We start from the raw sequence: 93,760 nt of genomic DNA, 5'->3' as shown, positions 1-93,760 counted from the left end.
GGGCCCTGGGCCCCCCCCCCCCCCATTGGCCGGGCCCCCCCGCGCCCCCCCCTCCCCCCCCCCCCCCGGGGCGGGGGGGGCCCCCCCCCCCCGGGCCGGGGGGGGGGGGGGCGGCGCCCCCCCGCCCGTGTGCGCCGGGTCCCGCTTCTCACTGGCCTGAGCTTCACTGGCCTGAGCTTCTCGCCGGCCATGAGCCGAAATCATGATTTTTATGGTCGTGATAATTTTTGTGCATGCTGAGCCTGCGACAGCTCGAATATCTCGTCACGATCGTCGACCAGGGCTCCTTCACCAAGGCCGCCGAGGTTCTCCATGTCACGCAGCCGGCCCTGTCCCATCAGGTTCGAGCGCTGGAGCGGGCGGTCGGCGCGCCCCTGCTGGAGCGGCTGCCCCGCGCCGTTCACCTCACGGCGGCCGGGCGCGCGATGCTGCCCCACGCGCGAGCCGCCCTCGCCGACGCGGCCGGCGCCGTCTCCGCCGTACGCCAGACGGTCGGGCTGGTGCGCGGCGAGCTACGGCTGGCGGCGGTCTACTCGGTCAGCCTCGGGGTACTGCCCGCCGTGCTGAGAACATGGAGCCGGCTCCATCCGGGGGTCGACGTCAGGCTGTTCGAGCACCGGCACGCGGATGAGCTCGCGGAGGCGATGGCGAGCGGGCAGGCCGATCTCGCCATCGGTCCCCGGCCCGCGGCCTGGGCCGGGCCGGTGCACCCCATCGGCGTCGAGGAGTTCGTCGTGGCCGTCTCTCCCGACGACCCCCTGGCGGCCGAGCGGGTGACCGAGGTCGACCTCGGCGCTCTCCGCGATCGCCGTTGGGTCCACTACGCGCCGGACAACGGTCTCGCGGAAATCCTGGACCGTGTGTGCCTGGAGGCGGGCTTCCAGCCGAAAATCGCGGTCCGCACCGAGCAGACGGCCTCGGCGCCGACCCTGGCGGCCGCCGGACTCGGACCCGCGCTGGTGCCCGCGAACATCGTGCCGAAGGGATACGAAGGCTACACGCTCAGGCCCAGGCCCTCGGTGACCCGGGCCCTCACGGCTTACACGCGCACGGAGCTCGACGCTCTCAGCGACGCGTTCCTCTCCCTGCTCGTCGAGAGCGCGGCCGGGAGACTCCCCCGTCCGTGAGACGTCCGGGCGGCTTCCGGCCGCCTTTCCCGGAATCCTCCGCGGCCTTTCCCCGGATCCTTCCGCGGCGGAAGGCGGGCCCGACGGGGATCAGGGCGCGTCGTCACGTGGCGGGCTTCTCAGGGAGGCCTGCATCAGGATCCTGGTGAAGTCGGCGGGGGTGACCAGGCCGGTCACGTGCCCGTTCTCGACGACCAGGACGGCTGGTTCCACGGACAGATCCAGGATCCGCGCCGCCGGATCGTCAGGGGCGACGACATGATCCGACGGCAGCTTGCGAGCCAGCTGCGCGACATTGGTCTCGGCCCGCTGTTCCGGAGTGAGAGCGGAAATAGTCTCAAGTGAGACGGCGCCGACGGGCGCCCCGGAGAAGTCCACGACGGGAAAGACGCTCTGCCGGGACCGGAGCGCCACGGTGGCCACGAAAGCATCCACCTTGAGCCAGGAAGGGGCGAGGTCGGGGACGGATGTCATGACGTCACGCATCCGCAGGCCGGTCAGTCCGCTCCGGGCCGAACGGGCGAACGCCTCGGCGCGGGCGGCACCGGTCATGAACCATCCGATGAGCACCATCCACAGCCCGCCGACCGGTGACCAGACGACGGCCTGCAGCACGCCGGCGGCCACCAGGAACATGCCGAGCGACTGTCCCGCCTGCGCCGCCGTCCTGTCGGCGCGGGAACGGTCGCGATAGCGCCACCACAGGAACGCGTGCAGCACCCTCCCACCGTCCAGGGGCGCGCCGGGCAGCAGGTTGAACAGGCCGAGTACGGCGTTGACGAGGGCGAACCAGGCCACCGCCGACGAGATGAGCAGCGGGCTGTGCGGGACGAGCAGCACCAGGCCCGCCACTGCCGCGAAGGCCAGGCTGGTCAGGGGGCCGGCCGCGCTGATCTCCGCCTCCGCCCTCGGCGTACGGGCCTCACCGTCGAGCTCGGTGATCCCGCCCATCAGCCACAGGGTGATGGACCCCACCCGGACGCCCAGGCGGCGGGCGACCAGGGCGTGGGCGAGCTCGTGGGCCAGGAGCGACGCGAAGAACGCGCACGCGACCACCGCGGCGACTCCCCAGTACAGCCCCTGCGACAGGCCGGGAACCGCGGCCGGCAGGACCCCCGTCCCGAGGACGGCCATGATCAGCGCGATGACGAGGAGCGCGGACCAGTGGATCCCCACGGGAATCCCCGCCACGTTCCCCAAGCGCAGACTCGGCCTCATACTTCCACGATGGGACTTCCCTCACTTCCGAGTTAGAGCCGTTATGCCTGTTCAGGCGGGACTTTGGTCGCTCAGCACCGGAGCGGTGCGGTCATCGCCGCACGCCCTGCCGGTGATCAACCGCGCTCCCGGGCCCTGGCGCGCCGGCGCGCGATGGCACGGATCGTGAACAGCAGCACGACGGCGACCATCTGACCGCCCAGGACGATCCGGTTGACGTCGATCGCGGGCTTCCAGTGGACCTCGTCGTCCTTGATGACGAACACGCCGGCCGGCGCGGCGCCGAGGCCGAAGCCTCCGCCCGTTCCCTCTCCGGGCTGATCGCCTTCCTGCTTGCCGCTGCCTCCGCCTCCGCCTCCGAGGACACGGGCCACGGGGATGACCGTCACACCGCCCTGCGTGATCGGCTTTCCGAAGACACGTCTGACGGTGACGTCGTCCCACGCCTGCTCGATCATCTCCATGACACCCATCGACTTCGCCCTTCCGCCCGGGTGTTTCCCGTGCTGGACCATCGCCCTCCCTCCCCCGCACACGAGAGGAGCAACCGACGAACAACCCGAAATGACGGCCTCACAGCCGCCGTGAATCCAGCATCTCCTACATGACCGGACGCATGCCGACGATCAATGCCCCTCGGACGCGACAGGGGCGACCGGGGACGTGACCGGCCAGGCCGTCAGGTCTGCCTCGGCCGGCGCCACCGCTCGTCGGCGACGGCCCACGCCCTCTCCCACTCGGCGTCACGGTGCCGGTCCAGCAGTTTCCGAACGCCGGCCAGGCAGAGCATCAGGGCCGCCCCGGCCCAGCCCACCACGGCGATCACGACGAACGCGGCGTCCACGACCGTCTTCACGTGGTTCTGCGGGGGGGTCGTGAGCTTGCCGACCCCGTCGATCCAGATCTCGACGCGGGAACCGAGCCGCGTGCTCGGCGGGAGCATCACCTCACCCGTCCGCGGGCTTCCCCCCGAAGTGGTCCACCGCACCGTCTGCATCCGCCATCCTGAAGCGCGTGCCGACGACTGCGGCGTGTTCACGACCTCTGCGGCCACCGCCTGCCGGTGAGGCGGGCCGGCGAGCTCGGCCTGCAGCCCGTTCGCATAGACCTGACGCCCGAGTGCGACCGCCGGCCACAGCACGGCCATGAAGATCACCATGCTCACCAGCACGGCCACCGTCTCGATCCGGTCCGAGCGCCTGCGCAACGCGTTGCCGTCAAAGCGATGAAGACGCAGGCAGCGTATCGCCCAACGAGTGAAGGAACGCATCGGGCCACCTCCTGCCGGCGACATAGGTCTACATCTTCACATTTGAGCACATATGCCCTGAATACCAGAGTCTTTGGATGTGGCTCTGCCGGGACCTTCGGCCCCACCGCTCGCCGTACGACACCCGCTTCCTTCGGATTTCCTCCCATTTTCCTCCCACGCCGAAGGGATGTGGCCCGCGCCCGAGGTCCCGGCCGCGGCCCGCGTCCAAGGCTCCGGCCAGGACCCCCGCCGGCTGTAGGGGCGACAGTCCTCCCCGGAAGGGCATTTGGACCCTGGGGGCCGTCCCGGCGATGTCCGACGCTGCTTATATGAGACGAACCGCTTCCGGCGAGCCGGCGCCCCCGATGGACCGCGGGCTCTCGCCACCGCCGCGTTTCCGTGGGCCGCCTGGATGAACGACCCCTTATCCGGCCTGCGCGCACGTTTGGAGGCAGAGATGCATGTCCTCGTCAAGGACGTCATGACCCGGCGGGTGATCTCGATCAACGGGAACACCCCTTTCAAGGACATCGCCGAGGCGCTCATCACCCACGCGGTGAGCGCCGTACCGGTGGTGGACGGCGAAGGCCGAGTGATCGGTGTCGTCTCCGAAGCCGATCTCCTGCACAAGGAGGAGTTCAGGGAGCAGTTCCGGGGTGAGAACTACCAGCCGCCGCTGACCCGGCTCAACCGGCGGCCGAGCGCGGACAAGGCCAGAGGCGATGTGGCCCAGGAGTTGATGACCACCCCCGTGGTCACCGTCTCGATGGACGCGCCGGTGGTGATCGCGGGCCGCCTGATGGAGTGCCAGGACGTCAAACGGCTGCCGGTGGTGGACAGGCAGGGCCGCCTGGTGGGCATCATCAGCCGCCGCGACCTGCTCAAGGTGTTCGTCCGGTCCGACAGGGACATCGAGCGCGAGATCCGCGTGAACGTTCTGATGCGATCGCTCTGGATGGACACCTCTCGCGTCTGTGTCACCGTCGACAACGGGGTGGTGACACTGAGCGGGCGGATGACCCTGCACAGTGACGCCCAGATCGCCCTGTGGATGGCCCAGCAGGTCAACGGGGTCGTCGATGTCCTCGACCATCTCACCTGGGACCGGGACAACATACCCGCCTGAGCGGTGCCCGGCGGCCGAAGGCATGCCCCGAACGGATGCCCGGCGGCCGAAGGCGTGAACGGCCGGGAGCTCTCCGGCTCCCTCACCCCCGCAGCCGGCACAGCCACTCGTGGTCGCCCTGCAGGTCGAGACGGCGCCGGTGGCGGGACTGCCCGTCCTCCTGGCTGCGGTGAGCCCGCATCGCACGCTTCTGCACGGTCCGATCCACGTTGACGCAGATATCCGGACGGGCCGGGTTGTCATAGCCCAGCAGCCGGGCCGGCGCCGCCGGGAGAGTCCATGCCAGAACCGGGATCCCCAGAATCCGGCCCGCGTATGCGGCCGCGTGCGCGGCCCATTCGTCGCCGGGGCAGTCCTCCGCGCCGATGGGATCGATGGTCAGCAGCAGATCCGCCCCGAACTCCGTGACCGCCCGGGTGACGCATTCGGCCAGGCGGCGCAACGGGATCTGGTCGAGCAGGCCGTCGGGGAAGTCGGCCATGACGACATGGCTCACGCCCAGGACGGATGCCGAGACCTGCGTCTCGCACGGCCGCACCGAGGCCAGCCGCTCGGTCGTGGAATTGTACGGCGAGGCCTCACCACGGGTGAGGATCAGCACGCTGATCTGGGCACCGTCACGGAGAAAGCCCTCCAGGACGGCTCCGAGCGTGGCGGCCTCCTCACCGGGATGGGCGACGACGGCCAGAACGTGCCGCGCCTTGGGCAGCCTGTCGTCCATGGGTTCGATCGGGCCGGCCTGGGCCGGAAGAGTGATCGGCGTACCGATCGTCCGCGCGCTCATCGATCCTCTCCTGACTCGTTGTCGACACTTCGAGCATCGGCCAGAGGTCTCTCCTTTGAGCAGCGACAAAGGTCCCTCTCCTTGAGGACTTTCGCCGCATAAGGCGTCACATGAGTTGTGAGCGTTCTCACGCGCCACGCGATCGACCAGGGACCTTGGTCCCTAGCACCCGGTGCCACAGGGCATTAGCGTTCAAGGCATGATTCGCGTGTTCCTCGTAGACGACCATGAAGTAGTGCGCCGGGGCGTCGCCGCCCTGCTGTCATCCGAGGACGACATAGAGATCGTCGGTGAGGCGGGAACCGCGGAGTCGGCCATCGCCCGCATTCCGGCGCTCAGGCCGGACGTCGCGGTGCTGGACGTGCGCCTGCCCGACGGCAACGGGGTGGACGTCTGCCGGGAGGTCCGCTCCAAGATGCCGGAGCTGGCCTGCCTCATGCTGACCTCCTTCGCCGACGACGACGCCCTGTTCAACGCGGTGATGGCGGGCGCCTCCGGTTACGTCCTCAAGCAGATCCACGGTTCGGACCTGATCGGCGCCGTACGAACCGTGGCGGCCGGCCAGTCACTGCTGGACCCGCAGACCACCGCCTCCATGCTGACGCGCCTGCGTGAGCAGGCCACCAAGAAAGATCCGCTCGCCGCCCTGTCCGACCAGGAGCGCCACATCCTGGAGCTGATCGGCGAAGGCATGACCAACCGGCAGATCGGCGAGGAGCTCTACCTCGCCGAGAAGACCGTGAAGAACTACGTCTCGAACCTGCTGTCCAAGCTGAGCATGCAGCGCCGTACCCAGGCGGCGGCCCTGGCCGCGCGCTTGAAGGCCGATCGACCCGAATGAAGGGACCTTCGGCCCTTATCCCGGACATGAGGGGTCGGCGAGCCTTGGGGATATGAAAGTCGATTCAGCCGGGCTGCATGTGCTCTCCCGAGAGGAGTGCATCATTCTGCTGTCCTCGACACCGATCGGGCGGATCGTCTTCACCGACCGTGCTCTTCCCGCGGTGCAACCGGTCAACTTCTGCCTCGACGGCGAGAACATCATCATCCGCACCACCACGGGATCCAAACTCGCCGCGGCCACCCGGCACACCGTGGTGGCCTTCGAGGTCGACGACTTCGACGTGCAGGCGCGCACGGGCTGGTCGGTCACCGCGGTGGGACACGCGCGAGCCGTGGACGACTCGGCGGAGATCGCCCGGCTGTCGGCTCTGCCGCTGACGGCGTGGGCGCCCGGGGGCCGGGATCACTTCATCGTGATGCAGACCGAGCAGATCTCCGGCCGCCGTATCCAGCGCTAGTTCGCCTACCGAGGTCACCCCGGCGATGCCTCGCCGAGCGGGACGCTCCACGTCAACCGTGTGCCGTCCCCCGGGGACGACTCGATCTCGAAGGAACCGCCGAGTTGCAGAGCTCTCTCCTGGAGGTTGCGCAGCCCACTGCGCCTGCCGCCCTCGGACAGCCCGATCCCGTTGTCCCGCACGACGAGGGTGAACCGGTCGTTGTTCACCTCGGCCCGTACGTCGGCCTGGGAGGCCTTGGCGTGGCGCACGATGTTGGACAGCGCCTCCCGGAGAACGGCCAGCAGATGCTCGGCCACCTCGGGCGGCACCTTGCTGTCCAGCGGCCCCTCCAGGGTCAGGCCCGGCATGAAGCCCAGATGGCCGCGCGTGTCCTCCACCAGGGCCACGATCTGGGCGCGCAGGCCGGCATCGCCTTCCTGGCGGGAAGTCTGCAGGGCGAAGATGGTCGAACGGATCTGCCGGATGGTGCCGTCCAGCTCGTCGATCGCGTTCTGCAGGCGAGAGGAGGCCTCCGGCCGGTCGACGAGCCGTGCGGTGCTCATCAGCGTCATGGCGACGGCGAACAGCCGCTGGATGACCACGTCGTGCAGGTCCTTGGCGATCCGGTCGCGGTCCTCCAACAGCCCCAGCCGCTCGGCGTCCATCCTGCTCTCGGCCAGCTCCATGGCGATCGCCGCCTGCCCGGCGAAGGCGTGCAGGGTGCGCAGCTCCGCCTCGCTGAACGGGATGCGACCCGAGCGCTTGCCCAGTGACAGCACCCCGCGCACGGCTCCCGCCGCACCGATCGGCACCGCGGCCACGGGCCCCAGCGACGCGTACCCGGCGATCACAACCGGCACCTCGGCCTCGACCGCGTCGGTCACCATGAGCGGCTCGCCGCTGGTGAACGCCCGGCCCGCGAGACATTGCGCTACAGGAGTCTCCACGGGAGCCGCCCGGCCACCGGCCACCCCGTCGGCGATGATCACCTGGAGGACCCGCCTGGCCTCGTCGGGCAGCAGGACCGCCACGATGTCGGCGCCGGCCATCTGCCGCGCCCGCCGCGCTATCAGCGTGAGCACCTCCCGCGGATCGGCTCCCGACAGCAGGCTGGTGGTGACGTCCGAGGAGGCCTGCAGCCACACCTCGCGCCGCCGACTCTCCTCGTACAGCCGGGCGTTCTCGATCGCCACGCCGGCCGCGGTGGCCAGCGCCACCACGATCGCCTCGTCCTCGGCGTCGAACTCCCCTCCCCCGCGCTTCTCGGTGAGGTAGAGGTTGCCGAACACCTCGTCGCGCACCCGGACCGGCACCCCGAGGAACGACCCCATCGGCGGATGGCCGGGCGGGAAACCGTAGGATTCCGGGTGGTCGGAGATGTGCGCCAGCCGCAGCGGCCGCGGTTCCTTGATGAGCAGGCCCAGCAGGCCCAGCCCGTGGGGCCAGTGCGCGATCCGGGCGATCTCCTCCTCGCTCAACCCCACCGGGACGAACTGAACGAGTGTGTGCTCCTCGCCGATCACCCCCAGCGCGCCGTAGCTGGCGTCGACCAGGGTGGTGGCGGTCTCCACGATCCGGCGCAGCACGGTCTCCAGATCCAGGTCGCTGCCCACCGACACGACCGCCTCCAGCAGGGCGTGCACGCGGTCCCGGGTGGCCAGCACCGCCTCCAGCCGGACGTGCAGCTCCGACAACAGCTCATCCAGCCGCATGTGCGGTACCAACGCGCCAGGCTCGATCTCCCCCATGTAGGAAAGTCTCGCATCAAGGCATCCGAGCCCTCACTTCTCGTCCCGCCACCGGCGCGAGCCGCCCAGCCGGGTGCCCTCGGCCGTCAGAGATCTCAGCCGTCAGAGAGCTCGGCGGCCGGAGAACTCGGCAGTCAGAGATAGAGCGACGGGAGCACGGTCATGTCGTCGACCCCGAAGGTGAGGTCGTCCTTCACCTCCAGGACCCCGTCGACGCCGTGAACCGCCGCGACGGCCTGAACGATCTGCGAGCGCCTGGGGACCTGGCCCATCAGCGTGACGACGCCCGTCTCGACGCCGACGGTCAGTTTCGTGGAGTCGACGTGGAGCCGCTCCAAGGTCTCGGCGATCTCCCGGCGGATGTCCTCGGCCGGACGCCGGAAGATCTTGAGCAGGTCGCTCTGGTGGACGGTACCCGTGATCTTTCCGGTCACCGGGTCGACCACGGGCAGTTGCTTGATCCGGTTCCTGTGCATCAGCTGGGCCGCGTCCCGGACGGGCGTTTCCATCGTCACCGTGATGGCGGGGCTGCTCATGATCTCCCCGGCCGTGCCTCCCGTGGCCTTCCGGCGCTCCTCGCGCCGTCTGCGGCCCCCGAGGAAGCCGTCACCGTGCCCATGCGAGGCGGTCTCCTTCAGCAGCAGGTCGTCCTCCGAGACCACTCCCACCGGGCGCCTGTCACCGTCGATCACGGTCACCGCGCCCACCTGGAAACGCCGCATCACCTCGACAAGATCGGCGAACGTCACGTCGGGCCGAACCGCGATCGCCACCTGGTTCATGACCTCGTTCACCTTCATCCCCATGACGACCTCCTTCCTCTCACCTCTCATCTGCCCTCTCATCTGCTCCTCCGCGAGGATCCGTGAACGCCCTCATCTATGAGGATCTGTGAACGGGACCGGTCCGATCAGCGCCGAAGGTCCTCCGCGTGAGGGACTTCCGCCCCCATTCCGGCACGCACCCCGGCCGGGGAGGCCCGTTCCTCACCACCGGGAGGCGAAAGGGCCGGCCGGTCCCTCGCGGGTACGCACCGGAGTCCTCTTGACGACGGCCTGCCACAATCACACACGGTGGGGCCTGAGCGCCTCCCGCGAACGCGACACGGGGTAGAGAGGTGATCATGGCAAAGCCTCGGGTGGACCGTCTCCCCTGGCGCCTGCTGCCCGGGGCCGCCGTCCTGGCCCGTTACGAGCGCGGCTGGCTGCGTGGTGACCTGCTTGCCGGGGTCACCGTGTCGGCCTACCTGATACCCCAGGTCATGGCCTATGCCACCGTCGCGGGACTGCCACCGGTGACGGGGCTGTGGGCGATACTGGCGCCCCTGGCGCTCTACACGCTGCTCGGGTCCTCTCTGCACCTGTCGGTCGGCCCCGAGTCGACGACCGCGCTGATGACCGCCGTCGTCGTGGGGCCGCTCGCGGCCGGCGATCCGGCCCGATACGCGCGGCTGGCGGCCGCACTGGCGGTCATCGTCGGGCTGCTGTGCCTGGCCTGCTGGGCGATGAGACTCGGATTCGTCGCCGACCTGCTGTCCAAACCGATCCTGGTCGGCTACATGGCCGGGGTGGCCCTGATCATGATCGTGGGGCAGCTGGGCAAGCTCACCGGCGTGCCGATGAGCGGGGAGAGCTTCTTCCCGGAGCTGATCTCCTTCCTGAGCGCCCTGGACCACGTCCACGCCGGGACGCTGCTGCTCGCCGGTGTGATGCTCGTGTTCCTGTTCGTCATGCAACGGTTCCTTCCCAGGGTGCCCGCCCCGCTGCTGGCCGTACTGCTGGGAACCGCGGTCGTGGCGGCGTTCGGGCTTGAGCGGTATGGCATCCGGGTGGTGGGCGCGGTCCCCTCCGGGCTTCCCACGCCGTCGCTGCCGGACGCCGGTGACCTTCGCTCTCTCCTGCTGCCGGCCGTCGGCCTGCTGCTCGTGGGCTACACCGACAACATCCTCACCGCCCGCGCCTTCGCCGCCCGGCACGATTACGAGATCGACGCCAACCAGGAGCTGCTCGCCCTCGGCGCGGCCAACATCGGCACGGGCCTCACCCGGGGCTTCCCGGTCAGCAGCAGCGGCAGCCGCGCCGCGCTCGGCGACGCCGCCGGCAGCCACACCCAGCTGTACTCCCTCGTCGCGCTGGCGTCAGTGACCATGGTTCTGCTCTTCGTGGGACCGCTGCTGGCGCATTTTCCGGCCGCCGCCCTGGGCGCCATCGTGGTCTACGCCGCCATCCGGCTGATCGACGTCCCCGCGTTCCGCCGCCTCGCGGCGTTCAGGCGCAGCGAGTTCCTCCTCGCGCTCGGCGCGCTCGCCGGAGTGCTCGCCTTCGACATCCTGTACGGCGTGCTGGCCGCGGTCGCCCTGTCCGTCGCCGAGATGCTGGCCAGGGTGGCCAGGCCGCACGACGCGGTCCTGGGGCTGGTGCCCGGCCTGGCCGGAATGCACGACGTCGACGACTACCCTCAGGCCCATACGGTCCCGGGGCTGGTCGTCTACCGCTACGACTCGCCGCTGTTCTTCGCCAACGCCGAGAACTTCCGCCGCCGCGCCCTGGCCTCCGTCGACCAGAACCGCGACCAGGTGGCCTGGTTCGTCCTGAACACCGAGGCCAACGTCGAGGTCGACATCACCGCCCTGGAGGCGCTCGAAGCGCTGCGACGCGAGCTGGAACGCCGGGGCATCGTCTTCGCTCTCGCCCGGGTCAAACAGGACCTCATGGTTTTCCTGGACGCGTTCGGCCTGACCGCCTCTATCGGCGAGGAGCACATCTTCCCCACCCTTCCCACCGCCGTCGCCGCCTACGAGCAGTGGCGGCAGCAGCACCCCCCGCCTCCGGGGGCCGCACCGGCATGAGGCCGTGCCGAGGCCGGACGCGGGCCGGCCCGGCACCGGCTGCGTGATCACTTATCGCTTGGCGAAGCGCCCAACTGACCCGCTTGACCCGCTGGACTCACTTGGCCCGCCTGAGCTGTTTGATCTGTTTGATCCGGGCTCGTGCGAGGCGTGAGAAGGTTCCGCAGGCTCTCGGGCGTGGCGGGCTGCGGCAGAGCACCCGCCATCCGATCGAAGAAGCGCAACATCTCGACCGGGAACGGCATCACCAGAGTGGAGTTCCTTTCCGCCGCGACCTCCACGACGGTCTGCAGCAGGCGCAGCTGCATGGCACCCGGCGTGTCGTTCATGATGGCCGAGGCTTCGGCAAGCTTCCGGGCCGCCTGGAACTCGCCATCCGCTGTGATCACACGGGCGCGGCGCTCGCGCTCGGCCTCGGCCTGGCGTGACATCGAACGCTTCATGGTCTCGGGGAACTGCACGTCCTTGATCTCCACGCGATCGATGTGGATGCCCCACCCGAGGGCCGGACTGTCGATCATCAACTCCAGTCCCTCGTGAAGCCGCTCACGGTTGCAGAGCAGATCGTCCAGCTCGCTCTTCCCGATGATCGAGCGCAGTGACGTCTGAGCCACCTGGCCGACGGCGAACAGGTAGTCCTCCACCTCGATGGCCGCCCTCATGGGGTCCACGACGCGGAAGTAGACGACCGCGTCCACCTTGACCGAGACGTTGTCGCGGGTGATGCCCTCCTGAGCGGGAATCGGCATCGTGACGATCTGAATGTTGATCTTTCTCATCCGGTCGACGATCGGGATGAGGATCGCAAGCCCCGGCCTGCGCGGAAGGGTCTGCGCCCTGCCGAAACGGAAGACGATGCCGCGCTCGACCTGATTGACGACGCGGGCTCCGCCGAGCACGATCCAGGCGATGAGGATCCCGGCGATCCCGTACAGCCCGTAGAGGATGTTCATCAACATGTCCACTCCCTTCGGCGCCCCTGCGGCCGGATCCCAGCCGCGCACCCGTCCCGCCCTGGGGCGCCCCGCGAATGCCCACCGGCCGGCGAGCGTCAGTGGCCCGTGACGGGCCTCGTTCCCGTCGTCGCGACCGGCAGGTGCTCACGGATGAGCAGCCAGCTCGCCAACAAGATCCACAACCCTGCCAGGAGGCCGGGCACAGATCTCACCAGCGCGCCGTCGGGCGCCAGCGCGCCGCCCGTGCTTCCCACCGCGAAAGCGGCCAGCACCCTGATCACGGCGACGAGCGCGGCGAGCCAGGCCATCCACGCCGGGAACACACGCGTACGCATGATGACCACGGCCGCGGCCCCGAAGGGCACGGCGACGGCGATTCCCGCGATCGCGCCCATCACCGTCAAGGCCGTGTAGGGGCCGGCGGCGATCGCCAGAAGAGCCCTGTGCATGGTCATCGCATAGGTCATCCCGGCGAACACGGCTATGCCGACGAACCCGATGGCGGAGACGAGAATGTATCCCGCGAACACCAGCGCGGGCGCGACACCGGTGCTGTCCGCACGCCGGAAGACAGTGGCCAGCGTGACGCCGAACCACAGGAACAGCGCCACCGCGATGGCGTAGAGCAGGGAACCGGCCAGGACCTGGGTTCGATGCTGGGACAGATACGCCGCGATCGCCGCCGTGGATTGCGCGACCTTCGGCGCGTCTCCCATCACGAGCCGTCCGATGATCGCGAACACCAGCGCGCCGATGCCTGCCAGTCCACCCCATGGGATCTCATGATTTTCTTTCACTTCAATCCCCCCAATGTCGAGGCTTCGCCGGCCGCAACAGCACTTCTAGGGTCAAAAGTCCTGAATTTCACGGCCTTCGGGCACCATCGGTCACCCCGGCCACAGACCCGTCGCGGTTCCGTCCCCGGCCATGAAGGGATCCCCATGGTGCGCGAGTCGTGTGCGCCCGCGACGGCTCGTCCGGCCGGAAGCAGGGACGCGAACGATTCACCGGCTATGTGCCGCCCCAGGGATTCGAACCCTGACTGTCCGTGACCTGAACACGGCGCCTCCTGCCAAATTGGGCTAGGGCGGCTGGGCCGTACGGCGCGCGCGGCCGTACGGCGCAAAGCTGGCAACGAGACTCGGAAACCGCTCTTCGACCATGGCGGGGCCGTGTGCGGTCCTGTTCCCGGAACATGGCTCAGCCCGCGAGCCCCCGGCCCCGACCGGGCGCTCTTACGCTGAGCCGCGTTCCTTCTGGCGTCCGGCCCGGTTGGCGTGAGCCGTACCGGACGCGCGTGGGTCCGCTGACCTGGCGGGGGTCGCCACTCCCCTCGCCGAGTCCCGGTCCCATGGCCCTCTTCTCACAGGGCAGAGCCGCAGCGGGGACTCGAACCCCGTCCTGCTGGGTGGAAGCCAGCCGCCTTACCGGTTCGGCTTCTGCGGCGTGATTTTCTCCGGCTCAAACGATCCGAGCGGGAGATTCACATTTGATCGATCTGAAGAGCGTTTATTCTCCCACCGGCCCGTCATATGTGACCCGTTAAATTGAAGAAGCCGCCTGCGAGTGACTTCCCGGGGCGGCCTGGTGATATCCCTGACGGGGTTACCCATCTGCCTGCCCAGGGGTGAGGTCACCGCCGACCGGCGCGGATCGCCGGTGGCGCCGCCACCGCAGTGCCGTCATGGCCTCATGGTTCATGGAAATCCTTAGTCGACAGGTCGTTTCGGCGGCGGATCGCCGTTGTCGTTCCGCCCTGATCACCGTCTACGGTAGCCCCGGCCCCCATCGGACGCCACGCATTTAACCGGCCCGTCGGTCGGACGACACGTTTTACCGTTCCCGTCATTTCAAGAAGGCTTTTCCAACACGGCGGAGCCCTTCCACCCGTGCCGGTGGAAGGGCTCCGGCTCAGGGGTCAGCCCGGGGGGAAGTTGCCGTTCTTGGCGACCGGCAGGGCCAGCTGGCTGGCGCCGGTGAGGACGGCCTGCTCCACAGGAAGACCGGCGAGGACGGGGTTGATGTGCCGCAGGGTCAGCGAGACCGTGGGCAGGGCCGGGGTGACGAGGTCGAACTTCTCCAGGTCGATCCACCGGACGATGTTGAACACTGCGCTCGGGATGGTGTCGCCGGCCTTCTGCACCGGGACGCACAGCTGGCGGGCGTAGAGAACCTGCGCGCCGTGCGTGGGGATCATCGGGGTCAGGACGGGGTTGAGCTGGCGCAGAGACAGCTGCTGGTTCAGCGGGTTGTTGGGGGTGATGCCGTAGCACTTGAGGTCGACATGGCTGACGAGCGACAGCACCTCGGGGGGCGGGACCACGTTGTTCTTGATGACCGGCACGCACAGCTGCTGCGGGCTGTTCATGGAGATCTGCGTGCGCGGCAGGTTCTGGAACAGCGGGTTGAGGTGGCTGAGCACGAGGCCCGCGTTCACCGTGGCGCCGGAGATCCTGTAGCAGGACAGGTCGATGTACTTGATGAAGTCGAGCGCGGGCGACGGCGGCACCTGGGTGTTCTTGGCGACCGGGACGCACAGTTGCTCACGCTGGCCGAGGGTGACGGTCTCGATCGGCAGGGTGCTGAGCACGGGGTTGATGTGCCGCAGCGTGAGCGTGGTGGCCGGCGGCTGGTACGGGCTGGTCTTGAAGCATTCGAGGTCGAGGAAGGCGGTCAGATCCTTCGGTGTGGGCAGCGCGAGGGCGGCGGCGGGCGGCACGCAGAGGAATGCCACGGCGAGCACCCCGACGGCGGCGGCCGCGAGGCGCCTGAGCATCGATTTTCTACGCCCGTGAATTCCGGTTACGGCTGGTTCCATTGTGGCTCCAAAATCTGGGGCAGGCCTCCTTTGCCACCGAGTGTGTGCCGCCATGGCCGGACTTACAATATCGCCGGCCACTTTTTGTCTCGCTCGAAATTCGGACCTGCGGGCCGGGGAGTTATTAACGGCATGAAAGCATTGCCGGTTCGCCGAAAATCGATGCACGGCGGCTTTTTTGAGGATTTATCAACCTGCTGACGCAGGTCATCAGAGGTGCGCACCGGGGCGGGCCGGAAAAGGGCTCAAGAAACAAAGAAACAGCAGAGGTCCACAACCCGGAGCCGAAGAGTGTGTCTTGTGAACATGTCAGGCGCGTTACGCCGGTCCTAACGTGCGCTGGCAAGGGCAAGTGATCCAGGTCACAGAGGAGCACACCATGGCCGTATCCCCTCCAGCGCGGCTGTCACGAACCGTCCAGGCCCTCCTGCTCGCGATGATCGGGCTGCTCGGCGCGACCACGCTGACAGCTCCCGCGCGGGCGGCGTCCCTGATCCCGGTCGACTCGTTCGGCAGCAATCCCGGCGACCTCTTCATGTACAGCTACCGGCCCGACGGGCTGGCCGGTGGCCGCCCGCTCGTGGTGCTGCTGCACGGCTGCACACAGAACGCCGGCGCCTACTTCGCCGATTCGGGATGGCGCAAGTATGCCGACCAGTGGGGCTTCACCCTTGTCGTGGCGCAGACCAGCGGCGCCAACAACGCCGCAAGCTGCTTCAACTGGTTCGAGACCGGCGACACCACTCGTGGCCAGGGCGAGGCGGCCTCGATCCGCTCCATGGTCGGCTACGCGATCGCCACCTATGGGGCCGACCCCGCGCGCGTCTACGTCAGCGGGCTGTCGGCGGGTGGCGCCATGTCCGCGGTCATGCTCGCCGCCTATCCGGACGTCTTCGCCGCCGGCTCGGTCGCGGCCGGGCTGGCATACCGCTGCGCCGGCAACCGGACCCAGGCGTCCGTCTGCCAGTACAACGCCGTCGGCAAAACCCCGCAGCAGTGGGGTGACCTGGTGCGCGACGCCCACCCCGGATACTCGGGACCGTACCCGCGTGTCGCCATCTGGCAGGGCCTGTCCGACGGCACGGTCATCCCGCCCAACGCCGGGCAGTTGCGGGACCAGTGGACGAACGTGCGGGGAGTCCCGCAGACTCCCACCTCCACGCGGACTCTCCCCGGCGGCACCTCGCTGAAGGTGTACGGCGACGACGACGTGCGCCTGTACGAGATCACCGGAATGGGACACGGCCTGCCGGTCGACCCGGGCAGCGCCTCCGACCAGTGCGGCACCACGGCGCCGTATTTCCTGGACACCATCTGCTCGGCCTACTACGACGCCCGGTTCTTCGGCCTGAACGACGAAGTCCAGCCGACTCCGAGCCCCACACCGACCCCGACCTCACCCCAGACCTGCGTGTCGGCGAGCAACTACGCGCACACCACCGCGGGACGGGCCCATCAGTCCGGCGGCTACGCCTACGCCAACGGATCCGGCGACGCCCTGGGTCTGTGGACCACCTTCATCACCCACACGCTCAAGCAGACCGGCTCGAACCACTGGGTCCTGGCCGACGGCCAATGTTAGAAGCCTCGCGGGGCGAAGACCCGCGCCAGGCGCGGGACGGCCTTCGCCGCGACTCCGATCAGCGGCTCGGCCGCATGAAAAATATTCGAATTACGACAAAGTGGAATTTATACGGAGCATGTCGTCATCGCGGAGGTCTCCCTCAAGTCACAACATGAGCCGCGAAAGGTCGGGACAACTTCGAGATTTGTCCGATACGCTACCCGGCATCCAGGTAGCGCATTGATCCAGGCACCTGTCGCGACAAGTCCGCCCTGACTCAGAGGACCGACGATGACCGATGGCGAGAACGGGACCTCCTCGCCACAACAAGGATCTTCGCCACCCGAAAGCCGCAATACAATAAAAAGAGGCATATTTGCACCAGTTGGGGCAGTTATTGTAGGTGTCGCAACGGTTTACGCCGCCTACGTAGCACACCTTGATCGCTACGACCCGCTGGACAGGCCCGGCAAACCCGAGGCTTCGAAGGCGGCCCTTCCCCTGCAGGTCATAGCCAACGCCTGCGTGGACGGCGACCTCAGCCTGTCGTGCCACGACAAGGCGACCGCAACGGATCTGGCCCGTATCGCAACCCAGATCCAATCGTTCCCTCAGGTTTCCCGGGTGTGGGTCACCAGCCCGGAGGAGAGTTTGAACAATTTTCGCGCGACCATCGCCCCGACCTATCCGATGCCGAAGTTGTCACGTGACGACTTTCCCACCGTCTTCACCATCGAGACCACGGACCCGGAAGGGTGCGAGGCCGTTGCCGAGGAGATCAAGAAGATTCCGGGGATAGCCTTCGCGAACAAGAACTGCGCATCCCCGAAATAGACCTTCACGTTTCCCGCCCTCCTGCGCAGGACGACGGTCCCCGGCCGGGCGAGAACGCCCGGCCGTGAGTCCTGCCGGCTCCCCTGACGGTTCCGGCCGGTGTGGTGCCCGCGGCGCTGGGCAGGTCTGCTCGTGCGGAGCCGAAACCCGGCGAAACCAAACCGGCGAAACCGAACCGACGGGACTGAATCGTCATGATGCTGGTGGGAACATCCGGCTGGCAGTACGCCGACTGGCGCGGGGTGCTGTATCCACCCGGCCTGCCGCAGCGACTGTGGCTGGAGCAGTACGGCGAGCAGTTCGAGACGGTCGAGAACAACAACACCTTCTACCGGTTGCCGGCGCGCGAGACGTTCGAAAACTGGAAGGTCCGCACACCGAGCACGTTCACCATGGCGATCAAGGCGAGCCGTTTTCTCACCCACGTCAAACGGCTGAGGGATCCGGAGGAGCCCGTCGAGCGCCTGCTGGCGGCGGCCGGCGGCCTGGGCGCCAAGCTCGGGCCGGTCCTCCTGCAGCTTCCACCGACGCTGAAGGCTGATCCTGAGCTGCTCGCCAGATGCCTGCGCCGCTTCCCCGCCCGCGTGCGCGTCGCCGTCGAGCCGCGGCACGCGTCCTGGTGGAGCGACCCTGTCCGCGAGGTGCTGTCGGAGTACGGCGCGGCCCTGTGCTGGGCCGATCGGCTCGGCCGCCCGCAGACGCCCCTGTGGCGGACCGCCGGATGGGGTTACCTGCGCTTCCACGAGGGCCTCGCCGATCCCCGGCCCTCGTATGGCGACGACGCGCTTCGTTCCTGGTTGCGCCGCCTGGGCGAGGCGTGGGACGACCGCTGTGACGTCCATGTGTACTTCAACAACGATCACGGGGGCGCCGCGGTGCGGAACGCCACCCGGTACGCGGAACTCGCACATGCCGAGGGGTGGCCCGTGAGCCGTACGCCCGCCGGGATCCCGGCGCGTCCAGGGGCGGCGGGCACTCGGCGGTAGTCGCCCGATCCCGTGCCCGGCCGCGAAATCGCGATCGCGGCCGGCGACGACGCTGAGACCCGGCGGCCGCGACGGGCGCGGCCCCGGGCCAGCCGTCACCGGGCGGGTGAGCCGATCCGCCTCCACCGGTACGTCATCACGTGACCCCAAGTCCTGCGATCTCAGGTGATGTGATCGCCATGCCAGGACGCCCGGACCAGCGCCCGCTCGGTGGCCCGGAGGTGGACGGCGGCGGCGAGCCACACCCAGGCGTACCGGTCACCGTCGGAGTCCGCCAGACGCCCGAACACGTCACGGGCACGGCGGTCGGCCTCCGCGGTGAGCGCGGCGACCAGCTCGGCGGCCGTCTCGAACCCGGCACGGCGAAGCGGAGCCCGCTGGGCCTGGCAGTCGCCGCTACGCGCGGACTCGGCGACCGCCCGCCGTCCGCCGGACACGGCCAGCTCGACCAAGCGTCGCACCCGCCAGAGGGGCGAGCCCGCCAGGGGGTCCGCGTCGGCCCTTTCCTCCCACGGCGAGCACGCCTCGCGCGGCGGGAGGTGGGAACCCTGCAGGCGGTCATAGCCGAGGTCGGCACGATCCAGCCACTCGGGCGGCAGGCGAAGCGTGAGCTCGGCGCCTGGGACCGGCCCGACCGCGAGCGGGCGCAGGGTGGCCGCCCGGTCGGGATCCAACCGGCCGATCACCCGCACCCGCAGGCCGGGGCGGGACGCGAGCTGCCGCAGGTTGGCGACATGGGCCAGATCGGGGTGGGAGTTGGCCGGTGCGAGCCGGATCAGCGGCCCCTGTGGCCCCACCATCGCCGCCTCAGCCGGAACTTCGGCTTCCCCGGAACCGCCTGCTTCCCCGGAACCATCGTCTCTCCCGGAACCACCGGAACCGCCAGCCTCCCCGGAACCATCGACGCTCCCGGAGCCATCGCCTCTCCCGGAATCGCCGGAACCCCGCAGTTCCCGGGCGAGCACCCGGTCTCCTTCGGCACCGACGATCACCAGGTCACATCCGACCGGCTCTCCCACCGCCTCCACGGCCTGCGAATCGCTCCAGGCGTTTCCCGAGAACCTCTCGTCGGCCACCTCGGCGAGCGGCCGGGCGAACAGGGCGGCCAGCGGCCCCTCCGACCAGGGCAGGCCGGCGACGGGGTTGGCTCGCACGCCCTTGCCGCTCCCCAGACGTCCGTCGGGTGAGATCGTCGTACCGGAGATCAACAATCCCCGGCGAGCCAGCTGGGCATGGCTCAGGGCCGCCGCGCCGAGCGTGACCGTGGCGGTGCCTGCGCCGCGGGCACGGGCCGGTCCCCCGGGTTTGACGTCGGCGACGGAGAACCAGCGGCCGTCGTCCGTGATGAGGTGGGTGACCACCCCGCCGTAGCCGGTGGCGCTGATCACCGGCTCCCGGCAGACCCCGTACACCCGCAATCCTTCGCCCGGCCGGTAGGTGCGGCGGGTCGTGCCGACCAGGGCCGGATCGGGGTCGCCCTCCGTGAGCCTGCCCGAGATCAGCAGGAGCTCGCACAGCGCGGAGACCAGATCGGCGAGGCGGTGGCTGTCATGACGCGCGCGGGCGGCCCGCAGTCCCCGGACGACACGCAGGGCTGCGGCCTCGGCTTTGGGCAGACCTGCCAGCCTGGCGGTATGAGCCGCGCGGAGCAGCTCCGCCTGCGGCACCGCTCCGGCACCGGGCACTCCGCCCGCGAGCACGGCCGCCGCGGCACCCCACAGCTCGGCCGCGGCGGCCACCTGACCGGATGTGGGACCAGGACTCGCCGCGGGGGTCGCGTCGGCGGGCTCGGCCTGAACGACGGGCCCGGCCGCGGCCACCTGACCGGACGTGGGACCCGCATCCGTCGCTGGGGTCGCCGCGGCGGGCTCGGCCGCGGCGACGGTGCCCGCTTCCGGGACCGTGTCGGTATCGGTGCCGGTGCCCGCGTCCGTGTCCGCGACCGGGCAGGCGCTGAGAACGGCCGCGCGGTGCAGGCAGCGTGGTGCCAGCAGGCAGCTGCACCGTGCCGCGCCGGGGTCGGCGACCGCGCCCGACGGTCCCGGCGTGAGGGTGACCGCCGCGTCCTCGCCCCAGCTGACGGAGACCGTCTGCCCTTCGACGGTGACGGGTAACCCGGCGCAGCGCTCGACGGCCGCGTCCAGCTTCTTGCGCAGCCGGGGTGTGAGGTCCTCCACGGCCGCGGCGGCCACGTGCGGCTCCACCGGCGGTAACTGCACGGCGGGGGAAACGGCGGAGGCGGGGAGATTCAACGGGCTTCTCCTCGGAGGCGGTCGCCCACCCAGCGGGCGAGGGCGAGCGGGCTGAGTGCGGCGACGGGCATGCCGGCCGCGACGAGTTGCTCGGCGACGGGCACCGAGTAGCGGGGGGCTCCGGTGTCGTCGAGGGCGGCACAGCCCAGCAGGTGTACGCCGGAGGAGACCAGTGAGCGGACCTCTCCGAGCAGTCCTCCGAGCGGGTAGCCCTCCTCGAAGTCGCTGACCACCACGACGAGCGTGCGGCTCGGCACGGTGACCAGAGAGCGCGCGTGGGCGAGTCCCGCGGCGATGTGGGTACCGCCGCCGACCTGCACGTCGAGCAGCAGGGACAACGGGTCGGCGACCTGGTCCGTCAGGTCGATCACACGGGTGGAGAAGGCGAGGAAGTGAGTGGAGAGCGTGGGCACGCCTCCCAGGACCGCCGCGGTCAACGCGGACCAGATCACCGAGGCCTCCATCGAGCCGGACACGTCGACCACGAAGATCAGTCGCCAGTCGGCCTCATTGCGGACCCGCGTGTTGAAGATCGGCCGCTCCGGGACGACGAGGATCCTGCCGTCATCGGTCCGGCGCGTGTGCGCCAGATTGGCCCGAAGGGTGGCGGGCAGGTTGAGCCGGCCGCCGGGGCGGCGGGTCGGGCGCGGCGTCGCCAGTCCGGTCAGTGCGGGACGCAGCCGGGTGGCGAGCTCGCGGGCGAGCTCGTCGACCAGGCGGCGGACCAGCGGCCGCAGCCGGGAGAGCTGCTGCTCCGGTAGCCCTCCCGCCAGGGAGAGAACCGAGGTCAGCAGCTCGACCGATGGGCGCACCGCATCCGGGTCGATCACGGTGAGCACGTCGGTCCGCCCGGCGTCGGCCGCCCGGGCCAGTACCTCCTCGCACACCTCGGCTCCGAACAGGGCGTCGAGCTCCTGCGACCACTCGCGGGCGGTGGGGAAGGAGGGTCCCTGACCACCGCGGTCGCACGGCGCCTGCCCGAAGTCGGTGGCCCCCTCTCCCCGTCCCGCCCCGTAGAGTTCGTCCAGGGCGTGCGCGTAGCGCCGGGCACCGGAGGGAAGCCGTTCGGTCTCCCTGCCGAGCAGCAGGCGCCACCGGTCCGCCGGAGAGAGCCGACGGGGAGCGGCCCGCTCCCCCGCCTGCTCCCCTTCCTTCTCCGTTTGCTCCCCTTCCTTCTCCTCCCGCGAGGTCTGGAGATCCGGCCCTGACATCTGGGGCGGTTCGGATGACACGGGTTCGGACGACACGGGGAGAAGCTCGGGCACGGGAAGCCGCAGGGCGTTCAGGGCGGCCAGACCGGCGACGTCCGCGGCGGTCCAGAGTGCCAGGAGCCCGGGCGGGGCGCTCAGCGCCAGGTCGAGCCGGTCTCCGAGGCGATCGGTCACGGCCCGCAGCAGCCGGTCGCGTCCCGCCGGGGCGAGCGTGTCGAAACCACCGCGCAGCGCCGGAAGCCGCTCCAGGAAGCCCTGGTCGGTGAGGCCGTCGATGCGGTCCAGCAGCGGGTCGAGAGCCGCCGTGGCCGACTGCAGAAGCGGGCCCGCGGCGGCGAGCAGGCCGGTGAGGAGGCGGGAGAGACGGTGACGCCCGTCCGGGCCGACGGCGGTGTCGACCCATCCGGCGGCACGGGCACCGAGGGTGTGGGGCGTGTCCAGGTCGAGCAGGACCCGGGCCGCCAGCGCGGCTCCCTGCATGAGCGGAGAGCCGGTGTGCGCGAGAGTGCCCAGCGCGTCGTCCATGCGCAGGCCCAGCCGGTGTTCACTCGCCCGGGTGACGAGCGCGATCAGGGCGGCGGCGTCCTCCGGCCGGTCGCTGCCGGTCAGGCCGGGCAACCCGCGGACGGCCGCCTCCAGCAGGGTGCCGGCCAACTCTGCGGCCTGTTCCCGGCTTTCGCCCGTGGTGCCGGGAAGGTGCTCCCGGCGCAGCGCCTCCAGCAGGTCGAGAGCCTGGAGGAGGTCGGAGAGCCCCGCGGTGGCGGGGAGTACGGCGGTGGCGTCCGCGAGGCGGTCGGCGACCAGGTCGGGAAGGTCGCAGACGGCCGCGGCGCGCAGGCTCGCGAGGATCAGCTCGCAGGTGGGACCGCCTTCTGCGGACTCGCGGCGGAAGGTCTCGCGCAGCGTCCCGGCGGCGGCCAGAGCCGCGGTGACACCGCGGGTTCCCGCCAGGTCGAGCAGGGCGGGGACGGAAGGGGTCCACGACAGCTGCCACCGGGTGGTGAGCGCGGTCGCGTCGCCCGTTCCGGTCACCTCGATCCGCTGGCCGTACCCGACACCGCACACCAGCAGGCGTTGCAGCAGGATCTCGCGCTTGCGGTCCAGGTCGGAGCGGAGCGGGTCGAGCCGCACCTCACGGGGGTCGGGACTCTCCGGGCAGGGCAGCCGCAACTCCGCGAGTTCGGCCTCGACCGCGGGGCCGAGCCCGGAACGGGGAGTCCCGGGCACCGTCCTGCCGCGATCGGCGCCGACGAGAACCGTCTCCAGGGCTCGGGCGAGTGCCCGGCCTCGCCCCAGCGGCTCGCCCTGGCCGAGCACGGTCGTCACCGCTTCCAGCAGCTCGCCGCGTCCCGGCGCGGGCAGCCCCCGCAATCGGGCCAGATCGCAGGCGAGCCGCAGCGTCTCCGCCGCCTCCCCTGTGCCGGCGGTGTGCCCGGCGCCACGCAGCTCCCGGCACAGGTCGGTGATCGCCCGGGCGGCGGCGTCCCTGATCTTCCCGGGGTCGCCACCGGCCGTGAAGACCGCTTGCTGCCAGCGCGGATCGCGGATGCCCGACGGATATCCGGACCGGGAGTCGAGCAGGTCGAAGGCGTAGGGAACAAGCGAAGTGGCGGACGGAGGGGCGCCTTCGCCGGACGGGACGGAAGCGCCGTTGCCGCATGCCGGTGGATCGACCAGCGCGGGAGCGTGGAAGGCGCCGACCACCGCGGCCGTCCTCCGGCCACCGGCGGCGGCTCCGGCCAGCACCTCGCGCATGTGCGCCTCGCGGGCCAGGTCCCTGGGCGGCACGCCGCCAGAGGCTTCCGCGTCCCGGCGCAGCGCCCAGCCCACGCCCAGTGCCGCACGCCGTACCGCCTCGGGCGAGCACCCTGGAGCGAGTACTTCGACGGCACGATCCCACATGTCGTCCCCGTCCCGGCCCGTGCAGGAAGCGGCGAGTGCGTCGGCGAAGGCGTTCCCTCTGGTGGGGATCGCCGCGCCGACCGGAGACGGAGACGACTCCGCTGGGGACTGGTGGGGGCGCGCCAGGCCGTTCTCCGACCAGGCCGGGGCGGACAGGGGAAGGTCGCAGCAGAGCACCTCGACCCCGCGTTCCCGCGCCCAGCGGATGGCGGCCAGCTCGGGTGAGAAGTCCGCGAAGGGATAGAACCCGAGCCTGCCGTCCTCACCCGTCCCGGCGAGGGCGACCGGCGCGAGGGTGGCCGGATCAGCCAGGTGGGCCAGCCACGGCTGGAAGTCGGCGGGCAGCTCGACGCAGACGACCTCCGCTCCGGCCTCGTCCAGCAGAGCCGGGACGACCGCCGCCAGCGCGGGGCTGTGGTGACGCACGCCGAGCAGGTACGGCTGCGCGGAGCCGGCGAGGGCGTTCACCGCCTCCCGAGGATCACCGAGAGCGGCACTCGCATCCTGGGCGTGCGCGTTCTGGGTGGCCACGAGCGGAACGCCTGTTTCCCGATCGTTCGTCAACGCAGGTTCTCCCGCAGGTCCCAGAGCCGGCGCCACATCGCGGAGCCGTCCTCGGCGCGGCGTCGCACCGGTCCGTCCCAGTAGCCGAGGAGCCGCGCGTGGTCGGCCGGGTCGTCCTTGCGGACCACGCCGAGCAGGTGCCCGGGCATCAGGTCGAGGACGTCCCCGCCGGGCAGGTAGGCCGCCGCCACCCCGAGAGAGGCGGCGACCTGCACCGCTTCGGCGGTGGACATCACCGTTCCCGGCCGCTCCACGTCCCAGCCCTCGGCCGAGCGGCCGGAGCGCAGGTCGCGGAAGACGGTGACCAGCGCGTCCAGCACGGCGTCGTCCACGCCGAAGGCGGCACCGGCCCGCTGCACCACGGCGGTGGCCTGGTTGCGTACCAGGGTGGTCTCGGCGTCGGGGTCGGCGATGGGGTGGACGGTTTCGAAGTTGAACCGGCGTTTGAGCGCCGCCGACATCTCCGAGACTCCCCGGTCACGCAGGTTGGCCGTGGCGATCACGGTGAAGCCGGGAGCGGCCGCCACCAGGGCGTCGGCGGTGCCGGCGAGTTCGGGAACGCTGACACGCCGATCGGACAGGATCGACACCAGGGCGTCCTGCACCTCGGGCAGGCAGCGGGTGATCTCCTCGACCCGGGCGACACGCCCGGCGCGCATGGCGGTCAGCACCGGGGAATCGACCAGCGCTTGGCGGCTCGGTCCCTGAGCGAGCAGCAGAGCGTAGTTCCAGCCGTAGCGGAAGGCGTCCTCGGTGGTGCCGGCGGTGCCCTGCACGGTGAGCGCGCTCGTGCCGCAGACGGCGGCGGCGAGCAGTTCGGAGAGCATCGACTTGGCGGTGCCGGGCTCGCCGACCAGCAGCAGGCCGCGTTCACCTGCGAGGGTGACCACACAGCGTTCCACCAGGGCGCGCTCCCCGACGAACTTGGGGGCCACCACGAGGCGGGCGGGCAGTTCGGGGCCGTCGCCGGTCGTCGCCCGCCGGGTCTTGGGCAGTTCCAGGGTCTCGCCACCGCTGCCGCAGACGAACGTGACCACCGCCCGGGGAGTCAGGGCCCAGCCGGGCGGGCGAGGGCCGTCGTCGTGGGCGGCGAGAAAGGCGAGCTCGGTGGCATACCGTTCCTCGGCCGGCAGCGCCTGCCGGTTCGCGGGAGCCGGAGGAGCGGGGATGGCCGCCGCCTGTTCTGTCATGGTCATGGAAAAGTCCTCTGATCTGTCGGGCCCGCACCAGGGCCCGTCCGAGACGGACCCGGGCATGCGAACCGGGGTCGTATCTGCTGTCCTGCCGGACCGCGCCCGGTCCCGTCCGAGACGAGCCTGGACATGCGAACCGGAGGCGTGCCTACCGCCTGCCGGACCGTTTCAGGCCTCGAGGCGGCGCTGAAGCCGGTGGACACCCTCGGAAAGGGATCGGCGGGAAGCCTGCGGGAGGTGAGCAGGCGCGGCGGGCGGCCGGGCCGGCGCCGCACCTGCTTTTCGAAGAGTCCGTGTCAGGGTGTGTTCCGGGGACCTTCCCGCCCGCCGCCGTCGCCCGGACGGCGCCCGCGGCGGGGGTGAAGATCCACCGGACGTCCTCTAGCGGCGCTTGCCGCGCCGTACCCGGAGTTCCTCGAAGCGGGGGGTGTCACCGTCGCGGACCCGCTGCCACGCCTTGGTGTAGAGATCGGCGACGGGTTCGACGGGGGCGACCACCCCCAGCTGCGCGCTCTGGCCGTCGACCAGGTCGAACAGGGGGATCTTCCACTGTTCGACCGGGACGTGCGGGGCTCCGAGGTCCACCCAGGCGCACGGCAGGAAGAGCGAGCGGCCGGCCCGGGTGCGGGTGGCCTCGACCACCAGGTCGGTGGCGGCCAGCTCGGCGCGGGCCGCCTTGAGCCGGGCGGGTTTCCAGCCGGTCCACCGGGCGACGTTCTTGTCGGTGGGATCCGGCATCGCGAGCAGGGTCAGGTAGAGCGTGGCGGCGTCCTGGCCGAGGCCGTACTCCCGCGCCGCCTGGGAGACCAGTTCCGGCACGGAGCGACCGGGGTCCTGCGGCCACCAGGTGCCGTCGGGCGCGCGCTCCCCCGCCGCGGGGTCGCCGGGGCCGGTGAGGAGCGCCTCGAATCGCGGGTCACGGGCCGTGCGCAACGCCAGTTCTCCCGGGAACATCCCTCCGGAGTCGTCGGCCAGCGCCCGCAGGGCGGGAAGGTAGGGGTCGTTCCCCGCGGCGTCCAGCAGGGCCGTGCGGATGCCCGGCGCCGGCTGGTTGTCGTGAGTGGCCATGATCACGGCGCCGTAGCGTTCCCAGCCCTCGCCTGTCTCAGTGGGGGCTCCGGCGACCTTGCGGAAGTCAGGCAGGCTGACGTAGCGGCCCAGGTCGAGCATGAGGTCGGGGTTCTCCAGCCGGGCTCGGACCGCGGCCAGCACCGCGGGCAGGGCGGCCCGCATGGAGTCACCGGCGGGCAGCCGGTGGGCGAGCCAGGCGGTCAGGGCGACGACGCTGGTCAGCGTGGACCCCGTGAACCCGGTGGCACTCTCCTCTTCGGGGGAGACGCGGTCGCGATGCACCCTCCAGCGCAGATCCGTGCTCAGCTCCGGCGCCGCGGCCGGGTCGAGCAGGGCGGGCAGCGCCCGGCTCGGCTCCCAGTCCGTCCGCACCGCACGGGTCGCCTCCGCCACCATCCACTCGGGGACGGCGGCTCGCCGGCCCACCCTGGCGTTCCATACCCGCGCGGCGGCGGCGACGTCCGGGCCGTCCGTCCACAGCGCGGCGGGCCGGGCGGGCAGCAGCGCGGCGACGACCTCCCGCCGGACGTCGGCGTCCAGCTCGCGCAGCTCGGCCTTGGCGACGGCGGCGTCGGGCGCCTTCAGGCCGAGCAGGGTCCGCGCGTCACGCGGCAGGAAGGTGCGCTCGTAGGTGTCCACGTACGGCAGGCCAGCGACGACCAGCCGGGCCATCGTCTCGGTCACCCCGGTGAGCCGCGCGAACTCCTCGGCCGCCTCGGGCCGCCAGGGCGCCGGACCGCGTTCGGCGTGCTCCGCGAGGAACTCCCCGAGCCAGCCCTCCTCCCGGGCCTCGCCCACCGGCTCCGAGGAGTGCGTGGAGTAGGGATGGGGGACCTCGAACCGGCCCGCCGGGTCGTGGAAGAGCGCCGTGAAGCCCTGGCCGCTCGTCCACGGGGCGGTGTTGTGGCAGGCGATGAACGCTCCTCCGGCCAGCGGGAGCACGCCGAGCAGTGCGCCGCTCCGTCTCTCTCCCGCGGCGTCGTTGAGCCAGGTGTCGTCGAGGTGCAGCGTGAAGCGGCGCCACCGGACAGGTTCCGCCGCCGAGGCGAGGCCGAGCGCGTCGATCTCGGAGAGCAGCTCGTGCAGTGCGTTCGCGTGTTTCGGATCACAGACCGCCGACGCCACCCGGTAGGCGACGGCCGCGGACCGGTCGAGCAGCGGCTGCCACGTCAGCGAGGTGTAGGGAAGCTGCGGCCCGTCGAGGTGAAGGCGGATCGCCCGACCGGCGGCGGGTTCTGCGGCATCGGATTCGGCGACATCGGATTCGGCGGCGGCCCGCAGCGTCTGGCCGATCAGCTTCATCTGCCCGAACGCCGCGGGCGCCTTGTCGTACCACCCGTAGGTGGGGACGCCGAGGCCGTTGAGCGCCTGGAAGAGCAGCGTGTCGGAAGGCCCGGCCGGCTCCTGCTCCTCCTTGCCGCCGGCGAGGGCGTCGGCGAGCCGGGCCGCCACGGCGTCCAGGGTGGCCTGCTGGGCTGCGGCGAACCGCGCCACCCCGGCGATTCCGGCGATCAGCGCGTCATGTGTGACCTGCGGCAGCAGCGCGCGGATCAGCGCGTGCAGCTCGTCCTGCCTCTCCTGAGCGGTCTTCGGCGGCTGCTGCCCGGACCGCGTCGGCTCCGCCGGGGCCGCCGCCTTCAGCAGGGCGGACGCCGTCTCCCGGTCGATCCGGCGCAGGGCCAGGGAGCCCTCCGGGTCACGGGGCCGCATGCACCTCCAGTAACGCAACGGCGGCAGCATCGCGGTGCCCGCGGCGAACATCCCGGGTGCCCTCTCCAGGGCGGCCGTCGCGATGACGACCCCCTCCGGGTCGACCAGCTTGACCTCGCGCCAGTCCTTGGTGAGGGCGCGCGGCCGGTCGTCCCCGGGGAACGTCACGGCGCGCGCCGGCGCGCCGAGGCCGTGCAGGGTGACCGTGCGCCCGGCGAGGTCCTCACCGCGCAGCGATCCGTCGGGCAGCTCGACCACCCGCCAGCCGATCAGGCCTCCCACCGGGACGCCGGCCGGGGTGATCTCGTCCGAGGGGACGGGCAGCAGCCAGCCGCTGCGGTAGGTGCTGCCCGCCGGGGCCGAACGCAGCGCGTCGGCGAGGAAGCCGGGCATGCTCGGCCTGCCGTACGCCATGCCGATCGGGTCGTACTCGCGCCAGCCCTGGTCGTCCCCGTCCCTGACCCACGTCCAGAACGAGGTCCCGTCGCTGATCACCTGAGCCCTGCCGGGCACGGTCGTGTCTCCCGGGTGCAGCACGCCACGGCCCGTGGTCCGCCCGCCGCCGGGCAGCGGCAGGGTGATCGTGTCGGCGCCCAGCGCCCACCTGTTGTCCTGCCCCTCCAGCGGCCCGGCCGCCCCGGCGGAGGAGTGCCAGTAGCCGTGCAGCCGGTCGCCGTAGGTGTCCCAGTAGACGAGCAGCTCGCCGTCGACGTAGTGGAAGTCGGGGTCGCCGTAGACGAGGTCATTCGGCGGTTTACGCAGGTCGTGGGTGAGCACGGTGCCTTCGAGGCCGATGACCCTGGCCTGGGACGGGCCCGAGACGATCAGGTGGGGCCACGCGTCGGAGACTTCGATGTTGTGGAGGTTCTCCAGCCGGACGAGGGCGGCGACGGCCTCCTCCCAGGCCGGCCAGCCCAGCTCGTCGATGAGCCCGCCGCGCAGCGTCCGGGCCAGCTCGGCGGCGAGGTCGGCCCGCGCGGCCTCGGCGACCTCCTCCTCGGCGAGGACCAGCCCCTCGCCGGGCAGCCAGGTCAGCCGCCTGAGGGCGTCGGGCAGCTGCGGCAGGCCGGCGGCGAACGAGCGCCGCGCGACCGTCTTCATCCACTCGGCCAGCATCGGCCGGCCGCCGGGGGAGGCCGCCAGGCGGCGTACGGCCAGCCTGCCGTCATCGTCGTTGCTGAACCTGTCGGCGGCCTCGTGGAACGCGGGCCGGAAGCGGGTGTCGGCGGCCAGGGCGAGAAGGTCGCGCTGGCCCTCCCCCCGCGCCCACGGCTCCAGCCGCAGCGACATGTTCTCGCCGGGATCGGCGACCGGAATGTCCAGGGACAGCAGCAGGTCGAGCAGGTCGGCGTCCGAGTTGGCCGCCACGGCCCCGCCCGCCGCGGCGAGTTCGGCGCGCAGCCGCCCGGCCACGCGCTCCACCAGCGCGTACAGGCCTGGAAGCCGCGGCTCTCCCCTCCAGCCGGGAGACCAGATCTTCAGGAAGCGCTCAAGCCAGCCGGCCGTGCCGTCGGCGGGGCGTTCGTGCTCGGAGACCTCACCGTCGCCCAGGCCCGCGGTGGCGCCCGACTCCTCCAGCATCTCCAGCCAGAAGGCCGGCATCTCGTCGTCGCCGCTGCGGGGTATCACGTTCAGTAACGTCCCGCGGGCCGCGGGCTCCCGCCTGGCCAGGGCCACCAGGGCCGGGCGGTGCGCCTTCCACCAGCCCAGCGGGGCCACGAGAGTGGCCGGCAGGCCGAGCAGCTCGGCCAGGTAGGCCTGCTCCTCGGCGTCCGCGTCGTGACCTGCCGCCTTGGCCAGACGGCGCAGGTCGCCGGCCATCTGCGCCGACGGTGACAGGCCCGCCGCGGTGCGCCGCAGGCACAGCCGCGTGAACCTGCGCAGGGCCTCGTCGGGCCGCACCCGGGCGGTCAGCTCCTTGGCGTATCCGGACAGTGCCTTCACCGGCAGCGCGCCGGCGAGCGCGAACTCCAGGAACACCGCGTCCAGCCGCTCCTCGTCCACCGCCAGCCCGTGCTCGGCCTCGGCCTTGCGTGCCCGGGTGAACATCTGCGCGGCGTAGGTGGTGTTGTCCACCCCGAGGAACACCCGCCCCGCCTGCTCGAAGAACGTCGGCAGGAAGTGCGGGACGGCCGCGGCCAGCTGCCCGGCCATTTGCTGGTAGGCGTCCAGGGCGGCCTTCGGCTTGGACTTCGCCTGCCGGGCCGCCCGCTCCAGCTCCGGCACCACGGCGAGCGCGTGGTGGCCGTCCTGCGGGTGGTGGACCAGCACCCACTCCGGGAAACCGAGCGAGCGCCGCAGGCCCAGGCCGACCACGGCCGGATCATCGGCCGGCGCCAGTCCCAGGAAGCCCGCCGCCGCGTCCTCCGCCTCGCCCAGCTCCTCGGCGACCAGGCGCACCACCACCCGGCCGTCCAGCCCCGAGTGCCGATAGGTGCGCGCGGTCAGCGGCACCGCCCGTTCGCCGCCTCCCTCCGTGCCCGGCGGAAGCACCGCCCCGGCCTCAAGGAGCTCCTGAACCCCGGCCTCCGCTGACGACATGGCGCCGCTCACGCGTCCTTTCCTTCCTCGATCGTCCGCCCGGCGTACAGCGCCGCGGCCATCCGCATCCCCTCCGACCAGGCCACCGGGCCGACCTCGCGCAGCGGCAGCAGCCTGCCCGCCTGGTCATGCCAGGTCAGGTTGCCCGTCTCGCTGTCGCCGTCCCAGTAGGGCTCCCCGATCCACACCGACGCCTCGGCGGTCCGCCCGGCATCGCGCACCGTGCAGGTGGCGTAGCCTCCCGACACCCGGTAGCCGAGGGAGCTCGCCCGGGCCGCGAGGCCGAACCGGGAGCCGAACTTCCCTCCGGCGAACTCCGTCACCTCGGCGGAGTTCTCCGCGAGGTCGTCCGGTTTGATCCAGGTCGCCCGGTGGATCTGCTCGACGCGCTGGACCACGCCCAGCTCCGCGGCGAACTCCCGCAGCTCTTTCAGGTCGGGCAGCAGCACGGGGTGCGCCAGGGTCACCGTCTCCGGGGAGAGCCTGACGGTCTCGCCGTCCAGGTTCACCACCCGCAGCTCGCCGGAGCCGGTGGCGTCCCGAAGGAAACCCGCGTCGTCCGGGTCGTCGCCGACCACCACGAGGTCGCGCAGGACCGACTGCCACGCCTCGTCCGGCCATACCCGGGCCAGCAGCCCCGTGGGGACGGGGAGGGACGACACCATCCAGGTGTCCACCTGTGCCAGACATTCGGCCGCATGCCGGTCGAGCCACTCGGCGAACCGGCGCAGCCGCTCCACCTCGGGGTGTTCCCGCACCTGTTTCGGCAGCGACTTCAACTGCCGTCCCGCCGCCCGGCCGGCGGTGGCTCTCGCCGCCACCCGGCCCTCCACAAGGGCGACCTCATATCCGTCGCCCGCCGACAGCCAGCCCAACGATCCCACCCTCTCGCCATGCACGGAATGTCAACGTTCGCAGGGGTTTTCCGCACCTGCGACTGTGATGCGCGGAACGCTAACGCCCCCGACCGACAATTGGGTATCGGGCGTCTGAAAAAGATTCGGCGCGTGCCGGTGGAGCACCCGGCGAGGACGATGCCGGAAGCACAATCTGACTTGACCGGCGTCTTCCAGGCCGTCAGCGTGAATGCACAGCAACTGGACCGTCTAGGGACAGGCTCATGCCCGCTGGCCCGGATCCACATTTCGTCAGCCGGGAGCGCGAGCTCGCGGCGCTTCACGCCGCTCTCGATCGAGTACGGCACGGCGAGCCGCAACTGGTGCTGGTCAACGGGCCCGAGGGGATCGGCAAGACCGCGCTGGTCCGCCGGTTCCTCGGTCAAGCACGCAGGTCACGCGTTCTGAAGGCCAGCGGGGACGAGAACGAGGCGGCTCTGCCCTACGGGGTGCTGGAGCAGCTCCTGTCCTGTTCCCTTGACGGCTCCGAGCCTCTGGCGGTGGGCTCGGCCGTACTCGGCCATCTGGGGCATCTCCAGACGGCGGGGCCCGTCATCCTGGTGATCGACGACGCGCAGTGGGCCGATCGTCTCTCGATGCAGGCCCTCACGTTCGTGTTCAGGCGGCTCCGCGTGGACAGGGTGTTCGCGATCGTGGTGACCCGTGACCCGGATGATCCGCGCCTGCCGGAGGGCATGCGCCGCGTGCTCCACGACGGCCTGACCCTGCGGCTGACCGTCGGCCCGCTCGACGCCGGAGAGCTGGGGCTGCTCTGCGGCCGCCTCGGCGTGGCTCCCCTGAGTTCCTCCGCGGTGGAGCGCCTGCGCGTTCACACGGGGGGCAATCCCCTGCACGCCCGGACTCTTCTCGAAGAAGTGCCCGCGAAGGCGCTGAACAACATGGACACCGCGCTGCCCGCCCCCCGGTCGTACGCGCTTCTCGTGCTCGGGCGGCTGGCCGGATGCGCCGAGCAGGCACGCCGTCTGGTGGAGGCGGCCAGCGTGCTCGGGATGTCCTGTCCCGTTCACACCGCGAGCGCGCTGGCCGGTGTCACCGAGCCCCTGCCCGCGCTGGAGCAGGCCGTCGCGGCGGGCCTCCTTTTCGAGGAGCAGGGGGTGGGCGGGCTTCTCGTCCGTTTCCCCCACCCCCTGACCCGTGCCTCGATCTACCAGAACCTGGGTCCGGCCAGGCGGGCGCGGCTCCATCTGGGCGCGGCGAACCTGCCGGACAACGAGTTCCACCGCCTGCGGCATCGTGTCCGCGCCGCGGCCGGCCCGGATCCGCGGCTGGCGGCGGAGCTGGCCGGATGGGCGAGGCTCCAGGCTGCGGAGGGCCACTGGCACGCCTCCGCCGAGCACCTGCTCCAGGCCGCGTACCTCAGCGACGACCTCGTCGACCGGGGGAGGCTGATGGCCGAAGCGGTGGGCGTCCTCCTGCTCGACGGCCGTGTCGACGAAGCCAGAGGCGTTCTCGCCCGCCTCCCGGCGGCGGCCGAGCCGGCCGTCCGCGCCTACGCCATGGGGCACCTGGCGGCTGTCTCCGGGCACCTCGCGCAGGCGCGGAACCTGCTCACCGTCGCGTGGGAGGGCCTGGACCATCACGTCGTGCCGGTCATCGCCAGACGTACGGCGCGGCAACTGGCCGTGCTCGACCTCATGCGGGCCCGGGGCGGGGACGCCGCCGCCTGGGCGCAGCGCGCCCTGCGCATGGCGACGGAACGGCCCGTCTCGGACTTCACCGTGTTCACCCGCCTGACCGGCCTGTGCGTCTCGGGCGCGGCCGGCGAGGCCCTCTCCCTGACCCGGGCGCTCCCCGACCCCTCACTGGCCTCGCCGTACGAGCTCGACGCCCTGCTCGGCCGGGGCCTGCTGCGCACCTTCACCGACGACCTCCCCGGCGCGCTGGGCGACCTGCGCGGCGTGGTCATGGCCTGCCGCGACAGGTCGATCCCGTTCCGGATCCTCGCCACGGCCATGCTCGGCCAGGCCGAGTACCGCGCGGGAGAGTGGGACGACGCGCTCGTCCACACCGAGACCGCGGCCTCGCTCGCCGACGACGCCGAGCAGTTCTGGATCGCGCCGATCTGTCACGCGCTGGCCGCGCTCGTCCCCGCCTCCCGCGGCGACCGGGCGCACGCCGAAGGACACCTCCGCGCGGCGGAGTCGCGGCCCGCCCAGAGCCAGAGTGTCGCGGCGCGGGTCCACACCGCCTACGCACGCGCCCTGCTGAGCACGGGCGACGCCGACCACACCGCCACCGTCTCGGCGCTTGAGCCCCTCTTCGAGCTCGGGGTGCACGACATCGTGCACGAGCCGGGGATCGTGCCCTGGCACGACCTCCTCGTCGACGCGCTCACCGCCCTCGGGGAACGGGAACGGGCGCAGGCGACGCTCGACCGCCGACGGGAAGCGGCCGAGGAGTGCGGGCGCCACTCCGTGCTGGCGGCCGTGGAACGCAATCTGGGCAACCTGCGTGCGGCCCGGCACGAAACCCGAGCGGCCGAGGAGGCCTTTCTCGACGGGCTGGAGCACACCGCGCACGTCGACGCGCCGTTCGTCCGCGCGGTTCTCCTGCTCCACTTCGGCGCCTTCCTGCGCCGCTCCGGTCGCCGGTCGGCCGCGGCCGACCGGCTGCGCTCCGCGCGCGACGACCTGGTACGGCTCCGCGCGCAGCCGTACCTCCACCGGTGCGACCGGGAGCTGGCCGCGTGCGGCTACCCGGTGCGGGACAGGCGGGGGCTCGACCCCGGTGATCTCACCCCTCAGGAGCACGCGGTCGCCCAGCTCGTCATCCGCGGCATGACCAACCGCCAGGTGGCCGGTGAGCTGGTCGTCAGCATCAAGACGGTCGAGTATCACCTGGGGAACATCTACGCCAAGACCGGCGTCACCTCCCGGACCGGTCTCACCGCGAAGCTGGCGGCCGTCCGCCCCTGAGGTCTCACGGGCTGCAGATCGCGTGCAGGAGCGCGTTCGCGACCTCCCTGCCGGCCACGTCGCTGTGTGAGGTGATGAAGGAGTCGGACAGCAGGTTGTAGACCCGCCCCCCGGTGAAGGCGTAGCCGTCTCCGACCGGGAGCAGCCGTTCGGGGGGCCGGGTGACCTGCGATGTCTTCATCGCCCCGTTGCGCCCGATGCCGCCGTACGGATCGTCGGGTCCCCCGGGGAGGCCCGCGGCCCGCTGCCCGGCGAGGCGGGAGACGATCGCGTAGGCGACTCCCACCGCCAGGTCCCTGGCGGTGTGTGTGACCACGAGCGGGCCAGTGAGCCGTCCGGCGTCGAGCACGGGCCGGAAGAAGCCCCGGTGCCCGGCGCCGTCGTAGTCGGTGGCGAACCCGTGATGGCTGAAGGCCCCCTGCAGCAGAGTGATCGAGTGCACCGGCGCGTGACGCAGCGCGGCCGCGGACACCAGGCGGGCCCCGAAGGAGTGCCCCGCCAGGTGGCGTCTGACGCCGGGGGCCCGTGTTCTCACGGCGTCGAGCAGACCGGCGACGCCGATCGAGCCGACCTGGCCCGCGCGCTCCTTCATGGTGAAGTACGTCGTCGTGTTCAGCAGGTTCCGGGCGGCTTGCAGCAGGGGCCGGGGGAAGCCGAGTCCGGCCATGCCGCCCTCGCCCTCCGGGCCGCCCTCGGACGCGGGACCGCCGCCGAGCGCCGTGGCCCCTCCCGCCCGCTCGGGTCCGCCGAAGATCAGATTGGGCCGTCCGGCTGTTTCGAAGACATCCTCGGCATCGCCCTCCATCAGGGCGGGCGGCGGCCCGTCCTCGTCGTCCGTTCCTCTGGGGATGAGGGAGCGGAGCAGGCCGAGGAACTCGGCCCGCGCCTGCGGCGAGGTCTCCAGTTCCGGCAGCAGCGCGTCGAGCCGGTCCGCCGTACCCGGATCGGAGACCTTCTCCCTGATCTCCACTCGCAGGACCGACTCCGGGTCCGCGACGGCGGCTCCCCCACCGGCGATCATTCCGGGGTCCGCCCAGCGGATGGCGGGCCACAGCACTCCCACGACGGCCAGCCTGACGTTCGCGGCCGCGGGGACGGTGGGCCGGACCTCCGCGAGGTTGTCCGTCAGCTGCCGGTAGAACGCGCGGGCGGCCGGGATGTCGTTGTTCCATCCGTGCGCGAGCACGAGCACGTCGGTGACCCCGGCGGCGGCGATCGTCTCGACGGCGTGCCGCTGCTCGTCCTGGTCGTGCACGGACCCGGTCGAGTCGAACTGGACCTCCGCGTAGGGGAATCGCACGGCTTTCCTCCTCCTGCTCGTCTGCTGTGCCCGTCAAACCCGCTGGATCGCCCTCATCGCGTCGACCAGGCCCACCCCCTGGAACGTCCTGTCGCGGCCCAGGTCGGTGGCCGAGCGCATCAGGTTCTCCTTGACCGCCTCCGGGCGGCCGATGAACTCGCGGTGCACCGACATGAAGGCCGCGGCCACCCCGGAGACGTGGGGCGCGGCCATCGACGTTCCCGAGTCCTCCACGTAGGTCGCGTCGGGGACGGCGGTCAGGACGCTCTTCAGCAGGGCGCCCGTGCCCGCGCTCACGATCCGCTCGCCCGGGGCGACCAGATCGGGTTTCGGGCGGCCGTCACCCGTCGGTCCTTTCGACGAGAAGTACGACACCCCGCTGGTGTGCGGGGTGGACGACGTGGCGCCCACGGTGATGGCGAGCTCGGAGTTGCCGGGGTCGTTGATGGTCAGATCGAACCCCAGACGCATGACCTGCTGCCGGGAGTCCCAGGCGTAGCCGTACCCGGTGTTGCCCGCAGCCGCCACCACCACGACCCCACTGCGGACCAGGAGGTCCACCTCGCGGCAGATGGGGGTCAGACCGGCGGCGAACCAGCCGGGGTCGAACGGATATCCGACCGACAGGTTGACCCCGTGGACCCGCAGGTCCCGCCCGCCCGCGTTCACCTCCTGGATGTACTGGAGGGCGGCGAGGACGGCCGTGAGGTCACCGGACCCGTCGTCGCGCAGGACCCTGCACGACAGCAACCGGCAGCGAGGTGCCATCCCGCACATCCCGGGCAACTCCAGCCGCTGCACCCGGCTCGCGCCCCGGTCGTCCTGGTACCAGGCGGCCGCCACCAGCGGCCTCCCGTCGCTCCCGGGCGCCTGCTCTCCCGCGAGGATCCCCGCCACGTGGGTTCCGTGACCGGCGGCGTCGCTCAGGGCGTCGGCGTCACTCGTCCCGGGGACGAAGCTTCGGTGCGCGATCCGGCCCCCGAGGTCGAGGTTGCCGTGCCGGGCGAAGTGCGCGTGCCCGGCGTCGATGCCGGAGTCGAGCACCGCCCAGACGATGTCCTGGCCCAGCGCGCCGAACGCGCGATGCGCCGCCGCGCACTTGGTCGTGACGACGCTCCGGTAGGTGAGGGGGCCAACTTCGAAGTTCGGCCAGATGCGGTGGATCGACCAGCGGGGCGCGGCTCCGGAGGGTACGGCACCGGCGGGAGACCCGGCGGCGGGGTCGCGCGCGTTCCGTTCCTCGGCCGTGTCGGCCCGCGCCAGCTCCCGGATCTGCTCCGCTGTCAGCGCGGCGGCGAGGTAGGAACCCAGGAACCGTATGGGAGCCGTTCCGCCGGTCACCTCGGCGATCAGCTGCGCGACCCGGTTTCCCGCCTCCCTGACACCGCCGGGATGGGCGCTGCGCAGTTCGATCACGACGCCGATCGGCTCGTCCGCGGCGGACGCCATGCGCTCCTGCAGGGGACGTGAGATCACCGCGTCCACCACGAGTTCGGGAGAGGTGGGCACGCGTCCGGGAAACCGGAGGCCCGCCGGCGGCCGCGGCCCCGTCCGCGCCCTGCCCGCACCGAACTCCCCTGGGATCTCCGGCCCGGCCGAGTGTGGATCATGAGGAGTGGTCACGGGCACCTCCGATGCGGTTCGAGACATCGCTGTCCGTCACCGAGGGCTTCCGCCGTGTTCGATACCGGTGCGCGCCATGGTAGGCCGCCACGGCTCCGCCGAAATCAGGAGTTCACCTAGGGAAATCCCTGAAATTTCTCATCGCCGGGTCCGCCCCTCGCGAATGACCCGCAGCGCGACCCGTGCTTCCCGCGCGGACATATTCACGATTGCGATGTACGGATTCTCATACCAATTCTGATTTGCCGTCGAAGAAACCCTCATCACTACCCGAAACGGAAATACACGCCAGCGCCAGAATGATCATGACACGAGGTCAAACGTCATGAATTTCACCTATTTTTCCCCAGGCGCCCAGTCGCCGATCGCCGGACTCAGGCCGTTCCCGCGGCGCGAAACCCGGGCCCGTTCTCTCCTCCGCGCCGGCCCTCGAACCGGAGAATCCGGCACCCGCCTAGGGACATCCCTAGGACATTCCCCGAAGTATGAGGTCTCCTCCGCGATTATCTTCCTGGGGACACAGGACCGGAGCCGGAGGAGAACCGTCAGCGCAGTCGCCGGCAGCCGTGAAGCGGAGGGATCATGACGGAGTACACCGCGGGACCGCTTGCCGGCACCGCGTTCATCCACGGAGCGACGTTCGGCGCCAAGGCGGTGAACTATACGGAGGTCGACGGGGTCAAACTGTTCGAGGGTGACATCGTCCTCACCGACTCCGCCGGTGACACGTCTCCCCTGGCGGCCTCCATCGGCATCTCCGGCTCCGGGTTCCGCTGGCCGGATGCCACCATCCCGTACGAGATCGACGCCGGGCTGCCGAACCAGCAGCGGGTGACCGACGCGATCGCGCACTGGGAGGCGAACACGCGAATCCGGTTCGTCCCGCGTGAGCCCGCCCACACGCACTTCGTCAGGTTCTTCCGCGGTGGCGGCTGCTCCTCCCCCGTCGGCATGCGGCCGGGCGGAAACACGATCAGCCTGGGAGACGGCTGCGGAACCGGCAACGCGATCCACGAGATCGGGCACAGCGTCGGCCTCTGGCACGAGCAGAGCCGGGAGGACCGCGACGCCTTCATCACGATCGTCTGGGCGAACATCCCCGTCGACGTCCAGCACAACTTCCTGCAGCACGTCACCGACGGCGACGACCTCGGCGCCTACGACTTCGGGTCGATCATGCACTACGGGCCGACGGCGTTCACCGGCAACGGCCAGCCGACGATCGTCCCGAAGGTCGCGCTGCCGCCGGGGGTCGTGATGGGCCAGCGGGACAGGCTCTCCGCCGGCGACATCGCGGGCGTCCACGCGCTGTATCCGCCCTCGCGGGTCACCATCAAGGAGTCCGTCAAGGACCCGGTCCGTGAGGGCACGTTCAAGGAACCCCTCAAGGATCCGATCCGGGAGGGGGGCACCCGCAAGGAACTCGTCAAAGACCCCGTCTCCGACGGCACCCGCAAGGAACTCGTCAAAGACCCGATCAACGACGGCACGCTGAAGGAGGCCGCCAAGGACGTCCTCGACCCCGTCAAGCGCGGGGGCCTCGACCAGCGCAGGCCGTTCGTGCTCGCCACCCCGCAGCAGGCCGACACCCCGCACACCGACGACGAGCTCGTCCAGCTGGTAGAGCAGCTGTCCGCGGCGCTCGCGGCCGCCGAACAGCAACGGGCCGAGATCCTCGCCCAGCTCGCCGAGGCCGTCGCCCTGTTACAGGAGCAGACCCCATGATCCTCGTCGTGTCCTATCCGGAAGAAGACCACACCGTGGCCGTGCTGGCCCGGCTGGCCGCGGCCGGGCGGGAGGTCGCCCTGATGGATCTGGGCGACTTCCCCGCCTCGGGAATGGCCGTGTCCTACAACGGCGCCGAGCGCCCGACAGCGCTCGTCGACTCCTCCGCCGGCCGGGTGGATCTGGAACGCTGCCGGGCCGGATGGTGGCGGCGGGTCCGGCCGTACGAGGCCGATCCGGCGATCATCGCGCCGCACGAGCGGGCCTTCGCGGTGAGCGAGACCCATCAGGCGGTCAGCGGCCTGCTGGCGTCGCTGCGCTGCACCTGGGTCAACCCGCCGGGGCTGGACGAGGTCGCCCACTACAAGCCGCTGCAGCTGACCACCGCGCGCGAGTGCGGGCTGACCGTGCCGGAGACCCTGATCACCAACGACCCGGACGCGGCCCGCGCGTTCATCACCCGCGTCGGGCTGGGCCGTACGGTGTTCAAGGCCTTTCTGGCCTCGCACGACGCCTGGCGCGAGACCCGGCTGGTGCGCGCGGAGGACCTCGACCTGCTCGACACCGTCAGGTTCGCCCCGGTGATCTTCCAGGAGTACGTTCCCGGCGTGGACCTGCGGGTGACGATCGTCGGCGAACGGCTGTTCGCCGCGGAGATCGACGCGTCCGCGACGAGATATCCCTTCGACATGCGGATGTCCCTCGGGGAGGCCACCGTGCGCCCCACGGTGCTTCCCGGGTCCGTCGAGCGCGGGCTTCTCGCCCTGACGGCACGGCTGGGGCTCCGGTACGGCGCGGCCGACCTGCGCCGGGACGCGTCGGGCGGCCACCACTTCCTGGAGGTGAATCCCGCCGGGCAGTGGTTGTTCGCCGAGGAGCGCGCCGGGCTGCCGATCACCGACGCCGTGGCCGGGCTGCTCGCCTCGCTGGACACCTCGTGAGGGTTCGCGGGTCGGCGGTGATCCCGGCGGAGGTTCCCTCCGGGATCGCCGCCCGGATGGTGATCGAGGTGCGCGACGCCTCCCTGGCGGACGTCCCCGCGCCGCTGGTCGCCCGGGTGGTCCTGCGCGACGTGCCGCTCGCGCCCGGCGGGCGCCTGCCGTACGAGATCACCGTCCCGGACGTCCCAGGGGTCCTGGTCCTGAGCGTGCGCGTGGAGCGCGGGGAAGGCGGCGACCTGCTCACCACCCGGGCCGTCCCCGTGACCGGTGACCGCCTAGTCGTCACGCCCCTCACCCTCGTCGCCTGACGGCACCTCTCACCACGGCTCCTCACGCGGCTCCGCCCGCGCGACGTGTTCGTCCTCCGCACCGGCCTCCTCGTACGGCAGGCCGATGTAGTTCTCCGCCAGCGCCGTCGCGGCGGCCTCCGAGGAGGTCACGTAGTCGAGGTGGGACAGCTGCAGGCGGCGCTCGTAGGCGTCGTCGGAGTCGAAGGTGTGCAGCAGCGTCGTCATCCACCAGGAGAAGTGCTGCACCCGCCAGACCCGCTTCAGGCAGGTGCGGGAGTAGCCGTCGAGCAGCACGGTGGAGCCGCTCTCGTAGAAGCGCGCCAGCGCCTCGGTCAGCACCCGTACGTCCGCGACCGCCAGGTTGAGCCCCTTGGCACCCGTGGGCGGCACGATGTGCGCGGCGTCCCCCGCCAGGTACAGCCTGCCGTACCGCATCGGCTCGGCGACGAAACCACGCATGGGCGTGACGCTCTTCTCCATGATCTCGCCGGTGGCCAGGGTGAAGCCCGGAACCGTCTCCAAGCGGGTCTTCAGCTCGGCCCAGATCCGCTCGTCGGGCCACCCGGCGATGTTCTCGTCCGCGGGAACCTGCAGGTAGAAGCGGCTGACCTCGGCCGAACGCATGCTGTGCAGGGCGAAACCACGCTCGGTCCTGGCGTAGACGAGCTCCTCCGCCGACGGCTTGACCCGTGCCAGGACGCCGAGCCAGGAAAATGGATAGTCCCGGACGTATTCGGTGAGCACGCCCGGAGGGATCGACGACCGGGACACCCCGTGGAATCCGTCGCATCCCGCGATGAAGTCGCAGTCCAGCCGCTCCCCGCCGAAGGTGAGGTACGGCCGCGCGGTGTCGATCGCGTGCACGGCCACGTCGTCCACCTCGAAGCGGAGGTCGCCTCCGGCGGACAGGCGGGCGGCGATGAGGTCTTTGACGACCTCCTGCTGGCCGTACACGGTGATGGCCCGCCCAGGGACGAGCCTTTCGAAGGAGACCCGGTGGCCGGCTCCGCCGTACCTCAGCTCGATGCCACGATGCGGCAGTCCCTCGCGTTGGAGCCGCTCCCCCACCCCCGCCGCCACGAGCGTGTCGACCGTGCCCTGTTCCAGCACGCCCGCCCGCACTCGCCGCTCCACGTAGTCGCGGCTCCTGCGTTCCAGCACCACCGAGTCGATGCCCCGCAGGTGGAGCAGATGAGCCAGGAGAAGACCGGCTGGTCCCGCTCCGATGATCCCGACTTGAGTTCGCATGCCGTGAGAATGCTCGGCCGGCGGGAAATCGTCCACTCCTCGTTTCCGGAGCCGTTCCCCGGCGCGGGACCGCGCGTCGTCACGGCAGGTGGCCGGTCGAGCGGGCGGCGCTCACCGCGGCGTGCCGGGTGTGCACGCCCAGCTTGTGCATGGCGCTGCGCAGGTAGCTCTTGACGGTCTCCACCGACACCCTCAGCCGGGCTGCGATCTCGGCGTTGCTGCAGCCGACCGCCACATGGGCCAGCGTGTCGACCTCGCGGGGCGTCAGCGAGGGCCGGGCGGCGACGCCGCCGCGGGACACGGCCGTGAAACGCTCGCACGCGCTCTCCAGCCGCGACCGCACCCCGGGGTCGTCGACCTGCGTGGCGAGCGTACGGAGCTCGGCGAATATCCGGCGGACCTCCTCCCGCTCGCTGACGGTCAGCACCTCCCCGGACGACTGCCGCGTCCCGGTGGTCGTGAGGGCGGTGACCCGGCGCTCCGTCTCCTCCTCTGCCGCGAAATCCCGCGCCAGGTGGTGGGCGCGGGTCATCACCTCGTCGACGACCCGGTCCCCCACCGGCACAGGCTGCCGCAGCGCGCCGTACAGCACGGCGCGGACCTGGCCGGACACGAGGACCGGCACCGCGACGAGCGACCGCAGCCCCTCGACGCCGATGGCCCAGTCGTACTCGTGGCTGATCGTCGTGTCGTTGAGGTAGTCGCGGACGGCGACCGGCCGGCGCAGGGCGACCGCACGCCCTCCCACCCCGGCCCCGGCGACGATCTTTATTCTCCGCAGCGAGTCGGTGGTCGTGCCGATCAGCTCGCCCAGCCGCAGGGCACCCTGGGCCACCGGGCCGCCCAGGGCGACCGGGAGGCCCGTCGCGACCCGCACGGCCACCAGGGCGGACCGGATGCGGAGCCCGCCGTCGCCTGCCTCTGCCCATGCCTTCGGCATAGCCGTCCCTTTCGTATCCGGCTCACGCTAATCAGGCTCCGGCGTCAGGACAAGACGGCCGGTTCTCAGGAGCGCAGTTCGGGAAACTGATCATCGCGCCATTCGGGGAGCGCGGACCCCGCGGAGGCGGCCTTCTCCTCGCGGCCGCGAAGCTCCACCCGGCGGATCTTGCCCGACACCGTCTTCGGCAGCTCGGAGAACTCCAGCCGGCGCACCCGCTGGAACGGCGGGAGCCTGTCCCGGGCATGACGCAGGATCGCCAGCGCGGTGTCCCGGCTCGGCTCCCAATCGGCGGCCAGCGCGACGTACGCCTTCGGCACCGCCAGCCGCAGCTCGTCCGGCGCGGGCACCACGGCCGCCTCCGCCACCGCGGGGTGCTCGATGAGCACGCTTTCCAGCTCGAAAGGCGAGATCTTGTAGTCCGAGGCCTTGAACACGTCGTCGGTGCGCCCGACGTAGAAGATGTAGCCGTCGGCGTCACGGGCGGCCACGTCGCCGGTGTGGTAGTAGCCGCCCGCCATCGCCTCCGCGTGCCGTTGCTCGTCACCCTGGTACCCGGTCATCAGCGAGATCGGCCTACGGCTCAGGTCGATGCAGATCTCCCCCTCGTCGGCCTGCTCACCCGTGACGGGATCGACCAGCACCACCGGCACCCCCGGCGCGGGCAGGCCCATCGAACCGGGCTTGATCGACATCCCCGGCATGTTGCCGACCGACAGCGTGGTCTCGGTCTGGCCGAAGCCGTCGCGCAGCGTCAGCCCCCAGTGCCGCTGGACCTGCTCGATCACCTCGGGGTTCAGCGGCTCACCCGCCGACACCACCTCTCGCAGCTTGCCCGGACCACCGGATAGATCCGCCTTTATCAACATCCGCCACACCGTGGGCGGCGCGCAGAACGTCGTCACCTCAGCCCGGCGGATCTGGTCCAGCAGGGCGCCCGGATCGAACCTGCCGTAGTTGTAGACGAAGATCGTGGCCTGGGCGATCCACGGTGTGAAGAAGCAGCTCCACGCGTGTTTCGCCCAGCCGGGGGAGCTGATGTTCAGGTGCACGTCGCCGGGTCGCACACCGATCCAGTAGACCGTCGAAAGGTGCCCCACCGGATAGGAGACCTGCGTGTGCTCGACCAGCTTGGGCCTGCTCGTGGTGCCCGAGGTGAAGTACAGCAGCAGCGGGTCCTCCGGCGCCGTGCCGGGGTGCGCCGCCGGAGGCGCCGGAGCCGCGTAGGCCTCGCGGTAGGAGGCCCAGCCCTCCGGGGCGTCGCCCACGCAGATCCTCGCGTAGTCGCCTCGCACGTCGCCGAACTTGACGGTGTCCACGGCGTTGGCGATCACATATCGGGCACCGCCCCGGTCGACACGGTCCAGCAGGTCCGCCGGGCCCAGAGCGGTGGTGGCCGGCATGATCACCGCGCCCAGCTTCATCACCGCCAGCATCGACTCCCACAGCTCGACCTGGTTGTTGAGCATGAGCATCACCCGGTCTCCGCGGGAGACGCCCTGCGCCGACAGGAACGCCGCGACCTGGTCCGACCGCCGCGCCATCTCGTCGAAGGTGTAGCGGGCCTCGGAGCCGTCCTCCTCCACCACCCACAACGCCGTCTGATCGTTGCCGCGGGCGATCGCGTCGAACCAGTCGACCGCCCAGTTGAAAGGATCCCGGAACCGCGGCCAGGTGAACTGCCCGGCCGCCTCGGCGTAGTCCTCGCTCAGGTTCAACAGCAGGTCACGCGCCTTGCGATAGATCTCGGTGTTGCTGGTCGCCCCCATGGCGGCAACTCCTCTCGACGGTTGCCACAAGCTACGACAGCAGTATCAGCCCCGGCACCCCCGAAATAGGGAGATCGTCACCCGCCACCAGCCCGAACCGGTTTCCCGCGCGGAGCAGGCCTCAAGCGTGGTCACGGCCGGCGACGGCCCGCAGCCCGAGTTCCTCGATCGCCCGCTCGCGCATCTCCACCTTGCGGACCTTGCCGCTGACCGTCATGGGGAACGACCGGACCACCCGGACGTAGCGGGGAATCTTGTAGTGGGCCAGGCGCCCCCCGCAGAACTCCGCGACCTCTTCCCGGGTCAGGTGGTCATCCGGATCCCGCAGGATCACGCATGCCATGACCTCCTCGCCGTATTTCTCGTCGGGCACGCCGATCACCTGGACGTCGGAGATCTTCGGGTGGGTGTAGAGGTATTCCTCGATCTCGCGCGGATAGACGTTCTCCCCACCACGGATGATCATGTCTTTGATCCGGCCGACGATGTTGACATAGCCGTCGTCGCGCATCGTGGCCAGGTCTCCGGTGTGCATCCAGCGCGCGGAGTCGATCACCTCCGCCGTCTTGCCGGGCTCGTTCCAGTAACCGAGCATCACCGAGTAGCCCCTGGTGCACAGCTCGCCCGGCTCGCCGATCGGCACGGTCATCCCCGTCACCGGATCGACGATCTTGATTTCGACGTTCGGCATGACCCTGCCGACGGTGGAGGTGCGCCGTTCCAGGTCGTCGTCGCCCCTGGTCTGGGTGGACACGGGAGAGGTCTCCGTCATGCCGTAACAGATGGCGACCTCGGCCATGTTCATTTCGGAGATCACCCGCTTCATGACCTCCACGGGGCAGGGAGAGCCCGCCATGATGCCGGTGCGCAGGCTGGTCAGGTCGTATCCCGCGAAGTCGGGCAGGCCGAGCTCGGCGATGAACATCGTGGGCACGCCGTACAGGGCGGTGGCCCGCTCCTCGGAGACGGCGCGCAGGGTCGCGGCCGGATCGAACGAGGGCGCGGGGATGACGACGCAGGCACCGTGGCTGGTGGCTCCCAGGTTGCCCATCACCATGCCAAAACAGTGATAAAAGGGCACCGGCAGGCAGACACGGTCGTTTTCGGTGAAGCCGAGCAGTTCGGTGACGGAGTAGCCGTTGTTGAGGATGTTGTGGTGTGACAGGGTCGCGCCCTTGGGGAAGCCCGTCGTGCCGGAGGTGTACTGGATGTTGATCGGGTCGTCACAGGACAGCTCGGCCGCACGGCGTGCCAGCGCCCGCGCGTCCTCCGCGGCGCCCCCTTCGACCATCCGGTCCCAGCTCGGGTCACCGATGTAGACGACCGTGCGCAGCGCCGGGCAGCTCGCCCCGGTCGCCTCGACCATCGCGCGATAGTCGCTGGTCTTGTGGCGTTGCGCGGACACCAGCACGGTGATGCCCGCCTGGTTGAGCACGTACTCCAGCTCGTGGGTTCGGTAGGCCGGGTTGATGTTCACCATGATCGCGCCGATCTTGGCGGTCGCGTACTGCACCAGCACCCACTCCGGGCAGTTGGGCGCCCAGACGCCGACCCTGTCGCCCTTGGCGACGCCCAGCGCGAGCAGGCCCCGTGCCACCTCGTCGACGGCCTGCCCGAACTGCGCGTAGGTCCAGCGCCGGCCGCTCGGGCAGTCCACCAGCGCCTCGCGGCCGGCGAAGGCGGCCACGGCCCGGTCCAGGTTCGCCCCGATGGTGTCACCCAGCAGCGGGCTCTGGGAGGTTCCGCTGGCATAGGAAGAAGTCGTCATGTCTGCTCTCCTCGCTCGGGTGCCATCGTCGGATCTATGAGGTGGATCTCGCCACCCCCCGGACGGGGGTATCGCCGTGAGGCGCCCTCGGGCGGGACGGGGATCCGGGCGATCAGGGCGGGGGGTACGACTGGCTTTCCGCCGGTCCGGCGAGGCTGTCGCCGTCGAATTCGACCCGCCAGTGGCCTGCCTCGCTCGTGCCGCTCAGGACGGCGAAGCGGCCGGTGAAGGGAAAGGACCGGGTGACGGTGGCCTTGCCGACCGCGTTGAACGCGCCGGCGGGGCCGTTGGGCTTGCGATAGTAGACCGAGACCGTCTTACCGGAAAGCCATTTCCACGCCCCCCGAGGCCTTCCCCGGAACCTGCCCGTGTGTTTGATCCCGTTTCCGGATTTGGAGATCTTGTAGGTGAAGAAATCCGTCGGGTACTGGTTCTCGAAGGCCGCCTGGACGTACAGGTCGTCGCTCTGGGAGCCGAGCGCCCTGGCCGTACCCGGGAACCTGACGCGCCAGAAACCACTCGACCTCACCCGGACCTTGACCGCGAACTCACCGCGGTCGCCGGTCACGGCCTCCGCGAGCTCCCGCCGGCCGCAGGAGTTCTCGTCCTGGAAAAGGATCCGGACGGTCTGGGAGGCGAAGGGGCTCCAGGTCCCCTCACGGCGGAGAACCTCCAGCCGCCCCGACAGGGTGACGGACTCACCCCGGTCCACCTCGCGCGGCTGGGCGTCGAAGTCGGCGAATCGGGTCTCCACCTTCGCCCCCCTGCTCTCGACCTGGAACTCCACCTCGGCGAATGCCTGGCCCGCCCTCACCTCGACGTGCCAGAGGCCGGGCTGGTCGCCCGGTCTGAAGGTGTGGCTCGCCTGCCCGTTGCAGGGCGACGGCCGATCGACGATGTCGAGGGGGACGTACGATCCGTCGGGGGCGCGTAATCGGCCGCTGAGGGAGGGCGCCTTCTGGGTGGCGATGTCGATCACGACCTCGACCGGCTCGGCATCCAGGACGATCGGATAGGGGGCGACCTCGATGGCCTCGACGGACGGCTCCGCTGACATCGCTCTCTCCTTTTCGGAAATCGTTCGGCAGACCTTGCGGTATTCGTTCAGCAGACCTCGCGATACGGCGAGCCGGGGATGAGGCGTTCCCAGTCGCCCTCGGACAGGGACGCGGTGGACCGGGCGCAGACAGCGGCGGCCGCGCTGCCGGGATCGACCGGATAGCCGCGCACGCCGCCGTCGGTGCTCACACTGTGGAGCGTGCGCCCGTCGGCGGTGAAGGCGAGCGCGAGGATGTCGCCGGCCTGCTGGGAGAACGGCAGGCCCAGCGGAGTGCGGCCCGCGACGTCCCAGAGCTGGAGGGTGCCGCCGCCGGCGGCGGCCAGGGTCCGGCCGTCCGGGGAGAACGCCAGCACGTTGACCTCTCCCGGATCGCCTCGTGCCGGCACCAGGTGACCGAGCCGCCGATGGCTCCCGGCGTCCCAGAGATCCACCCCCGAGGTCAGGGAACCGGTGGCGACGGTCCGGCCGTCCGGGCTGAAGGCGAGCGCGCGCACTCCGTCGACGCTCGTGCCGAACGACCTGACGGGGACCGCCCCGGAGCGGAGCCCGACGACCGCGCTGTCGTCTCCGCCGGTGGCGAGCGCCTCGCCGTCCGGGCGGAAGACCATCACCGCCGCTCCGGGCTGGCTGAGGAGGCGTGTTCTCGCTCCCCCGCCCACATCCCACAGCTGGATCTTCTTCCAGTTCTTCGCGGGAGGAGTGACCGTGTCGGAGAACGGCGCCACCGCCAGGGTGCCGCCGTCCGGGCTGAAGGCGAGACCCGCCGCCTCGGTGGCCCCCTCGACGGTGAGCGTCCGGCCCCTCCGCACCGCCGGAACGCCCCCGGTGGAAGCACCCGCGGGCGCGCCCCTTCCCGCCGGGACATCCCAGAGGGTCACCCGCGCGGGACGGGCCGTGCCCAGGGCCAGGGTCCGGCCGTCCGGGCTGAAGGCCATCGCCACCGGCGACGACCGGGAGGTGCTCAGGCGTGCGAGCGTGCGCCGGTTGGAGACATCCCACAGCTCGATCTCTCGCCTCTGCAGGACCGCGACGCCCGCTCCCGGGGCGAACACGGCCGCGCGGACGCCACCGGCCGCTTCCGGGGGACGGGTGAGATCGGCGATGTCGAGCACGACGACCGACCCGTTCGCCAGGAGGTAGCTGAGCGTGCGCGCTCCCGGGCCGAACCGGAGGCCGGTCACCAGGTCGCCCGCGGGATGTCTGAGAAGCCTGGTCCCGGTCGCCGACCACAGGCCGACGGCTGTGCCGTCGTAGGCCGCCAGATAGCCGCCGTCCTGGCTGAAGACGGCCGATCTCGGCCTGACCTTCTCGATCGCGTCGTCGTTCCACCGGCTCGTCGCCACGTCTCGCAGGCGGATGCCTCCGTCCCGGCTCACCGCCGTGGCCCGGCTGTCCGGGCTGAAGGAGACCACCTCGCCCCGATCGGTGAGAAGGAGCCGTCTCCAGTCACGCAGTTCGTAGCGCCCGTCGTGGAAGGACACCGCCGCGAGGCTCTCGTCGGGGGAGACCTTCACGTCACGGACGCCGGGCAGGTCCAGCACCCTGGTCTCGCTGGTCAGGTCCCACACCTCACCGTGGCCGCCGGCGGTCACGCCGGCCAGCAGACGGCCCCCGGGGCTGAAGGAGAGCCGGCCCGCTCCCTGCCCGAACTGGCTGATCCGCATCCCTCTCCGCACGTCCCACACCCGCACCGACGTGTCTCCTCCGACGGCGAGCCTGCGGCCGTCGGGGCTCAGGGCGACGGCGCGCACCCGTCCCGTGACGCCGTCGACGGTCAGGGACCGCCGGCGCGTGGAGACGTCCCAGAGCGTGAGCCGGCCCCGGTCGACGACGGCGAGCGTCCGGCCGTCGCGGCTCAGGTCGTACTTGGCCTCGCCGGTGGCCGACTGGACCGGGAACACCTCCCGCTCCCGCTGGGCCAGTGAGCTGTAGAGGGCCGCCCTGGCCTCCGTCACCGGGGCGAGCCGCCAGGCGGCGAGGCTCAGCAGCCTCGCCGTCTCCGGATCGGACGACCTGAGGGCCTCGGCACGCTCGGCGGCCTGCCTGGCCGCCGCGATGTCGCGCTGCCGGGCTCCGAAGGCGTTCTCGACCACCGCGATCCCGGCCGCGACCAGGGCGGTGGCCAGGAGCGCGGCGACCGTTCCGGTGATCTGCCTGCGGCGCCGGGCATGGGCCCGGCCGTGAGCGGCGGACGCCTCAAGGAAGGCTCTCTCCAGCAGATTCAGGCTCAGGTGATGGCGCCCGGTCTCGGCCCAGCGGGCAGCGGTGTTCAGGGCCGTGCCCCGGTAGAGGTCGTCGGGCCTGCGCCCGTTTCCGTCCCAGAGCCTGGCGGCTTCGCACAGGAGGTCGTGGATGTGGAAACCCTCGCGGTCGGTTTCGATCCACTGCCTCATCCGGGGCCAGGCACGCAGCAGCGCGGCACTGGCGAGCGTCAACGTGTCGCCCTGGCGGACGAGCAGCCCCTCCTGCCCGAAGCCGTGCAGCACCCGCTCCACCGTCGGGGTGGCGATCGCCCCGTCGAAGAGGTCTCGGGCATGGGCCTTTCTGAGCACGCCCTCGGCGTCTTCTCCGGCCAGGACCATGCGGAGCAGGATTGGCGGGACGGCGGCCTGATCGCCCGAGCTGAGGCGGGTGTAGGCCCGCTCGGCCAGCTCGCCCAGGTGAGGTGCCCCCGCGGCGGGCTCGCGGACGGCCTCGGCCGTCCTGCTTCCCTCCGCCAGCAGCCGCGCCGTTTCGTCCCCTCCCCCGACCAGGCGCAGCAGGAGCGCCCGCGCGTCCGGGCGGTCGCCCGCCTCCCTCGCCATCGACGCCTCGACCAGCCCCCGCAGCGGCTCTTCCAGCGCGGAGAAGTCGGGTCTGCCGGTCAGCACGCGGTAGCGCAGCACGGTGATGTTGTCGGCGGCGAACGGGGCCCGGCCGGTGGCGGCGAACAAGACCACGGCACCCCAGGCCCACACGTCCGCCGGCGGCCCGCCGCGCTGCCCGCCAAGGCGCTCGGGCGCCATGTAGGAAGGGGTGCCGGGGCCGGAACGCCCTTCCGTGGTGGCGGTCATGTCATCGGTCCGGGCGATTCCGAAATCGATCACTCGGGGCCCGTCCGGAGTGATCAGGACATTATCCGGTTTGAGGTCGCGGTGAACGACACCCGCCGCGTGAATCGCCGTCAAAGCGGTCGCCATGCCGGTCGCGAGCCTGTGCAGGCGGTCGGATCGGTAAACGCCTTTCTCTTCCACCGCCTGCCGCAGGCTCGGCCCCTCCACGAATTCGCTGACGATGTAGGGCCGCGGTCCCCCGAGGTCGGCGTCGATCACCCTGGCCGTGCAGAACTGCGCCACCCGCCGCGCGGCGACGACCTCCTTGACGAACCCCGCCCGCACGTCGGAGTTTCCGGCGAAGCCGGCCTTCAGCACCTTGAGCGCCACCCGGTGACCGGCGGCGTCGTAGGCCTCGTAGACGACGCCCTGCCCGCCCTCGCCAAGACGCCCGGCCAGCCAGTAGTCACCCAGCTGCGCCGGATCTCCGGGAACGAGGAAGGCCATCGCGATCGGACCCTTCACATCCTGAGAACGGTCCTCTCGATAATGAACCCTTTCCTTCGCCGAGCCAATTGATTATCAACGGCCGGAGGAACACCGATGGTGATTTCACATACCGCCCGGACACGGAGGTCATCGCGATTCTAGATCGACTTTCCCCGCCAAACGACAATAAGCATTTAATTGCCCGATATCACAATAAATAAGACACGGCTATACGCCGGGGGCTCCCTGGCCACGGCGCCGCGACAGGGTCGTCGTCGCCACCGAGTTATGCACCGTGAACGCGACCGTGCCCGGCAGGTAGCGGTCCTCCGACCACTCCAGCGGCGCGCCCGTCGGATCTGTCGCGCACATCGGCCTAGAAGCGCCAGCGGGTCTGGCTGAACTCTCCCTTGCGGAAGCCGAAGGCCGTCACGGGGACGACCTCGTACACCAGGGCCTCGACCTCCTCGCCGTGGAAGGCGCCGTCGCGTACCTCGAAGTGCCAGTCGCTGCCATACTTCGACTCGTACGCATCGGCGACGCGCCGGAGCCTCGCGTCGTCTTCCAAACCGGCACGAACGCCGCCCGGCCGCCGTCTGGACCGGCAGGTCCGCGTAGTCGCAGCGTTTCCCCGCACGGCTTGCGCCACACCGGCCGATGGCCTGAAGGCCCTGGCCGAAGCCCCGGGCGGTGGCCGGCAGCCGCCCGCGCGGATGGCAACGGCGCGGGCGGCCGTAGCCGTCTTTCTCCGATGTCAGCTCATCGGCCGGCGAACCGGTCGAGCGCGCCGCGCATCTGCTCGCGCATCGTGTCGCTGCCCGTGTGCCCCGAGTCACCGATGACGATCAGCTCCGCGTCGGGCCAGGCGCGGGCGAGCTCCCAGGCGGTGTCGGACGGGCTGCTCAGGTCGAGGCGGCCGTGGATCAGCACACCGGGAATGCCGGCCAGGCGGCCCGCGTCACGCAGCAGGACTCCCTCCTCCAGCCACGCGCCGTGCGCGAAGTAGTGCGAGCAGATCCGTACGAGCGCCAGCAGGTCGGCCGGCGCACCGTCGCTGTAGGGGTTCGGCGCGCCGTTCGGCTCCAGGGAGACGACCGCGTCCTCCCACGCGCACCAGTCGATCGCGGCCTTCGACCGCACCTCGGGGTCGGGGCTCTCCATCAGGCGCGCGTAGGCCGCGACGAGGTCGCCGTCGCGGTCGGCCTCGGGAAGCCCGGAGCGGAACCGGTCCCATTCCCCGGGGAAGAAGCGCCCCACGCCCCGGTAGAGCCAGTCGATCTCCGAGCGCCGGGTCGTGGTGACGCCGGCGATGACGATCTCCGACACCCGCTCCGGGTGGCGCTCGGCGTAGGCGAGGATCAGGGTGGAGCCCCACGAGCCACCGAACAGCAGCCAGCGGTCGACACCGAGGTGCTCGCGCAGCCGCTCCATGTCGGCGAGCAGGTGCTCGGTGGTGTTGCGGCTCATGTCGGCGGCGGGGTCGCTGGCGTGCGGCGTGCTGCGTCCGCAGTTGCGCTGGTCGAACAGGACCACCCGGTAACGGCCGGGGTCGAAATACCGGCGGATGCCGGTGGAACACCCCGAGCCGGGCCCGCCGTGCACGACGAGTGCGGGCTTGCCCTCCGGGTTGCCGCAGACCTCCCAGTAGATGAGGTTGCCGTCACCGGTGTCGAGCATTCCATGGTCGTACGGCTCGATCGGGGGGTAGAGCTCAGCCATGCCATGATCCCTTCTTCGGCAAAAATACAACAGCGCTGTTACATTATGGGGGTGGACTCCCCCGACCTCGCCACCCCCATGACCGACCCGGCCACCCCCTCGGCGGGACACACCGCGGCCGCCGTACCGCCGCCACGGCTCCTCACCGGGCCCCTGGCCATGGTCTTCCTGTCCAGCTTCGGCGCGGGGACGAGCTTCTCCCTGCTGCTGTCGGCCGTCCCGCTGTACGCCTCCTCGATCGGCGCGGGCGGGATGGGCGCGGGGCTGACCACCGGCGTCCTGATGGCCTCCACGGTGGTCGCCGAACTGTGCGCCCCCCGCCTGGCCTCCAGGTTCGGGTACCGGGCGGCTATGGCGGCAGGTCTGGCGCTCCTCGGGGTTCCGGCGCTGATGTTGCCCGGCTCGGCGAGCACGGCGACGGTCATGGCCGTGTGCGTCCTGCGCGGTGCGGGATTCGCGATCACCGCCGTTCTCGGCGGCGCGCTGGTGGCCACGCTGGTCCCGCCCGAGCGCCGCGGTGAGGGGCTGGGCCTGCACGGCGTCGTCGTCGGGGTGCCGGCGGTCATCGCACTGCCGCTGGGCATCTGGCTCGCCGAGAGGATCGGATACACGCCGGTGTTCACCGCCGGAGCACTGGCCGCCCTTGCCGGGCTGGCGGCGGTGCCCGCCCTTCCCGCGCGCACGCCACGGCCGGGATCGCGGACACGGGTACGGCAACCGCTCGGTGTCCTGGCCGGGCTGCGCGTCCCCGCCCTGGTCCGGCCCTCGATCGTCTTCTCGGCCGCCGCGACAGCCGCGGGGATCGTCGCCACCTTCCTGCCGGTCGCCCTGCCCCCCGGGTCCGGCGGCCTCGCGGCGGCCTCCCTGTTCGCCCAGGCCGCCACGTCGACCCTCGCCCGCTGGTGGGCCGGGCGGCACGCGGACAGGAACGGCGCGGGCCGGCTGCTGGCACCCGGCGTGCTCCTGACCGCGGCCGGCATGGCCGTACCGGCCCTCACCACCAGCCCGGTCGCGGTGGTGGCGGGGATGGCGCTGTTCGGAGTCGGTTTCGGCATCGCCCAGAACGCCAGCCTGACGCTGATGTTCGAGCGGGTCCCCGCCTCCGCGTACGGCACGGCCAGCGCCGTGTGGAACCTCGCCTACGACGCGGGGATGGGACTGGGCGCCGCCGCCTTCGGCGTGCTCGCCGCGCGGACCGGATACCCGGCCGCCTTCGCCTTGACCGCCGCGTTGATCCCGGTCGCGCTCGTCTTCGCCCGGCCCGCCAAGGCGACCTGAGAATCCCTTAACGCGCACAAAAAGCGAATTTCTCTACGGTGGCCAGGCGATCGAGCGTCCCCGCGCGCGAAGGCGCCGCACAGGGAAACGGTCAACCGGCGCTCGCCCGGCGAATTCCCGCGGCCCGGCCCTGGCGGCCTTCGCCGTCACGCCTGGAACGGCACGGGGAAAGATCCTTTGGTCTTCACACGAAAGTCACGCCCCGGTGAGAGAACCGGATGCAATCCATCGGAAAGCTTTCGAAGTCGGATCTTGATGCGTTATAGAAGGTAAGGACATCCCCTCATTCATTGCCGGAGCTGATGAATCCGTGCCCGGACTGCAGCTTCAGTTGGACGGCCTCTCCTGGGAGCATGACGGGAGCCGGCGCACCCTGAAGCCCGACCATCTGCTCGTCGAGGCCGCGCAGACCGGGGTCGTGCTGGCCGACGACGCCGACGACGCCGAGACCTTCACCGACGTGCTGCTGGGGCAGGCGTGGCCACTCAAGGGCAGGATCCTGATCGCCGGCCGTGAGATCACCTCCCTGCCCTCCGAGGAGCGCGGCATCGCCCTGGTTCCCGCCGGAGGCGGCCTTTTCCCTCATCTGACGATCGAGCAGAACATCGGATTCGGGGTGCGCAGACGCCGCCGAAACGACTTCCGGCGCGGGCAGGTGAACTACGTGGCCGGGCGGCTGAACCTTCACGGGTTCCTCGGCTGGCGGCCGCACGACCTCTCCCCCGACGAAAGGCTCCGGGTGGCGCTCGCCCGGGCGATGTGCCACTGGCAGGCGGCGAGGGCCGTGGTGATCGAGGACCGAACCGGATACACCCCCTGTCACGCGGCGGTGAGCGAGAGCCTGAAGGCCTACCCGGACCTGCCTGTCCTGGTGGTGAGCGACGACAGGCACCGGGTCGAGATGCTCCGTACCCCCACAGTCTCCTGGGAGATCGTCGATGCGGATGGACCGTAGACAAGCCCTCGCCGTCCTGTCGGGCCTGGCCGCGGCCGGGCTCGCCGGGTGCGGCGGCGAGCCCCCGCTGCGGATCGCGGTGGTGTGGAGCGGCTGGGAGCTGGGGCGCTTCCGCAAGGTCCTGGAAAGGGAACCCGTCGTCGTGTATTCGGCCGGAGACAACATCGCCGCCCTGCTCAGAAACCCGGTCGCCCCGGCGGCCACCCCCGACCTGGCGATCGTTCCACGACCCGGGCTGGTGAACGACCCGGACATCTGCGCCCGGCTGCAGACCATCCCCTCCACCGATCCTCCGTACTGGCAGAGCCTGATGCGCTGCGAAGCGGACGGCGCGGTCAAAGGCGCCTGGTTCAAGGTCGCGCACAAGTCACTGGTGTGGTACCGGCCGGAGGCCGTACCGGACCCGCCCGCCCGCTGGGAGACATGGCTGGAGCTGTGCCGGAAACGCGCGAGGGACGGTCACCCGCCGCTCGCCATCGCGGCGGCCGACGGCTGGGTGCTCACCGACTGGTTCGAGAACGTTCTTCTCGGGATCGACCGAGCGACGTACAGCACTCTGCATCGCAGGCCCCAGGACTGGGGCCACGACTCCGTCAGGGAGGCGTTCAACCGGCTGGCGGAGCTGTGGGGCATCGGCGACCTGGTCCCCGGAGGGGGCCGGCAGGCGCTGGTCACACAGTTCCACGACTCGATCCTCGACGTCTTCCGGTACGGCCGCGCCGACATGCTGGCCGCGCCCGACTTCGCCTGGCCCGTCATCGACCGGTACCGCTCGCCCGGGCAGATGGCCTGGCGGTTCTCCTTCCCCGGGCCTCGCGGCAGACCGGCACCGCCCGTGGTGGTCGGAGGGGACGCCGTGGTGGCGCTCGAGTCGAGCGGGGATCGCGGCAGGAAGTTCGTGGAGTGGCTCACCGGCGAAGACGCGAGCGAGCGGCTGGGAAGCTGGGCCGCCGCCGGGGGTTTCCTGTCGCTCAACAAGAGCGTCCGCGGTTACCCCCAGCCGGTGCGGGGTCTGGTGCCGGAGCTGGAACGAGACGACTCGATCGAGTTCGATCTCTCCGACCGGCTCACGGGCGGGCTGGCCGGCGGGGACGGCCAGGGCCTGTGGCGAGTCCTGACCGAGCTGTTCGCCGCGGTCGCCGTCGACGGGCAGCCGCCCGAGCAGGCCGTGGACCGCGCGATGGGGGCAGTGGTGGCACTGAGCGGGTCGGGGAGGCCGTCATGACGCCCGGCGACGCCTTCCTCTTCGACGTGACACCGCATCACGACATGCGCGCACCGGCCAAGTGGCACGGCCAGGGCCGCTGGGGGGCCTGGTGGCATCTACTGCCCGCCGTAACGCTCGCGGTCGTCGTCCTGCTCGCGCCGCTGGCCGCCAGCATCGTGACGAGCCTGACCAGGGACGACGGCCCGGCCAACTACCTGGACGTCATGACCGACGAGGAGATCTGGCTGGCCCTGCTCCACAACGCCGTCTGGCTGATGCTCGCGATGGCGGTCTGCGCGCTCGGGCTCGGACTCGCCTGGCTCGCCCGGGACGCGGGACCGCGGCTGCGAGTGCTGCTGCTGACCGTGCTGACACTGCCCGCGGTGACCTCCCCGCTGACGGCGGGGGTGGCCTTCCGGCTGATCTTCGACGCGGACCCCCACCGGGGCATGGTGAACGCCCTGCTGCCCGATCGCGTGCTCTTCACCGGCCCCGGCTGGATCTGGCTGGTCCTCGGCCTGGCCTTCGTCTGGCAGTGGACGGGGCTGGCGTTCCTGGTCTTCCACGTGGGCCTGGCCAACGTGCCCGCCGACCTGCTGCGTGTCGGGCGCGTCTTCGGCGCCGGACGGCTCCGCCGTCTTCGCACGGTGGTGATGCCGGCGCTGTTTCCCACGGCGGCGCTGGTGATGCTGATCGTGCTCACCGCCGCCGTCCGCGTGTTCGACCTGGTCCTGGTGGGCGCACCGGGTTCGATCCAGTCCGAGGTGGACGTGGCGGGGCTTTTCTGGTGGCGCCGCCGCGACGATCTCGGAGACGGGCGGGCGTCGGCGCTCGCGGTCGTGTTGTCCGCGATGGCCGCCGCGGTGGTGCTGCTCGTGCTGTGGCGGCTGCGCCGGGACTGGCCGGAGACGGGACAGCGACGGGAACGACCGCACACACCCACGGCGAGGCGTCCCCGGTGGCCCCTCCGCGTCATGTCCGCGGTGATAACAGTGGCCTGGGCGTTCCCCTTCGCCGTTCTGGTGCTCACCTCGTTCCGAGCCCCGGACGCGGTGGCCACATCCGGGTGGTGGACCGGAGGCTACGGCCTGGGATCGTACGGCGAGGCGCTCGACGGCGGCTTCTTCGCCGGTGCGCTGAGCTCCACGGCACAGCGCGGACTGCTGGTCGCCGCCGTCGTCCTGCTGACAGCCATGCCTGCCGCCTATGCCCTGACACACGAGCGGCTGCCTCGCCGTACGCGGCGAGTCGTCGCGGCGGTGGCGGTCGTGCTCGCGGTGCTGCCTCCGCAGGTGCTGGCCGTACCGCTCGGAAAGGTGCTGGGCGCGTCGCTGGGCAGCATCGTGATCCTGGGCTTCGTGCACGCCGCGCTGATGTTGCCTCTGGGGGTGCTGCTGCTGCGCAACGCGTTCATGTCGGTGCCGCGGCCGGTGGTGCTGCGGCCACTGGCCGAAGGACGTTCCGCGATGGTCCAGGTGATGGTCGAGAGCGGTCCCGCGGTGGTGACGGTGGCGGTGATGTCGTTCGTGCTCGTGTGGAACGACCTGGTCGTCGGCCTGCTCCTGAACTGGCCGGCGGCCGACCAGGCGCCGCTGGCCCTGCTCCAGCAGGCGCGTTACTTCGCGACCTCCGCCGGCGGGCTGGCGGCCCAGGGGGTCATGATGACCGCCGTGCCCGCGCTCCTACTGGCGGCGACCGGCAGGTGGCTGGTCCGGGGGCTGACGCAGGGGGTTCGCCGATGAGTTCCCGTCCCCCGGAATCGTCCCGGGAACCGGACAGGCCACGGCCGAGGCTGCCGAGAAATCGCAGGGAACTCCTGGCCGCCATAGTCTCGTTCGGCCCCGCGATGGGGACGGCCATCATCATTGAGATGGCGTTCGATCTTCTCCTGCCGGCGGTCCCTCCCGGGCTCGCCCTCGCCGTGGCCCTGGCGCTGCTCTCCATCCGATGGCTGCGCGGACGCCGCACCCCCGCGCCTCCACCGGTGACGCCCCGGCGGCTCCCCCCGCGGGTCGAACCGCTGATCGGAAGGGACGCCGAGGTGGAGGAAGCGGTCGACCGGGCCCTGGAGCGGGGTCTGGTCGCGGTGCGGGGCGTGGCCGGGCTGGGCACCTCCGCGCTGGCCGTCAACGCGGGGTGGAGGCTGGTGCCGGAACCCGAGCGGCAGCATTACGCGGACCTGCGCGGCCAGGACCCGGACAGCTCCGAAGACACGCTGAGCGTGGTGGAACGGGTGCTGCGGACGCTCGGCCGCCCGCTGGGGTCGATCGAGAGCACGGAGGGCGCGGCGCAGGAGGTCTTCGCCGCGCTCCGGGACACCGGTCACGTCCTGCTCCTCGACAACGTCGAGCGATGGAGCCAGGTGGCATGGCTCCCCCGTTACGTGCCCGGGAGCTGGTTGATCATCGCCGGGGATCTCCGGACGAGCCCGGACGACGCGATTCCGACGGATGTGGCGGTCGTCCAGGTCGGTCTCCTGACCATGGACGACGGGGTGACGTTGCTGCGCTCGCAGATCGCGGCCGACCGGATCGAGGCCGATCCCGTCGCGACGGGCAGGCTGGCGGCTCTGTTCCTGCGCAGGCCCGCGATCGCGGTCGGGATCGGCCGCTGGCTTGCCGAGAACCCGCAGGTTCCGATAGCGGCGCTGGTCGCCGACCTGGAGCAGGGGGCCCACGACCACGCGCTCCAGACGCTGCTCGCCATGCAGCTGCGGCGTGTGAGGCCCGCGGCGCGGCGGCTGCTGGCGTTGCTCGCCCGCACGCCGATCGCCGAACTCGGGCTCGACGAGGCCGTCGCCCTCGCCGGCGGCGCGGAGCGTGACGTCAAGCAGGCGATGGAAGAGCTGGGCCAGCACGGCCTGGTGGAGAAGGTGAGGGAGTCCCGGATCCGCGTGGTGGACGCCGCCCGCACGATCGTGACGCCGCCGGAGGACTGGGAGGCGGCATGGCAGCGCCTGGTGGAGCGCTTCGCGGATCGGGCCGACTTCTTCGCCGAGCGGCTCCCCCGGGAGGAGGCGTGGGGCTGGTTCGGCACCGAGGACAGGGCGTTGCTGCAGATACTGAGGATGCGCCGGCCGCCCGCGTGGGCGGCCGGTCCGCTGTGGCGGATCGCGGACGCCCTGGAGGTGTGGTTCGCGCTGGAGCAGCGTCACAAGGAAAGGCGGGAGGTCGCCCACGCCCTGGCGCACGCGGCCAAGGCCCTGGGCGACGCGGATGTCCGGGCGACCGCCGAGCTGCGGCTGTGCCTGATCGCCCTGGTGCTGGGCGAGCCCCGTGTGGCGCAGGAGCATCTCGACAACGCGGCGGGGCTGCAGGCCGGCGTCGAGTCCTGGCCAGCCCAGCTCCACCTGGCACGGGCGGCGACGCTGCTGGCGACCGGCGACGAGTTCGCCGCGGTGGAGTCATCGCTGGTGCAGTACGGCCAGGCCCTGCCGGGCGGAGACACCACGGGACAGGCCACCCGGTGGATCAACATGGCCGTCCTCCAGGTGCGCCGGGGACAGGTCCGCGGCTTCGAGGGCAAGACGGACGAGGCGAACCGCCTGTACGCGGACGCCCTGGGTACCCTGGTCCAGGCACTCGGGATCGCGCGGCAGGCGGGCGACACGCACGCGGAGGCCCACGCCCAGGAGCTCCTGGCGCTTGTTCACTGGTATCTGGGCCGAGCGCACGACGCCTCAACCGAGTGGAGGAAGGCGGTCGGGCTGTACGAGCGGTCGGGAGACACGATCGGCCAGGCCCGCTGCCAGATGCATCAGGCGGCGGCCCTGCCGGAGGCGAACCGCAGGGAGGCCGCCAGGCTCCTTCGATCGGCCCTGCGACGGCTTCCCGCGACAGGGGTGAGCACCGCCCTGGCGCGGCTGCATCTCGCCCGGGTGGAACCGAAAAGCGCCCGGACGCAACGCGAGAAGGGACTGGCCGCGCTCGCCCCGTGGGACGGAATCGCCGAGCCGCTCCAGGTCACCGAGATACGGCGGCGGTTGCAGAGCCTACGGCCTGCCGGTGCTTTCACGCCTGAGGCGTCTCACGACCCGGCATAGGCCGTACCGGTGTCCGGCCGATCATGAGGATCCGGCCGTCAGGAATAATCCGCCCGCCGCGATGTTGAGCCTGGTTGAAAGTTCAACAGTTAAGAGGATGGTGAGCACGATGCAGTTCGGGATCTTCACCGTGGGCGATGTCACCCTCGACCCCACGACGGGCAGGACGCCGAGCGAGCACGAGCGGATCAAGGCGATGGTCGCCATCGCGCTCAAGGCCGAGGAGGTCGGCCTCGACGTCTTCGCGACCGGCGAGCACCACAACCCGCCCTTCGTGCCATCGTCGCCGACGACCATGCTCGGCTACATCGCCGCGCGGACCGAACGCCTCATTCTCTCCACGGCCACGACCCTGATCACCACGAACGACCCGGTCAAGATCGCCGAGGACTACGCGATGCTGCAGCACCTGGCCGACGGGCGCGTCGACCTGATGCTGGGCCGCGGCAACACCGGACCGGTCTACCCCTGGTTCGGGCAGGACATCCGCCAGGGCATCCCGTTGGCCATCGAGAACTACGCGCTGCTGCACCAGCTGTGGCGCAAGGACGTCGTGGACTGGGAAGGCCGCTTCCGCACCCCGCTGCAGGGCTTCACCTCCACTCCCCGGCCGCTGGACGGGGTCGCGCCGTTCGTCTGGCACGGCTCGATCCGCAGCCCGGAGATCGCCGAGCAGGCCGCCTACTACGGCGACGGATTCTTCGCCAACAACATCTTCTGGCCCAAGGAGCACTTCATCCGCCTGATCGAGCTGTACCGGCAGCGCTTCGCCCACTACGGCCACGGCACCCCGGAGCAGGCCATCGTCGGGCTCGGCGGCCAGGTGTTCATGCGCAAGAACTCCCAGGACGCCGTACGCGAGTTCCGCCCCTACTTCGACAACGCGCCCGTCTACGGCCACGGCCCGTCCCTGGAGGAGTTCACCGACCAGACCCCGCTCACCGTAGGCAGCCCGCAGGAGGTCATCGACAAGACCCTGACCTTCCGGGACTCCTTCGGCGACTACCAGCGCCAGCTGTTCTTGATGGATCACGCCGGGCTGCCGCTCAAGACCGTCCTTGAGCAGCTCGATCTTCTGGGCGAGGAGGTCGTGCCCGTCCTGCGCAAGGAGTTCGCCGCCCGCCGCCCCGCGGGCGTGCCGGACGCCCCCACGCACGCGGCGCTCGTCGCCGCCCGCCTGAACGGCGACGCCGGCACCGAGGCCGAGACGGGCGCACGGCCGTCCGCCCCCGCCGGGTCCCCGGCCTGACCGGCGCCCTCTCCCGCGCACCGGCAAAGAAGAAGGAGAAACAGATGAGCCCCCTGAAGCTCGTGGTCGTCTCGGCGGGTCTCAGCCAGCCGTCGTCGACGCGCCTGCTGGCCGATCGGCTGGCCGAGGCCACCGGGCAGCGCCTGGCGGACGAGGAGCGCGAGGTCGAGGTGCGCGTGATCGAACTGCGCGATCTCGCCACCGACATCGCCAACAACCTGGTCACCGGCTTCCCCGGCGCCGCGCTGCGTGGAGCGATCGAGGCGGTGACGGAGGCGGACGGCGTCATCGCCGTGACGCCGATCTTCACCGCCTCCTACAGCGGCCTGTTCAAGTCGTTCTTCGATGTGATCGACAACACCGCCCTTGACGGAAAACCCGTGCTGATCGCGGCGACCGGTGGTACGGCGCGGCACTCGCTCGCCCTCGAACACGCCCTGCGCCCGCTGTTCGCCTACCTGCGCGCGCTCGTCGTGCCCACCGCCGTCTATGCCGCGTCCGAGGACTGGGGAACGGGCGGGAGCGCGGGCGCCGACGGCCTCTCCGCCCGGATCGCCCGCGCGGCGGGGGAACTGGCCGACCTGCTGGCGCGCCGGCCCGCTCCCGCCGAGCGGATCGACGCCGTCATCCCGTTCGAGCAGCAGCTGGCGGCGCTGCGGTCCTGACCAGGCAGACCCCGACCAGGCAGGCCCTGAGCAGACAGACCCTGACCAGACAAGTCTTGAGCGGACAGACTCCGACCAGACAAATCCTGAGCAGACAGGGACACCTCCAGGAAGCGGGCCGCGTGACCAGCACGCTGAAGCACCTCGATGTCACACCGATCCGTGCCGGAGTCGCGGGCACCGGCACGCGCCCGGATCAACGGGCGCTCGCGGTCACCGGGCCGGCCCGTCAGCTTCTCGATCGCGCGGAACGGTTACGAAGGCCATGGGCGTCGCACCATTCTCGCCCGAACGGGATGCCCTTGCGCCGTATCAGATAGGCCAGGACGCCGATCGTGGCCCACATCAGGATGCCGATGTCCAGCCGTACGCCGGTCAGTCTCAGAGAGGAGACCCCGCCGAGGATCATCACGACGGAGAGTTTTCCCATGAGGATGCCCATGGTCGCGAGCGCGGAGTTGGCCAGCGCCCAGCCCAGTCCTGTGGCGAGGCTTCCCACGACGGCGACGAGCAGGAAACAGGCCACGGAAGCGTAGACCGCGAGCACCGACGCCGGAACTTGACCGGTCAGAGCCGCGCCCGCTCCCCCGACAGCGAGACCGGCGGCCAGGGCCACCAGCAGCTGCCACTGAATGGCGCGATATCTCTGATCCAGGATCGCGTAGTTCACCTGCGTCCGGTCCGGTTCTGCAACCACCTGATTCCCCAATGTCGTCGGTCACTCCCATGCCGACACAGGAGCTTTCCAGCTATCCGTTCCCCATGATGAACGGACACAAGAGAAGATCGGAAACAAATTATTCCTGAGGTGGGAACAATCAGCGCTTGTGGGTAACCGGATAACAAAACAATCGCAATCCATACGGCAAGCCGACGAGCGCGAATTCGAAATCAGCCAAAGAAAGGCTGACGAGAGGCAAAAGCACTCCGATCGAAGGCCGCGCCTTCCGGATCGGGGAACCGTCCTGAATCCCGGACCGATGAGATGCTGTCGGTGAACACGTGCTCGTCCGGGAGGACAGAGTGTCATGGATTTGAACCTGCGATTGGTGGAGGTGCTTCGCGTCGTCGCCGAAGAGGGCAGCATGACCAAGGCCGCGACCCAGCTGCACGTGACCCAGCAGGCGATCAGCGGCCAGATCCACCAGCTCGAACGCCTCGCCGGGACAGAACTGCTCACCCGGACCTCACGGGGGGTAGAGCTGACCTCGGGCGGGAAGGTGGTGGCCCAGCTCGGAGCGGAGATGCTGGCCATCGCGGACAAGATGCTCGCGGAGCTCCGGCTGGTGAAGCAGGGACAGTCCGGACTGCTCAGGATCGCGTGCAAGCCGCAGACCACCGCCCACTTCCTGCCGGAAGCGGTGGCGAACATGCGGCAGGAGGCTCCCGGGATCGAGATCGAGATGACGTCGGTCTCCGTCCTGCGGGAAGAGGTGGAGCTCATGATGACCGGCCATGTGGACGGCGCTCTCATCTGGCTTCCCCTGGGCGACGACCGGCTGAACGCCGTGGAGATCGAGGCGGAGCCCCGGCTGCTCGCGCTACCACCCGATCACCCGCTCGCCGGAAGGGAGAGCGTGACGATCCCCGAGGTGGCGGACGAACCGTTCGTGGGAGCGCATTCGCGCCTGCCCTCGGAGGTCACCCGCTTCTGGCTGGTCGATCCGCGTCCCGACGGCGGCAAGCCGGTCTACGGGCCGGAGGGGCGGACGACCGAGGAATGCCTTCAGTTGATCGCCGACCATCGCGGTGTGATGATCGGCCCGGCCTCGTACGCCGACTACTACAAACACCCGCACCTGGCCTGGGTCCCGCTCGCCGACGTCGAACCGTGCGTCCTGGCCCTGGCCTGGCCGAAGAACGTCCACAACGTGCTTCTGGACACCTTCGCCCGCCACTGCCGCGCCGTGGCCGGCGACTTCCACGTGTGACACGTGTGACACGTGTGACACGTGTGACACGTGTGACACGTGTGCACCGGTGACTTCCGCGTACGGCAGCGGCCGATCCGGCTACAGGGCCTTCAGAAACCTCGCGGCGATCGGCGCCGCCACCCTGCCGCCGCTTCCACCGTTCTGGACGAACACCGCGAAGGCCAGAGGACCGCGATAGCCGATGAACCAGGCGTGATCCTCGGCGTCCTTGACCTCGGCGGTGCCGGTCTTACCGGCCGTGCCGGGCGGCAGGCCGGCCTGGGCGGCCGTGCCCTGGGTGACCACGGCGCCCATCATCGCGCGCAGGCCGGCGGCCACGCCCTCGTCGAGCGGCACCGGAGGCGGCAGGTCAGGAGAGGGGTCGGCGGTCATGATCGCGGGTTTCCAGACGCCGCTCGCGGCCGCGGCGGCGACCTCGGCCATGCAGAGCGGGCTGGCCTGCACCGAGTTCTGGCCGATGGCGTCGGCGCCCAACTGGTCCGGGTTTTCCGACGGCCTGATCCGGCAGGAGCTCAAACCGGGCTTCTCCCGGAATCCGAACCGGTCGGCGGCCTCGGCGCGCAGACGGTCGTCACGCAGCCGCTCGTAGGTCTGCTGGACGAAGGTGGTGTTGCAGGAGAGCGCGAAGGCCGTGGTGAGAGACACGGTGCCGTGATCGATGCCGTCGGCGTTGCTGAAGGACCTGGCGCCCGGAGGGTTGTAGGTCATCGGGCACGCGACCGGCGAGTCCGGAGTCAGGCCGGTGCGGAGCAGCGCCGCGGCGGTCACCACCTTGAACGTCGAGCCCGGCGGGTAGAGGCCGTTGAACGCTCCTCGGGCGCCCAGCGTGTCCGCCACCGCGCGCACCTGCCTGCTCTGGATGTCCACGGCCACGATCGCGGCGGGCCGTCCGACACCGTCCAGGGCCCGCGCGGCGGCGGCCTGCACGGACCGGGAGATCGTGCTCCGCTTCCCCGTGGGCGGCGGATTCGGGGAGGTCAGCAGCGCCCGGCCCGAGGGCACTTCCTCCAGGGTCAGGTTGATCGCCGTGCCGCCCAGCCCGGTGAGGTAGTCACGGTAGTCATCCGCCCTGCTGTCTCGCGGGAACGGCAGGCCTTCGCGGGTGAGCGCGGCCGGCCTGCGGACCTGGGTCTCCCTGAGCCGCAGGCTTCCGCCGTTCCTGAGCGAGGGGTGCAGCGTCTCCGGGGTCCAGAGCACCTTCCAGGCGCCGGACCGCAGCGCCAGGCCCAGGACCGACGAGAACTCCCACCGGCCCAGCCCCCTCACCTCCCGCACTCCCCGGAAGGACACCTCGGCAGCCTCTCCGCCCTGGCGGCGCAGTTCACCCGGGGTGAGGGACAGCGAGGAGACCCGCAGCTCGGTGTCGAACCGCCGGTGCCGCGCGGCGAAGTCGGCGGGCGGGTCGGCGACCAGGCCGAGCATGGAAGGGATGTCGCCGGCCTGCCAGGCGGCGAAATAGCTCGCCGCGGTCAGTTCGGGACCGCCAGGCGAGGCCGGCGCGGAAGTGGGCGTGGCTGCCGGGGGCGGCGTGAGAGAGGAAGCAGGCGAAACCGGGGCGGGAGAGATGGGCGGGGCCGGAGTCAGGGGGGAGGTGGGCGTCGGGGTAAAAGGCGGCTTCTCGGTCGTCCCCTCGGAGAAGCCGGGTTCCGGTGCGGCCACCACGGCGTTCAGAGCGGTCACCAGCCCATACGTGCTGACAGCGACGATCGCGACCACCAGGGCGATCAGGGCGAGGAGCCATCGACTACGCATACCGTCCACTCCCCCTGGTTTTCCACGGGTGCATGTCAGATACAAGATCGTAAAGGTGGCGACCCGCAGCGAACCAGACTCTTGACCCGCTGGCCGGATCCGGCCAGCGGGCATCATGATCACCCCGAGATCCGCCCCGCCGGACGAGGGGGTCCGGCCCCTCCTGCCGGCCGACGGCAACCGGCCCCGGCCAGACCGGAAGTCCGGCCCCTTCGATCAGGTTGAGAGGTTCGGATTCTCAGGCCGGGTGGCGGCGATCCGGCTCCTCCGGTCAGACGAAGGTGTGGACGAGGGTGGCGAACTCCTCGGGGGTGACGATCCGCACACCCAGCGCCGCGGCCTTGTCCCTTTTGGAGCCGGCCTTCTCCCCCGCCACGAGCAGGGAGGTGCGGGCCGAGATGCTGGAGGACGCCTTGCCGCCGGCACGTTCGATGAGCTCGTTCATCTGATTACGGGACAGCGTCTCCAACGGGCCGCTCATCGAGCCGGTGACCACGACGGCCATTCCCGCGAGCGGCAACTCGGCCGCGGAGAGGCCGTCCGGCCCGATGTCGGCGGGGCCGGAGGGGTCGGAGGGGGCGGACACGGTCACGCCCGGCTCGGTCATGTTGACCCCGGCGGCCACCAGTTTGTCGATGAGCGGTGCGATCTCGGCGAGCTCGGCCACCAGCACGGCGGCCTTTTCCGGCCCGATTCCCTCGACGGCCTGGACGCCTTCGACATCGGCGACGCGGATCGCGTCCATCGATCCGAAATGACGGGCGATCCGCCGCGACATCGACCGTCCGGTCCCCCTGACACCCAGCGCGCAGAAGACCTTGTTCAGCGGTTTGCCCTTGGCCCGCTCGATGGCGGCCAGCAGGTTGTCGGTGCTGGTCTCCCCCATCCGGTCCAGGGCCATGATCTGCTCACGGGTGAGGGTGAACAGGTCGGCGAAGTCGCCGATCAGCCCCGCCTCGACGAACTGGACGATACGGGTTTGCCCGAGGCCTTCGATGTCGAGCTGGTCACGGCCCACCGCGTAACTGACCGAGGCGACCGCGTGGCAGGCGCGGCCGCGCTCGCATCGCCACCGCTGCTGGGAGGTGTCGATGCCGCCGCCGCACCGGGGGCAGGTCTCCGGAAACGAGATCGGCTGCTCGGCGCCGGTTCGCAGGTGGACCACCGGTGCCTCGACCCTCGGGATCACGTCACCGGCCTTGTAGACGGTCACGTGATCGCCGAGCATGAGGCCACGGCGGGTGATGTCGGCCGGGTTGTGCAGGGTGGCATAGGTGACCACGCTTCCGTCCAGCCGCACCGGCTCCAGCACCGCGCGCGGGGCGATGATCCCGGTGCGGCCGACGTTCCACTCCACCTCGACCAGCTTGGTGATCTTCTCGACGGCCGGCAGCTTGTACGCGATCGCCCATCGGGGGGCTCGTGAGCTGAAGCCCGCCTGCTCCTGGTCTGCGGCCAGATCAGCCTTGATCACGATTCCGTCGATCCCGAACGGCAGCCCGGCCCGCGCCTCCGCGATCTCCTCGACCCGGGCCTGCGCCTGCTCCAGGGTGGCGACGCGGATGCCGGCGACCGGGGTGGCGCCTGTGGTCTGCACACCGAGATCGACGACCAGTTTCATGATCTCGCTGTGCGGCAGCTCCCGAAGACGCCCCGCGAACGCGGAATCGTCATGAGGCGGCAACGGCAGCGCGCCGTACCCGAAGAACGTCATCTCGACGTGATACGGCCGGTCCTTGGCACGCAGCGTCCCCGCGGCGGCGCTGCGCGGGTTGGCGAACGGCACCCCCTCGAACGAGGTGCGGGTCGCGTTCGCGGTCTCGAACTGGGCCGCGGTCAGCAGCACCTCACCGCGGATCTCCACCGTCACCGGCTCCGACAACACCTCGGGCAGGCCGAGGATGGTGCCGATCGCATGCGAGACGTCCTCCCCCGCCGCCCCGTCACCACGCGTCACGAGCTGCGCCAACCGGCCACCACGGTAGCGGGCGGACACCGCGAGCCCGTCCAGCTTCGGCTCCACGCTCCACGCCGTGACCGGACGGCCGAGGCGCCGTTCCAACCCGGCCGCCCATCCGGCGAGATCCTCAGCGGAGAACACGTTGTCCAGGCTCAGCATCGGGACGGTGTGCGGGACATCCCCGGCGACGGCGCCACCGGCGACCTTCCCCGTGGGCGAACCGGGCAGCACATGCTCGGGGTGGGCGGCTTCGTAGACCTCGATGCCGCGCACCAACCGGTCATATGTGTCGTCGTCGACGGCGGAGTCACCCGCCCCGTAGTAGGCCGCGGCGGCCTCGACGGCCATCTGCACGGCCTGGGCGTATTCGGCCTGGTCGGCGATCGGGGTGGCGTGGGGTGCGTCAGTCATGCGCACATCGTGCCGTGCGCCACCGACAATCAACGCGAACCGGCCACGCGGTAACAGCCATTCGGTGACCCGCCCACCGTCAGACTCCGGCATGGGAACGATGCGCGCCGATCCATACGCCCCTGGCGCAGTTACCTGGATAGAAGTCGATCGATTCAAGTCGTGCAGGAACACGGCCCGCCGGGATTCGCCTTCCGGATGCCGCCGCGGGCGTCGAGCGCGATCTGACAGCAGGCCAGCACCATCTCGCGCAGCCGGGCACGGGCCCGCTGGACGCGGGACTTCATGCCAGGGACGGATATTCCGGTACGGCGTGCGGCCTCGGCTTGGGTGAGGCCTTCGTATTCGGTGAGGGTGATGGCCTCCCGGTAGTGGCCGGACAGCCGCGGCAGCATCGCGCTCAGGCAGCAGGCCAGTGCCGCCAACCTGTCGAAGTCATTCGCGCCGGGGCCCATGCTGCGGTCGAAAGCGGCCCGGGCGTGCGTCCGGTTCGCGCGGAGGGCGGCTCGCCGGTGGTCGACGATCGCGTTGCGGGTGATCTGATAGACCCACGCTTCCAGCCGCTCGTGATCGCGCACCGCGTCGATGCCCTGGCCCATCTTGAGAAACACCTCCTGCACGATGTCCTCGGCGTCGTCGGGGCAGTCGATACGGCGGGCGGCAAAGGCGACCAGTCGTTCCCGCATCTCGGACCAGAGCCGAGCCGCGTCGGCGGTTTCCTGACGAGCCGAGGTCATCGAGGTGTCGTTCCTTCCCGTGCGGGAGGGGCCGACGAAGCCGGCCCCTCCGAGTGGATCACTGGCAGCCACAGCTGCCGGGCGCTTCGGCGGCCAGAGCGCCGGCGGGAGCACCACAGCATTCGGCCTTGGCCTCGGGTGCGCAGCAGGCCTGCTGTGCGGTGGCCGAGCAGCAGGCCGCGGCGTCGGCCGCGGTCTCGGTGCCGGTGCCGGTGCCGGTGCCGGTGCCGGTGCCGGTGCCGGTGCCGGTGCCGGTGCCGGTGCCGGTGCCGGTGCCGGTGCCGGTGCCGGGAGTATGGGGCGCGGTCATGGCGGATCGTCCTTTCCTTGGGAAGTTCGTCATCGGGGTAGACGGCCGATCCGGGAAAGGGATGCACCCGGCGCACCTGGCTGGTTAGACCACCACCTAATTTGACATTCCTCTAATTAGAGAGGCAAGGTGGGTGCTACTTAGACAGACTTCGAAACAATAGGTGTGTGATGCGCGCGCCGCGTTCGCCGGATCGCCTCTGCCGTCACGTTCGGCGAAGCCCGCTCCGAGGTGCGCGCCGCCGCCTACCGTACCTGGGCACGGTGGACCGCGCCCGCGCCAACGGCCTGATGCTCCATCAGCCCTTGATGATCAACACGCGACTTTCAGGAGAGACGCTCATGAGTGGTGGATGCTGCGGTCCGGCGGCCGTCGAGCCCAAGGAGCTCGCCCCCCGAGCCGAGGGCGCCGAACTTCCCGTGGTGGTGATCGGCGCGGGACCTGTCGGCCTGGCCGCCGCCGCCCACCTGGCCGGACGTGGCATCGACTTCCTGGTCCTGGAGGCCGGTGACCAGGCCGGTGCCTCGGTTGCGCGATGGGGGCACGTGCGGACCTTCAGCCCGTGGAGGTTCAACATCGACGCCGCCGCCCGCCGCCTGCTGGAGGCCGACGGCTGGAACGCGCCGGACACCGACTGGCCGCCCACCGGCGCCGAGCTCATCGCCGACTACCTCGCCCCGCTGGCCGAGCTCCTCGGGACGAAGATACGGCTTGGCGCGAAAGTGAGTGCGATCAGCCGCCTCGGCTATGACCGCGTCCGCACCAACGGCCGCGACGACGCGCCGTTCCTGATCCGCCTCGACAGCGGTGAGGAACTTCAGGCACGGGCCGTCATCGACGCCTCCGGCACATACACCAGCCCGAACGTGCTCGGCGGGAGCGGCCTGCCCGCCCGCGGCGCCCTCGGCACCCGGCTGCGCGCGCACGTCGAGTCCGGCCGCATCCGGCTGCTGACCGGCTTCTTCACCCACCGCGTGCGGGAGACCGCCGAAGGCGTCGAAGTCATCAGCCGCGCCCCGTCCGGCGCCGAGCAGAGCGTGACCGTGGATCTGATCGTGGCCGCGACCGGCTACCGCCCCGACCACTCCTTCGCCGCGGAACTGCGCCTGGACCTGGATCCGATTCTCGGCTCCACCCGCGCGCTGGCCCCGCTGATCGACCCCAACCAGCACTCCTGTGGCACCGTACCCGGACATGGCGTGAACGAGCTGTCCCATCCGGAGCCCGGGTACTACGCCGTCGGCGTCAAGAGCTACGGCCGAGCGCCCACCTTCCTGATGGCCACCGGCTACGAGCAGGTCCGCTCGGTCGTCGCGGCCCTCGCCGGAGACTGGGAGGCGGCCCGTGAGGTCCACCTCGACCTGCCCGAAACCGGCGTCTGCTCCTCCAGTCTCGCCGAGGCACAGGAGCGGCGGGTGGGGCTGGCCACTGGGATCAGCGGCGGGTTACTGTCCATACCTCTGCCGCCGGCCACCGTCGACGCCGGCAGTGGTGGCGGCTGCTGCGGCTGAGCCGTACCACTCGAAAGGAGGCTCTTGATGCCGGAGGGTCACCCCACTGCGGTCCAAAGAAATGCGCTGCGCCTCATCTGCGACCACGAGACGACGGCGGACGGCCGCCGGCTGATCGGCGGCCAGGGCGCGTCCGCGTGAGCACGGCTGCTCCGCAGGCCGCCGCTCCGGCCAAGGGCGGCGGCCGTTTCACGCGCGGCCGGCGGATCGTCGCGGCCCTGTCGATCACCCAGACCATCGGCTACGGCGTGCTCTACTACGCCTTCTCGGTGTTCCTGGTGCCCATGACCAGCGAGCTGAAAGCGAACAGAACGCAGGTCGCCGCCGCGCTCACCGCCGCGGTGCTGACCATGGCGCTGTGCTCCCCGCTCGTGGGCCGCTGGCTGGACGCCCATGGCGGCCGCGCCCTGATGACCACCGGATCGGTGCTCGGCACGCTCGCCGTACTGGCCTGGTCACAGGTCACCAGCCTGCCCCAGCTGTACGGCGTCTTCGTGGCCGTCGGCATCGCCTCGGCCATGGTGCTGTACGAGCCCGCGTTCGCGGTCATCGTCACCTGGTTCGACGGCCGGACACGGGCGAACGCGTTGCTCGCCCTGACCATCGTGGCCGGGTTCGCTTCCTCGATCTTTCTGCCGCTGTCCGGTCTGCTGGTCGACCGGTACGGCTGGCGCCAGGCGCTGATCATCCTCGCCGCCCTCTACGGTGTGGCCGCGATCCCGCTGCACGCCTTCGTGGTGCGCCGCCGTTCCGACCCCATCCCGGCGGCGCGGGGGCCCGCTCAACGCGCCGACCTGGTCAAAGCAGCGGTGCGGGCGCGGCCGTTCTGGCTGCTGGTGGCCGCCTTCACCGCTCACGGCGGGGCCGTGGCCACCATCGCGGTCCTGCTCGTCACCTACCTGATCCACCTCGGCCACCCACCCGTCTTCGCCGCCGCCATCGCCGGGCTGCTGGGCGTGCTGTCGGTCACCGGCCGCCTGGTCACCACCGGGCTGCGCCGCCGCTGGGCCGCCGCTCCCGTGGCCGCCGCGGTCTTCGTCCTGCAGGGAGCCGGCGCGCTGTTGCTGCCTCTGGCAGGCCGGACCGTCACGGGTGCGATCGGCTGCGTGCTGCTGTTCGGGCTCGGCTTCGGCGTCGCCACCATCACCCTGCCGCACCTGCTCGCCGAGCGGTACGGCACTGCCGTCTATGCCACTCTGTCCGGCCGGATCGCCTTGTTCTCCGTCGCCGACAAGGCCACCGCCCCGCTGGCCGGGGTGGCCCTGGCCCAGGCGATCGGCTACGGCTGGGTGATGGGTGCCGTGGCGCTGGCCTGCGGAATCGCGGCATTGGCTTTGGTCGCCTACCACCGCCTATAATTTAGACGGATGTCGAAATAAGGAGTCACGGGATGGCCACCCCCACCGCCGCCTGCTGCGCCCCCATCGTCCGGGCGCCGCTGACCGAGGCCGACGCGGCCGAGCTGGTGGTGCTGCTCAAGGCGGTCGCCGACCCGGTGCGGCTGCGCCTGCTGTCGATGATCGGCTCCCACGCCGGCGGTGAGGCGTGCGTGTGCGACCTGACCGACGCCTTCGACCTGACGGCCCCCACGATCTCCCACCACCTCAAGGTATTGCGCACCGCCGGACTGATCGACTGCGAGCGGCGCGGCACCTGGGTCTACTACTGGATCGTCCCCGCCGCGGTTGCCCGGCTGGGTGAGCTGTTCACCCCGCTGGCGCAGCCCGCCGCGGTCTGAAATTCCGGCACCGCGCCTGGACGGCTTGGGCTATCGCCCGCTGTCGAGCTCGCTGATGAGTTGTTCGATCCGGGTGCGGATCTCATCACGGATGGGGCGGACGGCCTCGATCCCCTGACCGGCCGGATCGTCCAGCTTCCAGTCCTCATACCGCTTGCCGGGGAAGTACGGGCAGGCATCGCCGCAGCCCATGGTGATGACCACGTCGGAATCCTGGACCGCCTCGGTGGTGAGGATCTTCGGAGTCGCGCCGGCGATGTCAATGCCCACCTCGGCCATCGCCTCGACGGCGACGGGGTTGATGGTCTCGGCGGGCGCCGAGCCCGCTGAGCGGACCTCGATCCGGTCGCCGGCCAGGTGGGCCAGCCACCCGGCGGCCATCTGGGAGCGGCCGGCGTTGTGCACGCACACGAACAGAACGCTGGGCTTGTCACTCACGAGTGGATCCTTTCCGTCGATTGTCGAGCTCATGCGATGACGCACCGGCCGGATGGCCGGGAGGTGAAGGGTCAGCGATGGCCGGCGTGTGGGATGACCGGTTCCTCCGCGACGGCGGCCGGGCGGCCGGGCGGCCGAACAGGCCGTGGACCAGCAGCAGGCCGATGACACCACCGGCCAGCTGCGCCAGGACGAAGCCGGGCACCGAGGCGACCGCGATGCCCGCGAAGGTGTCGGAGAAGACGCGGCCGACGGTGACGGCGGGATTGGCGAAGCTGGTGGAGGAGGTGAACCAGTAGGCGGCCCCGATGTAGCCGGCGACCGCCGCCGGGGCGAGCGCCGTACGGCCCGACCGGGTCAGGCAGAAGATGACCAGCACCAGCCCCGCGGTCGCGACGGCCTCTCCGAGCCACAGGTGGGCCGCAGAGCGGCCGGTCGTCGCCCAGGTGATCGCGGGCTTGTCGAACATCGCGTTGGCCAGGATCGATCCGCCGATCGCCCCCAGGATCTGAGCGGCGGCATAGGCGCCGAGGTCGCCTGCGGACAGCCCCGTCCCGGTCTGCCGCCCCTGCCACCAGTCGGCCGCCGACACCACCGGGTTGAAATGGGCGCCGGAGACCGGGCCGAGCGTGACGATGAGCACGGCCAGGCCGAAGACGGTGGCGGTGGAGTTCTCCAGCAGCTGCAGGCCGACATCGTGCGGGGACAGGGTCTGGGCCATGATGCCGGAGCCGACCACGACACTCACCAGCAGCGCGGTGCCGAGGAACTCGGCCAGGACACGACGGGCGAGCGGGATCACCTGGTCGCCCCGGCGGGCATGCCGAGCAGGGCCGACAGCTCGGCCAGCGTCTCGGGCACGATCCGGTAGTACACCCAGGAGGCGCGGCGCTCGGAGGTGAGCAGGCCGACCTCCTTGAGCACCTTGAGGTGGTGACTGATCGTCGGCTGGGACAGCGCGAAACTCGCGGTCAGGTCGCACACGCACGCCTCACCCCCGGCATGGCCGGCCACGATGGACAGGATGCGCAGCCGTACCGGATCGCCCAGTGCCTTGAACACCTGCGCCAGACCGGCCGACCGTTCCTCGCTGAGCGGCTCGCGGGCGAGGGGTGAGCAGCACTCCAGCAGGGGCAATGCCTCCATGACCTGTCCTTATCGAGATTCGCCGATATCAGTGGATATCAATATTGACGGTGGTCGATCTCGGCGGGATGACGGGCGAATGAACGTCAGATGGACAGCCCCTCCGGTGCGGGACTTTTCCCTGTGACTTGCCAGGCATTAAACACAAGTTTAGCATCCTAAACATGTGTTCAGCATCATCGGACCTGACCACCCAGGCCAAGATCCGTAACGCGGCCGTCGCGCACTTCGCCCGAGACGGCTTCCAGAAGACCAACCTGCGCGCCATCGCGGCGACCGCGGGAGTGAGCGCCGGCCTGGTCATCCACCACTTCGGCAGCAAGGACAGGCTCCGGAGCGTCTGCGACGAGCACGTCCTGCGCATCCTGGTCCAGCGGGCCGACAACGCCCGCCCGAGCGGCATGCAGGACCTCTTTCGCGAATACCTGTCCAACCCGGAGGAGTACCGCCTCCAGGTGCAGTACATGCTGCGCGCGATCGAGGAGGACACGCCCGCCGCGGCCACCTTCGTCAACACACTGGTGGACGAGTCCGAGGAGATCCTGCGGGCCGGGATCGCCGACGGCACGATGCGCCCGTCCTCGGACGTGCGGGCGCTGGCGGTGCTGAACGTGCTCAACAGCGTGGCCACGCTGACCATGCCGCCCGCCCTGGCGCGCACGCTGGGCTACGAGCGGTTCGGCCCCGACGTGCTGCGCCGCCTCGCGCTGCCCACGCTGGAGCTCTACACCCACGGTCTGTTCACCGACGACGCCGCGCTGAAGGCGGCCAGGGCCGCGCTGGACGACTCACCACAGGAAAAGGACTGACACGATGGCCATCACCCTCCCCAACCTCACGCCGCTGGAGAACACGCTCTGGCTCACCCTGGCGGGCAAGGCGCTCGACTACCGCGCCAAACACCCGATCCTGCGCGACAAGAGAGCCGACGACGTCGTCAGGAAGCTCGACTACGACGCCGGGCAGTTCAAGCTCTCCGCCAGCCCCGTCGCGGGCATCGCGCACCGCTCGCTGGTCATGGACAACATCGTGCGGCGGTTCATCGCCAAAAATCCCGACGCGGTCGGGCTCGATCTGGGTGCCGGACTCGACACCCGCGTCTACCGGGTCGACCCGCCCGCCACCGTCGAGTGGTACGACGTCGACCTGCCCGGCGTGGCCAAGGCCCGGCAGCTGCTGCTCCCCGAGCGCCCCCACGCCCACACCATCGGCTCGGACCTCAATAACCCCCACTGGCTCGACGAGGTCCCCGCAGACCGCCCGGCCGTGATCGTCGCCGACGGCCTGATCGGGTTCCTGTCCAGGGAGGAGCTGGCCACCCTCCTTGACCGTCTCATCCGCCACTTCCCCACGGGGGAGATCTGCTTCAACGGTTACACGCGGTTCCACGTGTGGGCGGCCAGGAAGTACGCCGGCACCCAGTCCGTCGCCCCCTACCTGAGGTCTCCCGGCTTCGACACCCCGCAGGACATCGAGCGCCTGGAGCCCCGCATGAAGCTGGTACGCGAGATCTTCCTGGGCCGCGAGCCCGAGGTCGCCGACTATCCGTGGACCACTCGCCTGGCCAGCTTCCTGACCGCCTGGAGCACGTCCATCTCGCGCAAGGGCACCGCCATCCAGCACTACCGTTTCTAGGGCCTGTACGGACTCAGATCCTTAGATGGGCCGAAGGCTTCGGATCCACATGACGGCACCGCGTAGATGGAGACCGGCGAGGTAACTTCGGAAGTCTTGCCGAAGCGGAAGGCCGGCCCGCACCACTCTTTGATCCGGTTAATGCACCGTTCCGCTGCGTTGCGCTGCCTGTAGAGGTCTGGATCATGGCTGACCGGGCGGCCGCCGATTGATCGGGGTGCCGGTCCAGCTCAGATAATCCGAGCCGTGGACCGGCGGCGCGACAACGCCATGCGCAATTCCGGCCTCTGTAGATCGCCTCAGGAAACGCCGTCGATTTCCTTCATGTATGCGCTGTAGATCAGCCTGTCGTCCGCGGAGAATGCGGCTGGGTTGATGAATTCGAATCCGAAATCACGGTAAACGATGTTCGTTCTGTTGTACAGCTCGTTGTCGCTCGTGGACCAGCCCCCAATGGACTGTTTATTGCTGGGATTGTAGATCTGGAACGAGTCGCCGTCGAAGACTCCACCCGTTACCCATTTTTGTGCGGTCATCTTATCGTAACTGTCGTACAGCTTGCAGGCGCCCGTTGTATTCCGCCAGTTGAAGTAGAGGACGGCCCCTCCGATCGTTGCATTGATCACGAGGTTCCCGACGGAGTCTTGGTATAGCGACCAGCGTATGGCCCCCTCTCTTGTGCTCTTCGACGCCCAGAGCCACTTGTCGTCGCCGTTCGAGACCACGTAGCAGCTGAAGCCGGTGTTATACAGGAAGCCGACAAAAGTCGTCCCGGTGGCGAAGAGCGATGCGGTCAGCCAGCTGAAAGGAAGTGTCGGCCAGAGACTGGCCAGTTCTCGGTCAAGGACTTCCCCGTCCCCCTGCGACTTGACCCGCGATTCCCGGGCTTCATGCACCCGTGCCAGTACTTCGCTGCGACGCTGCTTCAGATCTTCCATGACCAGTCCTTCGACGAGTAGGATTTTGGGAATTCGGCATGCCGATAAAGAAGGCGGCACACTCATGGATTCTGACTATTCCAGCACGGTCAGTGATACCCGGGGCGCCGAATAAGATAACCCAGGACCAGGTAATTTGAACCCATTGACCGATCGCCGAGGTAATCCCAGCAGGCGTAATAGGTGAGACAGGAGCAGATCATCGTAGACGCGGAGGTGTTCTCTTTCCCCCTGACACGGGACGTGAAGTCCCCGTAGAAGCGAAACCTTCAAGCAGGGGGCCTCGTAGTTTTCGGCCGTGGATCCAACGAAGTAGTGCCTGACCAACACTTACAGAAAGACGGTTCGGCCTGACCTGCCCGGCCTGCGGCGATGGCCGCATGGCAGGCCTGCGGGCTGCTGTCACCGCCGGGGCGGTGTTCATGCACTGGCTGATCTTCCAGAGCTTCTCCACCATCGGTGTGCTCTGCCGTACTGCGTGCTCGTGCAGCTACCGCGAAGTCGTCCTTATCAGCTGGTTCCTTGGCATCATCACCCTGATCGGTGTCCAGTTCTGGTCGTACAGGAGCACCTTGGCGTGACCGTCCCTGTTCGTCATGCCGGATGAGCGGTAGCCGCTGATGTCGTCGCTGCGGGCATGTCCCATTCGTGGATGCCGGCCAGGGGTGACCGGCGGCGTTCTTGGCCGCCCGTGGGAGATCTGCGTACTACACACCGCGTGTTTCTCAGGAGACGAACGGCCTACCGCTCTGCCGAAGGCGCGCAGCATGAGCAGCCGGGAGCGCATCCGCATGCGTCTTCGGCGCCCTCCCCGGTGAGGGGGATCGCGGGTACGGCGCAGCAGGCGTCGCCGCGCCAGGCCTCACGGCCTTCCTTGACGGCGACGGCTGCGATGACGAGGGCGGCGATGGGATCGGCCCAGGACCAGCCGAACAGAGTGTTGAGGGCCAGGCCGACGAGCAGAACCGCGGACAGATACGTGCACAGGAGTGTCTGCTTGGAGTCGGCGACCACGCTGGCAGAGTTCAGTTCGCGTCCGGCCCGCCGCTGGGCATAGGACAGACCGGGCATCACGGCGAGCGACAGGGCCGCGAGCACCAGGCCGACCGAGGAATGCTCCGCCTCCCCGACGCCGAAGAGGGCTCGGACCGCGTCGACGGAGACATAGATCGCAAGCGCGAAGAAGGAGATGGCGATGATGCGCAGGGCGGCGCGTTCACGCCGCTCGTGGTCGGCGCTGGAGAACTGCCAGGCCACGGCCAGCGCGGAGGCGACCTCGATAACGGAGTCCAAGCCGAAGCCGATCAGCGCCGCGGAGGAGGCGATCGTGCCGGCGGTGATGGCGACGATCGCCTCGATCACGTTGTAGGTGATCGTCGCGGTCACCAGCCAGCGGATCCGGCGGGCCAGCGCTGTCCGCCGTGCCGGGGTCGGGCCGAGAGAGAGCGTGGTCACGTGGTCTCCTGATCCGAGCAGCAGGTGGAGCCGGGCGGGCAGGAGTCGTGGTCGATGATCAGCACCAGCGAGGCGAGTTCGGCCAGCGCGCGAGCCAGCCGGGGGTCGGCGAGCTGGTAGCGAACCCGGCGCCCGACCGGGGTGGCGGTGACCAGACCGCAGCCGCGAAGGCAGCTCAGATGGTTGGACACGTTGCCGCGAGTGAGTTCCAGCTGGTCGGCGAGGTCCGCTGGAAAGGCCGGTCCCCACAGCAGGGCAAGGAGCAGTCGTCGCCGGGTGCCGTCGGCCAGGGCGGTGCCGATCCGCTCCAGGGCCGTGGCGTCCACGGCGACACCGGGCTGCTTTATCGTCATCTCCACGCCTTGACGATAAAGCCAAGGCTTGATTCAGTTCAAGCTGAACAATAGGGCGAGAAGTCAGCGATAGGGCAAACCGGCGCGCCGTGTTTGCCGCGGGCACGACCTCACCGCGATAGCCATCGCTGCGGCCACGGCGACCGGAACGCACGTCGTCGGCGCGGAACGGAAGATGCCGTCCCGTCCGGCCGGAATCTCCGGATCGCACGAAAGTCACCCCCGGTAGCCATCAGCCACGGAGAGTAATGTATTTTTGTGGTCATGATCGTATCGATGCGGCGAGTCGCACAGCGCGGAGGCATTCTCTCCGCGCTGTGCCTGGCCGTACTCGATATTGTCGTACTGCTGCACCTGGGGTTATGCGTTGCCGCATCCGCTCATGCGGCTCACCATCACGAGTTCGACGCCGAACGACCTGCGGTCGTTTGCGACATGAGCGCCGGACCTCACGCCCCGATCGGTTCAACGGTGTTCCAGGGTGGCATGCCGTGCCCTCAACTTCCCGCCGGGAATGACCACACGCTGTGCGGCGCGGCGGCTGGATCACCGATCATCGGCACGCGTGTCCTGATTCCCGGCGGACGGCCCGCCTGCGTCCCGGTGACGGCCGAGACAGCCGTCGTGGCGTCTCCGATATGGGCGCAGCATTCCTCACAGCCGGTCCGCCCGCTTCCAGGGGCGGCCTTGCTCTTACTCAAATCCGTTTCCCGCATATAGCCGCCCTACGGGCACGCTCGCGAACGACTCAACGCTCGACACGATCGGCATGAGCCGTGGCTTCAGCATGCCCAAAAGCGAGTCGACCACATCGCATTTATGGGAACGGATCATGACATACACGCTTAATTCAACACAGATCACCACTCCTCTGCTCAGCCAGATGATCACTGGAAACACCTGCCACACCCCGGAACACGTGGTCGGCAACACGCCGGTCCTGTGGATTCCAGAGATCGTCTCGGGACAGGGCCGCGGCTTCTGGGCGAAGCTGGAGGGCAGCAACCCGGGGGGAATCAAAGACCGCTCCGCGCTCTACATCGTGGAGCGGGCGCGTGATCGCGGCGACCTGCGGCCGGGCGCACCCATCGTGGAGTCCACCAGCGGGACCTTCGGCCTGGGTCTGGCGCTGGCCGGGATCGTCTACCGTCACCCGGTGACGCTGGTGACCGATCCGGGAATGGAACCGCTCATGCGCCGCCTGCTGGCGGCCTACGGAGCCCGCGTCGTCGTCGTCACCGAGCCCCACTCGGTGGGAGGCTGGCAACAGGCCCGCCGAGAGCAGGTACGCGACCTGCTGAAGGACTACCCGGACGCCTACTGCCCGGACCAGTACAGCAATCCCGACAACGTCACCGCCTACGCGGGGCTGGCCATGGAACTGGCCGGCCAACTGGGCCGGATCGACGTGCTGGTGTGCAGTGTCGGCACCGGCGGCCACAGCGCGGGCGTCGCCCGCGCACTGCGCCGCTTCTATCCCGACCTGCGGCTCGTCGGCGTCGACACGATAGGATCGACGATCTTCGGGCAGCCCGCGCGATCCCGGCTCATGCGCGGCCTGGGCAGCAGCATCCATCCGCGCAACGTGGCGTATGAGCTGTTCAGCGAGGTGCACTGGGTCGCGCCGCCGGAAGCGGTATGGGCCTGCCGGCGCCTGGCGGCGCTGCGGTACGCCACCGGCGGCTGGAGCGTCGGGGCAGTCGCCCTGGTGTCATCCTGGCTGGCCCGCACGCTGCCCGGCCACACCCGGATAGCGGCGATCTTCCCCGACGGCCCCCACCGCTACTTCGACACGGTGTTCAACGACGACTACTGCGCGGCCCAGGGCCTTCTCGGCTCGCCGATGGCGCTCGATCCGGAGGAGGTCGGCCACCCGGCCGAGCGCGAGCTGACGCGCTGGGCACGCTGCGAGACCGTGGTCGATCCACTCACCGGCATGCGGCACGCCGTCACCGGCGAAGGGACAGGCGCCGATGAGGGGACACGGCGGTGAGAAGCACACTGGCCCTGGCGCGGTCCTTCGACCGGCCGGTGAAACTGCTACTGGTCAACCAGCTCACCATCAACACCGGCTTCTACATGCTGATGCCCTACCTGGCGGGCCACCTGTCCGGCACGCTGGCGCTGCCGACGGCGCTGGTCGGCCTCATTCTCGGCATCCGCAACCTCAGCCAGCAGGGCATGTTCCTGGTCGGGGGAACCCTCGCCGACCGGCTCGGCTGCAAACCCATGATCGTCGCCGGATGCGGGTTGCGCACCATCGCGTTCCTGCTGCTGGCGGTGGCCGAGTCCCTCCCCGCGCTGGTGATCGCCTCAGCGCTGACCGGGTTCGCCGGCGCGCTGTTCAACCCCGCCGTACGGGCCTATCTCGCTCATGAGGCGGGCGAGCGCAAAGTCGAGGCCTTCGCGGCGTTCAATGCCTTCTACCAGCTCGGCATCCTGATCGGGCCCCTCATCGGCCTGCTGCTCAACGGCGTGGCGTTCACCCTCGTCTGCCTCACCGCGGGCGTGATGTTCGCCGTCCTGACGATCGCCCAGATCCAGGCCCTGCCACCCCAGGCCGGGAACCGGGAGCGGGAAAAGCGCGCGGTGCTGCTCGACTGGCGCGAGGCGATCACCAACCGCCCCTTTCTACTGTTCGCACTCGCCATGATCGGCTCGTACGTGCTGAACTTCCAGGTCTACCTCGGCCTGCCGCTGGAGGTTCGCCGGATGACGGCCGGCGAGCTCGGAGTGACCCTCATCTTCGTGCTCTCCGGGCTCATGACCATCGCCGGGCAGGCACAAGTGACGGCGTGGGCGGCCCGGCGGTGGCGCCCGTCCCAGGCCATCACCCGGGGCCTGCTCCTGATGGGGCTGGCCTTCACCCCGCTCGTGCTGGCCGCACCGCTGACGGGCACCACCGCCGTCACGGCCGGAGGTATCCCCCACGCGCTCTTGCTGTTGCCGGTCCTCGGCACGGCGGCGCTGCTCAGCCTGGCCACCATGATCGTCTACCCCTTCGAGATGGCGACCATCGTCACCCTCGGCGGTGAACGCTTGGTGGGCACCTACTACGGGCTCTACAACACCCTGGCCGGCATCGGCATCGCCGCGGGCAACCTGCTGTCGGGCTGGGCACTGGACCTCGGCAAGACGACGAGCCTGCCCAGCCTGCCGTGGCTGACCCTGGCATTGATCGGCATCGGATGCGCGGCGGCCGTACGCGCCTTGGATCGATCGGGGCGCCTGTCCGCCTCGCCTGAGGCGGTGTCAGCGGCATAGGCCTCGTGGGCGCTCGGCGGGCGCGTGCCGGTGGCCGCAACGCGCTCGCCGAGCGGCCCGGCGGATGAGCATGGCGCCGGATGAGCTCCGGATCGTCGTGCCTTTCAGCCGGGCATTCGCTGGATGAGACCTCGCAACGCGGCAGCGAGCTGATCGACGTCGTCTCGCGAGCTGAACAGCGCCGGGGTCACCCGGACGCAGTCCCCCCTGGCGGGCCCGCCGCGGCGCACCGTGAAGATCCGGTGCCGGTCGAACAGGGCTTTGGCGATCGCGACGTTGTCGGCCTCCGACGTACGCCCGGTCACCCGGAAGGCGGTGATCGCGCCGTACATGGCGGGGTCCTCGGGCGTGAGGATCTCCATGCCGGGGAGGTCGCGCACCTGGTGGACCCAGCGGTCGCGCAGGTAGCGCAGGCGTGCCTGCTTGATCGGAGCGCCGAGGGTGTCGTGGAGGTCCAGGGCGGTGTCCACCGTGAGGATGGGCGCGACGTCCATGGTGCCGGAATGGACCCGCGAGCGGATGTCGTCACCGGGGTAGGTCTCGTCGGCGAGGGCGGGATCGATGTCGGCCAGGCGGCCGGTGCGGATGTAGAGGAATCCGGATCCCAGCGGCGCCCCCATCCACTTGTGCAGGGAGAACACTGCGAAATCCGCCCCGAGGTCATCGGCGGTGAAGTCGAGCTGTCCCCAGGAGTGGGCGGCGTCGACGATCACGTCGACGCCCTTCTCCCGGGCCATCGCGACGATCTCCCGGACCGGCAGGACGAGCCCGGTGCGGTTGTTCATGTGGCTGAGCAGGAGCAGCCTGACCCGCGGGTGGTCGCGCAGCGCCTCGGCGTAGGCGTCCAGTACGGCCTGCCGGGTCGCCGGCTCGGGAATGATCATCCGCTCGACCTGCACGCCGCGCCGGTCGCGCAGCCAGTTCATGGCGTAACGCGCGCTGTGGTAGTCGAGGTCGGCGTACATCACCGCGTCGCCCGGCCGCAGCCGGTTGTAGCCGCCGATCAGGTTCTGCAGGGCCTCGGTGCCGCCGCGGGTCAGGGCGATCTCCTCCGCGGACGCGCCCAGGACGGCGGCGATGCGCTTTCTGGCCTGGGTGGCCTGGGCGGTGTAGGAGGTGCGCAGCAGGTGGGAGTTCAGCTCGTTGAGACGGTCCACGTTACGGTGGTAGGCGTGGCGCACCGGCTCGGGCATGATCCCGTAGTAGCCGTTCTCCAGGTTGATGAAGTCCGGGCTGACCTTGTACTGCCGCGCCACGGTGTGCCAGAAGCCCTCGTCCTGAGCCAGCCGGTCCGGGGTGACCCCGGTGGGAACGGTCACGGGCTCAGGATCCGGTGACCTCGAGGCCGACGGCCACGGGACAGAGAAAGTGGCCAGCGCGCCGACCCCGGCGATCATTTCACGCCTGGACAAGGTCATCGAATCTCTCCCCCTGGAACGGTGAGAGTTCCGCCCCGGCGGGATCTCACCCGTTGTAGTGACCGGGTTCCAGTGTGAAACGGCCGACCGTCGCGGAGCGGGTATCGGCACCGTCCCGGCGTGGCGTGGTGCGCGGCAGGCGGTGAGTGCTCTCCCAGAAACGTCAGATCCCGCGTGCTCTGTCAACCTGCTCGGCTTCCGCCAGGAGTTCTGTGCCTGCCTGACAGGGTGAGGTAATGAGCCGTTCGAGGAACCTTTGACGCAACGGCATATGCCGCCGAGATCTTTGCATTGCAGCCACATCGGCGCGAACACGATCGCGCTGTAGAACAGGTGCAGCTGGACACCAGGACTGGACCAGGCTGGTCGTGACCGGGTTTGGCCGCGGCGCGCCGTGGCGGGCATGCCGGCGAGATTCGGACGGATACCTGTGGCGGTGGTGCTTGCCATCGCCGCGCTACTGCTACCCCTCGATAGGGCGGCCACCGAGCCGAGACCTACCATCACACAAGCCAAGGCGAAGTTGAAGAAGCTCAACGACCAGGCAGGTAGGGTCGTCGACCGCGCGCCTGATCGCCGAACAGACGAAACTGCTGCGCAGGCTGGGTGCCTTCCGAGTCGGGAACCCCAACAGCACCGGCATCGTCTACACGGGTCCGGCCTCGGGTAACGCCAGAAGCGCGTTGGTGTTCGCCTACGCGCAGGTCGGCAAGCCATACCAGTGGGGAGGCGAAGGTCCAGGATCGTACGACTGCTCAGGGCTTATCCAGGCCGCCTGGCGCAACGCCGGGATCAACCTCCCTCGCACCACTTGGGAACAGTGGAGCTGGGGAGCCAGCAGGCGAGCGCCACTGGACCTGAACCAGTTGCAGCCCGGCGACCTGTTATTCAGCAAGGGTCTCGGTCACATGGGAATGTACGCAGGTGGCGGCAAGATGGTGCACGCCCCACGGACCGGCGACATCATCAAGGTCGTCGACCTCGATGACTACTGGTGGGGGCGCTTCCTCGGCGCTGTCCGGCCTTGACGAGGGTGGACCTTCAGTGTCCTCCATGCCCGTGGCCGACGAATGACCCGGACGGCTTGCCTGGCGGCACCAGTCCGAGCGCGACCGCGGCCGCGGCTGCCGCGATGACCGCGCACGCGGTGAGCGCGGCGGTGAAACCCCCGATGTCGGCGGTGCCGGGCGCGAGGCTCGCGGCGGCCGCTGTGGAGACGACGGCGACCCCGATCGACCCGCCGAGTTCGTGGAAGGTGGTGATGACACCGGAGGCCACGCCGGCCTCGGAGTGAGGGACGTTGGCCATGGTCGTGGTGGTGGCGGTGACGAACGCCGGGCCGATACCGACGGCGGCGACGATGAAGCCGGGCAGGAGGGTGGTGTAGGCGTTGCTCTCAGGGGAGATCCGGGTCATCAGGGCCACGCCGGCAGCGGTGAGCAGGAACGCGGCCACGGCGACGGGCCGGCCGCCGATCTTCCCGATGAGGTGGCCGCCCAGTTGTGCGCCGATGGTGATGGCGATCGCGACCGGCAGGAACAGCAGGCCGGTCTGCAGCGCGCTGAACCCGAGCACCTGCTGGAGGTACAGCGAGCTGAGGAAGAACAGTGCGAGCATCAGTCCGGTCGCGATCAGCATGACGAATGCTCCCGAGATCACCGGGCGGCGGGCGAGCGTCTCGGCTCGCATCAGGGGCGCCTTGACGCTGCGCTCGACCATCACGAACACCACGTAGAGGATCGCCGCCCCGCCCAGAGGGAGAAGGGTTTCGGCCGCACTCCAACCGGCGTCACCGGCGTTGACGAGGCCGTAGATCAGCAGAGCGGTCGCGGCGGTGACGATGAGCGCACCGGGCACGTCCAGCCGCTGGCGCTCCGGCCGCGAACCATCGGCATGGACGACCCGGGGAAGGACGAGGAGGACCAGCAGCCCGATGGGTACGTTGACGAAGAACACCCACTCCCAGCCGGGACCGGCGGTGAGGACGCCGCCGAACAGCACGCCCATCGCGGCTCCCGTCCCGCCGATCGCCGCCCATACGCCCAGGGCGCGGGTGCGCCGGGGGCCGTGGAAGGTGGTCGTGATGATCGCCATAGCCGATGGCGACAGCAGGGCGGCGCCCACTCCCTGCGCGGCGCGGCCCGCGATGAGGACGATGCCGTCCGGAGCCAGACCGCAGGCCAGTGAGGCGAGCGTGAACAACGCCAGCCCCGCCAGCAGCGTGCGCCGCGCCCCGAACGCGTCGGCGAGCCGTCCGCCGAGCACCATCAGGCCGCCGAAGGACAGCGTGTACGTCGTCACCACCCAGGTGAGTGCCTCGCGGTCGAGGGCGAGGTCACCGCCGATGCTCGGCAGGGCGACCTGGACGACGGTGATGTCGACGACCAGCATGAACTGTGCCAAGCAGAGCAGGACGAGTGCCGTCCATCCTCGGGAATCGGGTGTTGCTTGGGTGCCGGGCGGCGCGACGTGCATGGGGTGACCATGGCTCATGACGTGACCTCCTGATGATGGGCGGCTCGACGCCTGATCCCATAAATCGAACAGCCTTGTTCGGATTAGTCTAACCATGCGGGGGTAAGGTATGTCGAACACGGGATGCGATCCGGGTCGCGCGGCGCGGGAAAGGCATCGCCTACTCTTCCGTCATGGCCACCACGCAAAAGGACGCAGACGCTGGAGCACCGGCGCGCGGCCCCCTCCCCGGGTCCTCCGCGCGCGGCCGGCGCCGGGCCGACGCCGAACGGAGCATCGCGACCATCATCGACGCCGCGGTGACGGCCTTCAGCGAGAACCCCGAGGTCAGCATGGTGGACATCGCACGTGTGGCCGGGGTCGGCAGGGTCACCCTCTACAGCCATTTCTCCTCCCGGGAGGAGCTCATGGACGCGGTCATGGCTCACGCCGTCCGGGAGACCAATGCCGTACTCGACGGGGAGGCATCAGAGGAGACCCCCACGCGGCAGGCATTGGGCAGCCTGATCCGCTCGTCCTGGCAGGTTCTCAGCCGGTACGGCCGGCTGCAGGAGGCCGCCCTGCGCGTGCTGGGCCCCGAGCGCATGCGCGAACATCACGACGAACCACTGATCCGGATCCGAAACATGATCGACAGGGGGCGGCGGGAGGGGACGATCCGCGATGACCTGCCCGAGGACTGGCTCGTCTCCGTCTTCTACAGCCTGCTGCACACGGCCGCACTGGAGGTCGACTCCGGTCGCCTACGGCCGGAAGCCGCCCCCGACGTGCTGGAGGCGACACTCCTGTCCGCCATCGGGGCATAGCCCGCCGACGGCACATCTCCAGGCTCTGGCTTTCTCCGGCAACGCACACTTGGCCGGTGAGCCCGCAGGGGACGAGGGCCGCCATGCTGCGTCGAACTCATCAGGATGAGCCGCACGCCGTACTCAGGACCGCAGCCCAAAGAACCGTACTGGCCAGCCAGGGATGAGACCCTTCTCCGCGAGGAGCGGGCGCCACGGCCACGCCTACGTCATCCACAGCGACGCCGGAGGATGAAGGCTCAGCCATGGTCAGTCGGCTATGACCTGGTTGCCGAGGTGGCCGATGCCACCAACACCGTCTACGGCCAGCAGGTGGCACCCCGACCTCACTGGGCTACCCCTGCCAGGGAGAGGCTGAATAGCCCTAGCGCCAAGGACTTCCGGCCCCTGCTCGCGCAACCGGGATGGTGGGAACGTGACAGTGACGGAAAAGACCTGCGTCACGGTGGACACCGAGCCGACCTCATTCTTCCGGCAGGAGACCCACTATGAACCTCACCAAGAACGCCTACGGCCTGTATGCACTCGCGCTCGGCGTCGCCGTGGTCGGCGCCCTGGCGTTCGGCGTGTCCGCCGAGGCCCTCATCCTGCTGGCCATTGTCGCTGCCTGCCCGCTGATGATGCTTTTCATGATGCACGGCATGCACGACGGTCACAGCGGCCGGGGCCGGCACATCGGCCAGGCAGACCCACCGCACGAGCACGAGCCCCACCAGTCCGGACCGAGTCAGCCATAAGCGGCCAGGTCCGGACGGCATTGGAGGGAGCCCGTCATGGACACCGTGGTGGCGGTGGTGGTGACGCTGATCGGCGCATTGATCATGGCAGCCATGCTCTATGACATGGCGCGCATGATCACGACCAGTGAGACCCGCTGTCCTCCACTGGCCCGGCTCCGAGATCGGCGTGCGGCCCTGGAGGCCGCCGAACGATGGTGTGTTGGCCTGCGGCTGCACGGCCAGATCGACGTATTCACCTACCAGAGGCAGATGAGCGGTTTCGCCCGCGGAAAACGCACAACCTCGAGGAACATCCGTTATCGATGAGATCGACCTGCGCCCGGGGACGTTTCGGCGAGAGAGGGCAAGCGAAGCCTTTTAAGAGCGAGGGCGTTGATGGCGACGATGACGCTGGAGCCGGACATGGACAGTGCGGCGATCTCCGGGCGCAGCATGAGGCCGAAGGCGGGCTCGAACACGCCCGCGGCGATGGGTAAGGCGATGGCGTTGTAGCCGATCGCCCAGCCCAGGTTCTGCCGCATCTTGCGCAGGGTGCCACGGCCGATGCGCAGGGCGGTGGGCACGTCCAGGGGGTCGGAGCGCATGAGCACGACATCGGCGGTCTCGATGGCCACATCGGTGCCGGCGCCGATGGCGATGCCCAGGTCGGCCTGGGCGAGCGCGGGGGCGTCGTTGACGCCGTCGCCGACCATGGCCACCTTGCGGCCACCGGCCTGCAGCTCGGCCACCTTGGTCGCCTTGTCGCCGGGCAGCACCTCGGCGACCACGGTGTCGATCCCCAGCCGCTGGGCGATCCGCTCGGCGGTGGCGGCGTTGTCGCCGGTGAGCATGACCACTTTGACGCCGAGTTCGTGCAGGGCGGCCACCGCCGCGGCCGAGGTCTCCCGAGGCGCGTCGGCGATGCCGATCACTCCGGCCGCCGCGCCGTCGACCGCGACCATGATCGCGGTACGGCCGCCGGCGGCCACCTCGTCACGGCGGGCGCCCAGCTTTCCGAGCTCGACGCCCTCTCGCTCCAGCAGCCGCCGGTTGCCCACCGCCACCCGGTGTCCGGCCACGGTGGCGACGGCGCCGTGGCCGGGCACGTTCTCGAACCGTTCAGCTCGTGGCGCGTCCAGCCCGCGCGTGTCGGCGTGGCGGACGATCGCCTCGGCCAGCGGGTGCTCGGACTCCCGTTCGACCGCGGCCACCAGCCGCAGCAGCTCATTCTCGGTGACTCCGTCGACGATGATGTCGGTGACCTCCGGCTCTCCCTTGGTCAGGGTGCCGGTCTTGTCCATCACCACGATCTGGATGCGGGCGAAGGTCTCCAGGGCGATCGCGTTCTTGAACAGGATGCCGCGCTTGGCGCCGAGCCCCGTACCCACCATGATCGCCGTGGGGGTGGCCAGGCCGAGCGCGTCCGGGCAGGCGATGACCACGACGGTGATGGCGAACAGGGTCGCGACGCTGATCGGGCGGCCAGCCAGGATCAGCCAGGCGGCGAAGGTGAGGCCGCCGCCGATCAGCGCGACGAGCACCAACCAGAAGGCGGCCCGGTCGGCCAGTTTCTGCCCGGGGGCCTTGGAGTTCTGTGCCTGTTGGACGAGCTTGACGATCTGCGCCAGCGCGGTGTCGGCGCCCACCCTGGTGGCTCGCACCCGCAGCGTGCCGTTGCGGTTGATGGTCGCCCCGATGACCGCGGAGCCCGGTTGCTTGTGCACCGGCAGGCTCTCGCCGGTGACCATGGACTCGTCCACCTCGCTGTCGCCGTTCTCGACCACCCCGTCGACCGGGATCTTCGCTCCGGGACGGACCAGCAGCAGGTCGCCGGCGACGACCTCGGCGGTGGGCACCTCCACCGGCTCGCCACCGCGGATGACCACGGCCTTGGGCGGGGCCAGGTCGAGCAGAGCGCGGATGGCGTCGTTGGCGCCGCCGCGGGCGCGCATCTCGAACCAGTGTCCGAGCAGCACGAAGGCGGCCAAAACGGTGGCGGCCTCGTAGAACACCTCACCACCGCCGGTGAAGGTCACGATCACCGAGTACAGCCAGCCCGCGCCGACCGCCACTGCGACCAGCACCATCATGTCCAGCGTGCGAGCCCGCAGCGCCCGCACCGCCCCTTCGAAGAAGATCCAGCACGAGTAGAAGATGACCGGCAGGCTGAGCAGCAGCGCCCACACGTTCTGATGCAGCCCGAACGGGACCGGCAGGTTCAGGCCGAGCACCTCGGTGCCGATCGGTGACCACGCCACGATCGGGATCGAGAACAGCAGCGCCACCAGGAACCGGTTGCGCATGTCGGCCACCATCGCGGCCATCGACATCCCGGCGTGCCCCCCATGCCCCATCATCTCGTGTGGGGAAGGCAGTGCCTCTGCCTTGCCATGGGCCGCGTGCTCCGCGTGGTCCATGGCCGAGGGTCCAGTGTGAACGTCGTGGGCAGCGCGCCCGACGGGAGCTCGCCAGCCGGGCCGATGATGTTCTGACAGTACGGCGGCGTCTGCCTGCCCCGGCTCGCGGGCGACCCTGTGGTGTTCGCCATGGCTGGCCACCGGTGGGTCCGGCTCGTCCATCGGATCGCAGATGTGAGAAGGCACCGACTGACCAGCACAGTGGTAGCCGCATTCGATCACCCACGCACGCAGCTCGACCAGCGAGGTACGGGCCGGGTCGAACACCACGGTCGCCGTCTGGGCGACCGGGTTGACCTCCACCTCCAGCACTCCAGGGCGGCGGCCGAGCCGGGCCTCGACGACATTCTGCTCCGAAGCCCACTGCAATCCGCTGACATCCAGGATCGCGATGCTGCGCTCCTTGCCACCGCTGTGGCGAGCGTGGATGTGATCCATCACGGGCCAGCCTCCTTCACGATAGGAGGGCGCTGGAGCTGACGTGCTCCTATAGCTCATCGTAGATCTATCGTTTCCGGAGCCGGTCGGCCTCCTCAGGCGCCATCGTCGAGTTCCGGGCGGACAAGGCGGCCGGCACGAGCGAGACGACCACGATTGGCTCTCCCGCGTATCACCCTGGTTCCGCGGAGTGCCGGGGCCGGTCCCGTCTGCCCTGGCGCGAGAGGTGCCACAGCTACGCCTATGCAGCGTCATGCAATGCGCCGAAGTTGACTTCGGCGCAGCGGGTAGCAGTAGGCCGTGTCATGCGAGTTCGTTCGCATGACGTTTCGCTTAGGCATGGCTCGCCAGGGGTTAACCTCCGGCAGTTTGCCTGGTGGTGCCAACCGCGACTCCGGCTCCGATTACGTGTTCCGGCACTTTCCGGTCAAAACGTCAATCTTTCGCTGATCCTGCCAAAACCTGCAGGTCACCCCGTATGGCCAGGTCGTCTCCGGGCACATACGCGCTACGTCTGGCATGGCTTTCGGTTCTCCGCATACGGGCCGAGTGCACACGTGGGAAGCCCCGAGACTTGCCCCGGCAAGGCGTGACGGGATTCGAGGATCCGGAAAAGGAGCGACACCCATGTTCATCAACCGATCCGTCACGCGCGGGCTCGCGCTGACCGTCACGGCGGGAGCCGGCGCGCTCGTGCTGCTCACCGCCTGCGGGAGCGGCGACGGCGCCACGGCCGGACTCATCGACAGGCCGAGCACCCCGACCACCTCTCCGAGCCAGCAGCCGGGCGCGTTCTTCAACGACGTGGATCGCATGTTCGTGCGGATGATGATCCCTCATCACAAGCAGGCCGTGGAGATGGCCGAGTTGGCCAAGACGCGCGCCAAGAGCCCGGAGGTCAAGAAGCTCGCGGCCAAGATCCATGCTGACCAGGAGCGGGAGATCGCCACCATGACAGGCTGGCTGTCAGCGTGGGGCGAGCCTGCGGCGCCCTCTGGAGGAGAGGAGCACGGCATGTCCCCGATGCCCTTCCCAGGGATGGGGGACCACGGCATGCCCGGAATGATGAGCGATGAGGACGCAGAGGAGCTTGAGGCGGCCACGGGCGCGGAGTTCGATCGCATGTTCCTGCGGATGATGATCCCTCACCACAAGGGTGCGATCATGATGGCCCAGATGGAACAGGCGCGGGGAGTGAGCCCTGAGGCCAGGAAACTCGCCGAGACCATCGAGATCACTCAGCAGATGGAGATCGAGCAGATGCAGAAGCTGCTCGATCAGCTCTGATCCACGGTCTCGCGAGCCGCTGAATGGGACCCCTGTCATCGTGTCTTTTGCGCCCAGCAACAGGCCGGCCTGCTGTGGCATTGGCCGTACCGCCGTGCCGGTGATTTCTATTATTACTATGAGTGATAGTAGAAATCACTCTGAACGCTCCTCGCGTTTGCCAGGCCAGAAGAGCTCCGGTCGGTGTCGGCGGCCGCCTGCTCGTCGCCGTCGATGACGCCTCAAGGCCTGATCACCTGCGCCAACTCGGCGAACCCTATTCGACCGTGAAATCGAGACCCTCCTAGGGGAATGGAACCCCCCAGGGGTATGTTAAGGTCGCAAACCGAGATACCCCATAGGGGTACATGCGAGAGGAGAACCTCATGTGCACGGCATGTGCATGCGGCACCGCGGACACCACCTCCGCGCAGGTTGAGACCAGCGGCGGGACCGCCTATCAGGTCAGCGGGATGACCTGCGGCCACTGCGTCTCATCGGTCTCCGCCGAGATCGGCAAGGTCGGCGGCGTGACCGGCGTCCAGGTTGACCTGGCAAGCGGCTCGGTCACCGTCAGCGGAGCGGGCTTCTCCGACGGGGAGATCCGCGCGGCGGTGGAGCAGGCAGGTTACGCCTTGGTCGACGCCGTACCGGCCAGCACTTCCTAGACGAACCTCACCCGAGAGAACAAGCGGTGGGCGTGCATTGGCGTGCACGCCCACCTGCGGGGCCGGTCCGACTCGAATCACACCCAACCCCCATAACGCATCCTGCCACCCCCGGCGAGGATGCGAGGAATCAGGAGCGCGGCATGAACGCCGTCAATCCACGCAGGTGGCAGGCACTCATCGTGCTCGCCGCCGCACAGTTCATGGTCATCATGGATACCTCGATCATCGGTGTCGCCCTGCCCGACATGCAGCGCGACCTCGGCTTCTCCCAAGGCAGCCTGCAGTGGGTCTTCAACGCCTACGTCATCGCCTTCGGCGGCCTGTTGCTGCTCGGCGGGCGGCTGTCCGACCTGTTCGGCGCCCGCAAGATCTTCACCACCGGCTGGATCATCTTGATCGCCGGCTCCGTCGTCGCCGCGGCGGCGGGCAACGCGTGGGTCGAGATCCTCGGCCGCGGCGTCCAGGGCGTCGGCGGCGCGCTCATCGCCCCGGCCTCGATGACCCTGCTCATGATGCTCTTCGGGCACGACCCGCGCGAGCTCGGCAAGGCCATGGCTCTGTACGGTGCCGCCGCGCCCGCCGGCGGCACCGCCGGAGTGTTCCTCGGCGGCGTGATCACGCAATATCTGAGCTGGCCGTGGGTCTTCATCGTCTACGTCCCGATCGGCCTGGCCACCCTGGCCGCCGTCCCCGCCCTGCTGCCCGCTGTCCAGGGCAAACGTGGCTCGGTCGACGTGCTCGGCGCCATCGCCGTCACCACGGGCATCGCCCTGGCGGTCTACGCCATCGTGCGCGCCCCCGAACAGGGCTGGAGCTCACCGGCCACGCTGCTGGAACTGGCCGGGGCTCTTGCGCTGCTGGCGCTGTTCCTCGTGGTCCAGCGCACCGTCCGCGAACCCCTCATGCCGCTGGGTGTCTGGCGCACCCCGGGCCTGGCCACCGCCAACCTGGCGATGGCGCTGCTCGGCGCGGCGTGGATCCCGATGTGGTACTTCCTCAACCTTTATCTGCAGCAGGTGCTGGGCTACGGCGCCTTCGCCGGCGGGGCCGCGCTGCTGCCGATGACCGTCGCGATCATGATCTTCATGATCGGCATCACCGCCCGCCTGCTCGGCCGCTTCGGGGCCAAGCCGCTCATCGTCATCGGCCTGCTCGTGCTGGCCGCCGGCGTGGCGGGCCTGTCCCTGGTCAGGCCCGATGGGGTGTTCGTCTCCGACGTGCTGCCGGCGTCGCTGATCGCGGCGGTCGGCATGTCCCTGGCCTACATCCCGGCGATGATGTCGGCCATGTCCGGGGTGCGCCCGGAGGAGAGCGGCCTGGCGTCGGGCATCGTCAACACCACCTACCAGGTCGGTTCGGCCCTCGGCCTGGCGGTCATGACCGCGATCGCCACCTCCAGGGGCGCCACCGAGCTGGGAAATCTTCCCAGGCTCACCGACGGCTTCCAGGGTGCCTTCGTCGGCGCCGGAGTGGTCGCGGCCGCCGGTGCCGTGCTCACGCTGCTGCTCATGCGCAAGACCAGGCCGATGGTCACCGATACCGGCACCCAGCGGGAAGCCGCGCGTGCATAACCCGGCTGGAGCACGCCTCTGAGGCTCGTGCATAACCCGGCTGGAGCACGCCTCCGAGCACCCCATCGCCCAGGCCGCTCTCGGCCTGCTCAACCCGATGATCGCCGGAGCCGCCATGGCGTTCTCCTCGGTCTTCGCGGTGAGCGACAGCCTGCGCCTGCACGGCTTCAAGTAACGTCGATCAACGACAAGCACCGGCGTGGGGGGGGGGGGGGGGGGGCCGGCCCGCCCCCCCCCGGGGGCAAGACCAACACCCCCCACGGGGGGGGGGTCCAGA

Annotated in this window: 74 protein-coding genes and 2 tRNA genes; 35 read left to right on the top strand and 41 right to left on the bottom strand. The window is 70.1% G+C overall.

Features of this window, described 5'->3' with window-relative positions; all coding sequences use genetic code 11:
• Nucleotides 1-233 precede the first annotated feature (233 nt).
• Nucleotides 234-1,127, top strand: a complete 894-nt coding sequence (locus ACFY2X_RS26815) for a LysR family transcriptional regulator (RefSeq protein WP_389942727.1) — start codon at nt 234-236, stop codon at nt 1,125-1,127.
• Nucleotides 1,128-1,217: 90 nt separating this feature from the next.
• Here the strand turns inward: ACFY2X_RS26815 and ACFY2X_RS26810 are convergent, their stop codons facing one another.
• From ACFY2X_RS26810 to ACFY2X_RS26800, 3 genes are all read right to left on the bottom strand, one after another.
• Entirely contained in the window at nt 1,218-2,345 is a 1,128-nt protein-coding gene (locus ACFY2X_RS26810; RefSeq protein WP_389942724.1) for a site-2 protease family protein, read from the bottom strand.
• Between the two features lie 116 nt (nt 2,346-2,461).
• Entirely contained in the window at nt 2,462-2,818 is a 357-nt protein-coding gene (locus ACFY2X_RS26805) for a spore germination protein GerW family protein (RefSeq protein WP_389942721.1), read from the bottom strand.
• Between the two features lie 206 nt (nt 2,819-3,024).
• The gene (locus ACFY2X_RS26800) at nt 3,025-3,615 is read right to left on the bottom strand and encodes a hypothetical protein (protein WP_389942718.1); all 591 of its coding nucleotides are present in this window, start codon (nt 3,613-3,615) and stop codon (nt 3,025-3,027) included.
• Between the two features lie 439 nt (nt 3,616-4,054).
• On the opposite strand from ACFY2X_RS26800, the gene ACFY2X_RS26795 reads away from it, so the two are divergent.
• Nucleotides 4,055-4,723 carry a CBS domain-containing protein gene (locus ACFY2X_RS26795; RefSeq protein ID WP_389942715.1) on the top strand — a complete coding sequence of 223 codons (669 nt, stop codon included), beginning with the start codon at nt 4,055-4,057 and terminating at the stop codon, nt 4,721-4,723.
• 82 nt (nt 4,724-4,805) lie between these two features.
• Here ACFY2X_RS26795 and ACFY2X_RS26790 read toward each other — a convergent pair whose 3' ends face one another.
• Entirely contained in the window at nt 4,806-5,507 is a 702-nt protein-coding gene (locus tag ACFY2X_RS26790; RefSeq protein WP_389942712.1) for a PIG-L deacetylase family protein, read from the bottom strand.
• A 199-nt stretch (nt 5,508-5,706) separates the two neighbouring features.
• On the opposite strand from ACFY2X_RS26790, the gene ACFY2X_RS26785 reads away from it, so the two are divergent.
• Complete coding sequence (locus tag ACFY2X_RS26785; RefSeq protein ID WP_389942709.1) at nt 5,707-6,348, top strand: response regulator; 642 nt, start codon at nt 5,707-5,709, stop codon at nt 6,346-6,348.
• Nucleotides 6,349-6,400: 52 nt separating this feature from the next.
• The gene (locus ACFY2X_RS26780) at nt 6,401-6,808 is read left to right on the top strand and encodes a pyridoxamine 5'-phosphate oxidase family protein (RefSeq protein ID WP_389942706.1); all 408 of its coding nucleotides are present in this window, start codon (nt 6,401-6,403) and stop codon (nt 6,806-6,808) included.
• 14 nt (nt 6,809-6,822) lie between these two features.
• On the opposite strand, the gene ACFY2X_RS26775 is transcribed toward ACFY2X_RS26780, so the two are convergent.
• Both ACFY2X_RS26775 and ACFY2X_RS26770 read right to left on the bottom strand, forming a co-directional pair.
• A complete protein-coding gene (locus tag ACFY2X_RS26775) occupies nt 6,823-8,538 on the bottom strand; it encodes a GAF domain-containing protein (protein WP_389942703.1) in 1,716 nt (571 codons plus the stop codon).
• A 134-nt stretch (nt 8,539-8,672) separates the two neighbouring features.
• A complete protein-coding gene (locus tag ACFY2X_RS26770; RefSeq protein ID WP_389942700.1) occupies nt 8,673-9,344 on the bottom strand; it encodes a CBS domain-containing protein in 672 nt (223 codons plus the stop codon).
• A gap of 317 nt (nt 9,345-9,661) precedes the next feature.
• Here ACFY2X_RS26770 and ACFY2X_RS26765 point away from each other — a divergent pair, with 317 nt between their 5' ends.
• Nucleotides 9,662-11,386: a SulP family inorganic anion transporter gene (locus tag ACFY2X_RS26765; protein ID WP_389942697.1), complete on the top strand. Its 1,725-nt coding sequence runs from the start codon at nt 9,662-9,664 to the stop codon at nt 11,384-11,386.
• Between the two features lie 47 nt (nt 11,387-11,433).
• Here ACFY2X_RS26765 and ACFY2X_RS26760 read toward each other — a convergent pair whose 3' ends face one another.
• The 5 genes from ACFY2X_RS26760 to ACFY2X_RS26740 all read right to left on the bottom strand — a co-directional run bounded on the left by ACFY2X_RS26760 (nt 11,434) and on the right by ACFY2X_RS26740 (nt 15,118).
• Entirely contained in the window at nt 11,434-12,285 is an 852-nt protein-coding gene (locus ACFY2X_RS26760; protein ID WP_389942694.1) for a slipin family protein, read from the bottom strand.
• A gap of 152 nt (nt 12,286-12,437) precedes the next feature.
• Nucleotides 12,438-13,139: a hypothetical protein gene (locus ACFY2X_RS26755; RefSeq protein WP_389942692.1), complete on the bottom strand. Its 702-nt coding sequence runs from the start codon at nt 13,137-13,139 to the stop codon at nt 12,438-12,440.
• 219 nt (nt 13,140-13,358) lie between these two features.
• A tRNA-Leu gene (locus ACFY2X_RS26750) sits at nt 13,359-13,434 on the bottom strand.
• A gap of 282 nt (nt 13,435-13,716) precedes the next feature.
• Nucleotides 13,717-13,788 (bottom strand) — tRNA-Gly (locus tag ACFY2X_RS26745).
• A 472-nt stretch (nt 13,789-14,260) separates the two neighbouring features.
• Nucleotides 14,261-15,118 (bottom strand): hypothetical protein, encoded by an 858-nt coding sequence (locus ACFY2X_RS26740; protein WP_389942689.1) that lies wholly within the window; start codon nt 15,116-15,118, stop codon nt 14,261-14,263.
• Nucleotides 15,119-15,539: 421 nt separating this feature from the next.
• On the opposite strand from ACFY2X_RS26740, the gene ACFY2X_RS26735 reads away from it, so the two are divergent.
• From ACFY2X_RS26735 to ACFY2X_RS26725, 3 genes are all read left to right on the top strand, one after another.
• Nucleotides 15,540-16,742, top strand: a complete 1,203-nt coding sequence (locus tag ACFY2X_RS26735; RefSeq protein WP_389942687.1) for an alpha/beta hydrolase family esterase — start codon at nt 15,540-15,542, stop codon at nt 16,740-16,742.
• A gap of 273 nt (nt 16,743-17,015) precedes the next feature.
• Nucleotides 17,016-17,558, top strand: a complete 543-nt coding sequence (locus ACFY2X_RS26730; RefSeq protein WP_389942684.1) for a permease-like cell division protein FtsX — start codon at nt 17,016-17,018, stop codon at nt 17,556-17,558.
• Between the two features lie 197 nt (nt 17,559-17,755).
• Nucleotides 17,756-18,544: a DUF72 domain-containing protein gene (locus ACFY2X_RS26725; RefSeq protein ID WP_389942681.1), complete on the top strand. Its 789-nt coding sequence runs from the start codon at nt 17,756-17,758 to the stop codon at nt 18,542-18,544.
• A 161-nt stretch (nt 18,545-18,705) separates the two neighbouring features.
• Here ACFY2X_RS26725 and ACFY2X_RS26720 read toward each other — a convergent pair whose 3' ends face one another.
• From ACFY2X_RS26720 to ACFY2X_RS26700, 5 genes are all read right to left on the bottom strand, one after another.
• Nucleotides 18,706-20,796: a hypothetical protein gene (locus tag ACFY2X_RS26720; RefSeq protein WP_389942678.1), complete on the bottom strand. Its 2,091-nt coding sequence runs from the start codon at nt 20,794-20,796 to the stop codon at nt 18,706-18,708.
• Entirely contained in the window at nt 20,793-24,473 is a 3,681-nt protein-coding gene (locus ACFY2X_RS26715) for a DUF5682 family protein (RefSeq protein ID WP_389942675.1), read from the bottom strand. Before ACFY2X_RS26715 ends, ACFY2X_RS26720 begins: the two co-directional genes overlap by 4 nt.
• Complete coding sequence (locus ACFY2X_RS26710) at nt 24,470-25,669, bottom strand: AAA family ATPase (RefSeq protein ID WP_389942672.1); 1,200 nt, start codon at nt 25,667-25,669, stop codon at nt 24,470-24,472. Before ACFY2X_RS26710 ends, ACFY2X_RS26715 begins: the two co-directional genes overlap by 4 nt.
• Nucleotides 25,670-26,047: 378 nt before the next feature.
• The gene (locus ACFY2X_RS26705; RefSeq protein WP_389942669.1) at nt 26,048-31,000 is read right to left on the bottom strand and encodes a DNA-binding protein; all 4,953 of its coding nucleotides are present in this window, start codon (nt 30,998-31,000) and stop codon (nt 26,048-26,050) included.
• Nucleotides 30,997-31,872 carry a DUF4132 domain-containing protein gene (locus ACFY2X_RS26700; protein ID WP_389942666.1) on the bottom strand — a complete coding sequence of 292 codons (876 nt, stop codon included), beginning with the start codon at nt 31,870-31,872 and terminating at the stop codon, nt 30,997-30,999. The genes ACFY2X_RS26705 and ACFY2X_RS26700 overlap by 4 nt, the downstream gene beginning before the upstream one ends.
• Nucleotides 31,873-32,108: 236 nt before the next feature.
• Between ACFY2X_RS26700 and ACFY2X_RS26695 the strand changes: the two genes are divergently transcribed.
• Nucleotides 32,109-34,820 (top strand): AAA family ATPase, encoded by a 2,712-nt coding sequence (locus tag ACFY2X_RS26695; protein WP_389942663.1) that lies wholly within the window; start codon nt 32,109-32,111, stop codon nt 34,818-34,820.
• 4 nt (nt 34,821-34,824) lie between these two features.
• Here the strand turns inward: ACFY2X_RS26695 and ACFY2X_RS26690 are convergent, their stop codons facing one another.
• Nucleotides 34,825-36,120, bottom strand: coding sequence for an alpha/beta fold hydrolase (locus tag ACFY2X_RS26690; RefSeq protein ID WP_389942660.1), 1,296 nt, complete (start codon nt 36,118-36,120; stop codon nt 34,825-34,827).
• 33 nt (nt 36,121-36,153) lie between these two features.
• On the bottom strand, nt 36,154-37,629 hold the full coding sequence (locus tag ACFY2X_RS26685; protein WP_389942657.1) for a S8 family peptidase: 1,476 nt from the start codon (nt 37,627-37,629) through the stop codon (nt 36,154-36,156).
• 696 nt (nt 37,630-38,325) lie between these two features.
• Between ACFY2X_RS26685 and ACFY2X_RS26680 the strand changes: the two genes are divergently transcribed.
• From ACFY2X_RS26680 to ACFY2X_RS26670, 3 genes are read left to right on the top strand one after another with little or no spacing between them, the layout of a single operon-like run.
• Nucleotides 38,326-39,468, top strand: coding sequence for a M12 family metallopeptidase (locus ACFY2X_RS26680; RefSeq protein ID WP_389942654.1), 1,143 nt, complete (start codon nt 38,326-38,328; stop codon nt 39,466-39,468).
• Nucleotides 39,465-40,409, top strand: a complete 945-nt coding sequence (locus ACFY2X_RS26675) for an MvdC/MvdD family ATP grasp protein (protein WP_389942652.1) — start codon at nt 39,465-39,467, stop codon at nt 40,407-40,409. The genes ACFY2X_RS26680 and ACFY2X_RS26675 overlap by 4 nt, the downstream gene beginning before the upstream one ends.
• Nucleotides 40,406-40,717, top strand: a complete 312-nt coding sequence (locus ACFY2X_RS26670) for a hypothetical protein (protein ID WP_389942649.1) — start codon at nt 40,406-40,408, stop codon at nt 40,715-40,717. The genes ACFY2X_RS26675 and ACFY2X_RS26670 overlap by 4 nt, the downstream gene beginning before the upstream one ends.
• Before the next feature lie 9 nt (nt 40,718-40,726).
• Here the strand turns inward: ACFY2X_RS26670 and pobA are convergent, their stop codons facing one another.
• The 9 genes from pobA to pip form a co-directional block, all read right to left on the bottom strand.
• Complete coding sequence (gene pobA, locus ACFY2X_RS26665; protein ID WP_389942646.1) at nt 40,727-41,947, bottom strand: 4-hydroxybenzoate 3-monooxygenase; 1,221 nt, start codon at nt 41,945-41,947, stop codon at nt 40,727-40,729.
• 79 nt (nt 41,948-42,026) lie between these two features.
• Nucleotides 42,027-42,887, bottom strand: a complete 861-nt coding sequence (locus tag ACFY2X_RS26660) for a LuxR C-terminal-related transcriptional regulator (RefSeq protein WP_389942643.1) — start codon at nt 42,885-42,887, stop codon at nt 42,027-42,029.
• A 65-nt stretch (nt 42,888-42,952) separates the two neighbouring features.
• Nucleotides 42,953-44,656, bottom strand: coding sequence for an AMP-binding protein (locus ACFY2X_RS26655; protein WP_389942640.1), 1,704 nt, complete (start codon nt 44,654-44,656; stop codon nt 42,953-42,955).
• 121 nt (nt 44,657-44,777) lie between these two features.
• Complete coding sequence (locus tag ACFY2X_RS26650) at nt 44,778-46,424, bottom strand: AMP-binding protein (protein ID WP_389942637.1); 1,647 nt, start codon at nt 46,422-46,424, stop codon at nt 44,778-44,780.
• A 112-nt stretch (nt 46,425-46,536) separates the two neighbouring features.
• Nucleotides 46,537-47,481, bottom strand: coding sequence for a hypothetical protein (locus ACFY2X_RS26645; RefSeq protein ID WP_389942634.1), 945 nt, complete (start codon nt 47,479-47,481; stop codon nt 46,537-46,539).
• Between the two features lie 47 nt (nt 47,482-47,528).
• Nucleotides 47,529-51,041: a WD40 repeat domain-containing serine/threonine protein kinase gene (locus ACFY2X_RS26640; protein WP_389942631.1), complete on the bottom strand. Its 3,513-nt coding sequence runs from the start codon at nt 51,039-51,041 to the stop codon at nt 47,529-47,531.
• A gap of 192 nt (nt 51,042-51,233) precedes the next feature.
• Nucleotides 51,234-51,377, bottom strand: coding sequence for a hypothetical protein (locus ACFY2X_RS26635; protein WP_389942628.1), 144 nt, complete (start codon nt 51,375-51,377; stop codon nt 51,234-51,236).
• Nucleotides 51,378-51,381: 4 nt separating this feature from the next.
• A complete protein-coding gene (locus ACFY2X_RS26630; RefSeq protein ID WP_389942626.1) occupies nt 51,382-51,573 on the bottom strand; it encodes a hypothetical protein in 192 nt (63 codons plus the stop codon).
• Nucleotides 51,574-51,764: 191 nt separating this feature from the next.
• Nucleotides 51,765-52,724: a prolyl aminopeptidase gene (pip, locus tag ACFY2X_RS26625; protein ID WP_389942623.1), complete on the bottom strand. Its 960-nt coding sequence runs from the start codon at nt 52,722-52,724 to the stop codon at nt 51,765-51,767.
• A 51-nt stretch (nt 52,725-52,775) separates the two neighbouring features.
• Here pip and ACFY2X_RS26620 point away from each other — a divergent pair, with 51 nt between their 5' ends.
• The 7 genes from ACFY2X_RS26620 to ACFY2X_RS26590 all read left to right on the top strand — a co-directional run bounded on the left by ACFY2X_RS26620 (nt 52,776) and on the right by ACFY2X_RS26590 (nt 62,120).
• A complete protein-coding gene (locus ACFY2X_RS26620) occupies nt 52,776-54,002 on the top strand; it encodes an MFS transporter (protein WP_389942620.1) in 1,227 nt (408 codons plus the stop codon).
• Between the two features lie 310 nt (nt 54,003-54,312).
• Nucleotides 54,313-54,957, top strand: a complete 645-nt coding sequence (locus ACFY2X_RS26615) for an ATP-binding cassette domain-containing protein (RefSeq protein WP_389942618.1) — start codon at nt 54,313-54,315, stop codon at nt 54,955-54,957.
• Nucleotides 54,947-56,182 carry a hypothetical protein gene (locus ACFY2X_RS26610; RefSeq protein WP_389942616.1) on the top strand — a complete coding sequence of 412 codons (1,236 nt, stop codon included), beginning with the start codon at nt 54,947-54,949 and terminating at the stop codon, nt 56,180-56,182. The genes ACFY2X_RS26615 and ACFY2X_RS26610 overlap by 11 nt, the downstream gene beginning before the upstream one ends.
• Nucleotides 56,179-57,906, top strand: a complete 1,728-nt coding sequence (locus ACFY2X_RS26605; protein ID WP_389942613.1) for an ABC transporter permease subunit — start codon at nt 56,179-56,181, stop codon at nt 57,904-57,906. Before ACFY2X_RS26610 ends, ACFY2X_RS26605 begins: the two co-directional genes overlap by 4 nt.
• Before the next feature lie 128 nt (nt 57,907-58,034).
• On the top strand, nt 58,035-60,206 hold the full coding sequence (locus ACFY2X_RS26600) for a hypothetical protein (RefSeq protein WP_389942610.1): 2,172 nt from the start codon (nt 58,035-58,037) through the stop codon (nt 60,204-60,206).
• A 109-nt stretch (nt 60,207-60,315) separates the two neighbouring features.
• Nucleotides 60,316-61,455, top strand: coding sequence for an LLM class flavin-dependent oxidoreductase (locus ACFY2X_RS26595; protein ID WP_389942956.1), 1,140 nt, complete (start codon nt 60,316-60,318; stop codon nt 61,453-61,455).
• A gap of 44 nt (nt 61,456-61,499) precedes the next feature.
• Nucleotides 61,500-62,120, top strand: coding sequence for an FMN reductase (locus tag ACFY2X_RS26590; RefSeq protein ID WP_389942607.1), 621 nt, complete (start codon nt 61,500-61,502; stop codon nt 62,118-62,120).
• A gap of 229 nt (nt 62,121-62,349) precedes the next feature.
• Here ACFY2X_RS26590 and ACFY2X_RS26585 read toward each other — a convergent pair whose 3' ends face one another.
• Nucleotides 62,350-62,817: a hypothetical protein gene (locus ACFY2X_RS26585; protein WP_389942604.1), complete on the bottom strand. Its 468-nt coding sequence runs from the start codon at nt 62,815-62,817 to the stop codon at nt 62,350-62,352.
• Nucleotides 62,818-63,148: 331 nt separating this feature from the next.
• Between ACFY2X_RS26585 and ACFY2X_RS26580 the strand changes: the two genes are divergently transcribed.
• Nucleotides 63,149-64,051 (top strand): LysR family transcriptional regulator, encoded by a 903-nt coding sequence (locus ACFY2X_RS26580; protein WP_389942601.1) that lies wholly within the window; start codon nt 63,149-63,151, stop codon nt 64,049-64,051.
• An 81-nt stretch (nt 64,052-64,132) separates the two neighbouring features.
• On the opposite strand, the gene ACFY2X_RS26575 is transcribed toward ACFY2X_RS26580, so the two are convergent.
• The 4 genes from ACFY2X_RS26575 to ACFY2X_RS26560 form a co-directional block, all read right to left on the bottom strand.
• Nucleotides 64,133-65,806, bottom strand: a complete 1,674-nt coding sequence (locus ACFY2X_RS26575) for a penicillin-binding transpeptidase domain-containing protein (RefSeq protein WP_389942598.1) — start codon at nt 65,804-65,806, stop codon at nt 64,133-64,135.
• A gap of 271 nt (nt 65,807-66,077) precedes the next feature.
• Nucleotides 66,078-68,177, bottom strand: a complete 2,100-nt coding sequence (gene ligA / locus ACFY2X_RS26570; RefSeq protein WP_389942595.1) for an NAD-dependent DNA ligase LigA — start codon at nt 68,175-68,177, stop codon at nt 66,078-66,080.
• A 155-nt stretch (nt 68,178-68,332) separates the two neighbouring features.
• Entirely contained in the window at nt 68,333-68,914 is a 582-nt protein-coding gene (locus tag ACFY2X_RS26565; RefSeq protein ID WP_389942592.1) for a sigma-70 family RNA polymerase sigma factor, read from the bottom strand.
• A 58-nt stretch (nt 68,915-68,972) separates the two neighbouring features.
• Nucleotides 68,973-69,224, bottom strand: a complete 252-nt coding sequence (locus ACFY2X_RS26560) for a hypothetical protein (RefSeq protein ID WP_389942589.1) — start codon at nt 69,222-69,224, stop codon at nt 68,973-68,975.
• A 341-nt stretch (nt 69,225-69,565) separates the two neighbouring features.
• Here ACFY2X_RS26560 and ACFY2X_RS26555 point away from each other — a divergent pair, with 341 nt between their 5' ends.
• From ACFY2X_RS26555 to ACFY2X_RS26545, 3 genes are all read left to right on the top strand, one after another.
• Nucleotides 69,566-70,735 carry an FAD-dependent oxidoreductase gene (locus ACFY2X_RS26555; RefSeq protein WP_389942586.1) on the top strand — a complete coding sequence of 390 codons (1,170 nt, stop codon included), beginning with the start codon at nt 69,566-69,568 and terminating at the stop codon, nt 70,733-70,735.
• Nucleotides 70,736-70,872: 137 nt separating this feature from the next.
• Nucleotides 70,873-72,093, top strand: coding sequence for an MFS transporter (locus tag ACFY2X_RS26550; protein ID WP_389942583.1), 1,221 nt, complete (start codon nt 70,873-70,875; stop codon nt 72,091-72,093).
• 32 nt (nt 72,094-72,125) lie between these two features.
• Nucleotides 72,126-72,473, top strand: coding sequence for an ArsR/SmtB family transcription factor (locus ACFY2X_RS26545; RefSeq protein ID WP_389942580.1), 348 nt, complete (start codon nt 72,126-72,128; stop codon nt 72,471-72,473).
• A 30-nt stretch (nt 72,474-72,503) separates the two neighbouring features.
• Here the strand turns inward: ACFY2X_RS26545 and ACFY2X_RS26540 are convergent, their stop codons facing one another.
• From ACFY2X_RS26540 to ACFY2X_RS26530, 3 genes are read right to left on the bottom strand one after another with little or no spacing between them, the layout of a single operon-like run.
• Nucleotides 72,504-72,944: an arsenate reductase ArsC gene (locus tag ACFY2X_RS26540; protein WP_389942577.1), complete on the bottom strand. Its 441-nt coding sequence runs from the start codon at nt 72,942-72,944 to the stop codon at nt 72,504-72,506.
• Nucleotides 72,904-73,713: an MIP/aquaporin family protein gene (locus ACFY2X_RS26535; RefSeq protein ID WP_389942574.1), complete on the bottom strand. Its 810-nt coding sequence runs from the start codon at nt 73,711-73,713 to the stop codon at nt 72,904-72,906. Before ACFY2X_RS26535 ends, ACFY2X_RS26540 begins: the two co-directional genes overlap by 41 nt.
• Entirely contained in the window at nt 73,710-74,057 is a 348-nt protein-coding gene (locus ACFY2X_RS26530) for an ArsR/SmtB family transcription factor (protein WP_389942571.1), read from the bottom strand. The genes ACFY2X_RS26535 and ACFY2X_RS26530 overlap by 4 nt, the downstream gene beginning before the upstream one ends.
• Nucleotides 74,058-74,221: 164 nt before the next feature.
• Here ACFY2X_RS26530 and ACFY2X_RS26525 point away from each other — a divergent pair, with 164 nt between their 5' ends.
• Nucleotides 74,222-74,866: a TetR family transcriptional regulator gene (locus tag ACFY2X_RS26525; protein WP_389942568.1), complete on the top strand. Its 645-nt coding sequence runs from the start codon at nt 74,222-74,224 to the stop codon at nt 74,864-74,866.
• Nucleotides 74,867-74,870: 4 nt separating this feature from the next.
• On the top strand, nt 74,871-75,692 hold the full coding sequence (locus tag ACFY2X_RS26520; protein ID WP_389942565.1) for a class I SAM-dependent methyltransferase: 822 nt from the start codon (nt 74,871-74,873) through the stop codon (nt 75,690-75,692).
• A gap of 299 nt (nt 75,693-75,991) precedes the next feature.
• On the opposite strand, the gene ACFY2X_RS26515 is transcribed toward ACFY2X_RS26520, so the two are convergent.
• Nucleotides 75,992-76,630, bottom strand: coding sequence for a hypothetical protein (locus ACFY2X_RS26515; RefSeq protein WP_389942562.1), 639 nt, complete (start codon nt 76,628-76,630; stop codon nt 75,992-75,994).
• A 380-nt stretch (nt 76,631-77,010) separates the two neighbouring features.
• On the opposite strand from ACFY2X_RS26515, the gene ACFY2X_RS26510 reads away from it, so the two are divergent.
• Complete coding sequence (locus ACFY2X_RS26510) at nt 77,011-77,211, top strand: hypothetical protein (RefSeq protein ID WP_389942559.1); 201 nt, start codon at nt 77,011-77,013, stop codon at nt 77,209-77,211.
• 160 nt (nt 77,212-77,371) lie between these two features.
• Here ACFY2X_RS26510 and ACFY2X_RS26505 read toward each other — a convergent pair whose 3' ends face one another.
• Nucleotides 77,372-78,085: a cation transporter gene (locus ACFY2X_RS26505; RefSeq protein ID WP_389942556.1), complete on the bottom strand. Its 714-nt coding sequence runs from the start codon at nt 78,083-78,085 to the stop codon at nt 77,372-77,374.
• Nucleotides 78,082-78,438, bottom strand: a complete 357-nt coding sequence (locus tag ACFY2X_RS26500; RefSeq protein WP_389942952.1) for a winged helix-turn-helix domain-containing protein — start codon at nt 78,436-78,438, stop codon at nt 78,082-78,084. Before ACFY2X_RS26500 ends, ACFY2X_RS26505 begins: the two co-directional genes overlap by 4 nt.
• An 832-nt stretch (nt 78,439-79,270) precedes the next feature.
• On the opposite strand from ACFY2X_RS26500, the gene ACFY2X_RS26495 reads away from it, so the two are divergent.
• The gene (locus ACFY2X_RS26495; protein ID WP_389942553.1) at nt 79,271-80,431 is read left to right on the top strand and encodes a PLP-dependent cysteine synthase family protein; all 1,161 of its coding nucleotides are present in this window, start codon (nt 79,271-79,273) and stop codon (nt 80,429-80,431) included.
• Nucleotides 80,428-81,702, top strand: coding sequence for an MFS transporter (locus ACFY2X_RS26490; protein WP_389942551.1), 1,275 nt, complete (start codon nt 80,428-80,430; stop codon nt 81,700-81,702). The genes ACFY2X_RS26495 and ACFY2X_RS26490 overlap by 4 nt, the downstream gene beginning before the upstream one ends.
• Before the next feature lie 104 nt (nt 81,703-81,806).
• On the opposite strand, the gene ACFY2X_RS26485 is transcribed toward ACFY2X_RS26490, so the two are convergent.
• Nucleotides 81,807-83,021 carry an aminotransferase class V-fold PLP-dependent enzyme gene (locus ACFY2X_RS26485; RefSeq protein WP_389942548.1) on the bottom strand — a complete coding sequence of 405 codons (1,215 nt, stop codon included), beginning with the start codon at nt 83,019-83,021 and terminating at the stop codon, nt 81,807-81,809.
• A 785-nt stretch (nt 83,022-83,806) separates the two neighbouring features.
• Between ACFY2X_RS26485 and ACFY2X_RS26480 the strand changes: the two genes are divergently transcribed.
• Nucleotides 83,807-84,148, top strand: coding sequence for a C40 family peptidase (locus ACFY2X_RS26480; protein WP_389942545.1), 342 nt, complete (start codon nt 83,807-83,809; stop codon nt 84,146-84,148).
• A gap of 13 nt (nt 84,149-84,161) precedes the next feature.
• Here ACFY2X_RS26480 and ACFY2X_RS26475 read toward each other — a convergent pair whose 3' ends face one another.
• Nucleotides 84,162-85,613 carry an MFS transporter gene (locus ACFY2X_RS26475; RefSeq protein ID WP_389942542.1) on the bottom strand — a complete coding sequence of 484 codons (1,452 nt, stop codon included), beginning with the start codon at nt 85,611-85,613 and terminating at the stop codon, nt 84,162-84,164.
• Between the two features lie 155 nt (nt 85,614-85,768).
• Here ACFY2X_RS26475 and ACFY2X_RS26470 point away from each other — a divergent pair, with 155 nt between their 5' ends.
• From ACFY2X_RS26470 to ACFY2X_RS26460, 3 genes are all read left to right on the top strand, one after another.
• Nucleotides 85,769-86,401 (top strand): TetR/AcrR family transcriptional regulator, encoded by a 633-nt coding sequence (locus ACFY2X_RS26470; protein ID WP_389942539.1) that lies wholly within the window; start codon nt 85,769-85,771, stop codon nt 86,399-86,401.
• Nucleotides 86,402-86,889: 488 nt separating this feature from the next.
• Nucleotides 86,890-87,138: a DUF2933 domain-containing protein gene (locus ACFY2X_RS26465; protein ID WP_389942536.1), complete on the top strand. Its 249-nt coding sequence runs from the start codon at nt 86,890-86,892 to the stop codon at nt 87,136-87,138.
• Between the two features lie 36 nt (nt 87,139-87,174).
• Nucleotides 87,175-87,447 (top strand): hypothetical protein, encoded by a 273-nt coding sequence (locus tag ACFY2X_RS26460; protein ID WP_389942534.1) that lies wholly within the window; start codon nt 87,175-87,177, stop codon nt 87,445-87,447.
• Here ACFY2X_RS26460 and ACFY2X_RS26455 read toward each other — a convergent pair.
• A complete protein-coding gene (locus tag ACFY2X_RS26455) occupies nt 87,438-89,975 on the bottom strand; it encodes a heavy metal translocating P-type ATPase (RefSeq protein WP_389942532.1) in 2,538 nt (845 codons plus the stop codon). The two genes, ACFY2X_RS26460 and ACFY2X_RS26455, sit on opposite strands and share 10 nt — an antisense overlap.
• Nucleotides 89,976-90,602: 627 nt before the next feature.
• Between ACFY2X_RS26455 and ACFY2X_RS26450 the strand changes: the two genes are divergently transcribed.
• The 3 genes from ACFY2X_RS26450 (at nt 90,603) to ACFY2X_RS26440 (ending at nt 93,483) form a co-directional block, all read left to right on the top strand.
• Nucleotides 90,603-91,262: a DUF305 domain-containing protein gene (locus tag ACFY2X_RS26450; RefSeq protein ID WP_389942529.1), complete on the top strand. Its 660-nt coding sequence runs from the start codon at nt 90,603-90,605 to the stop codon at nt 91,260-91,262.
• Between the two features lie 365 nt (nt 91,263-91,627).
• Nucleotides 91,628-91,909, top strand: a complete 282-nt coding sequence (locus ACFY2X_RS26445; protein WP_389942527.1) for a heavy-metal-associated domain-containing protein — start codon at nt 91,628-91,630, stop codon at nt 91,907-91,909.
• A 143-nt stretch (nt 91,910-92,052) separates the two neighbouring features.
• The gene (locus tag ACFY2X_RS26440) at nt 92,053-93,483 is read left to right on the top strand and encodes an MFS transporter (protein ID WP_389942524.1); all 1,431 of its coding nucleotides are present in this window, start codon (nt 92,053-92,055) and stop codon (nt 93,481-93,483) included.
• Nucleotides 93,484-93,760 lie beyond the last annotated feature (277 nt).

Source organism: Streptosporangium sp. NPDC000396 (assembly GCF_042898655.1).
Lineage (GTDB): Bacteria > Actinomycetota > Actinomycetes > Streptosporangiales > Streptosporangiaceae > Streptosporangium.
Note: the sequence above shows the minus strand (reverse complement) of the source record. Positions and strands in the feature narration are given on the sequence as shown.

Excerpts from the sequence above, each read along its gene's own strand:
- ACFY2X_RS26740 (WP_389942689.1), bottom strand. The coding sequence starts at position 15,118 with ATGCTCAGGCGCCTCGCGGCCGCCGCCGTCGGGGTGCTCGCCGTGGCA.
- ACFY2X_RS26675 (WP_389942652.1), top strand. The coding sequence starts at position 39,465 with ATGATCCTCGTCGTGTCCTATCCGGAAGAAGACCACACCGTGGCCGTG.
- ACFY2X_RS26780 (WP_389942706.1), top strand. The coding sequence starts at position 6,401 with ATGAAAGTCGATTCAGCCGGGCTGCATGTGCTCTCCCGAGAGGAGTGC.
- ACFY2X_RS26795 (WP_389942715.1), top strand. The coding sequence starts at position 4,055 with ATGCATGTCCTCGTCAAGGACGTCATGACCCGGCGGGTGATCTCGATC.
- ACFY2X_RS26450 (WP_389942529.1), top strand. The coding sequence starts at position 90,603 with ATGTTCATCAACCGATCCGTCACGCGCGGGCTCGCGCTGACCGTCACG.
- ACFY2X_RS26600 (WP_389942610.1), top strand. The coding sequence starts at position 58,035 with ATGGCGTTCGATCTTCTCCTGCCGGCGGTCCCTCCCGGGCTCGCCCTC.
- ACFY2X_RS26770 (WP_389942700.1), bottom strand. The coding sequence starts at position 9,344 with ATGGGGATGAAGGTGAACGAGGTCATGAACCAGGTGGCGATCGCGGTT.
- ACFY2X_RS26495 (WP_389942553.1), top strand. The coding sequence starts at position 79,271 with ATGACATACACGCTTAATTCAACACAGATCACCACTCCTCTGCTCAGC.
- ACFY2X_RS26765 (WP_389942697.1), top strand. The coding sequence starts at position 9,662 with ATGGCAAAGCCTCGGGTGGACCGTCTCCCCTGGCGCCTGCTGCCCGGG.
- ACFY2X_RS26680 (WP_389942654.1), top strand. The coding sequence starts at position 38,326 with ATGACGGAGTACACCGCGGGACCGCTTGCCGGCACCGCGTTCATCCAC.
- ACFY2X_RS26530 (WP_389942571.1), bottom strand. The coding sequence starts at position 74,057 with ATGGAGGCATTGCCCCTGCTGGAGTGCTGCTCACCCCTCGCCCGCGAG.
- ACFY2X_RS26500 (WP_389942952.1), bottom strand. The coding sequence starts at position 78,438 with ATGACGATAAAGCAGCCCGGTGTCGCCGTGGACGCCACGGCCCTGGAG.
- ACFY2X_RS26725 (WP_389942681.1), top strand. The coding sequence starts at position 17,756 with ATGCTGGTGGGAACATCCGGCTGGCAGTACGCCGACTGGCGCGGGGTG.
- ACFY2X_RS26515 (WP_389942562.1), bottom strand. The coding sequence starts at position 76,630 with ATGGAAGATCTGAAGCAGCGTCGCAGCGAAGTACTGGCACGGGTGCAT.
- ACFY2X_RS26695 (WP_389942663.1), top strand. The coding sequence starts at position 32,109 with ATGCCCGCTGGCCCGGATCCACATTTCGTCAGCCGGGAGCGCGAGCTC.
- ACFY2X_RS26730 (WP_389942684.1), top strand. The coding sequence starts at position 17,016 with ATGACCGATGGCGAGAACGGGACCTCCTCGCCACAACAAGGATCTTCG.
- ACFY2X_RS26710 (WP_389942672.1), bottom strand. The coding sequence starts at position 25,669 with ATGACCATGACAGAACAGGCGGCGGCCATCCCCGCTCCTCCGGCTCCC.
- ACFY2X_RS26445 (WP_389942527.1), top strand. The coding sequence starts at position 91,628 with ATGTGCACGGCATGTGCATGCGGCACCGCGGACACCACCTCCGCGCAG.
- ACFY2X_RS26785 (WP_389942709.1), top strand. The coding sequence starts at position 5,707 with ATGATTCGCGTGTTCCTCGTAGACGACCATGAAGTAGTGCGCCGGGGC.
- ACFY2X_RS26465 (WP_389942536.1), top strand. The coding sequence starts at position 86,890 with ATGAACCTCACCAAGAACGCCTACGGCCTGTATGCACTCGCGCTCGGC.
- ACFY2X_RS26510 (WP_389942559.1), top strand. The coding sequence starts at position 77,011 with ATGGCAGGCCTGCGGGCTGCTGTCACCGCCGGGGCGGTGTTCATGCAC.
- ACFY2X_RS26805 (WP_389942721.1), bottom strand. The coding sequence starts at position 2,818 with ATGGGTGTCATGGAGATGATCGAGCAGGCGTGGGACGACGTCACCGTC.
- ACFY2X_RS26460 (WP_389942534.1), top strand. The coding sequence starts at position 87,175 with ATGGACACCGTGGTGGCGGTGGTGGTGACGCTGATCGGCGCATTGATC.
- ACFY2X_RS26645 (WP_389942634.1), bottom strand. The coding sequence starts at position 47,481 with ATGTCAGCGGAGCCGTCCGTCGAGGCCATCGAGGTCGCCCCCTATCCG.
- ACFY2X_RS26580 (WP_389942601.1), top strand. The coding sequence starts at position 63,149 with ATGGATTTGAACCTGCGATTGGTGGAGGTGCTTCGCGTCGTCGCCGAA.
- pobA (WP_389942646.1), bottom strand. The coding sequence starts at position 41,947 with ATGCGAACTCAAGTCGGGATCATCGGAGCGGGACCAGCCGGTCTTCTC.
- ACFY2X_RS26540 (WP_389942577.1), bottom strand. The coding sequence starts at position 72,944 with ATGAGCTCGACAATCGACGGAAAGGATCCACTCGTGAGTGACAAGCCC.
- ACFY2X_RS26470 (WP_389942539.1), top strand. The coding sequence starts at position 85,769 with ATGGCCACCACGCAAAAGGACGCAGACGCTGGAGCACCGGCGCGCGGC.
- ACFY2X_RS26635 (WP_389942628.1), bottom strand. The coding sequence starts at position 51,377 with ATGTGCGCGACAGATCCGACGGGCGCGCCGCTGGAGTGGTCGGAGGAC.
- ACFY2X_RS26735 (WP_389942687.1), top strand. The coding sequence starts at position 15,540 with ATGGCCGTATCCCCTCCAGCGCGGCTGTCACGAACCGTCCAGGCCCTC.
- ACFY2X_RS26590 (WP_389942607.1), top strand. The coding sequence starts at position 61,500 with ATGAGCCCCCTGAAGCTCGTGGTCGTCTCGGCGGGTCTCAGCCAGCCG.
- ACFY2X_RS26790 (WP_389942712.1), bottom strand. The coding sequence starts at position 5,507 with ATGAGCGCGCGGACGATCGGTACGCCGATCACTCTTCCGGCCCAGGCC.
- ACFY2X_RS26575 (WP_389942598.1), bottom strand. The coding sequence starts at position 65,806 with ATGCGTAGTCGATGGCTCCTCGCCCTGATCGCCCTGGTGGTCGCGATC.
- pip (WP_389942623.1), bottom strand. The coding sequence starts at position 52,724 with ATGGCTGAGCTCTACCCCCCGATCGAGCCGTACGACCATGGAATGCTC.
- ACFY2X_RS26525 (WP_389942568.1), top strand. The coding sequence starts at position 74,222 with ATGTGTTCAGCATCATCGGACCTGACCACCCAGGCCAAGATCCGTAAC.
- ACFY2X_RS26475 (WP_389942542.1), bottom strand. The coding sequence starts at position 85,613 with ATGAGCCATGGTCACCCCATGCACGTCGCGCCGCCCGGCACCCAAGCA.
- ACFY2X_RS26605 (WP_389942613.1), top strand. The coding sequence starts at position 56,179 with ATGACGCCCGGCGACGCCTTCCTCTTCGACGTGACACCGCATCACGAC.
- ACFY2X_RS26560 (WP_389942589.1), bottom strand. The coding sequence starts at position 69,224 with ATGACCGCGCCCCATACTCCCGGCACCGGCACCGGCACCGGCACCGGC.
- ACFY2X_RS26545 (WP_389942580.1), top strand. The coding sequence starts at position 72,126 with ATGGCCACCCCCACCGCCGCCTGCTGCGCCCCCATCGTCCGGGCGCCG.
- ACFY2X_RS26440 (WP_389942524.1), top strand. The coding sequence starts at position 92,053 with ATGAACGCCGTCAATCCACGCAGGTGGCAGGCACTCATCGTGCTCGCC.
- ACFY2X_RS26810 (WP_389942724.1), bottom strand. The coding sequence starts at position 2,345 with ATGAGGCCGAGTCTGCGCTTGGGGAACGTGGCGGGGATTCCCGTGGGG.
- ACFY2X_RS26650 (WP_389942637.1), bottom strand. The coding sequence starts at position 46,424 with ATGACGACTTCTTCCTATGCCAGCGGAACCTCCCAGAGCCCGCTGCTG.
- ACFY2X_RS26655 (WP_389942640.1), bottom strand. The coding sequence starts at position 44,656 with ATGGGGGCGACCAGCAACACCGAGATCTATCGCAAGGCGCGTGACCTG.
- ACFY2X_RS26660 (WP_389942643.1), bottom strand. The coding sequence starts at position 42,887 with ATGCCGAAGGCATGGGCAGAGGCAGGCGACGGCGGGCTCCGCATCCGG.
- ACFY2X_RS26595 (WP_389942956.1), top strand. The coding sequence starts at position 60,316 with ATGCAGTTCGGGATCTTCACCGTGGGCGATGTCACCCTCGACCCCACG.
- ACFY2X_RS26815 (WP_389942727.1), top strand. The coding sequence starts at position 234 with ATGCTGAGCCTGCGACAGCTCGAATATCTCGTCACGATCGTCGACCAG.
- ACFY2X_RS26520 (WP_389942565.1), top strand. The coding sequence starts at position 74,871 with ATGGCCATCACCCTCCCCAACCTCACGCCGCTGGAGAACACGCTCTGG.
- ACFY2X_RS26800 (WP_389942718.1), bottom strand. The coding sequence starts at position 3,615 with ATGCGTTCCTTCACTCGTTGGGCGATACGCTGCCTGCGTCTTCATCGC.
- ACFY2X_RS26455 (WP_389942532.1), bottom strand. The coding sequence starts at position 89,975 with ATGGATCACATCCACGCTCGCCACAGCGGTGGCAAGGAGCGCAGCATC.
- ACFY2X_RS26610 (WP_389942616.1), top strand. The coding sequence starts at position 54,947 with ATGGACCGTAGACAAGCCCTCGCCGTCCTGTCGGGCCTGGCCGCGGCC.
- ACFY2X_RS26565 (WP_389942592.1), bottom strand. The coding sequence starts at position 68,914 with ATGACCTCGGCTCGTCAGGAAACCGCCGACGCGGCTCGGCTCTGGTCC.
- ligA (WP_389942595.1), bottom strand. The coding sequence starts at position 68,177 with ATGACTGACGCACCCCACGCCACCCCGATCGCCGACCAGGCCGAATAC.
- ACFY2X_RS26775 (WP_389942703.1), bottom strand. The coding sequence starts at position 8,538 with ATGGGGGAGATCGAGCCTGGCGCGTTGGTACCGCACATGCGGCTGGAT.
- ACFY2X_RS26555 (WP_389942586.1), top strand. The coding sequence starts at position 69,566 with ATGAGTGGTGGATGCTGCGGTCCGGCGGCCGTCGAGCCCAAGGAGCTC.